The 111,527-nt window shown below is 67.1% G+C and carries 108 protein-coding genes and 1 tRNA gene (2 of these 109 running past the window's edge); 53 read left to right on the top strand and 56 right to left on the bottom strand.

Going from position 1 to position 111,527, the window contains the following annotated elements; translation table 11 throughout:
• Positions 1-475, top strand: the 3' portion of a protein-coding gene (locus tag DKG74_RS03255) for a LuxR C-terminal-related transcriptional regulator (RefSeq protein WP_109902507.1). The gene continues 203 nt to the left of window position 1, outside the view; only the last 475 of its 678 coding nucleotides appear in the window; the start codon falls outside the window, past its left edge; its stop codon occupies positions 473-475.
• A 309-nt stretch (positions 476-784) separates the two neighbouring features.
• Here the strand turns inward: DKG74_RS03255 and DKG74_RS03250 are convergent, their stop codons facing one another.
• Entirely contained in the window at positions 785-1,909 is a 1,125-nt protein-coding gene (locus DKG74_RS03250; protein WP_109902505.1) for a DegT/DnrJ/EryC1/StrS family aminotransferase, read from the bottom strand.
• A gap of 106 nt (positions 1,910-2,015) precedes the next feature.
• Here DKG74_RS03250 and DKG74_RS03245 point away from each other — a divergent pair, with 106 nt between their 5' ends.
• Complete coding sequence (locus tag DKG74_RS03245) at positions 2,016-2,525, top strand: hypothetical protein (protein WP_133251480.1); 510 nt, start codon at positions 2,016-2,018, stop codon at positions 2,523-2,525.
• 5 nt (positions 2,526-2,530) lie between these two features.
• Complete coding sequence (locus DKG74_RS03240; RefSeq protein WP_109902501.1) at positions 2,531-3,517, top strand: hypothetical protein; 987 nt, start codon at positions 2,531-2,533, stop codon at positions 3,515-3,517.
• On the opposite strand, the gene DKG74_RS03235 is transcribed toward DKG74_RS03240, so the two are convergent.
• The 3 genes from DKG74_RS03235 to DKG74_RS03225 all read right to left on the bottom strand — a co-directional run bounded on the left by DKG74_RS03235 (position 3,498) and on the right by DKG74_RS03225 (position 8,090).
• Entirely contained in the window at positions 3,498-4,262 is a 765-nt protein-coding gene (locus tag DKG74_RS03235) for a TrmH family RNA methyltransferase (protein ID WP_109902499.1), read from the bottom strand. The two genes, DKG74_RS03240 and DKG74_RS03235, sit on opposite strands and share 20 nt — an antisense overlap.
• 4 nt (positions 4,263-4,266) lie before the next feature.
• Entirely contained in the window at positions 4,267-6,174 is a 1,908-nt protein-coding gene (locus DKG74_RS03230) for a potassium transporter Kup (RefSeq protein WP_109902497.1), read from the bottom strand.
• 104 nt (positions 6,175-6,278) lie between these two features.
• On the bottom strand, positions 6,279-8,090 hold the full coding sequence (locus DKG74_RS03225) for an ABC-F family ATP-binding cassette domain-containing protein (RefSeq protein WP_109902495.1): 1,812 nt from the start codon (positions 8,088-8,090) through the stop codon (positions 6,279-6,281).
• Positions 8,091-8,288: 198 nt separating this feature from the next.
• Here DKG74_RS03225 and DKG74_RS03220 point away from each other — a divergent pair, with 198 nt between their 5' ends.
• The 15 genes from DKG74_RS03220 to DKG74_RS03150 all read left to right on the top strand — a co-directional run bounded on the left by DKG74_RS03220 (position 8,289) and on the right by DKG74_RS03150 (position 25,424).
• Complete coding sequence (locus DKG74_RS03220) at positions 8,289-9,476, top strand: aminotransferase-like domain-containing protein (RefSeq protein ID WP_243404002.1); 1,188 nt, start codon at positions 8,289-8,291, stop codon at positions 9,474-9,476.
• Positions 9,477-9,867: 391 nt separating this feature from the next.
• A complete protein-coding gene (locus tag DKG74_RS03215; protein ID WP_133251479.1) occupies positions 9,868-11,100 on the top strand; it encodes a hypothetical protein in 1,233 nt (410 codons plus the stop codon).
• Between the two features lie 154 nt (positions 11,101-11,254).
• Positions 11,255-12,667: a diguanylate cyclase gene (locus DKG74_RS03210; RefSeq protein WP_109902491.1), complete on the top strand. Its 1,413-nt coding sequence runs from the start codon at positions 11,255-11,257 to the stop codon at positions 12,665-12,667.
• 216 nt (positions 12,668-12,883) lie between these two features.
• Entirely contained in the window at positions 12,884-14,011 is a 1,128-nt protein-coding gene (locus tag DKG74_RS03205) for a BMP family ABC transporter substrate-binding protein (protein ID WP_109902489.1), read from the top strand.
• Positions 14,012-14,053: 42 nt separating this feature from the next.
• Positions 14,054-15,145: an ABC transporter permease gene (locus tag DKG74_RS03200; RefSeq protein WP_109902487.1), complete on the top strand. Its 1,092-nt coding sequence runs from the start codon at positions 14,054-14,056 to the stop codon at positions 15,143-15,145.
• On the top strand, positions 15,145-16,071 hold the full coding sequence (locus DKG74_RS03195; RefSeq protein ID WP_109902485.1) for an ABC transporter permease: 927 nt from the start codon (positions 15,145-15,147) through the stop codon (positions 16,069-16,071). Before DKG74_RS03200 ends, DKG74_RS03195 begins: the two co-directional genes overlap by 1 nt.
• Positions 16,072-16,082: 11 nt before the next feature.
• The gene (gene biuH, locus DKG74_RS03190) at positions 16,083-16,784 is read left to right on the top strand and encodes a biuret amidohydrolase (RefSeq protein ID WP_109902483.1); all 702 of its coding nucleotides are present in this window, start codon (positions 16,083-16,085) and stop codon (positions 16,782-16,784) included.
• Between the two features lie 10 nt (positions 16,785-16,794).
• Entirely contained in the window at positions 16,795-18,324 is a 1,530-nt protein-coding gene (locus DKG74_RS03185; protein ID WP_109902481.1) for an ABC transporter ATP-binding protein, read from the top strand.
• Between the two features lie 183 nt (positions 18,325-18,507).
• Entirely contained in the window at positions 18,508-19,419 is a 912-nt protein-coding gene (gene rfbA, locus DKG74_RS03180) for a glucose-1-phosphate thymidylyltransferase RfbA (protein WP_109902479.1), read from the top strand.
• The gene (gene galE / locus DKG74_RS03175; RefSeq protein ID WP_207779206.1) at positions 19,416-20,414 is read left to right on the top strand and encodes a UDP-glucose 4-epimerase GalE; all 999 of its coding nucleotides are present in this window, start codon (positions 19,416-19,418) and stop codon (positions 20,412-20,414) included. The genes rfbA and galE overlap by 4 nt, the downstream gene beginning before the upstream one ends.
• The gene (rfbC, locus tag DKG74_RS03170) at positions 20,375-21,001 is read left to right on the top strand and encodes a dTDP-4-dehydrorhamnose 3,5-epimerase (protein WP_423841690.1); all 627 of its coding nucleotides are present in this window, start codon (positions 20,375-20,377) and stop codon (positions 20,999-21,001) included. The genes galE and rfbC overlap by 40 nt, the downstream gene beginning before the upstream one ends.
• On the top strand, positions 20,998-22,062 hold the full coding sequence (rfbB, locus tag DKG74_RS03165) for a dTDP-glucose 4,6-dehydratase (RefSeq protein WP_109902475.1): 1,065 nt from the start codon (positions 20,998-21,000) through the stop codon (positions 22,060-22,062). Before rfbC ends, rfbB begins: the two co-directional genes overlap by 4 nt.
• Positions 22,062-22,940 carry a dTDP-4-dehydrorhamnose reductase gene (gene rfbD / locus DKG74_RS03160; RefSeq protein ID WP_109902473.1) on the top strand — a complete coding sequence of 293 codons (879 nt, stop codon included), beginning with the start codon at positions 22,062-22,064 and terminating at the stop codon, positions 22,938-22,940. Before rfbB ends, rfbD begins: the two co-directional genes overlap by 1 nt.
• A 91-nt stretch (positions 22,941-23,031) precedes the next feature.
• Positions 23,032-24,258, top strand: a complete 1,227-nt coding sequence (locus tag DKG74_RS03155) for an HAD-IIIA family hydrolase (RefSeq protein ID WP_109902667.1) — start codon at positions 23,032-23,034, stop codon at positions 24,256-24,258.
• Positions 24,255-25,424, top strand: coding sequence for an AGE family epimerase/isomerase (locus DKG74_RS03150; RefSeq protein WP_109902471.1), 1,170 nt, complete (start codon positions 24,255-24,257; stop codon positions 25,422-25,424). The genes DKG74_RS03155 and DKG74_RS03150 overlap by 4 nt, the downstream gene beginning before the upstream one ends.
• A 4-nt stretch (positions 25,425-25,428) precedes the next feature.
• Here the strand turns inward: DKG74_RS03150 and DKG74_RS03145 are convergent, their stop codons facing one another.
• On the bottom strand, positions 25,429-25,878 hold the full coding sequence (locus tag DKG74_RS03145) for a nucleoside deaminase (protein WP_243404001.1): 450 nt from the start codon (positions 25,876-25,878) through the stop codon (positions 25,429-25,431).
• Positions 25,879-25,911: 33 nt separating this feature from the next.
• On the opposite strand from DKG74_RS03145, the gene DKG74_RS03140 reads away from it, so the two are divergent.
• Positions 25,912-27,339, top strand: a complete 1,428-nt coding sequence (locus DKG74_RS03140) for a pseudouridine synthase (protein ID WP_109902469.1) — start codon at positions 25,912-25,914, stop codon at positions 27,337-27,339.
• Positions 27,317-27,865: a 16S rRNA (guanine(966)-N(2))-methyltransferase RsmD gene (gene rsmD, locus DKG74_RS03135; RefSeq protein ID WP_109902467.1), complete on the top strand. Its 549-nt coding sequence runs from the start codon at positions 27,317-27,319 to the stop codon at positions 27,863-27,865. The genes DKG74_RS03140 and rsmD overlap by 23 nt, the downstream gene beginning before the upstream one ends.
• On the opposite strand, the gene mutL is transcribed toward rsmD, so the two are convergent.
• The 7 genes from mutL to DKG74_RS03100 all read right to left on the bottom strand — a co-directional run bounded on the left by mutL (position 27,866) and on the right by DKG74_RS03100 (position 36,639).
• On the bottom strand, positions 27,866-29,680 hold the full coding sequence (gene mutL / locus DKG74_RS03130) for a DNA mismatch repair endonuclease MutL (protein WP_109902465.1): 1,815 nt from the start codon (positions 29,678-29,680) through the stop codon (positions 27,866-27,868). It lies immediately after the preceding gene.
• A gap of 35 nt (positions 29,681-29,715) precedes the next feature.
• A complete protein-coding gene (locus tag DKG74_RS03125) occupies positions 29,716-31,032 on the bottom strand; it encodes a glucose-6-phosphate isomerase (protein ID WP_165837498.1) in 1,317 nt (438 codons plus the stop codon).
• Positions 31,033-31,191: 159 nt separating this feature from the next.
• Positions 31,192-31,794: a DUF3035 domain-containing protein gene (locus DKG74_RS03120; RefSeq protein WP_109902461.1), complete on the bottom strand. Its 603-nt coding sequence runs from the start codon at positions 31,792-31,794 to the stop codon at positions 31,192-31,194.
• A gap of 2 nt (positions 31,795-31,796) precedes the next feature.
• Positions 31,797-32,294, bottom strand: coding sequence for a signal peptidase II (lspA, locus tag DKG74_RS03115; RefSeq protein WP_165837497.1), 498 nt, complete (start codon positions 32,292-32,294; stop codon positions 31,797-31,799).
• A complete protein-coding gene (gene ileS, locus DKG74_RS03110; protein WP_109902457.1) occupies positions 32,287-35,115 on the bottom strand; it encodes an isoleucine--tRNA ligase in 2,829 nt (942 codons plus the stop codon). The genes lspA and ileS overlap by 8 nt, the downstream gene beginning before the upstream one ends.
• 121 nt (positions 35,116-35,236) lie before the next feature.
• Entirely contained in the window at positions 35,237-36,181 is a 945-nt protein-coding gene (locus tag DKG74_RS03105) for a bifunctional riboflavin kinase/FAD synthetase (protein ID WP_109902455.1), read from the bottom strand.
• A 20-nt stretch (positions 36,182-36,201) separates the two neighbouring features.
• Complete coding sequence (locus DKG74_RS03100) at positions 36,202-36,639, bottom strand: MaoC family dehydratase (protein ID WP_109902453.1); 438 nt, start codon at positions 36,637-36,639, stop codon at positions 36,202-36,204.
• A 230-nt stretch (positions 36,640-36,869) separates the two neighbouring features.
• On the opposite strand from DKG74_RS03100, the gene DKG74_RS03095 reads away from it, so the two are divergent.
• From DKG74_RS03095 to DKG74_RS03085, 3 genes are read left to right on the top strand one after another with little or no spacing between them, the layout of a single operon-like run.
• Positions 36,870-37,256: a response regulator gene (locus DKG74_RS03095; RefSeq protein ID WP_109902451.1), complete on the top strand. Its 387-nt coding sequence runs from the start codon at positions 36,870-36,872 to the stop codon at positions 37,254-37,256.
• A 24-nt stretch (positions 37,257-37,280) separates the two neighbouring features.
• Positions 37,281-37,997: a chemotaxis protein CheZ gene (locus tag DKG74_RS03090; RefSeq protein WP_109902449.1), complete on the top strand. Its 717-nt coding sequence runs from the start codon at positions 37,281-37,283 to the stop codon at positions 37,995-37,997.
• 36 nt (positions 37,998-38,033) lie between these two features.
• Positions 38,034-38,840: a class I SAM-dependent methyltransferase gene (locus DKG74_RS03085; protein WP_109902447.1), complete on the top strand. Its 807-nt coding sequence runs from the start codon at positions 38,034-38,036 to the stop codon at positions 38,838-38,840.
• Here the strand turns inward: DKG74_RS03085 and DKG74_RS03080 are convergent, their stop codons facing one another.
• From DKG74_RS03080 to DKG74_RS03070, 3 genes are read right to left on the bottom strand one after another with little or no spacing between them, the layout of a single operon-like run.
• Complete coding sequence (locus DKG74_RS03080) at positions 38,841-39,689, bottom strand: TIGR01459 family HAD-type hydrolase (RefSeq protein WP_109902445.1); 849 nt, start codon at positions 39,687-39,689, stop codon at positions 38,841-38,843. It abuts the gene before it with no gap.
• An 11-nt stretch (positions 39,690-39,700) separates the two neighbouring features.
• Complete coding sequence (locus DKG74_RS03075) at positions 39,701-39,982, bottom strand: hypothetical protein (protein WP_109902443.1); 282 nt, start codon at positions 39,980-39,982, stop codon at positions 39,701-39,703.
• Between the two features lie 6 nt (positions 39,983-39,988).
• Positions 39,989-41,341 carry a peptidase C69 family protein gene (locus DKG74_RS03070; RefSeq protein ID WP_109902441.1) on the bottom strand — a complete coding sequence of 451 codons (1,353 nt, stop codon included), beginning with the start codon at positions 41,339-41,341 and terminating at the stop codon, positions 39,989-39,991.
• 149 nt (positions 41,342-41,490) lie between these two features.
• On the opposite strand from DKG74_RS03070, the gene DKG74_RS03065 reads away from it, so the two are divergent.
• From DKG74_RS03065 to DKG74_RS03050, 4 genes are all read left to right on the top strand, one after another.
• Positions 41,491-41,970 (top strand): glutathione peroxidase, encoded by a 480-nt coding sequence (locus tag DKG74_RS03065; protein ID WP_133251478.1) that lies wholly within the window; start codon positions 41,491-41,493, stop codon positions 41,968-41,970.
• 70 nt (positions 41,971-42,040) lie between these two features.
• Positions 42,041-42,526 carry a peroxiredoxin gene (locus DKG74_RS03060; protein ID WP_109902437.1) on the top strand — a complete coding sequence of 162 codons (486 nt, stop codon included), beginning with the start codon at positions 42,041-42,043 and terminating at the stop codon, positions 42,524-42,526.
• Positions 42,527-42,582: 56 nt separating this feature from the next.
• Complete coding sequence (locus DKG74_RS03055) at positions 42,583-42,903, top strand: nucleoside triphosphate pyrophosphohydrolase family protein (RefSeq protein WP_109902435.1); 321 nt, start codon at positions 42,583-42,585, stop codon at positions 42,901-42,903.
• Between the two features lie 335 nt (positions 42,904-43,238).
• A complete protein-coding gene (locus DKG74_RS03050) occupies positions 43,239-44,453 on the top strand; it encodes a lipid A deacylase LpxR family protein (RefSeq protein WP_243404000.1) in 1,215 nt (404 codons plus the stop codon).
• A 10-nt stretch (positions 44,454-44,463) separates the two neighbouring features.
• On the opposite strand, the gene rnhA is transcribed toward DKG74_RS03050, so the two are convergent.
• The 3 genes from rnhA to ispH are packed head-to-tail and all read right to left on the bottom strand — an operon-like array spanning position 44,464 to position 46,827.
• The gene (gene rnhA / locus DKG74_RS03045; RefSeq protein ID WP_109902433.1) at positions 44,464-44,913 is read right to left on the bottom strand and encodes a ribonuclease HI; all 450 of its coding nucleotides are present in this window, start codon (positions 44,911-44,913) and stop codon (positions 44,464-44,466) included.
• A complete protein-coding gene (locus tag DKG74_RS03040) occupies positions 44,906-45,874 on the bottom strand; it encodes a homoserine kinase (protein WP_109902431.1) in 969 nt (322 codons plus the stop codon). The genes rnhA and DKG74_RS03040 overlap by 8 nt, the downstream gene beginning before the upstream one ends.
• Positions 45,875-45,882: 8 nt before the next feature.
• Entirely contained in the window at positions 45,883-46,827 is a 945-nt protein-coding gene (gene ispH, locus DKG74_RS03035; protein ID WP_109902429.1) for a 4-hydroxy-3-methylbut-2-enyl diphosphate reductase, read from the bottom strand.
• Positions 46,828-46,935: 108 nt separating this feature from the next.
• Between ispH and DKG74_RS03030 the strand changes: the two genes are divergently transcribed.
• Positions 46,936-47,514 (top strand): hypothetical protein, encoded by a 579-nt coding sequence (locus DKG74_RS03030; protein ID WP_109902427.1) that lies wholly within the window; start codon positions 46,936-46,938, stop codon positions 47,512-47,514.
• A gap of 346 nt (positions 47,515-47,860) precedes the next feature.
• Positions 47,861-49,072: a 5-aminolevulinate synthase gene (gene hemA, locus DKG74_RS03025; protein WP_109902425.1), complete on the top strand. Its 1,212-nt coding sequence runs from the start codon at positions 47,861-47,863 to the stop codon at positions 49,070-49,072.
• Between the two features lie 53 nt (positions 49,073-49,125).
• Here hemA and DKG74_RS03020 read toward each other — a convergent pair whose 3' ends face one another.
• The 5 genes from DKG74_RS03020 to DKG74_RS03000 all read right to left on the bottom strand — a co-directional run bounded on the left by DKG74_RS03020 (position 49,126) and on the right by DKG74_RS03000 (position 52,677).
• Complete coding sequence (locus tag DKG74_RS03020) at positions 49,126-49,644, bottom strand: DUF2937 family protein (protein ID WP_109902423.1); 519 nt, start codon at positions 49,642-49,644, stop codon at positions 49,126-49,128.
• A gap of 72 nt (positions 49,645-49,716) precedes the next feature.
• Positions 49,717-50,541: a glutamate racemase gene (gene murI / locus DKG74_RS03015; protein ID WP_109902421.1), complete on the bottom strand. Its 825-nt coding sequence runs from the start codon at positions 50,539-50,541 to the stop codon at positions 49,717-49,719.
• Complete coding sequence (locus DKG74_RS03010) at positions 50,538-51,056, bottom strand: CinA family protein (RefSeq protein ID WP_109902419.1); 519 nt, start codon at positions 51,054-51,056, stop codon at positions 50,538-50,540. The genes murI and DKG74_RS03010 overlap by 4 nt, the downstream gene beginning before the upstream one ends.
• Positions 51,050-51,511: a phosphatidylglycerophosphatase A family protein gene (locus DKG74_RS03005; RefSeq protein ID WP_109902417.1), complete on the bottom strand. Its 462-nt coding sequence runs from the start codon at positions 51,509-51,511 to the stop codon at positions 51,050-51,052. The genes DKG74_RS03010 and DKG74_RS03005 overlap by 7 nt, the downstream gene beginning before the upstream one ends.
• A complete protein-coding gene (locus tag DKG74_RS03000; RefSeq protein ID WP_109902415.1) occupies positions 51,511-52,677 on the bottom strand; it encodes a bifunctional 2-C-methyl-D-erythritol 4-phosphate cytidylyltransferase/2-C-methyl-D-erythritol 2,4-cyclodiphosphate synthase in 1,167 nt (388 codons plus the stop codon). Before DKG74_RS03000 ends, DKG74_RS03005 begins: the two co-directional genes overlap by 1 nt.
• A 155-nt stretch (positions 52,678-52,832) precedes the next feature.
• On the opposite strand from DKG74_RS03000, the gene dusB reads away from it, so the two are divergent.
• The 7 genes from dusB (at position 52,833) to hflX (ending at position 62,048) form a co-directional block, all read left to right on the top strand.
• A complete protein-coding gene (gene dusB / locus DKG74_RS02995; RefSeq protein ID WP_109902413.1) occupies positions 52,833-53,852 on the top strand; it encodes a tRNA dihydrouridine synthase DusB in 1,020 nt (339 codons plus the stop codon).
• A complete protein-coding gene (locus DKG74_RS02990) occupies positions 53,852-54,973 on the top strand; it encodes a two-component system sensor histidine kinase NtrB (protein WP_109902411.1) in 1,122 nt (373 codons plus the stop codon). The genes dusB and DKG74_RS02990 overlap by 1 nt, the downstream gene beginning before the upstream one ends.
• Positions 54,974-54,987: 14 nt before the next feature.
• On the top strand, positions 54,988-56,457 hold the full coding sequence (gene ntrC, locus DKG74_RS02985; RefSeq protein WP_109902409.1) for a nitrogen regulation protein NR(I): 1,470 nt from the start codon (positions 54,988-54,990) through the stop codon (positions 56,455-56,457).
• A gap of 90 nt (positions 56,458-56,547) precedes the next feature.
• On the top strand, positions 56,548-58,809 hold the full coding sequence (locus tag DKG74_RS02980; protein WP_109902407.1) for a sensor histidine kinase NtrY-like: 2,262 nt from the start codon (positions 56,548-56,550) through the stop codon (positions 58,807-58,809).
• Entirely contained in the window at positions 58,799-60,196 is a 1,398-nt protein-coding gene (ntrX, locus tag DKG74_RS02975) for a nitrogen assimilation response regulator NtrX (protein WP_109902405.1), read from the top strand. The genes DKG74_RS02980 and ntrX overlap by 11 nt, the downstream gene beginning before the upstream one ends.
• A 257-nt stretch (positions 60,197-60,453) precedes the next feature.
• Positions 60,454-60,708: an RNA chaperone Hfq gene (gene hfq, locus DKG74_RS02970; protein WP_109902403.1), complete on the top strand. Its 255-nt coding sequence runs from the start codon at positions 60,454-60,456 to the stop codon at positions 60,706-60,708.
• A gap of 116 nt (positions 60,709-60,824) precedes the next feature.
• The gene (hflX, locus tag DKG74_RS02965) at positions 60,825-62,048 is read left to right on the top strand and encodes a GTPase HflX (protein ID WP_109902401.1); all 1,224 of its coding nucleotides are present in this window, start codon (positions 60,825-60,827) and stop codon (positions 62,046-62,048) included.
• Positions 62,049-62,077: 29 nt separating this feature from the next.
• Here the strand turns inward: hflX and mazG are convergent, their stop codons facing one another.
• A complete protein-coding gene (gene mazG, locus DKG74_RS02960) occupies positions 62,078-62,881 on the bottom strand; it encodes a nucleoside triphosphate pyrophosphohydrolase (RefSeq protein ID WP_109902399.1) in 804 nt (267 codons plus the stop codon).
• Positions 62,882-62,972: 91 nt separating this feature from the next.
• Between mazG and DKG74_RS02955 the strand changes: the two genes are divergently transcribed.
• Complete coding sequence (locus DKG74_RS02955) at positions 62,973-63,809, top strand: class I SAM-dependent methyltransferase (protein WP_165837495.1); 837 nt, start codon at positions 62,973-62,975, stop codon at positions 63,807-63,809.
• Here DKG74_RS02955 and DKG74_RS02950 read toward each other — a convergent pair.
• The 3 genes from DKG74_RS02950 to DKG74_RS02940 all read right to left on the bottom strand — a co-directional run bounded on the left by DKG74_RS02950 (position 63,806) and on the right by DKG74_RS02940 (position 67,279).
• Positions 63,806-64,900 (bottom strand): helix-turn-helix transcriptional regulator, encoded by a 1,095-nt coding sequence (locus tag DKG74_RS02950; protein ID WP_109902397.1) that lies wholly within the window; start codon positions 64,898-64,900, stop codon positions 63,806-63,808. The two genes, DKG74_RS02955 and DKG74_RS02950, sit on opposite strands and share 4 nt — an antisense overlap.
• Before the next feature lie 72 nt (positions 64,901-64,972).
• Positions 64,973-66,184 (bottom strand): MFS transporter, encoded by a 1,212-nt coding sequence (locus DKG74_RS02945; RefSeq protein WP_109902395.1) that lies wholly within the window; start codon positions 66,182-66,184, stop codon positions 64,973-64,975.
• A 207-nt stretch (positions 66,185-66,391) separates the two neighbouring features.
• Positions 66,392-67,279 (bottom strand): AraC family transcriptional regulator, encoded by an 888-nt coding sequence (locus DKG74_RS02940; protein WP_109902393.1) that lies wholly within the window; start codon positions 67,277-67,279, stop codon positions 66,392-66,394.
• A 131-nt stretch (positions 67,280-67,410) separates the two neighbouring features.
• On the opposite strand from DKG74_RS02940, the gene DKG74_RS02935 reads away from it, so the two are divergent.
• Both DKG74_RS02935 and DKG74_RS02930 read left to right on the top strand, forming a co-directional pair.
• Positions 67,411-68,166: an SDR family NAD(P)-dependent oxidoreductase gene (locus DKG74_RS02935; protein ID WP_109902391.1), complete on the top strand. Its 756-nt coding sequence runs from the start codon at positions 67,411-67,413 to the stop codon at positions 68,164-68,166.
• Positions 68,167-68,306: 140 nt separating this feature from the next.
• The gene (locus DKG74_RS02930; protein ID WP_165837494.1) at positions 68,307-69,089 is read left to right on the top strand and encodes an alpha/beta hydrolase; all 783 of its coding nucleotides are present in this window, start codon (positions 68,307-68,309) and stop codon (positions 69,087-69,089) included.
• 40 nt (positions 69,090-69,129) lie between these two features.
• Here DKG74_RS02930 and DKG74_RS02925 read toward each other — a convergent pair whose 3' ends face one another.
• From DKG74_RS02925 to DKG74_RS02910, 4 genes are all read right to left on the bottom strand, one after another.
• Positions 69,130-70,878, bottom strand: coding sequence for a methyl-accepting chemotaxis protein (locus DKG74_RS02925; protein ID WP_109902387.1), 1,749 nt, complete (start codon positions 70,876-70,878; stop codon positions 69,130-69,132).
• A 74-nt stretch (positions 70,879-70,952) separates the two neighbouring features.
• The gene (locus DKG74_RS02920) at positions 70,953-71,315 is read right to left on the bottom strand and encodes a hypothetical protein (RefSeq protein WP_109902385.1); all 363 of its coding nucleotides are present in this window, start codon (positions 71,313-71,315) and stop codon (positions 70,953-70,955) included.
• A 72-nt stretch (positions 71,316-71,387) separates the two neighbouring features.
• On the bottom strand, positions 71,388-71,795 hold the full coding sequence (locus tag DKG74_RS02915; RefSeq protein WP_109902383.1) for a GFA family protein: 408 nt from the start codon (positions 71,793-71,795) through the stop codon (positions 71,388-71,390).
• Positions 71,796-71,857: 62 nt separating this feature from the next.
• Positions 71,858-72,646: a DUF2189 domain-containing protein gene (locus DKG74_RS02910; RefSeq protein ID WP_165837493.1), complete on the bottom strand. Its 789-nt coding sequence runs from the start codon at positions 72,644-72,646 to the stop codon at positions 71,858-71,860.
• A gap of 182 nt (positions 72,647-72,828) precedes the next feature.
• Here DKG74_RS02910 and DKG74_RS02905 point away from each other — a divergent pair, with 182 nt between their 5' ends.
• The 3 genes from DKG74_RS02905 to DKG74_RS02895 are packed head-to-tail and all read left to right on the top strand — an operon-like array spanning position 72,829 to position 78,276.
• Positions 72,829-73,617, top strand: coding sequence for an ImuA family protein (locus DKG74_RS02905; protein WP_133251477.1), 789 nt, complete (start codon positions 72,829-72,831; stop codon positions 73,615-73,617).
• On the top strand, positions 73,508-75,082 hold the full coding sequence (locus tag DKG74_RS22155) for a Y-family DNA polymerase (protein WP_109902377.1): 1,575 nt from the start codon (positions 73,508-73,510) through the stop codon (positions 75,080-75,082). The genes DKG74_RS02905 and DKG74_RS22155 overlap by 110 nt, the downstream gene beginning before the upstream one ends.
• Positions 75,079-78,276: an error-prone DNA polymerase gene (locus DKG74_RS02895; RefSeq protein ID WP_109902375.1), complete on the top strand. Its 3,198-nt coding sequence runs from the start codon at positions 75,079-75,081 to the stop codon at positions 78,274-78,276. The genes DKG74_RS22155 and DKG74_RS02895 overlap by 4 nt, the downstream gene beginning before the upstream one ends.
• Positions 78,277-78,300: 24 nt before the next feature.
• Here the strand turns inward: DKG74_RS02895 and DKG74_RS02890 are convergent, their stop codons facing one another.
• The 4 genes from DKG74_RS02890 to DKG74_RS02875 all read right to left on the bottom strand — a co-directional run bounded on the left by DKG74_RS02890 (position 78,301) and on the right by DKG74_RS02875 (position 82,063).
• Positions 78,301-78,819, bottom strand: coding sequence for a GNAT family N-acetyltransferase (locus tag DKG74_RS02890; RefSeq protein ID WP_207779204.1), 519 nt, complete (start codon positions 78,817-78,819; stop codon positions 78,301-78,303).
• On the bottom strand, positions 78,816-79,397 hold the full coding sequence (locus DKG74_RS02885; RefSeq protein ID WP_109902373.1) for a helix-turn-helix domain-containing protein: 582 nt from the start codon (positions 79,395-79,397) through the stop codon (positions 78,816-78,818). The genes DKG74_RS02890 and DKG74_RS02885 overlap by 4 nt, the downstream gene beginning before the upstream one ends.
• A gap of 90 nt (positions 79,398-79,487) precedes the next feature.
• Positions 79,488-80,594, bottom strand: coding sequence for a ferritin-like domain-containing protein (locus DKG74_RS02880; RefSeq protein WP_109902371.1), 1,107 nt, complete (start codon positions 80,592-80,594; stop codon positions 79,488-79,490).
• A 77-nt stretch (positions 80,595-80,671) separates the two neighbouring features.
• Positions 80,672-82,063 (bottom strand): hypothetical protein, encoded by a 1,392-nt coding sequence (locus DKG74_RS02875; protein WP_109902369.1) that lies wholly within the window; start codon positions 82,061-82,063, stop codon positions 80,672-80,674.
• A gap of 170 nt (positions 82,064-82,233) precedes the next feature.
• Between DKG74_RS02875 and DKG74_RS02870 the strand changes: the two genes are divergently transcribed.
• Positions 82,234-83,952, top strand: a complete 1,719-nt coding sequence (locus tag DKG74_RS02870; protein ID WP_109902367.1) for a cation:proton antiporter domain-containing protein — start codon at positions 82,234-82,236, stop codon at positions 83,950-83,952.
• A gap of 49 nt (positions 83,953-84,001) precedes the next feature.
• On the opposite strand, the gene DKG74_RS02865 is transcribed toward DKG74_RS02870, so the two are convergent.
• The 8 genes from DKG74_RS02865 to DKG74_RS02830 all read right to left on the bottom strand — a co-directional run bounded on the left by DKG74_RS02865 (position 84,002) and on the right by DKG74_RS02830 (position 92,212).
• On the bottom strand, positions 84,002-84,757 hold the full coding sequence (locus DKG74_RS02865) for an MBL fold metallo-hydrolase (RefSeq protein ID WP_109902365.1): 756 nt from the start codon (positions 84,755-84,757) through the stop codon (positions 84,002-84,004).
• 8 nt (positions 84,758-84,765) lie between these two features.
• On the bottom strand, positions 84,766-85,563 hold the full coding sequence (locus DKG74_RS02860; protein ID WP_109902363.1) for a TatD family hydrolase: 798 nt from the start codon (positions 85,561-85,563) through the stop codon (positions 84,766-84,768).
• 3 nt (positions 85,564-85,566) lie between these two features.
• Positions 85,567-87,114: a methionine--tRNA ligase gene (metG, locus tag DKG74_RS02855; protein ID WP_109902361.1), complete on the bottom strand. Its 1,548-nt coding sequence runs from the start codon at positions 87,112-87,114 to the stop codon at positions 85,567-85,569.
• A gap of 34 nt (positions 87,115-87,148) precedes the next feature.
• Complete coding sequence (locus tag DKG74_RS02850; RefSeq protein WP_109902359.1) at positions 87,149-88,267, bottom strand: DNA polymerase III subunit delta'; 1,119 nt, start codon at positions 88,265-88,267, stop codon at positions 87,149-87,151.
• Between the two features lie 4 nt (positions 88,268-88,271).
• Positions 88,272-88,907, bottom strand: coding sequence for a dTMP kinase (gene tmk / locus DKG74_RS02845; RefSeq protein ID WP_207779203.1), 636 nt, complete (start codon positions 88,905-88,907; stop codon positions 88,272-88,274).
• Between the two features lie 5 nt (positions 88,908-88,912).
• Positions 88,913-90,067 carry a D-alanyl-D-alanine carboxypeptidase family protein gene (locus DKG74_RS02840; RefSeq protein ID WP_109902355.1) on the bottom strand — a complete coding sequence of 385 codons (1,155 nt, stop codon included), beginning with the start codon at positions 90,065-90,067 and terminating at the stop codon, positions 88,913-88,915.
• Positions 90,068-90,087: 20 nt separating this feature from the next.
• Complete coding sequence (locus tag DKG74_RS02835) at positions 90,088-91,029, bottom strand: septal ring lytic transglycosylase RlpA family protein (RefSeq protein WP_109902353.1); 942 nt, start codon at positions 91,027-91,029, stop codon at positions 90,088-90,090.
• 115 nt (positions 91,030-91,144) lie between these two features.
• A complete protein-coding gene (locus DKG74_RS02830; RefSeq protein WP_109902351.1) occupies positions 91,145-92,212 on the bottom strand; it encodes a lytic murein transglycosylase in 1,068 nt (355 codons plus the stop codon).
• Positions 92,213-92,286: 74 nt separating this feature from the next.
• Between DKG74_RS02830 and DKG74_RS02825 the strand changes: the two genes are divergently transcribed.
• Together DKG74_RS02825 and DKG74_RS02820 are read left to right on the top strand one after the other, a co-directional pair.
• The gene (locus tag DKG74_RS02825; RefSeq protein ID WP_207779202.1) at positions 92,287-93,624 is read left to right on the top strand and encodes an MmgE/PrpD family protein; all 1,338 of its coding nucleotides are present in this window, start codon (positions 92,287-92,289) and stop codon (positions 93,622-93,624) included.
• 44 nt (positions 93,625-93,668) lie between these two features.
• Positions 93,669-93,756 (top strand) — tRNA-Ser (locus DKG74_RS02820).
• Between the two features lie 238 nt (positions 93,757-93,994).
• Here DKG74_RS02820 and DKG74_RS02815 read toward each other — a convergent pair.
• The 3 genes from DKG74_RS02815 to DKG74_RS02805 are packed head-to-tail and all read right to left on the bottom strand — an operon-like array spanning position 93,995 to position 95,286.
• Positions 93,995-94,699, bottom strand: a complete 705-nt coding sequence (locus DKG74_RS02815) for a hypothetical protein (RefSeq protein WP_207779201.1) — start codon at positions 94,697-94,699, stop codon at positions 93,995-93,997.
• A 57-nt stretch (positions 94,700-94,756) separates the two neighbouring features.
• Complete coding sequence (locus DKG74_RS02810) at positions 94,757-95,014, bottom strand: hypothetical protein (protein ID WP_109902345.1); 258 nt, start codon at positions 95,012-95,014, stop codon at positions 94,757-94,759.
• The gene (locus DKG74_RS02805; RefSeq protein ID WP_109902343.1) at positions 95,014-95,286 is read right to left on the bottom strand and encodes a hypothetical protein; all 273 of its coding nucleotides are present in this window, start codon (positions 95,284-95,286) and stop codon (positions 95,014-95,016) included. The genes DKG74_RS02810 and DKG74_RS02805 overlap by 1 nt, the downstream gene beginning before the upstream one ends.
• Positions 95,287-95,916: 630 nt before the next feature.
• Between DKG74_RS02805 and DKG74_RS02795 the strand changes: the two genes are divergently transcribed.
• Positions 95,917-96,444, top strand: coding sequence for a DUF4844 domain-containing protein (locus DKG74_RS02795; RefSeq protein WP_109902341.1), 528 nt, complete (start codon positions 95,917-95,919; stop codon positions 96,442-96,444).
• A gap of 125 nt (positions 96,445-96,569) precedes the next feature.
• Entirely contained in the window at positions 96,570-97,268 is a 699-nt protein-coding gene (locus DKG74_RS02790) for a VIT1/CCC1 transporter family protein (RefSeq protein WP_109902339.1), read from the top strand.
• Positions 97,269-97,285: 17 nt separating this feature from the next.
• Here the strand turns inward: DKG74_RS02790 and DKG74_RS02785 are convergent, their stop codons facing one another.
• Positions 97,286-98,041 (bottom strand): SDR family oxidoreductase, encoded by a 756-nt coding sequence (locus DKG74_RS02785; RefSeq protein WP_109902337.1) that lies wholly within the window; start codon positions 98,039-98,041, stop codon positions 97,286-97,288.
• A gap of 70 nt (positions 98,042-98,111) precedes the next feature.
• Between DKG74_RS02785 and DKG74_RS02780 the strand changes: the two genes are divergently transcribed.
• The 3 genes from DKG74_RS02780 (at position 98,112) to DKG74_RS02770 (ending at position 100,080) form a co-directional block, all read left to right on the top strand.
• Positions 98,112-98,753, top strand: coding sequence for a TetR/AcrR family transcriptional regulator (locus DKG74_RS02780; RefSeq protein WP_109902335.1), 642 nt, complete (start codon positions 98,112-98,114; stop codon positions 98,751-98,753).
• Positions 98,754-98,845: 92 nt separating this feature from the next.
• Positions 98,846-99,187 carry an ArsR/SmtB family transcription factor gene (locus DKG74_RS02775; protein WP_207779200.1) on the top strand — a complete coding sequence of 114 codons (342 nt, stop codon included), beginning with the start codon at positions 98,846-98,848 and terminating at the stop codon, positions 99,185-99,187.
• The gene (locus DKG74_RS02770; RefSeq protein WP_109902331.1) at positions 99,184-100,080 is read left to right on the top strand and encodes an SRPBCC family protein; all 897 of its coding nucleotides are present in this window, start codon (positions 99,184-99,186) and stop codon (positions 100,078-100,080) included. Before DKG74_RS02775 ends, DKG74_RS02770 begins: the two co-directional genes overlap by 4 nt.
• Before the next feature lie 46 nt (positions 100,081-100,126).
• On the opposite strand, the gene DKG74_RS02765 is transcribed toward DKG74_RS02770, so the two are convergent.
• The gene (locus DKG74_RS02765) at positions 100,127-100,627 is read right to left on the bottom strand and encodes a GNAT family N-acetyltransferase (RefSeq protein ID WP_109902329.1); all 501 of its coding nucleotides are present in this window, start codon (positions 100,625-100,627) and stop codon (positions 100,127-100,129) included.
• Between the two features lies 1 nt (position 100,628).
• Positions 100,629-100,892, bottom strand: coding sequence for a YjhX family toxin (locus DKG74_RS02760; RefSeq protein ID WP_109902327.1), 264 nt, complete (start codon positions 100,890-100,892; stop codon positions 100,629-100,631).
• 335 nt (positions 100,893-101,227) lie between these two features.
• Here DKG74_RS02760 and DKG74_RS02755 point away from each other — a divergent pair, with 335 nt between their 5' ends.
• The gene (locus tag DKG74_RS02755; protein ID WP_243403999.1) at positions 101,228-102,004 is read left to right on the top strand and encodes a protein NO VEIN domain-containing protein; all 777 of its coding nucleotides are present in this window, start codon (positions 101,228-101,230) and stop codon (positions 102,002-102,004) included.
• Positions 102,005-102,304: 300 nt separating this feature from the next.
• Here DKG74_RS02755 and DKG74_RS02750 read toward each other — a convergent pair whose 3' ends face one another.
• The gene (locus tag DKG74_RS02750; protein ID WP_109902323.1) at positions 102,305-102,952 is read right to left on the bottom strand and encodes a hypothetical protein; all 648 of its coding nucleotides are present in this window, start codon (positions 102,950-102,952) and stop codon (positions 102,305-102,307) included.
• A 118-nt stretch (positions 102,953-103,070) separates the two neighbouring features.
• On the opposite strand from DKG74_RS02750, the gene DKG74_RS02745 reads away from it, so the two are divergent.
• Both DKG74_RS02745 and DKG74_RS02740 read left to right on the top strand, forming a co-directional pair.
• Positions 103,071-103,907 carry a ferritin-like domain-containing protein gene (locus tag DKG74_RS02745; RefSeq protein ID WP_109902321.1) on the top strand — a complete coding sequence of 279 codons (837 nt, stop codon included), beginning with the start codon at positions 103,071-103,073 and terminating at the stop codon, positions 103,905-103,907.
• A 234-nt stretch (positions 103,908-104,141) separates the two neighbouring features.
• A complete protein-coding gene (locus DKG74_RS02740) occupies positions 104,142-105,878 on the top strand; it encodes a DUF1302 family protein (RefSeq protein ID WP_109902319.1) in 1,737 nt (578 codons plus the stop codon).
• Positions 105,879-106,000: 122 nt separating this feature from the next.
• On the opposite strand, the gene DKG74_RS02735 is transcribed toward DKG74_RS02740, so the two are convergent.
• From DKG74_RS02735 to DKG74_RS02710, 6 genes are all read right to left on the bottom strand, one after another.
• Positions 106,001-107,077, bottom strand: coding sequence for a phosphotransferase (locus DKG74_RS02735; protein WP_109902317.1), 1,077 nt, complete (start codon positions 107,075-107,077; stop codon positions 106,001-106,003).
• Between the two features lie 76 nt (positions 107,078-107,153).
• Positions 107,154-108,368, bottom strand: a complete 1,215-nt coding sequence (locus tag DKG74_RS02730; protein ID WP_109902315.1) for an acyl-CoA dehydrogenase family protein — start codon at positions 108,366-108,368, stop codon at positions 107,154-107,156.
• Positions 108,369-108,378: 10 nt separating this feature from the next.
• A complete protein-coding gene (locus DKG74_RS02725) occupies positions 108,379-109,377 on the bottom strand; it encodes an ABC transporter substrate-binding protein (RefSeq protein ID WP_109902313.1) in 999 nt (332 codons plus the stop codon).
• Positions 109,378-109,388: 11 nt separating this feature from the next.
• The gene (locus DKG74_RS02720; RefSeq protein WP_109902311.1) at positions 109,389-110,096 is read right to left on the bottom strand and encodes an ABC transporter ATP-binding protein; all 708 of its coding nucleotides are present in this window, start codon (positions 110,094-110,096) and stop codon (positions 109,389-109,391) included.
• Entirely contained in the window at positions 110,093-110,917 is an 825-nt protein-coding gene (locus DKG74_RS02715) for an ABC transporter permease subunit (protein WP_109902309.1), read from the bottom strand. The genes DKG74_RS02720 and DKG74_RS02715 overlap by 4 nt, the downstream gene beginning before the upstream one ends.
• Positions 110,914-111,527, bottom strand: partial view of an LLM class flavin-dependent oxidoreductase gene (locus DKG74_RS02710; protein ID WP_109902307.1) — the 3' portion only. The gene runs 487 nt beyond the window's last position; only the last 614 of its 1,101 coding nucleotides appear in the window; the start codon falls outside the window, past its right edge; its stop codon occupies positions 110,914-110,916. The genes DKG74_RS02715 and DKG74_RS02710 overlap by 4 nt, the downstream gene beginning before the upstream one ends.

Raw genomic sequence — 111,527 nt, 5'->3', positions numbered from 1 at the left:
GGACGGCTCGGGTATCGAGCTTCTGCATCTGCTCGCCGGGGGTTATCCAAGGGTGATGCCGGTGGTGACAACCATCTTCGACGACGATGCCCATCTGTTCGAGGCGCTGGCCGCCGGGGCGCAGGGCTATCTGCTCAAGGATCTCGATGCTGGTGTCCTCGGCCGCTATCTGCGCCGGATGCGTCAGGGCGAGCCGCCGTTGTCGCCCTCCATCGCGCGGCGGATGCTGGGTCATTTCCGCGTGTCCTCGCCCACGGCGATGCCGGCGCCGATGCTCGACGAGGTCGCCCTGACCAAGCGGGAAATCGAGGTGCTGCAACTGATCGGCCGGGGTCTTCGGGTCGGCGAGGCGGCGGGCGTGCTCGGTCTCGCCGACCAGACGGTGGCCGGCTATGTGAAGAGCATCTATCGCAAGCTGCAGGTCTCGTCGCGGGCCGAAGCGGCGCTGGAGGCGGCCCGGCGCGGCCTGGTCTGACCCCCTGAATACCCCTGTTCCGGGGATACCGGCGCGGCGCGGCCTGGCGTAGCTTCAATTTCGGCAGAACTGCCTGCCATCGATGTGCCGTTTCGCATCGTGGTGCCGGGTCGATCGACGCCGCTTTCCTGTGCCGGGGGGCAAGGAAAGCCGATCCTCGAAGCCATGATGTCGAAAGCCTGTCCGGGCGCGATGCCCCCGCGTGAGGACAGAGCTGGCTGCCGGGGGGCGGCCAAGGCCATCGGTGGGCGGCAGGTGCCAACGTGGGCGGGAGGTTCGACCTCCCGCCTTTTCTTTTGCTGTTTTTGTTCAGGCCGCCGAGCGGACGGCGGCGATGATGCGGTCCTGCGCTTCTTCGGTCAGATAGGGATGCATCGGCAGGCTGAGCACCTGGGCCGAGAGCCGCTCCGACACCGGCACGCCGCCGGGGCCAGTCGGGAAATGCTTGTAGCCTTCCTGATGGCTGAGCGGGATCGGGTAATAGATCGCGGTCGGCACGCCGGCTTCCTTGCAGGCGGCGGCGACCTTGGCGCGGTCTTCCAGCAGCAAGGTATATTGCGCCCAGACGCTGGTCGCGCCCGCCATCAGGCGCGGCACCTTGGCGACATCCTGCAGGCCTTCGTTATAGCGGTCGGCGACACGCTGGCGGGCCTCGATCTCGGCCGGGAAGATTTTCAGCTTCTCGATCAGAACGGCGGCCTGGATGGTGTCGAGGCGGCCGTTGATGCCGATGCGGACATTCTCGTATTTGTCGCTGCCCTGACCGTGGATGCGGACCGAGCGCAGGATTTCGATCAGCTCGTCATCGTCGGTGAAGACGGCGCCGCCGTCGCCATAGCAGCCAAGGGGCTTCGCCGGGAAGAAACTGGTCGCCGTGGCGACACCATAAGTGCCGACGGCGCGGTTGTTCAGCTTGGCGCCGAAGCTCTGCGCCGCGTCGGACATCAGCCACAGGCCTTCCGCCTCGGCGATGGGCAGGATGGCCTGATAATCGGCGGGCTGGCCGAACAGGTCGACGGGAATGACCGCGACGGGGCGCAGGCCATTGTTCCGCGCCCATTTGATCGAGGCGGCGAGATGGGCCGGGTCCATGTTGAACGTGTCTTCGAGCACATCGACGAAGACCGGCGTCGCCCCGACCCAGGCCACCACTTCGGCGGTGGCGACGAAGGTGAAGGCGGGCACGAAGACGGCATCGCCCGGCCCGACACCCTTCGCCATCAACACAAGGCCGAGGGCATCGGTGCCATTGGCGCAGGACAGGACATGCTTCGCGCCGCAAAATTCGCCGAGCTGCTTCTCGAGTTCGGTCACCTCCGGCCCCATGATATAGGCGCCGGAATGCACCACCTTCAAAATCGCCTCGTCGACGGCGGCACCCATGGCGAGGCGCTGGGACTGCAGGTCGATGAAGGGGATGGGGGCGGTGGTCATGGTCACTTCCTTCGAGTCTCGAAGCGGCTAGTGTGTGCCACAGGGTTTGGACCAACTGCGGCAAGGCCGCAAGTCCAAGCCTTGCATGGCTGATCGGGTGAATTGAATGCGCAGGATCGTGGGAATGGCTCGCCTTGTCGGGGCCGGCATGGCGCTGACGGTAGTCGTCGGTCAAAGCGCGCTGGCCGACGAGACATGGTCGTTGGGCAGGCCGGGCGGAAGCATGCTCGGCCAGGCCAGGATGACATGCGCTGCCAATGATCTGGGCCGATTGAGCCTGTTCGACCGCTATGGCGGTGAGCTGGGGTCGGCGGCGGTCGAGGGGTGTCCGCGGTTGTTCTCGCCTTTGCCCCTCGATGACGCGGCGGGCGGCGCGGCGCTGATCGTCGCCGGGGACGATCAGGCGATCTCGCTTCTTGTCGCGCTGACACCGAGCGGTGGCATGGTGCTGCCGGTGGATAATCCGGGCGTGGTCGTCCGGGCGGCGGAAACCGACGGGGAGGGGCGAGTGCTGTCGATCACCTTCGCGCGCAAGGCGCCGCAGGGCGAGGAAGTCCGGACGACCTGCCGCCTGACCGATGTCGCCGCCGCGCTTGCCTGCATCGACGGCGTGTAAGTCCGATGACGCGAGTCTTTACCGCTATCCCGCTGCTGATCGCGGCCATCGCCGCCTTTGTCGCCTGGTGGTTTCTGGCGGGGTTCGGCGACGCGCCGCCGGCCACGCTTCTGCTGCCTCGCGAGCAGACGCAAGTCTGGTTCGCAGACGCGCGCCTCGTTTCGCAGAAAGCCAATTACGAGAGTTATCGGCTGGATATCGACGTTGTGAATGTCGGGACGGAGGCCAAAGTCCTTGGCTATGAGTGGGAACAATCGCTGGCCGATGTCGCACGTGTGCTGGGCGACGAGATCGAGGATGGCTTCATGGAAGTCCGCTTCGACCCGGAACGGCCCGATATCGCCTATCGGGGAACGGTCTCCCTGTTCCAGCTCGCCGGCGGTCTGTTCGCGCTCGCCATTTTCCTGTTGATGCTGCCGGTCGGCGTGACCGTGCTGCTGGCCGTCGCGACGTCGTCGAGCCGTGATTTGCGCCTGCCGCTGCGTCTCTATGCCGTCGGGGTCGGGGCGCTGTCGGTCGTTCTCGGCCTTGGTATCGCCTGGTCTTTCGCGACCGAGAGACCGGTCCGCCTGCTCGACCGTTTCACCTCTGACGTTCAGACCGCCGTCGTCGAGTACGCGGGCTGGCGCCGGCAAAGTCTCGTCAGCGCGGCGCCCAGCCGGCCCCAGCTGCTGAGGCCAGAAATCTCCGTGAGCCTGGCGACACGGAGCGCGCCGCAAGCGCTTCGCGGGCTGGACGCGGTGCTGGCGCTGCCGGGCGAGACCCCGCCGCTGCCCCTGCAACCGGGGCAGGAGGTGCGGGTGACGATCTTTCCGGGCGACGATGCGCGCCTGGTGAGCTGGCCACTGAGGCCGCTGAGCGGTGTCGGCATCGGTTTGGGGGTCGCGCTCTTCGGCGGCATCGCCGGTTTCGGGGCCGCGATCCGTCTGCGCCGGCCGAGGCGCGCGCCGGTGTCTCGTCCCCGCAGCCCGCTCAGGCGGATCGGCGGCTGAACCAGTGTTGCAGGGCGATTGAGGCGGCGACGGTGGCGTTGAGGGATTCGACGGCGCCGCTGGTCGGGATCGCCAGCCGCCGGGCGGCGAGGCTGTCGGGCAGGCCCTGACCTTCCTCGCCGAGGACGAGGCGGAGGTCGTCCGGCCAGGCGAAGACGGTCAGATCGTGGCCGCCGCCGTCGAGCGCGAAGAGCGGACCGGTCGCGCCGTCCAGCGCCTTCCAGCCGGCGAGACGGCGGAATTCCAGCCGGAACACGGCATTGGCGGCGGCGCGCAGGCATTTCGGATGAAACGGATGGGCGCAATCGGGCAGCAGCAGCACCCGGCGCACCCCAAAGGCGGCGGCGCTGCGCAGCAGGGCGCCCAGATTGGCCGGATCGCCGAGGGCGCAGACGAGTTCCAGCCCCTGCGGCGCTGTCGCCGGGTCGATGGCGGGCATCTCCGGCACGGTGCCGACGAGGATCGGCAGGCCGGTGCCCGAGACGTCCAGCCGCTCGAACAGCGGGCGGGCGAGGACGTGGCGGGCGATACCCTCCGGCAACAGCGGATCGAGGGTTTCGAGGGCCGGCGTATCCGGCGCCAGCACGGCGGTGAAGCGGCCGGGCCCCGCGCGCAGCGCCTCCGGCACGGTCTTCCGCCCGGCGAGCAGGAAGGCGCCGTGCTTGCGGATGCCGCGCCCGTCCAGCAGCTTTTCCCAGGTGCGGAAACGCTCGTTCTGGGCGCTGTCGATGGCGATCGTGCGCATCGCCTCAGATCGTCATCTGGGTGCCGAGCTCGATCACCCGGTCGGACGGGATCTGGAAGAATTCCGTGGCGTCCGAGGCGTTGCGGGCAAGGGAGATATAGAGCCGGTCCTGCCACAGCGGCATGCCGCCCCGGGGGCTCGCCCGCAGCGAGCGCCTTCCGAGGAAGAAGGAGGTGCTCATGATGTCGTATTTGAGGCCGAGCTTGCGGGCGGCGGCGAGAGCCTTCGGCAGGTTCGGGCTTTCCATATAGCCGTAGGAAACCCGCATCATCATCACCCGGGGGCTGAGCGACTGCACCGAGACCCGGGATTCGGGGTCGATATAGGGCTCCTGCGCCGCCTCGATGGTGACGATGACATTCTGGTCGTGCAGCACCTTGTTGTGCTTCAGGTTGTGCATCAGGGCGACCGGGGCGACGTTGGGGGTCGAGGTCAGGAACATGGCCGTGCCGGGCACCTGATGCGGGTGGCTCTTTTCCAGCATGGCGACGACGTCGAGCAGCGGCAGGCTGTCGCGGCGCGATTTCTCGGCCAGGATCGCGGTGCCCTTGATCCAGGTGATCATCAGGACGATCAGGCTGCTGGCCATGACCAGCGGCACCCAGCCACCGTCGGCGACTTTCAGCAGATTGGCGATCATGAAGGCGAGTTCGATGGTCATGAACGGCGTCATGACCAGGATCGACAGGGCAAGTGGCCAGCGCCAGCGCGTGCGCATCACGACGAAGAGCAGCAGCGAGGTGACGACCATGCAACCGGTGATGGCAATGCCATAGGCCGCCGCCAGACGGCCGGATTCCTGGAACGCCAGGACAAGAATGATGACCGCGGCCATCATCAGCTTGTTCACCCGTGGCAGATAGATCTGCCCGGCGTGTTCGCCCGAGGTGTGGCGGATTTCCATGCGCGGCAGGATGCCGAGCTGGATGGCCTGACGGGTCAGGGAGAAGGCGCCGGTGATCACCGCCTGCGATGCGATGGTGGTTGCTGCCGTCGCGAGAAGGACGAGGGGCACCAGCCCCCACTCGGGCACCAGCAGGAAGAAGGGATTTTCGGCCGCTTCCGGGTTGGACAGGACGAGGGCGCCCTGACCGAGGTAGTTGAGGGTCAGCGCCGGAAAGACGAGACCGAGCCAGGCGACCTGAATGGGCTTACGCCCGAAATGCCCGAGGTCGGCATAAAGCGATTCCGCCCCCGTCGCCGCCAGCAGCACGGAGCCGAGGGCGATGAAACCGACCGTCCGATGCTGGATCAGGAATTCGACGCCATAAAGCGGATTGAAGGCCTTCAGTACGGCGGGCTCGTCCGCGATGTGACTAGCCCCCGCGGCCGCGAGGGCGAGGAACCAGACCACTGTGATCGGGCCGAACAGCACGGCCACCTTGGCCGTGCCCCGGCTCTGCACCAGGAACAGGCCGAGGATGATGCCGATGGTGATGGGAACGACGTAAGGATCGAAGATGGGCGTGACCAGCTTCAGACCCTCGACCGAGGACAGGACCGAGATCGCGGGCGTGATCGCCGCATCGCCGTAAAACAGCGCGGCGCCGACGACGCCGAAACCGAGAACGAAGCCGCTGCGCCGCGCCATCGCCCGGCGCGCCAGCGCCATCAGCGACAGAGCGCCGCCTTCGCCGTTGTTGTCGGCGCGCAGCACGATCAGGACATATTTGGCGCAGACGATCAGGATCAGCGACCACAGGATCAGTGACAGGACGCCCAGCACCATCGGCTCGGTGATCGCCTCGCGGCTGGCGGTATGGGCCAGAGCCTCGCGGAAGGCGTAAAGCGGGCTGGTACCGATATCGCCGTAGACGACACCGACGCTGCCGAGCGTCAGCGCCCAGAAGCGGCGTTTGCCGTTGTCGGCGCCTTGTTCGCCGTTCGGCTTGGCCTGGGCGGCGTTGCTCATCGCTTGCTCCGGTTGCTCAGGGAGATACGGGGTCGACGGGTGATCATGGCCTAGTCGATCTTGCGGCGCAGCGTGAATTATGTCCGGCCTTGGTTAACGAAGGTCTAGCCCTCGAGCTCTTCTCGCAGCATTTCGAGGGTCAGCCATTCTTCCTCGGCGGCATCGCGCTCGCTTTGCGCCGCATCAATTCGGGCCGCGGCCTTTTGAAAGCCGGCCGGGTCCTTGGCGAAGAAGCCGCTGTCGCCGAGGCGGGCCTGCAGGCGGGCGATTTCCGCCTCCAGAGCCTCGATCCGCGCGGGCAGGGTCTCGAGGGCGTGCTTTTCCTTGAACGAGAGCTTGCGCTTGGCCGCGGCCTTGGGGGCCGTGGCGGGCGCGGCGGCGGCTTTCGCCGCCGGGGCCTGTCCCTCGATTTCGCGCGCTTCGACGCCGTGGCCGCGCTGCGCCACCATGTCGCTGTAGCCGCCGGCATATTCGGTCCAGCGTCCCGGCCCCTCGTAGGCGAGAATCGAGGTCGCGATCCGGTCGAGGAAGTCGCGGTCGTGGCTGACCACCAGCACCGTGCCCTGATAATCGGCGAGGATTTCCTCGAGCAGGTCGAGGGTTTCGAGGTCGAGATCGTTGGTCGGCTCGTCGAGGACGAGGAGGTTGGACGATTTGGCCAGCGCCCGGGCGAGCATCACGCGGCCGCGCTCGCCGCCCGACAGCACGGCGAGGGGGGTGCGCGCCTGTTCGGGGCCGAACAGGAAGTCCTTCATGTAGCCGATGACATGCTTGTATTGGCCCGCGACCTCGACCTGGTCGCTGCCGCCGCCGGTCAGGGCATCCTGCAGCGTCGTCGTCGGGGCAAGGGATTCGCGCTTCTGGTCGAGGGTGACCATCTCGAGATTCGTGCCGAGACGAACCTCGCCGCCATCGGGCGCCAGCGCGCCCGTGAGCAGATTGATCAGCGTCGTCTTGCCGGCGCCATTCGGCCCGACGATGCCGAGCCGGTCGCCCCGGCGCAGGCGCAAGGACAGGTCCGTGATGATCGGCCGGCCCTCGAAGGCCTTGGAGACATGGCGGGCCTCGATCACGGTCTTGCCCGAGGTCTCGCCCTCGCCAACCGCCATCTTCACCGTGCCGACGGCCTTGCGCTCTTCCCGGCGGTCCTTGCGCATGGCGTGGAGCTGGCCGAGGCGGCGCATGTTGCGCTTGCGCCGGCCCGAGACGCCATGGCGCAGCCAGTCCAGTTCGGCGACGATCTTGCGGTCGAGCTTGTGGCGCTCCTTCTCTTCCTGTTCGAGAACGTCGTCGCGCCAGTCCTCGAAGGCGGAAAAGCCGCGCTCGGTCCGCCGCGCGATGCCCCGGTCGAGCCAGACCGTCGCCCGCGACAGGGCGGTGAGGAAGCGCCGGTCGTGGCTGATCAGCACGAGGGCGGAGCGGCAGCGGCGCAATTCCTCTTCCAGCCATTCGATGGCTGGCAGGTCCATGTGGTTGGTCGGCTCGTCGAGCAGGAGGATGTCCGGCTCCGGCGCCAGGGTGCGGGCGAGGGCGGCGCGGCGGATTTCCCCGCCCGACAGGGTGCGCGGGTCTTCCTCGCCGGTCATGCCGAGGGCTTCGAGCAGGCTGCGCGCCCGGTGATGGTCGTCGCCCGGGGCAAGGCCGTCCTCGACATAGGCGAGGGTGGTGGCGAAGCCCGACAGATCCGGCTCCTGCGGCAGGTAGCGCATGGTGATGCCGGATTGCACGATCCGCTCGCCGCGGTCGGGCTCGATCAGGCCGGCGGCGATCTTCAGCAGGGTGGACTTGCCCGAGCCGTTGCGCCCGACGAGGCACAGCCGGTCGCCTTCGCCGACGATGAGTTCGGCGCCGTCGATCACCGGCGCGCCGCCGTAACCGACATGGATATCGCGAAGCGTGAGAAGGGGAGCGGCCATGGTCGCGCCGTCAATAACGGTCCTTGGCGGCAAGATCAACCGTGCCGGCAGCGGGGACCGGCAGTGGATTTTATGACAGCAATGTTGACCTATAGCCGGAAGCGTGGCATATAGATGCGTATGGACGTGAAAGGCCATAACAAAATGACCGCCGAGAATATCATTTGGAAAGATCGTTTCGCTGACCGCGCCAGGCGCATGAACGCCTCCGAAATCCGCGAGTTGCTGAAACTGCTGGACCAGCCCGACATCATCTCCTTCGCGGGGGGGATTCCCGACCCCGCGCTGTTTCCGGCGGTGGCGATCGGCGAGGCTTACAGGTCGATCCTGAGCGATCCCGTCCGCGCGGCCCAGGCGCTGCAATATTCGGTCTCCGAGGGCTATCTGCCGCTCCGGCGCTGGATCGCCGGCCATATGGCGGAACGCGGCGTGCCCTGCGACGAGCGCAACATCATGATCACCGCCGGCTCGCAGCAAGGCCTCGATTTCATCGGCAAGCTGTTCCTGTCGCGGGGGGATACCGCCCTCGTCACCGCGCCGACCTATCTCGGCGCCCTGCAGGCCTTCAATCCCTACGAGCCGCATTACGACACGCTGATGCCCGAAGGCGGCAATCGCACGCCGGAGAGTTACCGCGACCAGGCGGCGGCGCGAGGTGGGCGGGTTGGCCTTGCCTATCTGGTGGCCGATTTCGCCAATCCGTCGGGCGAGACGGTCAGCCTCGTGGCGCGGGAAGGGCTGCTCGACCTCGCCGATGCCCTCGGCACGGTCGTGGTCGAGGATGCCGCCTATTCGGCCCTTCGTTACGACGGGGTCGAGGTGCCGGCGCTTCTCGCGCTCGACGTCGCCCGCTCCGGCGGGATCGAGCGCACGCGTACTCTATACTGCGGCACCTTCTCGAAGACGCTGGCGCCGGCCCTGCGCGTCGGTTGGGTCTGCGGCGCCTCTGCCGTCATCGCCAAGCTGGTGCTGGCCAAGCAGGCCGCCGATCTGCATTGCGCGACCATCAACCAGATGGTCATGCATCAGGTCGCGGAAGGGGGCTTCGCGGCGCAGGTCGCCCGCAACCGTGACGCCTATCGGGAGCGCCGGGACGCGATGCTGGCGGCCCTCGCCCGTCATATGCCCGAAGGCGTGTCCTGGACGCGGCCGGAAGGCGGCATGTTCGTCTGGGTCACCCTGCCGGAAGCTGTCGACGGTGCGGCCCTGCTGGCCCGATCCATCGAGGAATGTCGCGTGGCCTTCGTTCCGGGGGGCGCCTTCTATGGCGAAGGGCGGCAGGACAACAAGCTGCGCCTGTCCTATTCCCTGTCCAGCCCCGAGCAGATCGAAGCGGGCATCGGTCGTCTCGCTTCGCTCGTCGCGCGCATGGTGGCGGGTAACTGACGGCGCTTCGGCGGCGCCCCGCGATGGGGCGCCGCTATCGACACCGTTTTGGACAGAGTTGTTTTCGGGAAAATTTGGTTAATTCCAGGGATGTGCCGCAACGCAACGTAAACTTGCTGCGATGAGGCAACATGCGCGGCGGGAAATCGCCGACGAGCGCAACCACTTCGTTCAATATGGATTTTTCGACATCCGTTTTGAATTCATTTGCCCATCACATTGAACCAGAATGCCTGCGCAAATGCACTGTACTGGCGCAAAGTCCCACGAGTAAGTCCCCCGATGACGGGACTCGGGACGAACCGGACGCCTGACGGCCGGAGTCTCGCGCGCCTTCGCTGGGGCGGCTGGGGACAGTAAAGTTTGCAAGGGGCAACCAGACACCATGAACATGCGCGCGATAACTCTGTCGGCGGCATTCGTCGCCGCGACTTCGGCCGCACCTTTCGTTCTCGCACAGGACGCGGTGCCGGTTTCCCCGGATCAGTTCGGTGCCGGCAAGGGCGTTGCCGAAACCAATTTCCAGCTGGGGATTTTCGGCGGCGGTGACGAGAATGGCGGCCTCTATGGCGGCGCGCCCAGCCTCACCCTGCCGCTCGGCGACAATGTCGGCCTGCAGATCGACGGTATCGCCGGTTTCGTCGCCGACGAGGTGGGCTTCGCCGGCGGCGCGGCTCAGCTGTTCTACCGCGAACCCGAGACTTTCATGGTTGGCATCGTCGGCGCCGGCTATTTCGTCGATGACTACGAGCAGTATGCCGTCGCCGGCATCGCCGAATATTACATCGACAACATCACCCTCGAAGGCACCGCCGGTTACACCCTCGGCGAGGTCGTGCCCGACCAGTTCTATGGCCGCGCCGGCATCTCGATCTATCCGAACCCGAACCTGCGCATCGGCGGCGGCCTGATGTATTCGGACGTGGTCGGCCTCGGCGGCGACATCCAGGCCGAAGCCCTGCTGACCGACATCCCCGGCATGGCCCTGTTCGCCACCGGCGCCTTTGACGACAAGGGCGCGACCGGCTATGGCGGCGTGCGCTTCTACTTCAACAGCGCCACCAACCTGCTGAGCGACGACCGCACCAAGCAGGCGTCGACGCCGACCCTGATCGACATTCACCGCAAGCTGGTGCGGCCGAACTTCTTCCTGTCGGATCCGATCGGCTTCGGTGTCCGCCAGATCAGCCGGGCCGGCGGCGCGGCGACCGGCGGCGATCCGTTCGGCGACGTCCCGGGCGATGACGGCAACGGCAATGGTGACGGCACCACTTGCGCCGACCTGATCTGCACCGTGCAGGACACGCTGGGCGGCCTGACCGACCAGTCGTTGCTCGACCCGGTGACCGATCTCGTGAACACGCTGGTCGATCCGACCGATGGCGCGCTGTCGGCCCTGACCGGCCAGCTCGCCGATCTGACCAATGTCGACGGCGCCCTCGGCGCGGTCACCGAACTGGTCCAGGGTCTGGTCGGGACGGACAATTCGGCGCTGACGCCGCTGGTCGATGCGCTGAACGAAGTGCTCGTCGGCCTCGGTGGCGGGACCAGCCCCGAAGACATCACCGCGCAGATTTCGGCGATCCCGGGTCTCGGCGGCATCCTGGGCGGCCTGCTGCCCTGATATCGGCGGGGCGGCCTGCGTCGCCCCGACCTCTTTCCGGGACGAGCCCGGCCGGTGACGGCCGGGCTTTACCGTTTTTTCATCGCGGTGTGGCAGGCTTGGACCTGGTCCCCGCGACCCTGCGTGGGGTACCCGTTCCGGAGTGCCTTGCCCGATGGGCGCCCTAGCCCTGTTCCTGACGCCTTGGCGCAGGCTTGTCCCGATCTTCCTGTTCACGCTCCTGGGGGCGACCGCTGTCCAGGCGGATCAGGGACGCGCGACCGCTTTCGAGCGCGCCCATGCCGAGCACCTGGGCGTGGTGCGTTTCTGTGTCGATCCTGACTGGCAGCCCTTCGAATGGGTCGATGGCGAAGGCCGCCATCGCGGCATCGGCGCCGATTTGCTGGCTCTCGTCGCCCGCCGCGCAGGGCTGACGCTGGTCCTGCAGCCGACGAAGGATTGGGATGACAGTTTGGCCGCCGCTGCCGATGGCCGCTGCCGCCTGCTCAGCTTTCTCAACCGGACACCGGACCGGGAAAGCTGGCTGCTGTTCACCGAACCGGTCTTCTCGGACCCCAATGTGGTCATCACCCGCGAGGAACACGCGGCGGTGACTGACCTCCATGCCCTCGCCGGTCAGACCATGGCTCTGCCGCGAGGCACGTCCATCGAGGAAAAGGTCCGCCGAGATTACCCTGAAATCGCCATCGTGCTGACCGCGACCGAGGATGAGGCGATGCAGATGGTCTCGGAGCGGCGGGCGGACATGACGCTGCGCTCGCTCATCGTCGCGGCCTATACGATCAAGAAACAGGGACTGTTCAATCTGAAGATCGCCGGCCGGTTACCCGATTATACCAACCAGCTTCGCATCGCCGTGTCCGGGGGCGATCACGTGCTGCGCGATATCCTCGACCGCGGGGTCGCCACCCTGACCGAAGAGGACCGCGACGGGATCGTCAATCGTTACGTCTCGATCCGTGTCGAGCAGTCCTCGGAGATCGGCTTCATGCTGCGGATCGGCGCCGCCGCGCTGGGCGCGCTGCTGGTCGCCGGTGTCGTGATCTGGCGCATGAGCCGGCTCAACCGGGAACTCGCGCGCCTGTCGCGGACCGATGCCTTGACCGGCCTCGTCAACCGCAAGGCCATCGACGCCCGGCTGGAGACGGAAGTGGCACGCGCTCTGCGCCAGAAGCGGAAGCTCGCGGTGGTGATGATGGATATCGACCATTTCAAGGCTGTGAACGACGACTTCGGCCATCCCGCGGGCGACCGGGTATTGACCGGCTTCGGCCGGCTGATTGCCGCTTCCGTCCGCAGGGCCGACCTCGCCGGCCGCATGGGGGGCGAGGAATTCGTCGTCATCTGCCCGGACACCGGGGTGGATGAAGCCGTGGGCGCGGCCGAGCGTATCCGCAAGCATATGGAAGGGATGGAATTCGGGCTGGGACGGCCGGTCACGGTCAGCGCCGGGGTCGCGGTCTTGCGGCGGGGCGAAAGTGCGCAGGCGCTGCTGGCCCGCGCCGATGTCGCGCTCTATGGCGCGAAACATGCCGGGCGCAATCGCACGAAGGCCGATCCGGTCTGACGCCGGACCCTTCGCGTTGCCCAATCTGCTTGCATCCTGTGCTGATGCCTAAAAAATAACCTTAATATGGCCTGGTCGGCTTCCTGCAAGGCTTTCCATTTCCTCGGTAAGTCATTGTATACAATGACAGTATTGGAGTGCCGCGATTGGTATGGCTATTGCATACAATTTCCTTGCAACGGCGCCGGGCGCCAAGGGAAGGGCAAGGAGCGAAGAATGGCAAAGCCTCTGATGATCAATCGCCGCCGGTTTCTGCAGACGACGGCCATGGGCGCGGCCCTTGGCGTCGCAGGTACATCCTTGCCCCTGCGCCGGGCTTTCGCGGCTGATCTGACCATCGGCTTCATCTATGTCGGGCCGAAGGACGATTACGGTTACAATCAGGCCCACGCCGAAGGCGCCGCGACCCTGAAGGCGATGGAGGGCGTCACCCTGGTCGAGGAAGAAAATGTCCCCGAGACCGTCGACGTCCAGAAGACCATGGAATCCATGATCAATCTCGACGGCGCCAGGCTGCTGTTCCCGACCTCCTTCGGCTATTTCGATCCGCACATGCTGGCCATGGCGGCGAAATTCCCTGAAGTCCAGTTCCGCCACTGCGGCGGCCTGTGGACCGAGGGCAAGCACCCGAAGAACACCGGTTCCTACTTCGGTTACATCGGTCAGGGGCAATATCTGAACGGTATCGCCGCCGGTCACGCCACCAAGTCGAAGAAGATCGGCTTCGTCGCGGCCAAGCCGATTCCGCAGGTGCTGCAGAATGTGAATTCCTTCCTGCTGGGCGCCCGGTCTGTCGATCCCGCGATCACCTGTCAGGTGATCTTCACCGGTGAATGGTCGCTGGCGGTCAAGGAGGCGGAGGCGACCAATGCTCTGATCGACCAGGGCGTCGACGTCGTCACCTGCCATGTCGACAGCCCCAAGGTGGTGGTCGAGACGGCGGCCGGGCGCGGTGCCTATGTCTGCGGCTATCACGCCAATCAGGCCCCGCTCGCGCCCGAGAAATATCTGACCGGCGCGGAATGGAACTGGGCCAACGTCTACAAGATGTATGTCACCAAGCTGATGGCGGGCGAGACCCTGCCCAATTTCACCCGCGGCGGCCTGTCCGACGGTTTCGTGAAGATGAGCGCCCTCGGCCCCGCGGTGGGCGAGGCGGCGCGCAAGCAGTTCGAGGGGACCCTGGCCGAGATCATGAAAGGCGGCTTCGCCGTCTTCAAGGGTCCGCTGAAGGACAACAAGGGCAATGTCGTCGCGACCGCGGGCCAGTCCTTCGTCGAGACCGCGATCGAACTCGAGAGCATGGGTTACCTCGTCGAAGGCGTGCTCGGCTCGACCTCGTAACACGGTCGGTTGCAGCCTGTCCTTGTCGATAGCGGGGGGATCATGTCCGAACGTGCAAGCCCTTCAGCCGGGGCCGTGGAATGGCTGGCGCGGCGCGCGGAAGCCTTTGTGCTGCCGCTGGCCGCGCTGATCGTCGGCCTGCTGGCGTTCAGTGTCTTTCTCCTCTTTCTCGGCAAGTCGCCGCTGCAATTGTTCGAGCTGATGTGGCGGGGCGGTTTTGGCAGCTGGTTCTCGGTGCAGAACACGCTGTCGCGGGCCGCGCCGCTGCTCCTCTCCGCGCTCTGCGTCGCGCTGCCGGCGCGCCTCGGCCTCGTTGTCATCGGCGGGGAGGGGGCCATCGTCCTGGGCGGTGTCGCCGCGGCCGCGGCCGGTTACGCCCTGTCGGGCGCGCCGGCCTTCGTCGGCATCGTGGCCATGGGCCTCGCCAGCATGGCGGCGGGTGCGCTGTGGATTGGCGCCGTCGGCGCGCTGCGTCATTACCGCGCCGTCAACGAAACGATTTCCAGCCTGCTGATGGCCTATATCGCCATCGCCCTGATGAACCATTTCGTCGAAGGGCCGTTGCGCGATCCCGCCTCGCTCAACAAACCGTCGACCCATCCGATCGACCCCGCCTTCGCCATCGGTGACATTCCGGGCATGGACGTCCATTGGGGCCTCGTCGTCGGTATCGTCGCCTGTGTGATCTCCTCGATCCTGATCGAGAAGACGAGCTGGGGCTTCGCCGCCCGCATCGCTGGCGGCAATGTCCGCGCGGCGCAGGTTCAGGGGCTGGCCGTCGGGCCGCTGATCGTCGGCTTCTGCGCCCTGGCGGGCGGTTTCGCCGGGCTCGCCGGCATGATCGAGGTCGCCGCCGTGCAGGGCAACGCCAATGCCTCGATCGCGGCGGGTTACGGCTATACCGGCATTCTCGTCGCCTTCCTCGCCCGGCACAATCCGCTGGCGATCATTCCCGTCGCGCTGCTGCTCGGCGGGATCGACGCCTCGGGCGGCTTGTTGCAGCGGCGGATGGGCCTGCCCGACGCCACGGTGCAGGTGCTCCAGGGCATGATCTTCCTGGTCATCCTGTTCAGCGAGACCTTCTACGGCCGCTTCAAGGCCTTCAATCCCGATCTCTGGCAGAGGAGGCGCTGATGGAGCCCGTCGATATCGGCCTGTGGGGCGTGCCGCTCGCCATTCTCGGTGGCGCCATCCGCGTCTCGACCCCCTTCATTTTCGTTTCGCTCGGCGAGACGATCACCGAGCGGTCGGGCCGCATCAACCTCGGCCTCGAGGGCATCCTCGTCTTCGGCGCCATGGCGGCCTATGCCATCGCGGTGATGACCGGCTCGCCCTGGCTCGGTGTTCTCGGCGCGGCCGGGACGGGGGCCGTGTTCGGCCTGTTCCATGGCTGGATCTGCAAGTTTCCCAAGGTGAACGACATCGCCATCGGCATCGCCCTGATGCTCTTCGGCTCCGGCCTCGCGTTCTTCTTCGGCAAGCCCTTCATCCAGCCCTCGGCGCCCGACCTGCCGGCGATTTCCCTTGGCTGGTGGTCGGATATCCCGCAGGTGCAGGCGGCGCTTTCGGTGAACGTCCTGTTCCTGATCGGCGCCGCGCTCGCCTTCGCCCTGTGGTGGGCCTTTCGCCATACCCGCGCCGGCCTGATCGTCCGCGTCGTCGGCGACAGCAGCGATGCCGCGCGGGCCATGGGCCTCAATCCCGATACCGTCCGCCTGCTGGCGACGGCGGTCGGCGGCGCCTTTGCCGCGGTCGGCGGGGCCTATCTCTCGCTCTATTACCCCGGCAGCTGGAACGAGGGGATTTCCTCGGGTCAGGGCCTGATGGCGGTCGCCCTCGTCATCTTCGCGCGCTGGAACCCGCTCGGCTGCTTCGCCGCCGCGCTTCTGTTCGGCGGGGCGGGGGCGCTCGGTCCCGCGCTGCAGTCGGTCGGGGTCACGCAGGGTTACTATCTGTTCTATGCCGCGCCCTACATCCTTACCCTGGCGATCATGGTCGCGACCTCGTCGCCAGGCCGCAGCCTCGCCGGGGCACCGGGCGAATTGTCGATCACGAAATAGGAGACCCGCCGATGACCGCCACCCCAAGCGCCGAGACGGGCCCCATCGCCGCCGATCCCTATGCCTGGCCCTGGAACGGCGACCTTCGTCCCGGCAATACCGCCCTGATCGTCATCGACATGCAGACCGATTTCGTCGGCCCCGGCGGCTATGTCGACCACATGGGTTACGATCTCTCCGCCATGCGAAAGCCGGTCGAGCCGATCAGGGCGGTGCTCGCCGCCATGCGCGCCAAGGGTTACACCATCATCCACACGCGGGAGGGGCACCGGCCCGACCTCGCGGACCTTCCGGCCAACAAGCGCTGGCGCTCGCAGCGGATCGGCGCCGGTATCGGCGACGAAGGCCCCTGCGGTCGTATCCTGATCCGGGGCGAGAAGGGCTGGGACATCATCCCCGAGCTTTATCCGCTGCCCGGCGAAGTGATCATCGACAAGCCGGGCAAGGGCTCCTTCTGCGCGACCGACCTGGAGCTGATCCTGAATCAGCGCGGCATCCGCAACATTGTGCTGACCGGCGTGACCACCGACGTCTGCGTCCACACCACCATGCGCGAGGCGAACGACCGGGGTTACGAATGCCTGCTGCTGGAGGATTGCTGCGCCGCGACCGATCCCGGCAATCACGCCGCCGCGATCAAGATGATCAAGATGCAGGGCGGGGTTTTCGGTGCCGTAAGCAATGCCGCGACCTTCGTCGCGCAATTGCCGTGAGGGCGGGGCGATGAGCGGGCAGGGGCTTTCCGCCGTCGGGGTCGAAGCCGTCGGCATGACCATGCGCTTCGGCGGCTTCACCGCGCTCGAGGATGTGACCGTGCGTGTGCCGGCCGGCAGCTTCCATGCCCTGCTCGGCGAGAATGGCGCGGGCAAGTCGACCCTGGTCAAATGCATGATGGGCTTCTATCGCCCGACCAGCGGCCAGATGCTGGTCGAGGACCGCGAGGCGACGATCGACAGCCCGCGCGATGCCGCCAGTTTCGGCCTCGGCATGGTCTATCAGCATTTCACCCTGGTGCCGTCGCTCACGGGCGCGGAAAACCTCGTCATCTCCCGGGAAAAAGTGCCGGCGGTGATCGACTGGCGGCGGGAGCGCAAGGATCTCGCCACCTTCATGGAAACCATGCCGTTCCGTCTGCCGCTCGACGTGCCGGTGCGCGAACTCGCCGCGGGCGAGAAGCAGAAGCTGGAAATCGTGAAGCAGCTCTATCTCGGCCGGCGCTTCCTCGTTCTCGACGAGCCGACCTCGGTGCTGACCCCGGGCGAAGCCGAGGAGGTGCTGGGCATCGTGCGCGGCATGACCGAGGCCGCGCGCCTGACCGTGCTCATGATCAGCCACAAGTTTCCCGAAATCACCGCCTTCGCCGATGATTTCACCGTCTTGCGCAAGGGCCGCCTGACTGGCAGTGGCAAGGTGGCCGACCATGATCGCAAGGCGATGGCGGCGATGATGATCGGCGACCAGCCCATCGCCACCCTCGACCAGCGAAAGCCCGTCGCACCCGATGCCGCCCCGGTGCTTGAGGTGAAAGGCGTGAAGGCGCCCGACCGCAGCGGCCTGAAATCCATCGAGATCGCGGACCTGACCATCCGTTCGGGCGAGATCGTCGGCATCGCCGGCATTTCCGGCAATGGCCAGAAGGAGTTCTTCGAAATCCTCGCCGGCCAGCGCCCGCCCGAGACCGGCGCCATCGCGGTCAAGTCGAAAGCTTATGGCGCCAGCCGACGGGAATCGCGGGCGCTGAACGTCCGCTATATCCCGGAAGAGCCCCTGCGCAACGCCTGCGCCCCGCGCATGACGGTCGCCGAGAATATGGCCTTCCGCACTTTCGACCTCGACAGCGAGGGGCGCCCGGCGCGCTGGATTTCAGCGGGCGCGATCCGGCGATTCGCCGCCGATCTGGTCGCCCGCTTCAAGGTGAAGACGGCATCGCTCGCCTCGCCGATCCAGTCTCTGTCCGGCGGCAATGTCCAGCGCGCGGTGCTGGCGCGCGAGCTGACCGGGCGGGTCGATCTGCTGATCGTGGCCAATCCCTGTTTCGGCCTCGACTTCTCGGCCGTCGCCGAAATCAGGGCGCGGATCATGAAGGCACGCAACGAAGGCGCCGCCGTCCTGCTGATTTCCGAGGATCTGGACGAGTTGCTGGAGCTTTCGGATCGTATCCTCGTCATGTCCGACGGCGCCCTTGTCTACGAGACCCCCATCGCGACCGCCAGCGTGCAGACCATTGGCGAACATATGGCCGGCCACCACTGATCGGTCCGCGCGTGGCGAGACGGAACGAAATCAGGTTGCGCCGCATCGGCCTTCGAGCGAGTTTCGGGGCGATTATCGGTTTATTGTCCCGGTCGAGCCGGGCGATGGCCCGACGACGCCGGCCGGTCGGCCGGTGCCCGCGACTGGTGGGCGCCCTAGGCGCGTCGGGACTTGGGGGACGCGATGCGGGCTGGTCGGTGCGGGATCATTCTGGCGGGGGGCGCGGGCACGCGGCTGCACCCCATCACCAAGGCGGTGTCCAAGCAGTTGCTGCCGGTCTACGACAAGCCGATGATCTATTACCCGCTGAGCGTGCTGATGCTGGCGGGGATCAGGGATATTCTGGTCATCACCACGCCCCATGAGGCGGATCAGTTCCGCCGTCTGCTGGGCGACGGCAGCGATTGGGGCATCGACATTTCCTATGCGGTGCAGCCGTCGCCCGATGGTCTGGCCCAGGCCTTCATCATCGGGGAAGCCTTCATCGCCGGGCGTCCGTCGGCCCTGGTGCTGGGCGACAATATCTATTTCGGCCACGGGCTGACCGAAATGCTGCGGGTCGCCTCGGCCCGCCCGTCCGGGGCGACGGTCTTTGCCTATCATGTCGAGGATCCGCGCCGTTTCGGCGTCGTCGAGATCGACGAGAAGGGCAAGGCCCTTTCGATCGAGGAGAAACCGGCCGAGCCGAAGTCGCACTGGTCGGTCACCGGGCTCTATTTCTATGACGAACGGGCCTGCGAAATCGCTCGCGGCATCGTGCCCTCCGCCCGTGGCGAGCTTGAGATCACCAGCCTCAACGCCGCCTATCTGGCCGAGGGCGGGCTGCATGTGGAATGCATGGGGCGGGGATATTGCTGGTTCGATACCGGCACCCATGATTCCCTGCTCGACGCCAGCGAATTCGTCCGTGTGGTGCAGAGCCGGCAAAATCTCCAGGTCGCCTGTCTCGAAGAGATCGCCTTTCAGCGGGGCTGGATCGACGCCCGCCAGCTCCATGACATGGCCGAGAGTTACGGCAAATCTAACTACGGCAATTACATCCGGCGATTGGCGCGGCAGGCGGCCGCGAAGGCGGGGGGCGGGACGTGGCCATGATCGCGCCGGCTGTCCTCGTTTCGGGGGGCGCTGGCTATATAGGCTCTCACACCTGCAAATGCCTGGCCGCTGCCGGCTTCCTGCCGGTCACGCTCGACAATCTGTCGACGGGGCATCGCTGGGCGGTGAAATGGGGGCCCCTGATCGAAGCGGACATCGCCGATCGCGCCGTGGTCATGGAAACGGTCGATCGCTACCGTATCGTCGCGGCGCTGCATTTCGCGGCGCACAGTCTGGTCGGCGAATCCATGCGCGATCCGCTTAAATATTACGACAACAACGTCACCCGGGCCCTGGCCTTCGCCGCCGCCCTGATCGACACCGGTATCGACCAATTCGTCTTTTCTTCGACGGCGTCGGTCTACGGGATGCCCGTGCATCTGCCCATGGCCGAGGACCACCCAACCCGGCCGATCAATCCTTACGGCGCGACGAAGCTGGCGTTCGAAGGGGCCCTGCGCGACTTGCAGGGAGCATACGGCCTGCGCCACGTCATATTGCGCTATTTCAATGCCGCCGGTGCCGATGGCGACGGCGAAATCGGCGAGGCCCATGAACCGGAAACCCATCTCATCCCCAACATGGTCCTGGCCGGTCTGGGGGCGGGGTCTGTCCTCGATATCTTCGGCACCGATTACCCGACACCGGATGGCACGGCGATCCGGGATTATGTTCATGTCGGGGATCTTGCTCAGGCCCATGTCGCGGCCCTGCGCCACCTGCTGGCCGGCGGGGAGAGCCTGACCCTCAACGTCGGTACCGGAAAGGGCTTGTCCGTCGCCGAAATCCTGGCCAAAGGGGCGGAAGTGCTCGGCCATGCCGTTCCCCATCGCCTGTCGGCGCGGCGCGTGGGCGACCCCCCGTCGCTGGTCGCCGATGCCAGCGCCATCCATCGGCGTCTGGGCTGGGAGCCCCGTTGGTCCGACGTCGACACGATCATTCGCACGGCAGCCGCGTGGCATTCGTCACAGCGCGGCGCCGGCAAGGCCGGCTAAAGCGCCGGATCGAGGGTTTCATGCAGAAAGTGCTGTTGATCAAGGCCAAACGCTTCGGCGACAGCCGCGGCTGGTTCAGCGAAACCTATAACGTGGCCCGTTTCGCTGGGTTCGGGTTGAACGAGGTCTTCGTCCAGGACAATCATTCCTATTCAAAGCCTATCGGCACGCTGCGCGGCATTCATTTCCAGACGCCGCCGCACGCTCAGGCCAAGCTGGTGCGCTGCATCCGCGGGCGTATCCTCGATGTCGCCGTCGACTTGCGCCAGGGTTCGCCAACCTACGGCCGCTGGGTCTCGGCCGAATTGTCGGCGGAAAATGGCGATCAGCTGTTCGTTCCCGTTGGCTTCGGCCATGCCTTCGTCACGCTGGAGCCGGATAGCGAGGTGACCTACAAGGTGACGAGCCTCTACGCCCCGTCCCATGACGGCGGTATCCGCTGGAGCGATCCCGATATCGGCGTGGACTGGCCGCTGCCGCCGGGCGGCGCGGTCCTGTCCGACAAGGACACGGCGCTGCCCTTCCTGAGGGACTTCGACAGCCCCTTCGCCTACGACGGCACCCCTCTGACCCTGGAGACAGTATGAAGATCCTCGTCACCGGCGGCGCCGGCTTCATCGGTTCGGCCCTGGTCCGCCACATCGTCGCGGAACGTCCCGCCGACGAGGTACTGAACCTCGACAAGCTGACCTACGCCGGCACGCTGACGTCGGTGAAGAGCGTCGCGGACAGCCCGCGTTATCGCTTCGTCCAGGGCGATATCTGCGACCGGACCCTGGTTGGCCGGCTCATGGCCGACTTTGCGCCCGATGTCGTCGTGCATCTGGCGGCGGAAAGCCATGTTGACCGCTCCATCGAGGGGCCGGGGGCTTTCGTCGAGACCAATGTCGTCGGCACCTACACGATGCTCGATGCCGCCCTGTCCTATTGGCGGGACCTGCCGGCGGAGCGGAAGGGCCGCTTCCGTTTCCATCATGTCTCGACCGATGAAGTCTTCGGCTCGCTCGGTCCCGAGGGTTATTTCACCGAAGAGACGCCCTATGCGCCGCGTTCGCCCTATTCGGCCTCCAAGGCGGCGTCCGATCATCTGGTCATGGCCTGGCATCATACCTATGGCCTGCCCATCGTTTTGACCAATTGCTCGAACAACTACGGCCCCTATCAGTTTCCCGAGAAACTGATGCCGCTGATGATCATCAAGGGCCTGGCGGGCGAGACGCTGCCGGTCTATGGCAAGGGCGACAATATCCGCGACTGGCTCTTCGTCGATGACCATGTGCGGGCCATCTGCACCGTGTTCGAACGCGGCCGGACGGGCGAGACCTATAATGTTGGCGGTAACGCCGAGCGGACCAATCTGACGGTGGTTCATACCATCTGCGAAACGCTGGATCGGCTGCGCCCGCGCGCGGATGGAAGGCCCTACGCCGACCAGATCGGCTTCGTGACCGACCGGCCGGGACATGACCATCGCTACGCCATCGACCCGCGCAAGATCCGCGACGAGCTGGGCTGGTCCCCGCGTGAGAGTTTCGAGACCGGCATCGCCGCGACCGTCGCCTGGTATCTGGATAACGAGACCTGGTGGCGGGACATCCAGGCCGGCCGCTATGACGGCGGGCGTCTCGGCCTCGCCCGGAGGGGGTGATGGATATCCTCGTCACCGGCGGCTCCGGTCAGGTCGGGCTCGCCCTGCAACGGCTGGCCTGGCCGGACGGCGTCCGGCTCCACGCGCCGGGGCGGGCGGAACTCGACCTCGCCGATCCGGCGGCGATCGCTCGATATGTCGCCGACGGCGGTTTCGCGGCCGTGATCAATCCGGCGGCCTATACCGCGGTCGACAAGGCGGAGAGCGATGTGGTCGCTGCCTTCGCCGTCAATGCCATGGCGCCGGCCGCGCTGGCCGAGGCGACGAAAGCCCTGGGCATCCCGCTCGTTCATGTCTCGACCGACTATGTCTTCGACGGCAGCAAGACCCGTCCTTACGAGGTCGACGACCCGGTCCGCCCGATCAGCGTCTATGGCGCCAGCAAGGAAGCCGGGGAGCAGGCGGTGCGGGTGGTCAACCCGCGCCACGCCATCCTGCGTACCGCCTGGGTCGTCGGCACGGACCGGGCCAATTTCGTCAAGACCATGCTGCGGCTGGGAGCCGAGCGGCCGCAGTTGCGGGTGGTCGCCGATCAGCACGGCTCGCCCACCGCGGCGGCCGATCTCGCCCATGCGCTGGCCGAGGTTACGCTGCGCCTGATCGCCGATCCGGCGGGGCCGACCGGCACCTTCCATGCGGTCAACGCCGGCGAGGCGACCTGGTTCGACCTCGCCTGCCATGTCTTCGCCGTGGCAGCGCGCAAGGGGCGGCCGGTGCCCGAGGTACTGCCGATCGAGACCCGCGATTACCCGACGCCGGCCCGCCGTCCGGCAAATTCGCGGCTGTCCACCCGCCGCCTCGAGGACGCCTTCGGCATTCGGCTGCGGCCGTGGCAAAGCGCCATCGACGACGTGGTCGAGGGCTTGCTGAGGGACTGAGGCCGCTGTCCACCACGCAAACCGACCGTGCTTCCGGGAGCGGGCTTCGCTAGGCTGTGTGGCCAAATTCGCTCTCCAGTCCGGGATGCCCATGATTCCTCGCGTTAACCAGGCCGTCATCCTGTGCGGCGGACTCGGCAGCCGGCTCGGCAGCCTGACGGCGTCGACCCCGAAGCCGCTGCTGCCCGTCGACGGTCGGCCCTTCCTCGAAATCCTGATCGAGGAAATCGCCCGGCAGGGCATCCGCCGCATTCTGCTGCTGGCCGCCTTCGCCTCGGATCAGGTGCGGGACTTCGCCGCCGCGCTGCCCGCGAAGCTCGGCTTCGACATGACGGTCGAACTCGCGATCGAGCCGGACCGGGCCGGCACCGGCGGCGCGATCTGGCACGCGCGGGAGCAGCTGGACGATCTGTTCTATCTGTTCAATGGCGACTCATGGTTCGACGTGCCGCTGGCCGAACTCGCGCGGGCGCTGCCGGCCGATCCGGCGGTCGTCGGCGCGCTGGCCTTGCGCCGCCTGCCCGAGGCCGGGCGTTACGGTGTCGTCACTCTGTCGGGCGGGCGTATCGACCAGTTCGCCGCCAAGGCGGAAGCCGGCAGCGGGCCGGTGCTGGTCAATGCCGGGGTCTATCTGTTCCGGCGTACCCTGGTCGATGCCCTGTCGCCGCTCTGCTCGCTCGAGCAGGATGGGCTGGCCGTGCTCGCGGCGCAGGGGCGCCTCGCGGGCCTGCCCGCCGATGGCTATTTCCTCGACATCGGCATTCCCGACGATTACGCGCGGGCGCAGACGGAAATTCCCGCCCATCGCCGCCGCCCGGCGCTGTTTCTCGATCGCGACGGCGTGATCAACCTCGACCACGGCCATGTCGGCAGCATCGACCGGTTCGAGTGGGTGGCGGGCGCGCGGGAAGCCATCCTGCGGGCCAACCGCCTCGGCTATTACGTCTTCGTCGTCACCAATCAGGCGGGTATCGCCAAGGGTTACTACACCGAAGCGGACTACCGCGCGGTGAAGGCCCATGTCCGGGCTGGTCTTGCCGAGATCGGCGCCCATATCGACGACGAACGCTTCTGCCCGTTCCATGTCGATGCCGCCATCGAGGCCTATCGCCGCGACAGCGACTGGCGCAAGCCGGCGCCCGGCATGCTGCTCGACCTCCTGCGCCGCTGGCCGGTCGATGCCGGACACAGCCTGCTGGTCGGCGATCGCGACAGCGACCTTGCTGCTGCCGCGGCCGCCGGCATCGCCGGTCATCTGTTCGGCGGCGGTAACCTCGACGATTTCGTGAAACCCCTGCTGACGGAGACACGAGCATGACCGACGGCATGGCGGCATTGAGCCGGGAATTTCACCTGCTGCGCGACTGGCTGTTCGAGGAGGCCCTGCCGCTGTGGTCCGACCGGGGCCTCGACCGTGAACACGGCGGCTTTTTCGAGAAGCTGAACCCGGATGGCCGCCCGACCCATGAGCCGAGGCGGGCACGGGTGACCGGCCGGCAGGTCTATGCCTTCGCCATCGCGGGCGGCCTTGGCTGGCGTGGTCCGGCGGAGGAGATGATGCGCTATGCGCTCGACAATCTGTTCCGCCGCTATCTTCCCCCGGACGGCATGGTGATTTCGACCGTCGATGCCGGCGGTGCCGTCGTCCGGGCGGATTTCGACCTCTATGACCACGCCTTCATCCTGTTCGGGCTCGCCGCCGCTGCCGCCCGGGGCGAAAGGACCGGTGAGCTCTCGGCGCGCGCGGCCCGCCTGCGCGACGACATGATCGCCGGCTGGAGCCACCCCGTCGCCGGTTTCGAGGAAAGCCAGCCGCGCAGCCTGCCGCTGAAGGCCAATCCGCACATGCATATCCTCGAGGCGGCGTTGGCCTGGATGGCGGTTTCGGACGATCCGGGCTGGGGTCGTCTCGCCGACGGGATCGCCGAGCTTTGCCTTGCCCGTTTCATCGACCCGGCGACCGGCGCCCTGCGGGAATATTTTGACGGTGACTGGCAGTTGCTGGCGCAATTCGAGAACACGGTGGTCGAGCCGGGTCACCAGTTCGAATGGTCCTGGCTGATGCGGCGCTGGGGCGCCTTGCGCGGCCGGGCGGATGCCCTCGCGGTGGCCGAGCGTCTGGCCGCCATCGGCGAGGGGCCGGGCGTCTGCCCGGTGCGCGACCTCGCCATGAACGAGCTGAACGCCGATCTGTCCTTGCGCGATGGCCTGTGCCGCCTGTGGCCGCAGACGGAGCGCATCAAGGCCCATGTCGCCGCATTGACCGGCGCCGCCGACGCGGATGACCGCAATGCCGCCGCCGTTCTCGCCGCGCGGGCCGCCTCGGGCCTGCGCCGCTATTTCGACCATCCGCTGAAGGGGGCGTGGTGGGAGCACCTCGGCATCGACGGCAAGCCCTTAAGCGAGCCGGCGCGCACCACCAGCCTCTATCACATCGTCTGCGCCATCAACGAGGTGGCCGGGGTCTTCGCCCCGGCGCGGTGACGGTTCAGCGTCTGTCGCGGAAGAAGGCTTTCAGCAGCTCGGCCGCCGCCTCGCCGCCGATGCCGTCGTAAACCTCCGGCGCATGGTGGCAGGTCGCCTGCGCGAAGAAGCGGGGGCCGCTGGCGACGGCGCCGCCCTTCGGATCGTCGGCGCCGAAGTAAAGCCGGCGCAGCCGGGCGAAGGAAATGGCGCCCGCGCACATGGCGCAGGGCTCCAGCGTGACATAGAGATCGAGGCCGGTCAGGCGCTCGTCGCCGAGGCGGGCGCAGGCGGCGCGGATCGCCAGCACCTCGGCATGGGCGGTCGGATCGTTCAATTCGCGCGTCCGGTTGCCGGCGGCGGCGACCACCTGCCGGCTGGCGGGATCGAGAATGACGGCACCCACCGGCACTTCGCCGCGCGCGGCGGCGGCCCGGGCTTCGTCGAGGGCGATATCCATCGGCGTCTTGGTCATGGCATAACGAAATTACACGACTATGATCCCGCCATGTCGACAAACGAAAAACCCCGCAAGACCCCGGCCGCCAAGGCCAAGCCAGAGGCCAAGTCCGCCACCCCGCCCGAAACGGCGGTGGACGACGGGCCGGAGCGAATCGCGAAATATCTCGCCCGCGCCGGTATCTGCTCGCGCCGCGACGCCGAGAAGCTGATCGAGGAGGGCAAGGTCGCGGTCGACGGCGTCACCCTGAACAGCCCGGCCTTCAAGGTCACGGGTGCGGAGCGGATCACCGTCGATGGCAAGGTGGTGGGCACCCCGGCCAAGGCCCGGCTGTGGCGCTTTCACAAGCCGCGTGGCCTCGTCGTCTCGCACAAGGACGATCAGGGCCGGGTGACCGTGTTCGACTTCCTGCGCAGTCAGGGCCTGCCCCGGGTGATTTCGGTCGGCCGGCTCGACCTGAATTCCGAAGGACTGCTGCTGCTGACCAACGATGGCGAGCTGGCCCGCAAGCTGGAATTGCCCAGCAACGGCTGGGTCCGCCACTACAAGGTCCGGGTCGCGGGCGAGATCGACGTCGGCCGGCTGGAAGCCCTGAAGAAGGGCATCACCATCGACGGTGTCCGTTACGGCTCGATCGAGGTCGAGATCGACCGTATCGGCGGCCTGAACGCCTGGCTCTATGTCAGCCTGACCGAGGGCAAGAACCGCGAAATCCGCAAGGTGATGGACCATCTGCGCCTGTCGGTGAACCGGCTGCTGCGCGTGTCCTACGGCCCCTTCGATATCGAGAAGCTGGAGGCGGGCGACGTCGCGCCCATTGGGCAGGCCATCGTCGACAAAATCCTGCGGGGTGAGGAAGTCCTCTACGAAAAGCCCGCCCCAAAGCCGCCGAAACCGCTCCGCGCGGACAAGGCCGAAGCCCCGGCCGAGCCTGCCCGCGCCGGCAAGGCCGCGCCCGCCGGCCGCGATGCAGCGGCGAGGCCGGAGCGCCGCAAGTCCTCCGGCGCGAAACCCGAAGGCGGCAAGCCCGAGGGTCGGAAGCCGTTCGGATCGAAGAGCGAAGGGGAGGGGCCGGAGCGCCGTAAGTCCTTCGGCGCGAAACCCGAAGGCGGCAAGCCCGAGGGTCGGAAGACGTTCGGATCGAAGAGCGAAGGGGAGCGGCCGGAGGGGCGCCGGTCTTTCGGCGCGAAACCCGAAGGCGGCAAGCCCGAGGGTCGGAAGCCGTTCGGATCGAAGAGCGAAGGGGAGCGGCCGGAGGGGCGCCGGTCTTTCGGCGCGAAGCCTGAAGGTGCCAAGTCCGAAGGTCGAAAGCCCTTCGGGCCTAAGCCCGAAGGCATGAAAACAGAAGGGCGCCGCCCGGCCTCCCGTCCGCCGACCGGCGACAAGCCGCGCGGCGAGAAGCCGGCCCGCCCCGCCGGTGACCGTCCCACCCGTTCGACGAAAGGACCGCGCGATGCGAATCGTCGCCGGCCGTAATCGCGGCAAGCTCCTCGCGGAGCCCGAGGACCGCAGCATCCGCCCGTCCAGCGACCGCCTGCGCGAGGCGGTGTTCAACATCCTGAGCACGCGCGGCCTGCCGGCGGAGGCGCGGGTGCTCGATGTTTTCGCCGGCACCGGGGCCATGGGGCTGGAAGCCTATTCCCGAGGCGCAGCCCGGGTCGTCCTGATCGAGAAGGATGGCACCGCGCTGAAGCTGGTGACCGAGAATGTGAAGCGGCTGCGGGGCGAGGGGGCCTGTGTCGTGCTCGGCCGCGACGCGACCAAACCCGGCGCGCCGCCGCCCGGCTTTGTGGCCGATATCGCCTTTCTCGACCCGCCCTATGGCAAGGGCCTGTGCGAGGCCGCGCTCTCCGCCCTCGACGCTGGCGGCTGGCTGTCGCCGGGGGTGCTCGTCATCGCCGAACACGACCGGCGGGAAGACCCGGTCTGGCCGGAAGGCTTCGTGGCCGAGGAGCGGCGGACCTATGGCAAGGGCGCCGTCACCTTCCTGTCGCGCGGCTGATCAGCGCCGGCCGAACAGCCGTTCGATATCGGGCAGTTTCAACTCGACATAGGTCGGGCGGCCGTGGTTGCACTGGCCGGAATGGGGCGTCGCCTCCATCTCGCGGAGGAGCGCGTCCATTTCGGGCAGGGTGAGGCGGCGCCCGGCCCGCACCGCCGAATGACAGGCGAGGGTGCCGCAGACATCGGCCAGCTTTTCCTCGAGCGCGAAGGAATCGCCCAGTTCCGCGATTTCGTCGGCAAGGTCGCGGACAAGCCCCGGCACGTCGAGCCGGCCAAGCAGGGCCGGCACTTCCCGGACGACGACCGCGCCCTGGCCGAAAGCCTCGACGACGAGGCCGAGACGGGCGAGATCGTCGGCCTTGGCGGCGATGCGGGCGGCGCCGTCGCCATCGAGATCGACCACTTCGGGGATCAGCAGCATCTGTCGCTTCACGCCGCCGTCTGACGCCATGGCTTTCTTCATCCGCTCGTAGACCAGCCGCTCGTGCGCCGCGTGCTGGTCGACGAGGATAAGGCCGTGGCTGGTCTCGGCGACGATATAGGTCAGATGCAGCTGGCCACGCGGCACGCCCAGCGGCTGCGCCAGTGCCGCTACCTCGTCATGGGCGGTAACGGCGGCGGGCGGCGGCGTGGCGACACCCGGTGTGGCATCCATGGGCGCCTGAAAGGCATAGGCGGCGGTGCGCTCCGACAGGCTCGGCCGGGCCGGACCGCCCGAGAAGGCAAAGCCCGGGCTGCGCGGCGGCAAGGGCAGGTCGGCGGGACGGAAGGCCCCCAGGGCCGCGCCCGCGACCGTGGTCGAGGCGCGGTGACCGGCCTCGGACAGGGCGTGGCGCAGCGCGCCGACGATCAGCCCGCGCACCAGCCCGGGATCGCGGAACCGCACTTCCGCCTTGGCCGGATGCACGTTCACATCGACGAGGCGGCCGTCGAGCGTGAGATAGAGCGCGACCGCCGGGTGCCGGTCCCGAGCGAGGAAGTCGGCGTAGGCGCCGCGCACGGCCCCGGTCAGCAGCTTGTCCTTCACCGGCCGGCCGTTGACGAAGAGATATTGGTGGGCGGCGGTCGCCCGCGCATAGGTTGGCAGACTGGCGAAACCGACCAGCCGCAGGCCTTCCCGCTCGGCGTCGATGGCAAGGGCATTGTCGGCGAAGTCGCGGCCGATCACGGCGGCGATCCGGTTGCGCCGGGCATCCTCGGGGTCGAGCGCGGTCTCGGCCGGAAAGCGCAGGGCGAGGCGGGCGCCGTCCGACAGGGTGAAGCCGACACCGGGGTGGGACAGGGCGATGCGCCGCATCACGTCGGCGATGGCCTGATATTCCGCCTGCTCGCTCTTGAGGAACTTCAGGCGTGCCGGTGTCGCGTAGAACAGGTCCCGCACCTCGACCCGCGTGCCGGCATTGATCGCCGCCGGCTCCACCTCGTGCTTGGCGCCGCCATCGACGCGGATCGACCAGGCCTCGTCGCTGCCGCGGGCGCGGCTGGCGATGTCGAGCCGGGCGACGGAGCCGATGGAGGGCAGGGCCTCGCCACGGAAACCGAAACTGTCGATGGCGTCGAGATTGTCGTCGGGCAGTTTCGAGGTGGCGTGGCGTTCGATCGCCAGGGCAAGTTCATCGGCGCTCATGCCGAAGCCGTCGTCGGCGACACGGATCAGGGTCCGGCCGCCGTTCTCGACGACAACATCGACGCGGCCCGCGCCGGCGTCTATGGCATTTTCGACCAGTTCCTTGACGGCACTGGCCGGACGTTCGACGACCTCGCCGGCAGCGATACGGTTGACGGTCGATTCGGGCAGAAGACGGATGCGCATGGGGCCATCATGCCCCATGCGCGCCGTCCTTGCAGTCAGTAGCTGCCGGTCGCCAGATACTGGCGGGTCAGCTGCTTGCCATTCTCGACCGCCGGCTGGTCGAAGGGATCGACCCCGAGCAGGTCGGCGGCGATCAGCGTTTCCAGGGTGAAGTGCATGAACAGCCCACCCAGCGCCTCTTCGTCGTAGCGCGGGATGGTCAGGCGGCGCACAGGGCGATTGAACTGCACCAGCGTATCGCCAGTGGCCCGCGCCTGAGCGGCGACGACGTCGCCGATGCGACGCCCGGCCAGGAACGACAGCGACGGATCGTCGGCGAGGTCGGGCCGGATCACCGTGCCCCTGCCCTTGGTGGCGAGGTCGATGACGGTGAACAGCTTGTCGTCCGGGCCGTCCAGATAAAGCTGGAGCTGGCTATGCTGATCGACCGGACCGATCGCCGTGATCGGCGTCGTGCCCTTGCCCTGCTTGCCGAGGGATTCCGCCCAAAGCTGGCGCCACCAGGCGGCCAGTTTCTCCAGCCGGTCGCCATAACCGAGCATGACGGTCTGCGACAGGCCGCAATCCGAAGCCGCGACCGAAATCGCCGCGCCGACGGCCGCAGGGGCGTCCGCGGGGTTCGCCGCGTTGATGTTCTGTTCGAGAACCCGCGCCGCGCCGCGCCGGAAGGCGATGGGGTCGAGGCCAAGGATCATCGCCGGCAACATGCCGATGACCGACAGGACAGCGTAGCGGCCGCCCAGATTGGGGTCGTGGTCGATGATGCGGGCGCCGAAATGCTGGCCGATCTGGCGCAGCAGGCTGTCCTTGGGTTCGGTCACGACGGTGAAATGACGCCCGATGGCATCGCGGCGATAACCGGCATCTTCGAGCGCGTCGATGACGACCAGCAACTGGGCGATGGTCTCGGCCGTGGTGCCGGATTTGGACGCGACCAGGAAATGCATGTTGGGCAGATCGCTGGCATTCATCGCGGCGGCGAGGCCGGCCGGATCGAGATTGTCGAGGAAGCCGAGCCGCGGCCGGCCGGGGGCGCCGCTGAACGGGGTCTGGACCAGCTGGGCAATGGCCTGAGGCCCGAGCGACGAACCGCCGGTGCCGAGCAGCACGACCTGTTCCGCCGTCGAGACGATGGCCCGCGCGACCTGGGCCTGCTCGATCAGGTCATCGGTGCGATAGGGAATGGTGAAATGGGGCAGGGAGCCATCGCGCACCTGATCGCCAAGACGGGCCAGCACGGCCCTGGTCTCCGACAGACGACGCGCGATATCACCGCTCGCGAGCTTGCCGTTCGCGCATTCGCCGATCGCCTGGACGAAGCTGGGCTCGGTCGATCCCGGAGTCTGCTCCACAGGGGTGGTCCTCAACATCAATGCCCCAGTCGTCGGTCGCCCGGAGGCGGGCAAATATCGCCTTTGCGAACGAAGCGGTATGCGGGTGCCGAAATCAAGAGTTGCGTCGGTAGCGAACATCGGGGTGCCCAGGTGTGGACGTGCATGGCTCATGCACGATCAGAAAACACCTTGAAGCAGCCCCGGGTTCCCTCGCTTGATTTCGGGCGTGTCGCCCGTGGTCGCCGGAAGGCCGGCCGCGGCGTTCTGACGGAGGCGCCGGGCTTCCTCAGGAGCGTTGACCAGGATTTCCGTGGGGTCGTTGGTGATGCCGAGAACCTCCTGCGCGAAGGTGCCGCTCTTTTCAGCGAGGGCGCCGCTCTCGCGGTTCAGGGTTTCGCGGATCGAAGGGTCGGCCTTGCCCGCGCCCGCCGCGGACAGGAACTGCTGTTCGAGCGAGCCGGGCGGCTGGGCCGCGCCGACCCCGACCGGGGCGCCGGCGGCCGGGCCTTCCGGCAGGGTCGCCCCGAAGACGGCGGCCGAGGCCGAGCGCTCGGGATTGGCCTGCTGGGTCGGCAGGGCGCCGGGGGCGGGCGGACGCAGGGTATAATCCGGCGGCATGGCCAGGGGGGCCTGGGTCACGACCGCGAACTCATCGGGTGCCCGGCGCGACAGACCGAGCTGCTCGCGCACGTCGCCGCCACCGCAGCCGGTCAGCAGAATGGCACCGATGCCGACGGCGCAAAGGCCGAGCCGGCGGGACGAACGGATGACCACACTCATCTTCACTGCTCCTTGGACGCAGCAACCGAATCCGGTCGCGCGCGGAAGGCGTCGAGCAACAACAGGCCGACGCCGATGGTGATCCCGGAATCGGCCACGTTGAAAGCCCAGAAATGATAGCCCGAAAGGTGAAAGTCCAGAAAATCGGCGACGGCGCCGAAGACTATACGGTCATAGGCGTTGCCAAGAGCCCCTGCCGCAACCATGGCGAGGCCAGTCACCGCGAGCCGGGTATGAGAGCGCAACATCCAGACGAGGAGGAACAACCCGACGATGATGGCGAATCCCGTCAGCAGGTAACGACCGATATCGTCCCCCTGCTGGAACAGGCCAAAGCTGACACCCCGGTTCCACACCATGACGAGATTGAAGAAGGGGGTGACGACGATCGGGTCCTGCCCGTTGAGCAACGGCACAAGGAACTCCTTCAACAGCCTGTCCGAGACGAGGATCGCCGCGAACAGGACGAGACCGAAGAGCCGGAGGCGCCGCTCAGCCATGGGCGACCACATCGTGGCAGCGGTGGCACAGGCCCGGATGGTCGGCATGGCTGCCGACCTCGGGCAGGACCATCCAGCAGCGGACGCATTTCTCGCCCGTGGCCGGCCTCGGCTCGACCGCGACACCCTTTACCTCCTCGTGGCGGAAGGCTTCCGCCGGACCTTCGCCCGCGACGAGGTCGAGGCCCGAGGTGATGGCGAGTTCAGCGAAATCGACCGTCTGGGCGAGGGCGAGCAGGCTCTCGTCGGCGATGTGCACCACAGGCCGTGCCTGCAGGCTGGAGCCGATCCGCTTCTCCTGACGCTCGATCTCGAGGGCGCCTGTGACAACGAGCCGCAGGTCGCGCAGGCGCGTCCATTTGGCGGCGAGGGTGGGGTCAAGCCATTCGGCCGGCACCGTCGGGAACTCGCGCAGGTGGATGCTTTCCTCGTCACCCGGGTTCCGGGTCAGCCAGGCTTCCTCCATGGTGAAGCACAGCACCGGGGCGGCCCAGGCGGTCAGGCAGTTGAAGAGGATGTCGAGCACGCTGCGCACCGCGCGGCGGCGGATCGAGGAGGGGGCATCGCAATAGATCGCATCCTTGCGGATGTCGAAATAGAAGGCCGAGAGATCGCCGATGCAGAAATCCGTCAGCGCCATGAAGGCACGGTGGAATTCATAGGTCTGGTAACCCTCGCGCATGGCCTTGTCGAGTTCGGCCACCCGGTGCAGCACCCAGCGGTCGAGTTCGGGCATGTCTTCAGGGGCCAGCTGCTCTGCCTCGGTGAAGCCGTCGAGGCTGCCCATCACGTAGCGCAGCGTGTTGCGCAGCTTGCGATAGATTTCCGCCTTGGCCTTCAGGATGTCGTTGTCGATCTTCAGGTCTTCGGAGAAGTCCGAGGTCGCGACCCACAGGCGCAGGATATCGGCGCCATTCTGGTCGATGACATTCTGCGGCGCGATGGTGTTGCCCAGCGACTTCGACATCTTGCGGCCCTGGCCGTCGACGACGAAGCCATGGGTGACGACGCCTTCATAGGGCGCGCGGCCGCGCGTGCCGCAGGCCTCGAGCAGCGAGGAATGGAACCAGCCGCGATGCTGGTCCGAGCCTTCGAGGTAGAGATCGGCCGGCCATTTCAGCTCCTCGCGCTCCTCGAGCACGAAGGCATGGGTCGAGCCGGAGTCGAACCAGACATCGAGGATGTCCATCACCTGCTCGAAGCCTTCCGGATCGTAAGCGTCGCCGAGGAAGCGCGACGGCGCCGAGGTGAACCAGGCATCGGCGCCTTCCTGCGCCACCGCCTCGACGATGCGGGCGTTGACCGCGGGGTCGCGCAAGGGCTCGTTGGTCTTCCTGTCGACGAAGAGGGTGATGGGCACGCCCCAGGCGCGCTGGCGCGAGATCACCCAGTCCGGCCGGCTGGCGATCATCGAATGGATGCGGTTGCGGCCGGCGGCCGGCACCCACTGCACCTGGTCGATGGCGGTCAGCGCCTTGTCACGCAGGTCGTTGGTGGTCATCGAGATGAACCACTGCGGCGTCGCGCGGAAGATCAGCGGCGCCTTGGAGCGCCAGGAATGCGGATAGGAATGGACCAGCTTGCCCTGGGCGAGCAGACCGCCCGCCTCGTCGATGGCGGCGAGCACGCTCGAATTCGCGTTGCCTTCCTTGCCGTTCGGCCACAGCACCTTCTTGCCGGCGAAGAGCGGCACATCGTCGAGATAGGCGCCATTGGGGCCGACCAGTTCGGGCACCGGCAGGCCATGCTTGCGGCCCAGCTCGAAGTCGTCGGCGCCATGGCTCGGCGCGATATGGACGAAGCCCGTGCCGGTATCCATGGTGACGAAATCGCCGGCCAGTACCGGAACGTCGAAATCATAACCCTGACCGCGCAGGGGATGGGCGCAGACGGTCTTGAAGGCGATCTCGCCGCCGAGGAAGCCGGCCTCGATCTCGTGGCCGGTGATGCCGGCGGCCTTCAGCACATCCGTCAGCAGGGGGCCGGCGACGACGAGGGCTTCGCCAACCTTGGCCCGGCTGCCTTCGGCGACCTCGGTCACCTTCACGCGGACATAGTCGGCGTCGGCGGCGCAGGCGATGCCGCGGTTGGCCGGCATGGTCCAGGGCGTCGTCGTCCAGATGACGATGCTGGCGCCCTTCAGGACGTCGGGGCCGGAGACCACCGGGAAGCGGACATGGATCGTGGTCGAGGTGTGGTCGTGATATTCGACCTCCGCCTCGGCCAGCGCGGTTTCCTCGACCACCGACCACATCACGGGCTTGGCGCCGCGATAGAGGCCGCCATTCATCAGGAACTTCAGGCATTCGTCGACGATCTTCGCCTCGGCCTTGAAGTCCATGGTCAGGTAAGGGTTCGACCAGTCGCCCTCGACGCCGAGGCGGCGGAACTCGGCCTTCTGCACGCCGATCCAGTGATCGGCGAAGGCCCGGCATTCCTGGCGGAATTCGGCGACCGGCACCGCGTCCTTGGACTTGCCGGCGGCGCGGTATTTTTCCTCGATCTTCCATTCGATGGGCAGGCCGTGGCAGTCCCAGCCGGGGACATAGGGCGCGTCCTTGCCCAGCATCGACTGGCTGCGGTTGATCACGTCCTTCAGGATCTTGTTCAGCGCCGTGCCGATGTGGATGTTGCCGTTGGCATAGGGCGGGCCATCGTGCAGGACGAATTTCTCGCGCCCCTTGCGGGTCGCGCGCAGCCGGCCATAAAGGTCGAGACGATCCCAGCGTTCGATGAGCGCCGGTTCCTTCTTCACGAGCCCGGCCCGCATCTCGAAGGGCGTGGCGGGAAGGAATACGGTCGCCTTGTAATCGGTCGTCATTGTGGAACTAGCCAATACTGAGAGGTGATGGGTACCAGAGACCCAAAACGAAGTGTGTGGTTTTAACAGGCGGGCTCCGGGCCGTCCAGCCGGGGGCACCCACGGGTCTTGCGTCGGCGAATCAGGCCGACGCGGCGGTAATTCGGCGCGCCGCCAGGCTGTCGGCCGCGATCTGCGCCTTCAATTCGTCGAGACCGGCGAATTTCCGTTCCGCCCGGATGAAGCCGAGCAGGCGAACCTCGATCTGCCGGCCGTAAAGGTCTTCGGCGAAATCGAACAGATGGACTTCGAGGTTTTCGTCCAGCTTGCCGAAGGTCGGGCGCCGGCCGATGTTGGCGACGCCGGGCACCAGGCGCCCGTCGTCCAGCACCACTTCGACCGCATAGACGCCGAGGGCAGGGCGCAGGTAATCGCCAAGGCCGAGGTTGGCGGTTGGAAAGCCGATGGTGCGGCCGCGCTGGTCGCCCTGCTGAACGGTGCCGGTAACCGACCAGGGCCGGCCGAGCTGGGCCGTCGCGGCGTCGATGTCGCCGGTTTCCAGCGCCTTGCGGATCGCGCTCGACGAGTAGCCGGCGCCGGGCTTGCAGTCGTTGTCGCCGACCGGGGCGATGACCGAAAGGCCGAAACCTTCCATCTCGCCCATGTAGCGCAGCAGGGCGATATCGCCGCTGCGCGCCTGACCGAAGCAGAAGTCGAAGCCGATGACGATATGGACCGCCTTCAGCCTGTTCACGAAGATATCGAGCACGAAGTCCTCGGCCGGCATGGCGGCGAGGGTGGTCGTGAACGGCAGCACGATGGCGGCATCGACCCCCTGACCGGCCAGCAGGCGCAGCTTGTCGGCGGGCGGGGTCAGGCGGAAGGGCGCCGTGTCGGGCCTGAACAGGACGCGAGGGTGCGGCTCGAAGGTCATGACCGCCGCGATGGAGCCCATCTCGTCGGCCAGTCGGCGCGTTTCCGCGATCAGCGCGGCGTGACCGCGGTGCACGCCGTCGAAATTGCCGACAGCCAGCACCGCGCCCTGCGCCTGGGGCGGGACACGGTCGAGACTGTCGACAACAAGCATGAACGGATGACCGCGTCGGATCAGACGGCGACCGGACGGCCCGGGACCATGATGGTGGCCTCGCCTTCGACCACGGTCTTGCCGCGGATGCTGCAGGTCGTCGCGAAGACGGCGCGCTTCTTGGCGGCGTCCAGCTCGACCACTTCGGCCTTGGCGGTGACGGTGTCGCCGATCTTCACCGGCGCCTTGAACTTCAGGGTCTGGCCGACATAGATCGCGCCCGGGCCGGGCAGCTTGGTCCCGAGCACGGCGGAGATGAGGCCAGCGGACAGCATCCCGTGGGCGATGCGCTCCTTGAACGGGGTCGTCGCGGCGTATTCGGCATCGAGGTGGACCGGATTGGTATCGCCCGAGACGCCCGCGAACATCAGGATGTCGGCTTCGGTCACGGTCTTGGAAAAGGTCGCCGACTGGCCGATGGAGAGGTCTTCGAAGTAGAGACCCTGGTGCTGTGACATCGCTGGTCCTCGCGGTCGCTGTGGGCACACCCGTCTCGGGTGTCGAGGCTGGCGACCTTAATGGCGCCCCAACGGCTGCGCAAGGGAGGCGCGCTGAGAGCCGGGAGTTTACCGTTTCTTAGCCTGATGGTCCGAGGATGCCCCTTGTCGCGGCAGCACATGCCGCACCGCCGGGCCGGACGGGCCGGTGTATTGAAGGCCTTAAGAAAGTGTTGCGAGGCATCACCGCCATGGCAGTCGACATGCAAATGCCGATCCTCATCGTCGACGATTACAAGACGATGCTGCGCATCATCCGGAACCTGCTGAAGCAGCTCGGTTTCGATAATGTCGAGGAAGCGACCGACGGGCAGATGGCGCTGGCCAAGCTGAAGAGCAAGCCGTTTGGCCTGGTCATATCCGACTGGAACATGGAGCCCATGACGGGCTACGAGCTTCTGAAGCAAGTCCGCGGCGATGAGACGCTGAAGGCGACGCCCTTCATCATGATCACCGCCGAATCGAAGACCGAGAATGTGATCGCGGCCAAGCAGGCTGGCGTGAACAACTACATCGTGAAGCCGTTTCCGGCCGAAACGCTGAAGGCCAAGATGCGCGCCGTGCTCGGCGATTTCTGATCGCTCCCGGGAAAGGAGGCGCCCATGTTCGGCGAAAACCTGTCGGGTCAGATCGGCGCCCTCGTCGATCACCTGCGTCGCAGGGGCGAGTCCTCGCCCCCGAACCTGGTCGAGGTCGCCTCGGTGACGGAAGTCCTGATCGCGACCATGCAGGCCTATTTCCGCTCCATCGACACCTCGATCTACCGCGAATTCCGCGAACTCTCGGATTATATCGCCAAGGCCAGGGGCGAGATCGCCTCGCTGCGTCCGGGCGACCTGCAGAACGAGCGCCTGCCGCGCGCGGGCCGCGAACTCGAAGCCATCGTCCGCTCGACCGAGGACGCGACCAACAAGATCATGGCGGCGGCCGAGGCGATCATGGCGGGCAGCCCGTCCGATCCCGGCTATAGCGACCTCGTGTCCGCCCGCTGCATGGATATCTTCGAGGCCTGTTCGTTCCAGGACATCACCGGCCAGCGCATTTCCAAGGTCGTCGACACCCTGACCTATATCGAGGAGCGGGTCGGGCGGCTGAAGGATGCCCTCGGCAGCGGTCTCGCCGATGAGCCGGCACATCCCGAAGAAACCCGCACCGGCGATTCGGCCCTGCTGAACGGTCCGGCGCTGGACGGAGAAGGCATCGCCCAGGACGAGATCGACAAGCTGATGGGCGAGGTCGCGCCGCCGCCCGCGCCGCCCGCGCCGCTGGCCCCTGCGACAAAGGCGAGCCAAGCAGACATCGACGCCCTGTTCGACTGATCCTATGATCTCCCCGAAAACGGGAGGAAATGGTCGGTGGAACTCAAGGGCGTCTCGGAGACGCTGATCATACCGCTTTACGCTCAATGGCGCGAAAATCGCAGCCGGCGGCCGGTATTGCGGGATGACAAGGTCGACGACATCGTCGCGCGGCTGAAGCCACCCTTCGAAAAATTCCTGCCCAGCCCGATCGACCGTTCGGTCGTCGTGTTGCGCAAGCGAATCATCGACGGCCTCGTTGCCGCTCACATGCGCCGGAACCGGGGCCACGCGGTGGTCGTCAATCTCGGCTGCGGTCTCTGCACGCGGTTCGACCGGATCGACGATGGCGCGGTGCGCTGGATCGACGTCGACCTGTCGGCGGTCGAGCCGGTCTGGCGTTTCGCCTTCGCCGGCCACGATTCCCGCCGTCATTTCGTCACCGCCTCCATCGAGGCGGAAGATCTGTTGGAATCCCTTCATATCGGCGCGGATGACGTGCCGCTGTTCATCCTCGAAGGGGTCTCGATGTATCTGTCGGAGGCGCGGATGCGTCTGTTGTGCCGGCGGATCGCCAAACGCTTTCCGGGGGCGACGCTGGTGTTCGACGCCATGGCGAGTTGGGTTGCCATGGGCTCGATCTTCTACCCCGAGATCGCGGTGACCGGCTCCCGCTTCACCTGGAGGCTCGATCGGCCGCAGTCCTGCGAATCCTGGGGGCGCGACTTCAAGATCACGGCGGACGAGCCGATCGCCCGCCATCTGAACGCGATCTACGGCTTCGCCGGCTGGCTCGGCCGGCTGAACCCCGTCATGCGCAGCGCCTACCGGGTGGTGGCGCTGCGCCTCGGCAAGGCGCGCTGACTACCAGCGCAGGCGGTCGATGGCGGCCGCGACCGAAAGGCCGTGATCGCCGAGCACGGCGCCGAGGCGGGCCGCATCGGGCGGATCGCCCCACAGCGGGGCGTGGACCCCGCCGGTGATCAGCAGCGCGGGAATTCCCTGGCGATTGGCGCCCGGAATATCGGTCTCGATGCCATCGCCGATGGCGATGGTCTCGGCCGGCGCGGTGCCGAGCAGGGCAAGGCTGCGGTCATAGACCGAATCATAGGGTTTGCCGTGCCATTCGACCTGCCCGCCCATGTCGCGATAGAGGCTGGCGATGGCCCCGGCGCAGGGAATGGTCCGCGCGCCCCGGGCGACGATACGGTCCGGATTGGCGCAGACGAGGGGGAGGGCGCGGGTCAGCGCGGCTTCGAGCAGGGGGCGATAATCCTCGGCGGTTTCGCTCTCGTCGTCGAGCAGGCCAGAGCAGACCAGCAGATCGGCATCTTTCAGGTCGGGTACCAGTGACAGGTCCAGACCCTCGAACAGCGGCAGGTCGCGCGCCGGGCCGACATGACGCACGGCGGCACCGCGCCGCTCCGCGAGGGCGAGGCGGGTGGCGTCGCCCGAAGTCACGATGGCGTCATAGACCGAAGGCGGCACACCCAGCCGGTCGAGTTGCTGCCGCACCACCGGTGACGGTCGCGGCGCGTTGGACAGCAGCACGACGCCAGCCTGCCGGCCGGCACGGAAGCGGGTCAGGGCCTCGACGGCTTCGGGAAAGGCGGCGACGCCATTGTGCATGACGCCCCAGAGATCGACGATCGCGCCGCGGGCCGATTCAATGACGGGGCCGGCATGATCGACCAGATGGGGAAGATACGACATAAGCGGATAACTCAATCCTCGCGGGCGGTCCATTTGGCCAGGGTCAGCTTCAGGTCGGCGAGTTCCCGCAGGGTCTCGCCATGGCTGCGGCGGAGCAACTCGATTTCCGCCTGGAGTTCGGCGCGGTCACCCGCGCGCAGGATCAGGATATGGCCCTGCAGGGCGGCAAAGAACAGGGCGATGCCGACGATGGTGCCGTCGATCGCCGGCCAGAAGTCGTGCACGGCGAAACCGGCGGCGCAGGCGACCAGGACATAAGAGATGACGAGCAGGGCTTGAATGGGCAGGGGCATGGCGGCTCACGATCCGATGGGGGCGGCGCGGCGGGCGAGACGGCGCCAGTGGTGCCGGAAGACCAGACCCGGCGCACGGGCGACCGGGGTCGCCTCGGCGAGGCGGGTCCAGCGGGCGAGGGCATCTTCGGCGACATCCCAGGCCGCGCGGGAAACATCCTGCAGCAGGCGCTTTCGCTCGCCCCGCGGACGGTCGGCGGCGAGGGCGGTCGCCCGGGCGATCTCGTCGATCAGCGCGGCTTCGAGGGCATCGCGCGCCGGGGCATAGGTGGCAAGGCGCGTGGCGTGGTCGCGGATGACGGTGCGGTGCAGCCGCTCCTGCCGCCACCACAGGGTGGCGAGATCGGCCCGCGCCTTGGGTGGTGGTTCGGCTCTCGGCAGGCCGGCCTCGATGAAGAAGGGCCGGAACAGGCCGGTGCAGGGCGCGGAGCCGCCGGTCGACCATGCGACAGGCAAATTCCGGTCGAGCACGGCGACGAGGCTCATGGTGGTCTGCGCCGCCCGCCGCGCCGGTCCGGCATTGCCGTGGGCGCAGAGCGTATCGGGCAGGAAGCCGCCCGGCCGCCAGTGGGGCTTTTCGCCCGATGGACCGTGGTCGCGCAGGATGGACATCAGCCGCGCCGGCCCGTCGACGCCGCCCGCGATGAGTGCGCAGGCCCGTGCGGCCCGCCGCCGGCCACGCGCGGCCCAGCCCTTCACCTTTTCGCCGAAGACGGCGCCGAAATCGAAGGGGGTGCCCTCGCTCCACCAGCCCTTGTCACGGGCGGCTTCCTTGGCGTTGGCCGACAGGCGGATGAAGTTCGTGCCGATGGAGTAGGCGTTGGAGATCGCCCGCGCGCCGGTCACGCGCTCCAGCGCCCAGTGCCGGCCGGCGGTTTCGAGCACGAAGGCCGAGGTCGCGTCGGCGATCATGAAGGCACTGTCATAGGGAAAGCGATAGCCATGGCCGCCATTGCCGCCCTGGCCGTGCCGCTCGATCAGCACGATCATGGTCGCGGCCGCCTCTTCGGCGCTGCGCGCCCGCTCCAGTCCGAGACGGACGAGGTCCATGCCGGTCAGCGCCGGCGTGCCGTCATGGGGCAGGCGGGAGAACACCGCCTCGTTGCCGATGGCGACGCCATGCTCGTTGACGCCCATCTCCGCGCCCCACATCCAGTAGGGCCGGCAGATCAGCAGCGCCGCGGTCTCATAGACCTGCGGCAGCGTCAGATAGGTGGCGTGGACGAGGGTGCCCGGCGCATGGGTGCGCCGGGGGATGATCTCGATCGCCTGCGCTTCGTCGCCTTCGCGGTCGCTGTTCTTGGCGAACAGCATGGTTCCGCCCGGTCCCGAAGGCGGCACCACCATGGTGTCGCACATCCCAAATCTCTCCTGCGCCCTTGAAATAGCAGGCTGGGCAGCCTCTTTCTATGGGGCCCGTGGTGCAACTGGACCAGATGGAACTGTTCCATACGGTCCGGTTGATCCACAAACTGTCGATCCAACAAGAACCATTGCGGGGAAAAGCCATGGCCAATGCCTTTGATTTCAGCTTTCCGGGGATTGCCGGGGGTGACATCCGGCTGAAGGATTTCGCCGGCAAGCCGGTGCTGATCGTCAACACCGCCTCGGCCTGCGGCCTGACTCCGCAATATGCCGGGCTCGAATCGCTGTACCGGACCTATGGGCCGAAGGGGCTTGTCGTGCTCGGCGTGCCGGCCAATGATTTCGGCGCGCAGGAGCCGGGGACGGAGGCCGAGATCAAGACTTTTTGCGAAACCCGCTTCGCCGTCGACTTCCCGATGACGGCGAAACAGGTGGTGATCGGCGAGGGCGCCCATCCCTTCTATCGCTGGGCGGCGGCGGAACTGGGCGAGGCCGGCACGCCGAAGTGGAATTTCCACAAATATCTGATCGGGCCCGACGGCAGCCTCGCTGGCAGTTTCGGCTCCCGCCTCGATCCGCTGTCGCCCGACATCACCTCGGCCATCGAGGCTGCCTTGGCGTGAGCCCGGACGTCATGCTTAATGCCGTCGCCGCCGCGCTTCCCGGCCGGCGCAACGAAAACGGAGACGACCGATGACGATTTCGGTGGGCGACAAGCTGCCCGAAGCCACCTTCATGACGATGACCGACAAGGGCCCGGCGCCCCTGCCGTCGTCCGAACTCTTCGGCGGCAAGACCGTCGTCCTCTTCGCGCTGCCCGGTGCCTTCACCCCGACCTGCTCGGCCAAGCATGTGCCGAGCTATCTCGCCAACGCCGAGGCGCTGAAGGCCAAGGGGGTCGACACCATCGCCTGCCTTTCCGTGAACGATGCCTTCGTCATGGGCGCCTGGGGCAAGGACCAGGGGGTCGGCGACAAGATCGTGATGCTGGCCGACGGCAGCGCGGACTTTACCAAGAAGCTCGGTCTCGATCTCGACCTCTCGGGCTTTGGCATGGGGCTGCGCTCCAAGCGTTACGCCCTGATCGCCAAAGACGGCAAGGTCGAGGCGCTGTCGGTCGAACCGAATCCCTCCGCCCTCGACGTTTCCTCGGCCGAAGCGGTCCTGAAGCAGCTGTAAGCCCTCGGGGCCGCCCGGTTCCTGACCGAGTGGCCCCGCCCGGCGGGAAAGGCACCATGACTCTCGACGACTATCAGGCTTTCACCCGGACGACGGCGATCTTTCCGGCCGACCGTGCCCTCGAATATCTCGGCCTCGGCCTCGCTTCGGAAGCGGGGGAAGTCGCGGGCGTGATCAAGAAATGGATCCGCGATGGGACCGACGACGAGACCCTGAAGGCGAAGCTCGAAGCCGAACTGGGCGATGTCTGCTGGTATCTCTCTGAACTGTGTAACGCGGCGGGCCTCGACCTTGCCGCCGTCTTCGCCGCCAACATGCGGAAACTGTCCGACCGCCAGCGGCGCGGCGTGATCGCCGGCTCCGGCGACGAGCGGTGAGCGGGTGAGGTGGTAGCCGAATGCCGCCATATCGGAATCAATTCATCTGTATTCCGGAATTAATCTCCGCTTAAGAATTTCAGGCTGGAAACGCCCGTGGGCGGGCTTCGCGCCCGCCGGCATTGCCACTCTCAAAGGGCAGTTTTCCGCCAGATTCGCCGATTGATCGGCAGTTAACCGAATCTTAGCCATAGACCCGCCGATGCGGCGCTAATGCGCCCGTTTGGCTCCGGTTTCGGTTGGGCTTTCGACTGAAACTGACGCCGGTCTGGCGCAAGTTACTCCCAACAGCGGCCACGTGCCGAACCATTGAAACATGTACCGGAGTAACTGCCATGATCGCATCCCACGCGGTCCTGAACGGGACCATCATGTCTGCCGCCATCGGCGCCGTCGTTGGCGCGGCCGTCTTCTCCGGGGCTGCCACCTCGTCCTTTGATCTTGGTCCGATCTCGTTTCACGGCGGTCAGGGCGGCGCGCCTTCGCTGCTCGCCTCGCTGAAGCTGGCGTTCGACGGTCGCGGCGAAGGCGGTCTGGCCGACGGCGGGCGGGCACGCCTCGCCCCAACGGCGGCGTCTGGCACCGAGAATGTCGAGCCGAAGCGCACGGCGACCGCGGGCGAAGACCCCAGCGATGACCGCGGTACCCTGTCGATCCAGGTCGAGAACGACAAGTTCGGCGGCGGCACGGACCAGCATTACACCAACGGCCTGCGCGCTTCCTATCTGTTCAGCTCGGACGATACGCCGCGCTTCGTCGGCGATATCGCCCGCGAACTGCCCTTCGTTCCCGCGGAAGGCGTCGTCCGCGTCGGCGTCTCGGTCGGCCAGAGCATCTTCACCCCGGGCCGCAAGGAAGCGAGCAGCGGCGATAACAAGGGGCGTCCCTTCGCCGGCTGGCTCTATGGCGGCGTGCAGATCACGAACGACACGGGCAAGCAGCTCGACACCTTCGAGCTGCAGCTCGGCGTCGTCGGCCCCAGCTCGGGCGCGGCCGAGACACAGACCTGGTTCCACGACACCATCGGCGTCCGCCCGTTCGACGGCTGGGACTCGCAGCTGAACGACGAATTCGGCGCGGTGCTGTCTTACGAACGCAAGTGGCGCTTCATCTCGGAATATCACCCGGGCGGTCTTGGCGTCGCGGTCGAGCCGAGCGTCGGCTTCACCCTCGGCAACGTCCATACCTATGCCTCGGCCAGCGCGACGGTGAAACTGGGCAGCGACGTTTCCAGCGACTGGGGCGCGCCGCGCATCCGCACGGCGCTGTCGGGCACCGGCTATTTCAAGCCGGTCCATGATTTCGAATGGTATGTCTTCGCCGGTCTGGAGGGTCGCGCCGTCGCCCGCAACATCTTCCTCGACGGCAATTCCTTCGAGGACAGCCACAGCGTCGACAAGCACACGTTCGTTGCCGATCTTCAGGTCGGCGCCTCGGTCACCCTGGGCGATGCCCGCCTGACCTATACCCAGGTGTTCCGCACCACCGAATATGTCGGCCAGAAGAATGGCGACGTCTTCGGCGCGCTCAGCCTGTCCTGGCGGATCTGACGGTCCTGCGTCAGCCCCGCCGGGGCGCGGCGGCGCGGGCGAGCTGGTCGACCCGCTCGTTGCAGGGATCGCCCGAATGGCCGCGCACCCAGCGCCAGTCGATCCGGTGCCGCGCGGCCGCCGTATCGAGACGACGCCACAGGTCCTCGTTCTTCACCGGCTTCTTGTCGGCGGTCTTCCAGCCGTTGCGCTTCCAGCCGGCGATCCATTTGGTGATGCCATCCATCACATAGCGGCTGTCGGTGAACAGACGGACGTTCGTCGTCCGGGTCAGGGCTTCGAGGGCGGCGATGGCCGCCATCAGTTCCATCCGGTTGTTGGTCGTCGCCGGCTCGCCGCCCGACAATTCCTTCTCGGTACCGCGGAAGGAGAGCAGGGCGCCCCAGCCGCCGGGGCCGGGATTGCCCGAACAGGCGCCGTCGGTATGGATGACGACGATATCGTCACTGGTCTCAGTCATGGCCGATGCCATAGGTACCCGGCCCTTCGGCGGTGCGGTGGAAGCGCAGTTTGGACAGATATTCGAGCGGGTCTTTCGGCCGGACGAGGGCGCCCGGCACCTGGTTCAGCCAGTCATACAGCCGGGTGAGCAGGAAGCGCAGCGCAGCGCCCCGGCACAGCAGCGGGATCGCCGCTGCCTCGGCCTCGCTCAAGGGCCGGCCGCCGAGATAGCCGCGCGACAGGGCAAGGGCCTTCGTCGCGTTGAAGGCTCCGTCCGGCTCGAAACACCAGGCGTTCAGGCAGATCGCGAGGTCGTAGGCATAGAAATCGTTGCAGGCGAAATAGAAGTCGATCAGGCCCGAGACGTCGTCCCCGATGAAGAAGACATTGTCGGGGAAGAGATCGGCGTGAATGACCCCGCCCGGCAGAGCCGCCGGCCAGTTCGCCTCGAGAAAGGCCAGCTCCGCGTCGATTTCGGCGGCGAGGCCCGGGCGCACGCTGTCCGCGCGGTCGCGGCAATCGGCGGCGAGGCGGCGCCAGCCGGGAAGCGACAGGGCATTGGTCCGCTTCAGGGCAAAGCCCGCGCCCGAAAGATGCAGGCCGGCGAGGGCGGCGCCGACACTGCCGCACTGGGCGACATTAGGCTTGCGCGGCCACATGCCGGTCAGGAACGAGACGATCACCGCCGGCCGCCCGGCCAGCTGGCGCAGCGCCTTGCGGTCGCGGCCGTGGATCGGCGTCGGGCACGACAGGCCGGACAGGGCGAGATGGTCCATTAGGCCGATGAAGAAGGGCAAGTCCGCTTCCGCCACCCGCTTCTCGAACAGGGTCAGGATGAAACGGCCCCGCGTGGTCTCGAGGAGGAAGTTGGAATTCTCCACCCCCTCGGCGATGCCCTTGAGACTGAGCATTTCGCCGAGATCGTATTCGGCGAGAAAGGCGGCGAGGGCGTCGTCGTCGACGTCGGTATAAACAGCCATGATTCCGTTCAGCCGATCAGGGCGCGGGGGACTTTGAACTGGATGCGTTCCTCGGTCACGGTCACCTGTTCGACCGTGACCTCGAATCGCGCGCGGAAGGCCTCGATCAATGCCTCGACCAGGCTTTCCGGGGCGGAAGCCCCCGCCGTGATGCCGACGCGGCGCGCGCCGTCAAGGCGCGACCAGTCGAGTTCGCCGGCGTGCTGGATGCGCAGCGCGGTGGCGACGCCGGCCCTTGCGCCAACCTCGACCAGCCGCACCGAGTTCGAGGAATTGGGCGCGCCGATGACGATCAGCGCGTCGCAATCGGGCGCGATGGTCTTCACCGCCGCCTGCCGGTTGGTGGTCGCGTAGCAGATGTCTTCCTTGTGCGGGGCGAGGATCGCCGGGAAGCGCGCCTGCAGGGCGGCGACGATGCCGGCAGTATCGTCGACCGACAGGGTGGTCTGCGTGATGTAACCGAGGCGCGCGGGGTCGGGCACCGACAGGCGGGCGACATCCTCGATCGTCTCGACCAGGCTGATCGCGCCGTCCGGCAGCTGGCCCATGGTGCCGACCACTTCCGGGTGGCCTTCATGGCCGATCATGACGAGATGCATCCCCTCGGCATGGAGCCGTTCGGCCTCGACATGGACCTTGGAGACGAGGGGGCAGGTGGCGTCGAGATAGGCGAGGCCCCGGCGCCGGGCATCGGCCGGCACGGATTTCGGCACGCCGTGCGCGGAAAAGACCACATGGGCGCCTTCCGGCACCTCGTCCAGTTCCTCGACGAAGATGGCGCCCTTGGCTTCCAGCGATTCGACGACCGTGCGGTTGTGGACGATCTCGTGGCGGACGTAGATCGGCGGGCCGAAACGCTCCAGCGCCAGCTCGACGATCTGGATCGCGCGGTCGACGCCGGCGCAGAAGCCGCGCGGTGCGGCGAGAATGAGGGTCAGGGCGGGTTTGCTCATGCTGTCCGGAAGCTCGCGGGCAGGGGGCCGCCCTGCTTGTGCCGATAGGGGTGCTTGTCTAGAGTGCGCCGACCATAATCCTTAACGCCAGCCAAAGGAAAGCAAAGGATGGGCATCGTTTCGCAGGTCCGGGCAGGGCGCAAGCCGGCCGCCATGGCCGCGTCCCTCGCGCTCGCCGCCTTCGGCCTCGCCGCTTGCGGCTCCTCTTCCGATTCGGCACCGGCGACCGCGGCCCAGGCGGCGCCCTGTCCGGCCATGTCGGTTCTCGCTGATGCCGCCAGCCTGGCCCGTTTCGCGGAGGGCGCGCCGCGCACGCCGGATTCCGTGCTCTACGAGATCGAGATGATCGACGCCAAGGTCCTGTGCGAGCCGGCGGCGAATGGCCAGGTGGTCGCCAATGTTGGCATGTCGATCTACGTCCGGCGCGGGCCGGCCGGGCGCGATCTGACCGGCGTGACCGTGCCCTTCTTCCTCGCCCTGACCGAGACCAACACCCGTGTGATCAGCCGCGCCTCCTACGAGACGCAGGTCGCTCTCGATAAGGGGGCCGCCAGCGGCGGTGTCGTCGAGCACCTGACGGTTACGGTACCGCTCGACGGCAAGTCGCCCTATGCCTTCGAATTGATCGGTGGCATCCAGATTTCGGCGGCAGAACTGGCCGACGAGCGAAAGCGCCGGGGCAAATAAGGGCTTGTGTGTCAAACATCACAGCGACACCCGTGCGGTCGCGCCATAGTCCCCTCCTGCCGGCGGCCTTGTCGCCGGTGGCCGCCTGCCGGGGGGTTGGCGGTCTGGGCGGCGGGGATGTCCGGGGGGGCAGGCCCGCCGTCCTCCTACTCCTTTAAGGGGGTATGTGAAAACGATCGCCTGCGGCAACATGGCCGCCACAAAATGGTGATCGGCTTTGCCTTGGATCAAACCGCCGATATAGGATTTGTGAACCAATGTCCGGGACGATGGACATGGGCTCCAGCCTGACACGATGGCCGGGGGCATCCGGTGCGCGCGGATCGAGGCAACTGGGACAGGGCGAATGACTTACGACGATAAATTTGCGAATGCGATTGCCGACCTGAAGCAGGAAGGCCGTTATCGCGTGTTTGCCGATCTGCAGCGCCATTGCGGTAATTTCCCCCGGGCCACCTGGCGCGGCCCCAACGGCGCCCGCGACATCGTCGTCTGGTGTTCCAACGATTATCTCGGTCAGGGTCAGAACAGCGAAGTCCTCTCGGCGATGCACGAGGCGCTCGATACCTACGGCGCCGGTGCTGGCGGCACCCGCAATATTTCCGGCAACAGCCGCGCCCATGTCCTCCTCGAGGACGAGTTGGCCAGCCTGCACGGCAAGGAATCGGCGCTGATCTTCTCTTCGGGCTTCGTCTCGAACGAGGCGGCGCTGTCCGCCCTGTCCCGCGTGCTGAAGGGTGTGACCGTCTATTCCGACGAGTTGAACCACGCCTCGATGATCGAGGGCATCCGTCACGGCGGCGCGCCCAAGCGCATCTTCCGCCACAACGACGTGAAGCACCTCGTCTCGATGCTGAAGGAAGCCGATCCCGCGGCACCCAAGATCATCGCCTTCGAGAGCGTCTATTCGATGGACGGCGACATCGCGCCGATCGCCGATTTCGTCGAGGTCGCCAAGACATACAACGCCCTGACCTATCTCGATGAAGTCCATGCCGTCGGCCTCTATGGCGAGCATGGCGCCGGTGTCGCCGAGGCGACGGGCACCATGGGTGACATCGACGTGATCGAAGGCACGCTGGGCAAGGCCTTCGGCGCCATGGGCGGCTATATCGCCGGCTCGTCCGTCATGGTCGACTGTGTGCGCTCCTATGCCCCGGGCTTCATCTTCACCACCTCGCTCGCCCCGGTGATCGCGGCGGGCGCCTGCGCCTCGATCCGCTACCTGCGCCAGCACAATGAACTCCGCGTGAAGCACCAGGAGCGCGCCGCCACCCTGAAGCGCAAGCTGGCCGCCGCCGGCCTGCCCGTGCTGCAGAGCCAGTCGCATATCGTCCCCGTGATGGTGGGCGATCCAGTGCGCTGCAAGGCGATTTCCGACGAGTTGCTGTCGGTCGATGGCATCTATGTCCAGCCGATCAATTTTCCGACCGTGCCGCGCGGCACCGAACGCCTGCGCTTCACCCCGTCGCCCTTCCATGACGACGAGATGATGGACCAGCTGGTCGCCGCCCTCGACCGCATCTGGACCAAGGCCCGGCTGCCGCGCGCGGCCTGATCCGGTCTCGGGTCTCCGCTCAGGAACGGCGCCCGTGCGAGCGGGCGCCGTTTCTATTTGGGAAGGCGGCGGCGGACCAGGCCACCCGGCGTGGAGCGGCGGCGACGGCCGAACAGGCTGCCGGCCGCGCCATAGATCAGCCAGCCGAGGCCGACACCGGCGGCACCGAAGGCGGGATCGAGCGTCGCCGAGATTTCATAAGTCGAGAGCGTATCGCGCACCAGCTCGCCGTCGCCGAAGCGGGCGATGCTCACCAGCTTGTCGAAACTGGTCGGCGCGGCATCCAGCATCCGCTTCTGCTCCGCGAGAACGCCCCTGCGGTCGGCCAGCGCCGTCATGCGATCGGCGGTGCCGCGGACGGCAGTATCGCCGGACTGACGATGGCGCTCGGCCAGCTGCTGGAAATCCAGCCCTTCCGCCGAAGCCTGCAGCGCGAAGGCATCGACCATCTTCTGCACTTCGCCGAGGGCGCCGCCCAGCCGCTGCTCGTAGGCACGGGCGAAACTCGGCAGCTGGCTGGCGCCGATGCCGCCGGTAATGACGAGCAGGATGAGGAACAGATGGCGAATCATGGCGGTCCCCACAGATGGGCGCTGGGGCCATAAGGGGCCGCCGGGGGCAAATCTGTCAACCTCGGCCGGTTTTCACAGGTCGACGATCTCGACATCCTCCGGGCTGACCGGGCGGTCGAGGAAGATCGTCGCGACGCGGGCGAAGCGGCTGGCCGAATCGGTCGCCATGAATTTCACCCGGCCCGCGCCGGCCCTATTGCCAAGACGGTCGGCATCAAGGGCCACGGCGACCGCCTCGGCGGCGGTCGAGGCGCTGTCGACCAGGGCGATATCCGGGCCGGCGACGGCACCGATGGTCTCGCGCAGCAGCGGGAAATGGGTGCAGCCGAGCACCAGCGCCTCGGGCCGGGGCCGGCCGTGGTTGAGCAGCGGCTCGATATAGCGGCGGGCGGCGGCTTCGACGGCATCGCCCCGAATCCAGCCTTCCTCGGCAAGGGCGACGAAGACGCTGCAGGCCTGCTGGCGAACGTCGGCCCCGGGACTGAGGGCATGGATGGCGCGGTCATAAGCGCCCGAAGCGACGGTGCTTTCGGTCGCAAGGACACCGATCCGGCCCGACGGCGCCGCCGCGACGGCGGCCTGCGCCCCCGGCTCGATCACGCCGATCACCTCGATCTCGGGAAAGGCCGCGGTCAGGGCCGGAATGGCATGGGCGGAGGCGGTGTTGCAGGCGATCACCAGCAGCTTCACCCCGCGCTCCACCAGATGACCGGCGGCCTGCACGGCGTAGCGGGCGACGGTTTCCGGGCTCTTGGTGCCATAGGGCAGGCGCGCAGTGTCGCCGAGATAGAGCAGGTCTTCGGTCGGCAGGCGCTTCGCGATGGCGTCGAGCACGGAAAGACCGCCGATGCCGGAATCGAAGATCCCGATCGGCAGGGTGGGCGAGGGTGAGGTCATGCGAGCAGCGGGGCTTCCAGCGCCTGTTCGAGAAGGGTGAGCGCCTGATCGACGGTGGCGAGGCGCACCGCCGCCCGGCCGATGTCGCCAAAGCGGCGCTCGACATGAAGGGTTTCGCGGAGTTCGCGGGCAAGCGCGAAATGCACAAGGCCGACCGGCTTTTCCGGCGAGCCGCCGCCCGGTCCGGCGATGCCGGTTACCGCGACGGCGATATGGGCGCGGCTCCGCGCGAGGGCGCCTTCCGCCATGGCGCGGGCGACGGGTTCGGACACCGCGCCGTGCAGCAGCAGGATGTCCTTGGGCACGCCGAGGATTTCCGCCTTGGCATGGTTGGAATAGGTGATGAAGCCCCGCTCGAGCACCGCGCTCGAGCCCGCGATTTCGGTCAGCAACCCGCCGATCAGGCCGCCGGTGCAGCTTTCGGCCGTCGCGATGCGCTGGCCGCGCTCGGTCGCCTTGCGGATGAGGGCGGTGGCGCGCTGCTCGAGATTGTCGGGGAAAAGACTCGTCACCATAGCTCGATCAATCCTCCCATCAGCACCAGGCCCATGATCCCGGCGATCACGTCGTCGATGACGATACCGAAGCCACCGGGCAAATTCTTGTCGGCCCAATTCGCGGGCCAGGGCTTCATGATGTCGAGGCCGCGGAACACGGCGCAGGCGATCAGGTAAAGCCAGGGATCATTGGGCACGAGGACGAGGGTGAACCATTGCCCGGCGAATTCGTCGATGACGACGCTGCCCGGATCCTTCATGCCGAGGGCCTGGGCATAGATCGCCGAAGCCCAGATGCCGAGCGCGGTCACGGCGACCGCGGCGAGGGCGAGGCCGAGGGCGCCGCCCGCCTGATGGATGAACCACGCCGGGACCAGGGCGGCGATGGAGCCCCAGGTGCCGGCCGGTCCCGGCAGATGGCCGACATAAAAGCCGGTCGAGACAATGCGCGCGGGGTGGAGACGGGGAAGCATCAAGGCAACCTCACGGTGGCGAGGCCTTGCGCGGCGATGCCTTCGCCCCGGCCGGTGAAGCCCAGTTTCTCGGTCGTGGTCGCTTTGACCGAGACCCGGTCGGGCGCGATGCCGAGGATGGCGGATATCCGCTGGCGCATGGCCTCGCGGTGCGGGCCGACCTTGGGCCGCTCGCAGATCACGGTGAGATCGAGATGGGCGATCATGCCGCCGCGTGCCGCGACGAGGCTGCCGGCATGGGCGAGGAAACGGTCGGACGATGCGCCGCGCCACTGCGGTTCGGAGGGCGGGAAATGCTGGCCGATATCGCCCGCGCCGATGGCGCCAAGCAGGGCGTCGGTCAGCGCGTGCAGGGCGACATCGGCGTCGGAATGACCGATCAGGGCGCGGTCATGGGCGATCTTCACACCGCCCAGCCAGACCCCGTCGCCGAGGCCGAGGGCATGGACATCGAAGCCCGAACCCGTCCGGATATCGGGGAGGCCATGGAGCAAGGCCCGCTCCGCCCGATCGAGGTCGTCCGCCGTCGTCACCTTGAAATTCTCCTCCGCGCCCGGCACCAGCGCGACATCGAGGCCGGCGGCGGTGGCGAGGGCGGCATCGTCGGTCATCTGCGCGCCCGACTGCCGGCGGTGGGCATCGAGGATCGCCGCGAAGCGAAAGCCCTGCGGTGTCTGGGCACGAAACAGGCCGTCGCGCGGCACGGTCTCGCCCACGAGGCCCGCCTGCCCGCGTTTCAGCGTGTCGACGACGGGCAGTGCCGGAATGGCGCCGACGTGATGTTCCAGCGCGGCGAGCACGCGGCCGGTCAGGTCCGGATCGACGAAGGGGCGGGCGGCGTCGTGAATGAGGACGAGGCGGGGGGGCGGTGCCTGCGCCGCCAGGGCTTCGAGCCCGGCGCGCACGCTGTCCTGCCGCTCGGCACCGCCGGCAGCATAGGCCAGGTCCGGAATCCCCTCCAGCGCCTCACGCGCGGGCCCGGCATCGCCGACGATGACGATGGGGCCGACCGCCGGGTGCCGCCGCAGTGCCTCCACCGTCCGGCGCAGCATGGGCTTGCCGGCGAGCGGGCGAAATTGCTTCGGAATGCCGCCGCCCATTCGCGCGCCACTTCCGGCAGCGGCGATGACGACGGCAACGCCTGCGGTTGAACGAGAATCGACCATGGCGAGACACTAGCCCCGCCGCGCCTCCCGGCCTAGTGTCTGCTTGATTACAAAACGCGACTCCATGGGCTTCCAGGGACTCATGGCCATTGCGATGCACAAGCAATGGGCCTAGATTGCTCGTTTATTGCGCAGCTGAATAAAGTGCCCAAGTAATGAACAGCACGAGCGGCCCCCGTGGGGTCGGCCCCATCCAGGTTGGCCCGGTCAGGATCGACGATCCGGTCATTCTCGCCCCCATGTCCGGCGTCACGGACATGCCGTTCCGCCGCGTCGTGAAGCGTCTGGGCGCTGGGCTTGTCGTGTCCGAGATGATCGCATCCGAGGCCATGATCCGCTGCAGCCGCCAGTCGATGAAGATGGCGAGCAACTGCGCCGAGGAATTCCCGATGTCGGTCCAGCTCGCCGGCTGCGTGCCCGAGCACATGGCCGAGGCGGCGAAGATGAACGAGGACCGGGGCGCCGCCATCATCGACATCAACATGGGCTGTCCGGTGAAGAAGGTGGCGATCAATTCGCACGCCGGCTCCGCCCTGATGCGCGACCTGAAGCACGCGCAGAGCCTGATCGAGGCGACGGTGAAGGCGGTGAAACTGCCGGTCACCCTGAAGATGCGCACCGGCTGGGACCACAGCAATCGCAACGCGCCGGAACTGGCCCGGATCGCCGAGGATTGCGGCATCCGCATGATCACGGTGCACGGCCGCACCCGCTGCCAGCTCTACAACGGTCATGCCGACTGGGGCTTCATCGCGAAGGTGAAGGAACAGGTGAAGATCCCGGTGATCGCCAATGGCGACATCAATACCTGCGACGACGCGGTGGAGGCCCTGGCGCAATCGGGGGCCGACGGGGTCATGATCGGGCGCGGCGCCTATGGCCGGCCCTGGATCATCGCCCAGGTCACCCATTTCCTGAAGACCGGGGAGCGGCTGGCCGATCCCGCGCTCGAGGATCAGCTGGCCCTGCTGCTCGATCATTACGACGACATGCTGGCGCATTACGGGTCCGTGCCGGGGATGCGCATGGCGCGCAAGCATGTCGCCTGGTATTCGGCGGGCCTGCCCGGCTCCGCCGTCTTCCGCTCCACCATCAACCGGATGGAGGACCCGGAGGCGGTCAAGGCTTACATCCGGGAATTCTATGCCCCTGTGCTCGAACGGAAGGCGGCCTGATGGCCAAGACGTCTCAAGCCAGACCGGCCGCGGAAGCGGGCAAGGCCGAGCGCGGCGTGACTTTCGATCCCGAACTGGTGCTCAATGCCCTCGGCAAGGCGATCCTCCTCGTCGACGAGGAGGGCTTCATCCGCTACGCCAATGCCGCGGCCGAGCAGTTCTTTGCCACGGGCGCGACCATGCTGACGCGGATGCGCCTCGATCAGGTGACGCCTTTCGCCCATCCCCTGCTGTCGGTGGTCGAGCAGGTGAAGCAGGGCGGTATCTCCGTTTATGAATACGAGGTCGACTTCGGCTCGCCCCGGACCGGACAGCGTCCGGTCGACATGCAGGTGACGCCGCTCGCCGACCGCTCGGGCCTGCTGCTCGTCTCGCTGCAGGAGCGCGCGATCGCCCAGCGTATCGACCGTCAGCTCACCCACCGGGGCGCGGCCCGCTCGGTCACCGGCATGGCGGCGATCCTCGCCCATGAGATCAAGAATCCGCTGTCCGGCATCCGGGGCGCGGCCCAGTTGCTCGAACAGGGCATCGCCGAGGGCGACCGCGACCTGACCCGTCTCATCTGCGACGAGACCGACCGCATCTGCCTGCTGGTCGACCGGATCGAGGCCTTCAACGAGGGCCGACCGGCCAAGCGCGAGCCGGTCAACATCCATCAGGTGCTGGAGCATGTGAAGAAGATCGCCCTCGCCGGTTTCGCCAAGGGCCTTCGCTTCATCGAATCCTACGATCCGTCGCTGCCGCCCGTCTCGGGTGACCGGGACCAGCTGATCCAGGTCTTCCTCAACCTCGTCAAGAACGCGGCCGAGGCGGCGCCCAGCAAGGGCGGCGAGATCACCCTGACCACGGCCTATCGCCATGGTGTGCGCATGGCCGTACCCGGCACGAGGCGGCGGCTGCGCCTGCCGCTTGAAGTCACCGTGCGTGACAACGGCGAAGGCGTGCCACCCGATCTGAAGCCCCATCTGTTCGAGCCTTTCGTCACCACGAAATCCTCGGGCACGGGGCTTGGCCTTGCCCTGGTCGCCAAGATCGTCGGTGATCACGGTGGCATGGTTGAATGCGAATCCGAACCGAGGCGCACGGTGTTCCGCGTGCTGCTGCCGGTCGCCAACGAGTAACGAGCGAGTATCCCATGGCTGTCCCCGGCGTATCCGACGGCAACACACCGACCATCCTGATCGCGGACGACGACCGCGCGATCCGGGAAGTGCTGGACCGCGCCATCGGTCGCCTCGGCTACCACGTCCGCTCCACCGGCAACGCGGCGACCTTGTGGCGCTGGGTTTCGGGCGGGGAAGGGGACCTCGTCATCACCGACGTGATGATGCCGGACGAGAACGGCCTCGACCTTCTGCCGCGGATCAAGCGCATCCGGCCCGAAATGCCGATCATCGTCATGTCGGCGCACAACACGCTGATGACCGCGGTCAAGGCGGCGGAGCGGGGGGCCTATGAATATCTGCCGAAGCCCTTCGACCTGAAGGAATTGACCACCGTCGTCCAGCGCGCGCTCACCCTGCCCAAATCCCCCAGCGCCGAGACCAATCCGCTCGGCGATGGCGACGACAAGGTGCCGCTCATCGGCCGCTCGCCGGCGATGCAGGAAATCTACCGCGTGCTCGCCCGACTCATGGGCACGGACCTGACCGTGATGATCACGGGCGAGTCCGGCACCGGCAAGGAACTGGTCGCAAGGGCGCTGCATCATTACGGCAAGCGGCGGAACGGCCCCTTTGTCGCGATCAACATGGCGGCGATCCCGCGCGAGCTGATCGAGAGCGAGCTTTTCGGCCACGAGAAGGGCGCTTTCACCGGCGCCGCCGCGCGCAGTGTCGGCCGCTTCCAGCAGGCCGAGGGCGGCACCCTGTTCCTCGATGAAATCGGCGACATGCCGCTCGAGGCGCAGACCCGCCTGCTGCGCGTGCTGCAGCAGGGCGAATACACCACGGTCGGCGGTCGCAGCCCGATCAAGACCGATGTCCGCATCGTCTCGGCCACGCACCGCGACCTGCGCCAGCTCGTGCATCAGGGCCTGTTCCGCGAGGATCTGTTCTACCGACTCAACGTCGTGCCCCTGCGCTTGCCGCCCCTGCGCGAGCGCAGCGAGGATATTCCCGATCTTGCCCGCCACTTCCTCAATCAGGCGGTGGCCCAGGGCTTGCCCGCCAAGTTGATGGACGGCGAGGCGATGGAATTCCTGAAGCGTTACCGCTGGCCGGGCAATGTCCGCGAGCTCGAGAACCTGATCCGCCGTCTCGCCGCGCTCTATGCCGAAGAGGTAATCGGCCTCGACGTGGTGAAGGCCGAATTGATCGAGCCGGAAATCCAGTTCCGCGCCGGTGGCGGCGACGAGCCGGTCAGCCTGTCGGTCGCGGTCGAGCGGCATCTGGCGCGCTATTTCTCCGCCCATGACGAAGGCCTGCCACCGGCCGGTCTCTACGATCGCATCCTGCGCGAGGTCGAGCGGCCGCTGATCGAAATCAGCCTGTCAGCCACCCGCGGCAACCAGATCCGCGCTGCCGAACTTCTCGGCCTTAACCGCAATACCCTGCGCAAGAAGATCCGCGACCTCGATATTCAGGTTTTGCGCAGCATCAAGTGATGCAGTTGCATCACGCTGTGGTAATATGACAACAAGATCGCGAATCTGAGCTTCGTCCCTGTGTCCATAGGGCCACGGCGGGGACGGATCATGGGAGTTGTCTTGACCAACGTCGCCGAGAACCCGAGAGCCAGTCGCGCCGCCCGGATCGAGACCTGGATCAGCAGCGGCTCGATCAGCCGGCGGCTGGTCGTCACGCTGGTGCTGCTCGCGGCGGCTTCCGGTACGGCCACTTATCTCGCGCTGCGCGATCCGACGGTACAGGATGGCAACACGGCGCTGATCATTCCGCTCCTGTTGCTCGATCTGGTGCTCATTCTCGCGCTGGCCAGCCTGGTCGCCGCTCGCCTCGTCCAACTGTGGTGGGCGCGGCGCTCTGGCCTTGCCGGGGCCAAGCTGCATGTCCGCATCGTCGCCCTGTTCGGGGCGATCGCGGCGGTGCCGACGATCTTTCTCGGCATTGCTTCCGCGCTGTTCTTCAATCTGATCATCGACACTTGGTTTTCCGCCCGGGTGCAGGGCGCGGTCTCGGACAGCGTCGTCATCGCCAAGGCCTATGTCGAGGAACACAGCAAGACCATCGAAGCCGATATCCGGGCGATGGCCAACGACGTGAACCGCAAGGCCTTGCTGATCGACAACAATCCCGAACTGTTCGGCCTGATGCTTGAAAACCAGTCGGCGGTGCGCGGTCTTGCCGAAGCCATCGTGATCAATTCGACCGGGCAGGTGCTGGCCCGCACCGCGCTCAGTTTCGGCATGGAATTCGACCGGCTGCCCGCAGGCACGCTCGACCGTGCCCGCAACGGCGAAGTCGTTATCATCACGACTGAGGATGATCGGGTCAGGGCCTTGATCCGGCTGGATTCTTTTCTTGATGCCTATCTTTATGTCGGGCGCTTCGTCGACCCCCGCGTCATCGCCTATGTCGAGCGTACCCAGGCCGCGGTCGCGGAATACAACGAGCTGCAGAAGCGCCGGCTCGGCATCCAGGTCACCTTCGCCTTTGTCTTCGTGCTGGTCGGCCTGCTGATCCTGCTGACCGCGATCCTCGCCGGCCTGTGGCTGGCGACGCGGCTGGTTGAGCCGGTGGCGCGCCTGTTCGGCGCGACCGAGCGCCTGCGCGACGGCGATCTGGCCGCCCGCGTCGAAACCGGCACTTCGGATGACGAATTGTCCTCGCTCGGCCGGGCCTTCAACCGCATGGCGGGTCAGATCGAGGCCCAGCACGGGGCCTTGCGGGACGCCAATCATCAACTGGACGAGCGCCGTCGTTTCACCGAGGCGGTGCTGGCGGGCGTATCGGCGGGCGTTCTCGGCGTCGATACCGAGGGACGCATCACCTTGCCCAACCGCTCGGCGGTGGAGCTTCTGAACACGACCGCCGACCATCTGGTCGGCGAACTGATCGACGAGGTTGTGCCCGAGATGTCGGCGCTGCTGGCCGAGGCGCGGGCGCGGCCCGAGCGTGAGGTTCAGGCCCAGATCAATCTGACGCGCGGCGGCCAGTCACGGCATTTCAGCGTTCGCATCGTGGGCGAGCAGTCGGGCCGGGCGGTCCGCGGTTTCGTCGTGACCTTCGACGATGTCACCGATCTCGTTTCGGCCCAGCGCAGCGCCGCCTGGGCCGATATCGCCCGGCGCATCGCTCATGAGATCAAGAATCCGCTGACTCCCATCCAGCTCTCGGCCGAGCGCCTGAAGCGAAAATACGGCAAGGAAATCGCCAGCGATCCCGAAGTCTTCAACCAATGCACCGAGACGATCATCCGCCAGGTCGGCGATATCGGCCGCATGGTCGACGAATTCTCGTCCTTCGCGCGGATGCCGACCGCGGTATTCCGCATGGACGATCTGAGCGAGCAGATCCGGCAGGCGGTCTTCCTTGCCCATGTCGCCTCGCCCGGGATCTTGTTCCAGACCAGGCTGCCCGAAGACGCGGTTCATGCCCTGTTCGATGGCCGTCAGATCGGTCAGGCCCTGACCAATGTCCTCAAGAACGCCGCCGAGGCGATCGAGGGCCGGGATCAGGCGCCCGATCTGCCGCAGGGCCGGATCGAGACCGTGCTGACGGCGGAAGGCGATCTCGTGCGCATCGAAATCCGCGACAACGGACGTGGCCTGCCCGAGGCCGAGCGCGACCGCCTGACCGAACCCTATGTGACGACCCGGGCGAAGGGCACCGGCCTTGGTCTCGCCATCGTCCGCAAGATCCTGGAAGAACACGGCGGCGCCGTCGCCCTGTCGGATAATCCGACGGGCGGGGCCGTCGTCACCTTAAGTTTCCCGTGGCGGCAGGAAACCGCCCTGGATGCAACACAAGCCGAGGCGAGGACTGCGCATGGCGCGTGAAGTACTGGTGATCGACGACGAGGCGGATATCCGCGAACTCGTGGCCGGCATCCTTCAGGACGAAGGCTATGAAACGCGGACCGCCGGCAATTCGGACGAGACTTTCGCCGCGCTGGAAGCGCGGTTGCCGTCGCTGGTGATCCTCGACATCTGGCTGCAGGGCAGCCGGATGGACGGTCTGGAAATCCTCGACGCCATCAAGAAGGCGCATCCGGACATGCCGGTCGTCATGATCTCGGGTCATGGCACCATCGAAACCGCGGTCGGCGCCATCAAGCGTGGCGCCTATGACTTCATCGAAAAGCCGTTCAAGGCCGACCGGCTGCTGCTGCTCGTCCAGCGGGCGATCGAGGCGGCGCAGCTGAGGCGCGAAAACCGTGCCCTGAAGGCCCGCAGCAATTTCGACGACGAGATGATCGGCCGCTCGTCGGCCATGAACACGGTTCGGGCCATGGTCGAGAAATCGGCGCCCATGGGCAGCCGGGTCATGATCATGGGGCCCTCCGGCTCGGGCAAGGAAGTGGTCGCCCGGCTGCTGCATCGCCAGTCCAAGCGGGCGGACGGGCCCTTCGTCGTCGTCAACGCGGCGACCATGGCACCGGAGCGGATGGAGGCGGAGCTTTTCGGTGTCGAGGCCGCGGCCAGTCCCGACGGAATGCCCCGGGTCGGTCTGTTCGAACAGGCCCACGGTGGCACGCTGTTCCTCGACGAAGTCGCCGACATGCCGCCCGAGACCCAGGCCAAGATCCTGCGCGTGCTGGTCGATCAGACCTTCGAGCGGGTTGGCGGGCGCAGCCGGGTGCAGGTCGATGTCCGCGTCGTTTCCGCCTCGGCCCGCGACCTTCATGCCGAGATCGCTGCAGGCCGTTTCCGGGAAGACCTGTTTCACCGGCTTTCGGTGGTGCCGATCCGCGTGCCGCGTCTGGCCGACCGGCGCGAGGATATTCCTGAACTCGCGGCCCATTTCATCCAGCGCATCAGCCTCGCCAACGGCATTCCGCCGCGCACCATTTCCAGCGAGGCGCTGGCGGTCATGCAGGCCTATGACTGGCCGGGCAATGTCCGGCAGCTGCGCAATGTCTGCGAACGGCTGCTGATCCTCGCCACCGACGATGCCGAACAGGCGATCGGGGCCGACATGCTGCCGGCGGAAGTGGGCGGGGCGGGGCCGGCCACCCTGCGCGGCGGTGATGGCGGCGAGGTGATCATGGCGCTGCCCCTGCGCGAGGCGCGCGAAGCCTTCGAGCGGGACTATCTCCTGGCCCAGGTCGCGCGCTTCGGCAACAACATCAGCCGGACCGCGACGTTCATCGGCATGGAGCGATCGGCCCTGCATCGCAAGTTGAAATCGTTGGGGATCGCCGTCAACGACCGCGGTCCGGTCTGATCCGGCGGTCCGATCCCTCGAATAGGCTATTGCCCGTGCCCCGCAAAGGCTCTATCCGATGCAGCCGCATCGCCGAATCCGGGGTGCGACAAGCCGGCGCCGGTGATTTCACTTGCGGTCCGGCCCAAGGCTTGCCATATTTTGTGCGGTGCAGCAAAAATGTGTGTGTTGCTGCCGATTAACTTGATGGTCTCCGCATCGGACCGCCAAAGGCGGCATATGCGGTCAGACGCAACAAAAAGAAGAAGGTGAAAACGATGTCCGAGCGGTCTCAGAATGTTCAGGACGTATTTCTAAACTACGTCCGCAAGAACAAGACCCCTGTCACGGTTTTCCTCGTCAACGGTGTGAAGCTGCAGGGTGTGATCACCTGGTTCGACAATTTCTGCGTTCTGCTGCGCCGGGATGGTCATATCCAGCTCGTCTACAAGCACGCGATTTCGACCGTGATGCCGGCGGCGCCGATCCAGCTGTTCGACCCGCAGACGACCGAGGCTCCGCGCGACCATTGACCGATAGTTTCGACCCTGCCGCGACGGCCACCCATGCGCCGGCGGCAGGACGTGCCATTGTCGTCCATCCCTTCGTGCGCGGAGGGCCGCCCGGCGAGGAATCCGCCGGCGCGTCCATGCGTATGCCCGCGGCCCGTCTCGATGAAGCGGTCGGCCTGACCGCGGCGATTTCGCTCGACGTCGTCGACTCCGTGCTCGTGCCGGTCGACCGTATCCGGCCGGCGACCTTCATCGGCACCGGCAAGGTCGAGGAATTGCACGCCGCCGTCGCCGCGCTCGAGGTGGACGTGGTGATCATGAACTGCGCCCTGTCGCCGGTTCAGCAGCGCAATCTCGAACGTGAACTGAAGACCAAGGTCATCGACCGCACCGGCCTCATCCTCGAAATTTTCGGTGAGCGGGCGGCGACGCGGGAAGGGCGCCTGCAGGTCGAACTGGCCCATCTGTCCTATCAGAAGAGCCGGCTGGTCCGTTCCTGGACCCACCTCGAGCGTCAGCGCGGCGGCGTCGGCTTCCTCGGCGGCCCGGGCGAGACCCAGATCGAGGCGGATCGCCGCATTCTCTCGGAAAAGATCACGCGCCTGAAGCGCGAACTCGAAACCGTGACGAGGACTCGCGAATTGCACCGGCGCAACCGGCGCAAGGTGCCGCACCCCATTGTCGCCCTGGTCGGCTATACCAATGCCGGCAAATCGTCGCTGTTCAACCGGCTGACCCGTTCGGACGTGCTGGCGGCCGACCTGCTGTTCGCCACCCTCGATCCGACCATGCGGGGCGTGACGCTGCCGTCGGGCCGCAAGATCATCCTGTCCGATACGGTCGGCTTCGTTTCCGACCTGCCCACCCATCTGGTGGCCGCCTTCCGCGCGACCCTCGAGGAGGTGCTGGAAGCCGATATCATCGTGCACGTCCGCGACGTCGCCCATCCCGAGAGCGAGGCGCAGAAAGCCGACGTGCTGGCGGTGCTGGCCGATCTCGGTGTCGACAGCGCCGCGCAGGACGAGCGCATGGTCGAGGTTCTGAACAAGATCGACCTGCTCGAGCCCGAGGAGCGTCTTCGCCTCGACAATACGGCGGCGCGCCTGCCAGCGATCATGCCTGTCTCGGCCTTGACGGGCGAGGGGGTGGAGCGGCTGCTTGATCTCCTCGACGAGCGGCTGGGTCAGCATCGCCAGATGGTGGAACTCGATGTCGCCTTGGCCGATGGCGCCGCGCTCGCCTTCCTTTACGAGCATGGCGAGGTTATCGCCCGCGAAGACCGCGAGGATGGCACCGCCCATCTGACCGTCGGCATCGACCCCGCCGATCTCGGCCGTTTCGAGAAACGTTTCGGCGCCTAAGCTGGCCGGTAAGCCGGCCGGCAGGCTGGCTATTTCTTTTCGAGCGCCTTGGCTTCGTCCCACAGCGCGTCCAGCCGGTCGAGTGGCTGCCGTCCGGTGAGGCCCTGCTGCGCCAGCCGTGCCTCGATATGGCGGAAGCGGCGCTCGAATTTGGCGTTGGTCGAACGCAGGGCGGCTTCGGGCTCGACGCCGAGGTGGCGGGCGATGTTGGCGATGACGAAGAGCACGTCGCCCAATTCGTCTTCCAGCCGCTCGTGAGCCGATTGCGCCGCGATCTCGGCCTTCAGTTCGCCGATTTCCTCTTCCAGCTTGTCGAGGACGGGCAACAGGTCCGGCCAGTCGAAACCGATGCGCGCCGCCCGTTTCTGCAGCTTGGCGGCGCGCAGGAGGGCGGGCAGGGCGAGGGGGATATCGTCAAGGAGACCGCCCCTGGCCTTGGCCGCGCGCTCAGCGGCCTTCTGGTCTTCCCAGCGGGCGGCATCATGGGCCGTCGCGTCGCCAAAGACATGGGGGTGGCGGGCGGTCATCTTCGCCGTGATGGTGTCTGCGACATCGGCGAAGGCGAAGGCGCCTTCCTCCTCGGCGATGCGGGCGTGGAACACCACCTGGAACAACAAGTCGCCCAATTCCTCGCGCAGGTCGGCGCGGTCGCCGCGGGCGATGGCGTCCGCGACTTCATAGGCCTCTTCGATGGTGTAGGGGGCGATGGTCTCGAACCGCTGCACCTTGTCCCAGTCGCAGCCCGTCACGGGATCGCGCAGTCGCGCCATCAGGGCGAGCAGGGCATCGAGGGAGCGGCCGGGGTTGCGCGAAGCGCCGTCATCGTCATACATGGGGATAAGAATAACGGCCGGCGCACGGCCTGTCAGCGCCGCGATACGGGCCATCGCGGCATGGCGGGCCGGCGCGCGGCGAGGGGGAAATATGGCGGAATCGTCGTCCTTCAGCTTCACGGCGCTCTATACGGGCGAGACCTGGCAGGCCAGCGGCCTGTCCCTGCCGGAACTCCGCACCCCGGCGGGTGACGTGATGTACCGGCTGCTCGGCCCCGCGGAATGGGCCGCCAACGCCGTATTCGGCACCAATCTCCGGCAATCGCTGGTCGCGCGCCATGCGCTGATCGACCGCCTCGTCATCGGCCATCTGCAGGACTGGCCCGATGCCCAAATTCTGGAGATCGCCTGCGGTCTGTCGGCGCGCGGCTGCCGCTTTGCCCGTCAGTTTCCCGAACTGCGCTATGTCGAGGCCGATCTGCCGGCGATGGCGGCCAACAAGGCGCGGGCGCTTGCCCGCATTCCGGGCCGCTCGCGCCGGCACGAGGTGGTGCCGATCGACATTCTGGCGCCCTCCGGTCCTCATGCCCTGGAGACTGTGCTGACCGGCTATTTCGACCGCACGCGCCCCCTGATCGTCATCACCGAAGGGCTGATGAATTACTTCCCGCGCCCGGTCGCCACCCATGTCTGGCGCCGCCTCGCGGAGGCGTTGCGAGGATTTCCCTGCGCAGGCTATGTCATGGAAACCTATCCGGCGCCAAAACCGCGCCTGCTGCGCGCCGTCGCAGGGGCGGGCGCCGCGGCGCTGCGTCTGATTTCACGCAGTCATGCCGGCATTCATTTCCGCACGGCCGATCAGGCGGCCCGCCATCTGTCGGGTGCCGGCTTCGCCGAGGTCGACGTGGTCTGGCCGGCGGAAAACGCGCTGCTCTGCGTGCTCGACTGCCGGACGGGGACGGCCCGGGTCGCCGGGCAGGGGGGCTAGGCGCGGGTGCGAGGCACCACTTTGCCCGACAACAGCGCCACGAGTTCCGCCTGACGCCCGGTCCCGGTCTTGGCGAATACGGACTTCAAGTGATGGCGCACGGTTTCCTTGCCGACGCCCAGCGCCTTCGCCGCCGCTTCCGGCGTCATGCCACTGCCCACCAGGCCTGCGATGCGTGCCTCCGCCGGGGACAGGTCGAACAGGCCCTGAAGCAGGGCCGTGGGCAAGTTCGGGCCGGCCATGATCGGCGTCGCGACGAAAATGCCCATTGCCCGGCCGAACAGGTCACGCGCCTCGCGCCGCACCGGCACCAGATGCACGATGAGGGGCGCGGCATCTTCACTGGCGGGCAGGGGGATTGAATGGATCGAGCCGCCGCCCGGGCGACCGAGTTCGGTGATGGCTGCCTGCAGCAGCTGATCGGCCCCCCGCGCGTGAAGACCGATGCGCCCATGGGCGCGGGCGACGACATGCGTGCCGAGGCTGTCGAACAGGCTGTTGACGGCGAGGGCGACGCCATCGGGCGCGATCACCGCGGCGGGCAGTCCGACCATCTCGAGGGCTTTCGTGGTGGTGACCGCCCGCTCGAGCTGAAGTCGGGATGCCATCAGCGCGGCGCGCGCAAAATGGGGGCGCAAGGGGTCCAGTGCCTCAAGGGCGGCCCGGCTCATCGGTCCCTTTTCGTAGCGACGCTCCACGTTCAGCACCAGAATTTCCCCGCTCGGCGAAAACACCGTCGTGCCCATGCACCAGCCGAGGCCGAGGCCGCGAAAGAACTCGGTATAGAGCGGATCGCGGGCAATTTCCTCCATGGTGAAAATGTCGAGATCGCCCAGGAAACCGGGATGGTTCAGTGCCGCCGCCCGCTCGGCCCGGCGATTCCGCGTCTGCCAGCCCCCTTCGAGATAGGCCTCCATGACCCGCGAGCCAGTGGCATTGCCGACCCAGCGCGGTTCGCCATTGCCGATCGCAAAAAAGACGGCGCCATGGGCGTCGGCGAGGCCAGAAATGCGATCGAGCACACGCGGCCATAATTCGGGCAACCAGGCAGCCGAATAGAGATCGTCGATCAGCAGCTCGTGTTCTTCCACGCCCCCTCCTGGACGAACATCGTTTCATGTTGCCAACCTGTGCGGGCAATCTCAAGGGGGTGGAGGAGGCCTTCAGGGGGGCGATGCGGCCAGCCGTCCCGCCACCAGCAGACCGATGAGCGTCAGAAACGCGAAACTGGCCCCGGCGAGGAAAGTCCCCTCCGGTCCGTACAGGTCCCAGAGGAGGCCGGCGACGGCGCTCGCCAGCAGCATCGCAACGCCCGAGACGAGATTGAACATGCCGAAGGCCGTGCCCCGGAGTTCCGCCGGTGCGGTATCGGCGACGAGGGCGGCGAATAGCCCTTGGGTGAAGCCCATGTGCAGGCCCCAGAGCAATACGCCAAGCGCGAGGCCCGGAATGCCGACAGTCAGCGCCAGCACGACATCGGCGGCGATCAGCAGCACGAGGCCGATGGCGAGGAGGGCGGTTCGGCTCACCCGGTCGGACAGCGCGCCGACCGGATAGGCGGACAGGGCGTAGACGATATTCATCGCCACCAGGACGGCCGGAATCAACATGACCGGCAGGCCGAGCGACTGGGCCCGCAGCACGAGGAACGCCTCGCTGAAGCGCGCCAGCGTGAAGACGGCGGCAATGGCGACGATCCGCCAATAGGCCGGACTCAGGCGTCTCAACTCGGCCCGGCCGAGGGGAATGCGGATCGGTCGTCGACCCGGCGGTCGCGCCGGCTCGGGAACGGCGATCACGATCAGGCCGAAAGAGAGAAAGGCCGGAATGACGGCAACCCAGAATATCGCCGTCAGGTCGTCGGCCGTCGCCCACATGAGGGCGATGGCGGCCAGCGGGCCGATGAAGGCGCCCACGGTATCGAGCGACTGGCGCAGGCCGAAACTCGCGCCGCGCAGCCGCGGCGGGGCGATGTCGGCGACCAGCGCATCGCGCGGCGCGCCCCGGATGCCCTTGCCGATCCGGTCGATGAACCGCGCCGCCACCAGCCAGTCGACCGACGAGGCGAGCGGAAAGATCGGCTTGGTGAAGGCGGCGAGGCCATAGCCGATGGCAGCCAGCAGCTTGCGCCGGCCCAGCCCGTCACTGAGCGCGCCCGAGAACACCTTGGTGATGGCGGCGGTCGCCTCGGCGATGCCTTCGATGATGCCGACGGTCGCGACCGAGGTACCGAGCACGGTGACGAGATAGATCGGCAACAGCGCATGGATCATTTCGGAGGAAATATCCATCAGCATCGAAACGAAGCCGAGCGCCCAGATGCCGGCCGGGATTTGCCGCCAGCTGGCCCGGGGCTTGGAGAGATTTTCCGTCATCGCACGATACCTGCGCCACAAGCGGCCTCCACCGGTATCACAGGCCGGCGGAAGGGTGAAGGCGCCGCCCGAAATGCGCTGTTCATCGCTATATCCGACAGTCGCATAATATATATTATGGAAAATAGATGATGCTGAAGCTGGATGGCGCCGACGAGCATTGATGGTGAAGTTTCAAGCCCTTGCCCGACGATCCTCGCCCGCAGCTCAGGCGGCGGCGCGGTCGCGGGCGGCTTCCGTGTCGCGCACCGGCGGCAGGCCGAACAGGCGGCCGTATTCGCGGGTGAACTGTTGCACGCTTTCATAGCCAACGGCGAAAGCGGCGCTGCTCGCGCTGGCGGCTTCGGCCTGCATCAGGCGCCGCGCCTCGATCAGGCGGAGCTGCTTCTGGAACTGGAGCGGCGACAGCGAGGTAACGGCGCGGAAATGGCGGTGGAAGGATGACGGGCTCATGCCGGCGGCATCCGCCAATTGCCCGACCGACAGCCGCTGACGGAGATCGGCGCGCAACAGGGCGACGGCCCGGGCGATGCGCCGGGCGTGGCCGTCGGGCCAGCCGAGGCGACGGATGGCGGCGCCGTGCCGTCCCATCAGCAGCCAGTAATGCATTTCCCGCACGAGCTGGCCCTGCAGAACCGGCACGGCCGCCGGCCGGTCCAGCAGCCGCATCAGGCGCAGCGCGGCGTCCGTGACTTCCGCTTCGGTCGGTTCGACCCGGACGGGGGCATGGTCATGGCCGCCCCCTGCCCTCATGTCCGTGTCCAGATCGGCGATCACCGAAGGATCGAGCTGCAACACGAGGGAGAGATAGGGCGCCGCCACGCTGGCCCGCGTGATCTGGCTGACCGTCGGCACATCGGCGGTGATCAGCAGGGAATCGCCTGCGGAAAAGGCAAGGCTGTCGGGCCCCATGGTGACCTGCTTGGCGCCCTGAACGACGAGGCAGACCAGTGGCCGCGAAATCGAATGCTGAAGCCCGCTCGGCGCCGTCGCCCGCACCAGACCGAGGCCGGGTACAGGCGTTCGGGCGATGCCCGTGGCATCGGCATTCATGTCGGCGTAGCGGCGAACCGTCTCGAGCAATGTCGTCGTCATGTCCCGAGCCTAATCGGTTCCGACCGCTGGCGCACGCGCTTTGGCAGGATCAGGCAAAGAAGCCGCCGCATCCGGCAACAGCCGGGGCGATCCCGGCGGCATAGTCGTCCGGTCCAGCAAGGGAGAGCGACATGACCAAGATCACCCTCGTCACCGGCGGCAGCCGCGGCCTTGGCCGCAATACCGCGCTCAGCATCGCCCGGCGTGGCGGCGACCTCGTCATCACCTACCGCAGCCAGGCGGACGAGGCCGCGGCCGTGGTCGCCGAGATCGAGGCGCTGGGGCGGAAAGCCGTCGCCCTTCCGCTCGATACCGGCGATGTCGCCAGCTTTGGCGCTTTCGGTGAAACACTGAAGGCCGCCCTCGCCGCGACCTGGCAGCGTCAGGCCTTCGACCACCTCGTGAACAACGCCGGCCACGGCGACCTGACGCTGATCGGCATGACCACCGAAGACAGTTTCGACCGTCTGGTCGACGTCCATTTCAAGGGCGTGTTCTTCCTGACCCAGACCCTGTTGCCGCTGCTCGCCGACGGTGGGCGCATCGTCAATCTCTCGTCCGGCCTGACCCGGGTCGCCTTTCCGGGCTATGCCGTCTATGCCGCGGTCAAGGGCGCGGTCGAGGTCCTGTCCCATTATATGGCCAAGGAGCTGGGGGCGCGCGGCATCGCGGTCAACACGGTGGCGCCGGGCGCGATCGAGACCGATTTCGGCGGTGGTGCCGTGCGGGACAACGCGGATATCAACAAGCTCTTCGCCGACATGACCGCCCTTGGCCGGGTCGGCGTGCCTGACGATATCGGACCGATGATCGCCAGCCTGCTGTCGCCCGACAACCGCTGGATCAATGCCCAGCGGATCGAGGTCTCGGGCGGTCAGGCGATCTGACGCGAAGCGACGATACCGGCCGGGGAAGCGGCCGACCGACCGCTTCCCCGGTCTGTGCGTCTACGGATATCGGCGGTAGTCTGTGGCCGATGGCTTCGACGATGCGCAAGATCATTCTTAAGGTTGTACGAAGAGGGGCCGTGTGTGCGGCGCTCTATGTCGCGGTTTGCGGCCTGATGTTCATTTTCCAGCGGTCCCTGCAGTATTTCCCCGATCCGGCACCCATGGCGCCGCCCGGGGCGGGCTTTTCCGCCCTCGCCCTCGCGACCCCCGATGGGGAACGACTGGTCGCGTGGTGGGCACCGCCCGCGGACCCCGCGCGGCCGGTCTTCCTGTATCTGCACGGCAACGGCGGAAATCTGGCGTACCGCCTGCCCCGCCTGCGCGGCCTTGCGTCCGCCGGCGATGGGGTGATGGGGTTGAGCTGGCGGGGTTATGGCGGCTCGACGGGCGTGCCGAGCGAGGCCGGCTTCATGACCGACGCCAGGGCAGCCTACGCCGCCCTGGTGAAGGCGGCGCCGGGCGCGCGGGTGATCATCGTCGGCGAATCCATCGGCACCGGCATCGCCACGATGCTGGCGGCGGACGTGCGGCCTGCTGGCGTCATCCTCGACAGCGCCTTTACTTCGGCGGTCGATATCGCCGCGCAAACCTATCCCTGGCTGCCCGTGCGGCGGCTGATGCTGGATAGATTCCGGGCCGATCTCGCGGCGCCGATGGTGACATCCCCCGTGCTCCAGCTGCATTGCCGGAGCGATCCCGTGATCCCGCTGGCGCTGGCGGAAAGGCTCACCCGGCATTTTCCCGACGGCAGCACGATGAAGATCGTCGAGCAATCCTGCCATGTCGTGCCGACCGGCTTTTTCCTGTCGGCCGCGTTCGACTATGTATCCGCTCTCCCCGCATCTGAATCACGGCATTAGCCCCGCAGGGGCCTCCAGGGCCTGAGCCAGACAAATTCGATCAGCTGGCGACAATACTCAGGAAACGGTCGACCGATCGTTTCAGGTCGTGAGCCTCGGATGCCAGCTGTTTCGACGAGCTCAGGACGCTGCCGGTCGCATCGCCGGTCTGGCTCGCGGCTTCGGCCACTTCGGTCAGTTCCGTGGTGACGGCGGCCGTGTCGTCGGACGTGCGGTCGATGTTGCGGGCGATCTCGTCGATCGAGGCGATCTGCTCCTCGACCGCGGCGGCGATGCCGGTCGAGGCTTCGGCCATGGCGCGGATCATCTCGTCGATGCGGCCGATGGCGCCGACCGTGGCACGGGTGGAGTTTTCCATGTCGGCGATCTGGCGGGCGATTTCCTCGGTCGCGCGGGCGGTCTGATCGGCCAGGGTCTTCACTTCCGTCGCGACGACGGCGAAGCCCCTGCCCGCCTCGCCCGCCCGGGCCGCCTCGATGGTCGCGTTCAGGGCGAGGAGGTTGGTCTGGCGGGCGACGGCGTCGATCAGCTTCAGGACATTGCTGATGCGTCCCGCGGTCTCGCTCAGGGCTTTCATGCTGTCCGTGGTCTGATTGGCCTCTTCGACGGAACGGGCGGACAGGTCGGCGGATTGCTGGGCCCGGCGGCCGATTTCCCGCGCGGTCGCCACCATTTCCTCGGTCGCGGCCGCGACCGCCTGCACGCTGGTGCTGGCCCCGGTGGCGAGGTGCCCGGCACGCTCCGTCTTTTCGACGGTACGCGCCGACAAGCGGGTAAGGCTGCCGGCATTGGTGTCGAGGGTGCCGGCGGCATCGACCAGGCTCTTGATGACGCGGCCGACATCCTGCTCGAACCCGCGGGAGGCCGTGGCGACCGCTTCGGTCCGCTCGGCCTGCTCGCGGCTGCGGCGCTGTTCGTCGCGCAGGCGGCCCTGCTCGGCTTCGGCCAGACGGTGTTCCGCCTCGGCCCGTTCGTGGGCTTCGGCGGTTTCGCGGGCGCGGGCGGCGAGATTCTCGGCCGCGAGGCGCTCGGCTTCGGCGCCGGCCGTCTTCAGCTGGTCGACCACCCGGGCGATATCGCCGATTTCGTCCCGCCGTTCGGTTCCCGGGATATGGGCCTGCCAGTTGCGCCGGGCGATCTGGTCGAGCCCGGTCAGCACCGCGCCCAGCGGCCGGGTGATGGAGCGCATGTTGACGATGCTGGCGAGGCCGAGCAGCAGCGTGCCGACGAGAGCGCCGACGAGGATCGTAGCGCGGCTGACCCCGGCGCTGTCGCTCGCCTCGGCCGAGGCGGTCTCGACGGAGGCGGTGATCATGTCACCGATCGCGCCATTGGCGGTTTCCAGTTGCTCGAAGGCGGACTGGAACGATGCGATGCGGGCTTCGGCGGCCCCGCGGTCGCGCAGGGCGAGTTCGGCGATCGTATTGGCCTGCGTGATATAGGCTTCGAGCGCGGGGCTCACCTTGGTCAGGGCTTCGACGATGGCGGGCGGCAGCGGCAGGGCGCGGTTCGCCGCCAGGGCATTGCGGAAGGTCGTGGCGTGATCGGCGAGGTCGGCGCGCACCGCGTCCCCATCCGCCTTGTCCATGAAGGCCGAGAGCACATCGGCCCGCAGGGCGTCGTGCATCATGTCGGAGATCATGAAGTTATATTGCGCCCTCGACACCAGGGCGGTGTCCGTCAGGGTATTGCCCAGCCTCGTCGTCGACAGGATACCGACCACGCCGCATCCCAGCACGATGGCGATGGCCGCGGCCGTCAGCAGCACCAGTTTCAGCTTGATCGACATGGGACCGTTCCCCCGTTCGCTTTTGGGGATCAAGATGCCGTCGGAAGCTGAAGATTTGGTTAGAAGGAACGGACTCAAACCGCCGCGGCGGTCAGCCGATGGCGATAGAAGGTATCGTCGCGGTGCCCTCGCCCCGATCCGCCGCCCGGATCTGCCGCCCCCTCGTCCGCGTCGTCGTCGGCCAGCTGCATGATGGCGATACCCATCTGCACGCCACCGAAGGTCAGGCCGGTGGCGAAGGTCAGGGCGAAGGTGGCGATGATGCCATCCGGCGAATGAAGGATCAGGGTGCCGAGCCCGTTGATGTCGAGCAGCAGCATGGCGGCGACGAAGCAGATGGCGACGAGAAAGCCGAAAGCGGCGTTGCGGGCGAGCAGCCGGACCAGGGGCGGCAGCCCTGCCCCGCCGGGCGGGGCATGATGTTTCGGCTCGCGCATGGGCTGGCCCTCTGTCGGATGACGATTCCCAGTCTGTGACCGGGAAGCGCCATCCGCAAGGGCTTTGCCGGTTTAGCCCGGCATCCGGGCGTGATGCGCCGCGCCCTCGACATGGGGCACCCAGGACTGGCTGCTGGCGCAGAAGATTTCCGCGCTGGGCTGCAGCCAGCTCGTGTCGTCGAAGGTGCCGGCCTTGACGATGACCATGCCCGGCAAGGTCATGGCCGTCGTCGTCACCGGCGAGCCACAGTTGGGGCAGAACGAGCGGGAGACGGCATTGCCGCTGTCGCCCATGTCGGCATAGGTCTTCAGCTCGCCGGTGCATTCGAAGGCGGGTTCCGGCACCAGCGCGACCACGGAAAACGCGGTGCCGGTCGATTTCTGGCAATGCGTGCAGTGGCAGACCATGGTCGCCACCGGCGCCTGCGCCAGCGTGTAACGCACGCTGCCGCACAGGCAACCGCCCTTGTAGTCGCTCATTTGATCCTCCCTGACATCGGTCGAGACCCGACCGTTTGTTCTTTTGCTCAGGTCACGGCGGGTTAGCGCAGCACCTTGCAATAGAGATGCCAGGTGGCATGGCCGAGGATCGGCAGGACGACGGCGAGGCCGATGAAACCGGCGAGGATGCCGACCGTGGTCAGGCCGCAGACGATGACGCCCCAGACGCCCATCACGAACAGATTGGCCTCGACCGCGCGCAGGGAGGAAATGGCGGCGGTGAGCACGTCCGTGTCGCGGTCGAGCAGCATGGGCACGGCGAAGACGCTGGTCGCGAAGATCGCACCGGCGATGATCCCGCCCGAAACGATGCCGGTCACGGCGAACAGGAAACCGTGGCTGGTGGTGAAGACGCGGATCAGCAGATCGTCGATGGCGACCGGCTCCATGCCGTAATAGAGCCCGTAGATCATGGTCGAGACCTTGTCCCAGGCGAAGGTCGCGATGAACAGGTAAAGACCGAACAGGGCGATCTGGCCGCCGCCGTGGCGGGTGAAGGACAGGATGACTTCCGTCCCCTCGATCCTCTCGCCCGCCTGATCGCGCCGGCTGATTTCATAAAGGCCGAGGGCGGCGAAAGGCCCGAACAGCAGGAAGCCCGACAGTGCCGGGAAAATCATGTGGCCCCAGCCCATCTGGAAGCTGATCCAGATGCCGATGGCGCCGAGGACGACATAGAACAGGCCGAAACCGAGGCCCGGCACCATGTGACGGTTATAGTCGGCGAGGCCGGACACGAGGCTCGCCTTCAGGTCGTCGATGGTGATGCGGCGGGCGACCGGGGCCCGGGAATAGTCATGCTCGGCGGGGTGGATGGTGGCCTGGGCCATACGCTGCGCTCCCTGTAACAAGATCAGATCGGGTGGTTGGTCATTTTGTCGCACCCATGGCCGCATGGTGCAGGATTTCCCAACGTCGTCAACCATCGCCTTGGTCGGATGCATCCGTTTCGTCGCCCATCGCCGGGGCCATTGACTCGCCCCGTCGGCGGGGTGAATATATGGAACGTATCATGAACAAACCGACCGCCATGACGACGCAGGACCAGTTGCGCCAGACCATCGCCCGTCTCGAAGCGGCGGCCCCGGGATCCCGGGCGGGCGGCCGGGCGGGCCTTGCCCGCTTCGGGATCGCCGGCCTCGACGATGCGCTGGGCGGCGGTCTGGCCGCCGGCTGTCTGCACGAATGGGCGGGGCCGGCCGGGACCGGGCTGTGCCTGCGGCTGATGGCGGATGCCCTGCCCGGCCCCCTGCTCTGGGCGGGGACGAGCGCGGGGTTCCGCACGGCGGGCTATCCCTATGGCCCCGGCCTGTCCGGCCTTGGCCTCGACCCCGGGCGGCTGCATCTCGTCCTTGCCCGCGAGGCGGCGGAGGCGCTCTGGGCGGCCGAGGAAGCCCTGCGCTGCCCGGCGCTGGCCGCCGTCGTGCTGGAGTTGCCGGGCGACGGAAGGGCGGCGGACCTGATCGCGACACGGCGCCTTGCCCTTGCCGCGCGGGAGGGCGGCGCTTTCGCCTTTCTCGTCCGGCACCGGGCGCTGACGGCGCCCGTGGCCGCGACCAGCCGCTGGCGGATCGCGGCCGCGCCCGGCCCGGCCGACGGGCTGGGCGGCCTTGGCGCTACCGCCTTCGATCTTCACCTGACCAAGAATCGCCATGGCCCGACGGGGCGCTGGCGCATCGTCTGGAGCCGCGATGACCGGTGTTTCAGCCTCGCGGCGCCACCTCTCGATCTGGCTGCCCCGGCTGGCGACCGACCGGATCGAGCGGGCGGCACCGTCTTCCCCCTCCGCCACGCCGGCTGAGTTGCCGCCGCTGGCGGTCACCGGCCGGCAGGGCAATGCCCTGCGCCTGATCGCCCTGAACCGGGCGGCGGCGGCGCTCGGCCTCGTGCCGGGGCTCGGTCTTGCCGATGCCCGGGCGATGTATCCGGAACTCGCCACCGCCGACGAGGACCCGGCGGCCGACCGGGCCCTGCTGGAGGCGGTCGCCGACGACATGGAACGCTGGACGCCGCTGGTCGCCCTCGATCCGCCGGATGGCCTGCTGCTCGACATATCCGGCTGCGCCCATCTCTTCGGCGGCGAGGCGGCCATGGCCGGGGCGATCCGCCGCCGGCTGCGCGCGGCCGGGCTGGAGGCGCGGCTGGCGCTGGCGGCGACGGTCGGCTGCGCCCATGCCCTCGCCCGCCATGGCCGGGAAGTAACCGCCGCCGCCGGGCGGGAGGAAGCCTTGCTGCGCCCCCTGCCCGTCGCCGCGCTGCGCCTCGAACGGGATCAGGTTATCCGCCTCGCCGAGGCCGGGCTGGAGACCGTGGCGGACCTCCTCGACCGGCCACGGGCGCCGCTGGCGGCCCGTCACGGCGCCTCGCTCCTGCTGCGGCTCGATCAGGCGCTGGGCCGGATCGACGAGCCGATCTCGCCCCGTCTGCCGGTGCCCGACCACATGACCGAGCGCCGCCTGGCCGAGCCGATCAGCCTCGAGGCCCATGTTCTCGACGCCATCGGCCAGCTGGGCGACAGTCTCGGCCGGGGGCTGGAGGCCGCGGGCCGGGGCGCGACCCGGATCGAGGCCAGTCTGTTCCGGGTCGATGGCGTGCTGCGCCGGATCTGTGTCGGCAGCAGCCGGCCCTTGCGCCAGGGCGCCGAGATGCGCCGCCTCTTCGCCGACCGGCTGATTGCCGCCAGCGACGAATGGGAGGCGGGCTTCGGCTTCGACCTGATCCGCCTTGCCGCGGTCGAGACCGCCCTGCTGCGCCCGCTGCAGCCGGGGCTAGACGGCACGGCCGCCGTCGCCGCCGATATCGCCTTCGCCGGCCTCGTCGATCACCTCGCCGCCCGTCTCGGCCCCGGGCGCATCCGCCGCCTCGGCGGGCGCGACACCCATGTGCCCGAGGGGGCGATGGTGCTACCGGCCCTCGGCACGGCGGCGGCGCCGACCCTGTCCCCGCCCGATCAGGACAGCGCCGTGCCTGTCCGGCCCTATCGCCTGCTCGACCGGCCGGAGCCGGTCGAGGCCCTGGCCGAAGTGCCGGACGGCCCGCCCCGGCGCTTTCGCTGGCGCGGGGCCTGGCATCTGGTGACCCGGTCCGAGGGGCCGGAGCGGATCGCGCCCGAATGGTGGCGGGCGCTTGGCGGCGACATGCCGCCGACCCGGGATTATTTCCGGGTCGAGACCGAGGCGGGCCTGCGCCTGTGGCTGTTCCGCGCCGGGCTCTACGGCCGGGAGACGGAACGGCCCGACTGGCATCTGCACGGGTTCTTCCTGTGACCGGGGGTTACGCCGAACTGGCCGTGGCCAGTGCCTATTCCTTCCTGCGGGGCGCCTCCCACGCCGACGAACTGGTGCTGACGGCGCGGGCTCTCGGCATGGCGGGGATCGGCATCGCCGACCGCAATTCGGTCGCCGGTGTCGTCCGCGCCCATGTCGCGGCGAAGGAGGCGGGGTTTCGCCTCGCCGTCGGCGCCCGCCTCGTCTTCTGCGACGGCACGCCCGACATCCTCGCCTATCCCGCCGACCGGGCGGCCTGGGGCCGGCTGACCCGGCTGATCAGCCTCGGCAAGCGGCGGGCGGGAAAGGGCGACTGCCATCTCGGCCTCGACGATCTCGCCGGTTTCGCCGAAGGGCTGAACCTGATCCTGTGCCCGCCCGCCCGCATCGAGGCGGCGGCCCTCGCCCCCGTGCTGCGGCGCTTTTCCGGGCAAATCCGCCTTGCCGCCGCCATGACCTACCGGGGCGACGATCACCGCCGCCTCGCCCGCCTGCGCCGCCTCGCCGGGGCCTGCGGCGTCGCCCTGATCGCGACCAACGACGTGCTTTATCACAACCCTGCGCGCCGCCCGCTCGCCGACGTGATGACCTGCATCCGCGAGCATGTCACCATCGACGCGGCCGGCCGCCGCCTCGACGCCCATGCCGAGCGCCACCTGAAGGGGCCGGCGGAAATGACCCGGCTTTTCGCCGCCGCGCCGGAGGCCATCGCGGAAACCGGCCGCTTTCTCGACCTCTGCCGCTTCTCGCTCGACGAATTGTCCTACGATTATCCGGACGAAGTGCTGGCCGGTTATCCCGATGCCCAGAGCGCCCTCGCCGCCCTGACCGCGGAAGGGGCCCGCAGGCGCTTTCCGGCCGGGCTGCCGGCCAAGGTTCAAGTTGCGATCGAACATGAACTTCGGCTCATCGGACAGCTGAACTACGCCCCCTATTTCCTTACAGTTTATGATATTTCCCGCTTCGCGAAAGAGCGCGGCATCCTCGCGCAAGGTCGCGGCTCTGCCGCCAATTCGGTGGTCTGCTACTGCCTTGGCGTGACCGAGGTGAACCCGCAGGAGGTCGACCTCCTGTTCGAGCGTTTCGTCAGCGAGGAGCGCAAAGAGCCGCCGGACATCGACGTCGATTTCGAACACGAGCGGCGCGAGGAGGTGATCCAGTATATCTACGCCCGCTACGGGCGGGAGCGCGCCGGTCTCGCCGCGACCGTCATCGCCTATCGGGGGCGCAGCGCGATCCGCGAAGTCGGCAAGGTCTTCGGCCTGTCGGAAGACGTGACCGGCCGCCTGTCGGGCAGCATCTGGGGCTGGAGCAGCAAGGGCCTGTCGGACGAAGCCGCCGCCCGCGCCGGGGTCGATCCGCGCGATCCGCGCCTTGCCCGGGCCCTCGACCTCGCGCGGGAGTTGATCGGCTTTCCCCGCCACCTGTCCCAGCATGTCGGCGGCTTCGTCGTCACCAAAAGCCGGCTCGACGAAATCGTGCCGATCGAGAACGCGGCGATGCAGGACCGCACGGTGATCGAATGGGACAAGGACGATCTCGATGCCCTGCGCATCCTCAAGGTCGACGTGCTCGCCCTCGGGATGCTGACCTGTATCCGGAAGGCCCTGCACCTCTTACGCGACCATTACGGCATGACGGCCGAACTCTCGGCCATCCCGCGCGACGAGGCCGCGGTCTATGACATGCTGTGCCGGGCGGATTCAACCGGCGTCTTCCAGGTCGAGAGCCGGGCGCAGATGACCATGCTGCCCCGGCTGAAGCCCCGGAGCTATTACGACCTGGTGATCGAGGTTGCCATCGTCCGCCCCGGCCCGATCCAGGGCGGCATGGTCCATCCCTATCTGCGCCGACGCAGCGGTCAGGAGAAGGTCGACTATCCTTCCCCTGCCCCCGAGCATGGCGCGCCGGACGAATTGCGCCGCGTGCTGGAAAAGACCTGCGGCGTGCCCCTGTTTCAGGAACAGGCGATGCGGATCGCCATCGTCGCCGCCAGATTCACCCCGGGCGAGGCTGATCGCCTGCGCCGCGCCATGGCGACCTTCCGCCGGGTCGGCACCATTCATCTCTACCGCGACAAGCTGGTCGAGGGCATGGCGGCGCGCGGCTATCCCCGCGATTTCGCCGAGCGCTGCTTTTCCCAGATCGAGGGCTTCGGCGACTACGGCTTTCCGGAATCCCATGCCGCCAGTTTCGCCCTGCTGGTCTATCTCTCGTCCTGGATCAAGTGCCGTTACCCGGATGTGTTCTGCGCCGCCATCCTGAACAGCCAGCCCATGGGCTTCTATGCCCCGGCCCAGCTGGTGCGCGACGCGCGGGAGCATGGTGTCGAGGTGCGGCCGGTCGACATCAACGCCTCCCATTTCGATGCGGTGCTGGAGCCGGACGGCCGGGGCGCGCTGCATCCCCGTCACCGGGCGATGGCGGGCGAAATCCGGGCCAGCCATGCCGTCCGCCTCGGCTTTCGTCAGATCGACGGTTTTCGCGCCGCCGATGCCGCCCTGATCGCCGAACGGCGTGGGGCGGGTTACGATTCCGTGCGCGACCTGTGGCTGCGCAGCGGCCTAGCCCCCGCCGTGCTGGAGCGCCTCGCCCTTGCCGATGCCTTCCGCTCCCTCGGGCTCGACCGGCGCGACGCGCTCTGGGCGGTGCGGGGCCTGCGCCGGGCGGGCGACAAGGAAGACCTGCCCCTGTTCCGCCATGCCGCGACCCGGGCGGTGGAGCCGGACGCCCATCTGCCCGCCCTCGCCCCCGGCCAGCAGGTGATCGAGGATTACCGCCGCCTGCACCTGTCGCTGAAGGCGCATCCGGTGTCTTTCCTGCGCGAAAAGCTGAACGCCCTCGACATCACCCGCAACGAGCGGCTGACGCAGATGCGCGACGGCCGGCGCCTGACCGTTTCCGGCCTCGTCCTCGTCCGCCAGCGCCCGGGCACCGCCAGCGGCGTGATCTTCATGACCCTCGAGGACGAGACCGGCATCGCCAATATCGTGGTCTGGCCCCAGGTGTTCGAGACCTATCGCCCCATCGTCATGGGCGCCCGCTTCGTCACCGTGAGCGGGCGCCTGCAATCGGCCGAAAATGTCATCCATGTGATCGCCGAGCGGATCGACGACCAAAGCGCCCTGCTCGACGCCCTCGCCCGCAATCGCCAGGCGGTGGAGGTCATGCCCAGGGGGCGGAATTTCCACTGACGGCGAGCGGCGGACCGGATCGCTTCACAGCCGCTTGTAGAAGAAGGTGGTTTCGGCCAGCGGGCCGTCCGGCTTGTGGGAATGGTCCGGCACGCGGCCGAATTCGGTCCAGCCGCAGGCCTTGTAGAGATGCTCGCCCGCGCTGCCGCTTTCGGTGTCGAGCATGAGGAGGGTGCGGCCGGCGCCCCGGGCGGCACTTTCCGCCGCGGCCAGCAGGCGCCGGCCGAGGCCCCGACGGCGTTGGCTGGACTGGACCAGCATCTTGCCGATTTCCGCCCGGTGCGGAGCGTTCGGCTGCTGCGCCAGCATCAGGAGGATGGTGCCGACGATGACGCCGCCCTCCTCCGCGACGAGCAGCTGCTTTTCCCCGTCGGCGAGGCCGGGCAGCTGGCGGCGCCAGAAGCCGGCGGCATCCTCCAGGGTCAGGCCGGCCATGAAATTGACCGAGGCGCCGTTTTCGACCGCATCGGCGAGGACGGTGGCGAGTTCAGGCAGGCGCGCTTCGGCCGCCCGGGCGTCGAGCGGGAAAATACGGATGCTCACGGGCGCGGCCCTCCCTGGCCGAGGGTGACGAGGTAGCGGACCGTCTTGCCGCTGCTATTCCGGAACAGGGTCGGCCGGTCGAGGCGCATGTGCAGGCAGTCGCCGGCCTCGAGCATGAAATTCTCGTCGCCGAGGCTGAAATCCAGCCGGCCTTCGAGGACATGGATATGCTGGTCGATACCGGTGAAACGCTGATTGTCGAAGCCGACGGTGGCGCCGGGCGGAAACTCCACCTCGACGATCTCCACCGGCGATCCGGTGCCGGCGGGCGAGATGTTGCGCCGGACATAGCCGGTCGCCGGATCGCGCCACACCGTCTGATCGGCCCGGCGCGACAGGGGACTGACCGCCGCCTCTGTCGCCGCGAACAGGGTGGACAGGGTGATGCCAAGACCGCCGCAGATGCGGCCCAGCAATTGGGCCGTCGGGCTGGATTCGCCGCGCTCGATCCGCGACAGCATGGCCCGGCTCACCCCCGCGGTTTCGGCGAGGGCATCGAGGGTCAGGCCGGCGCCGGCCCGCAGCGCCTTGATGCGGGTGCCGAGGCGCCGGTCGATATCGGAGTCTGTCGTGCTCATATGAGCATCATAAACTCCAATATATTGGAATCAAGGGGCGGAAAAAGGGGCCTCGGCCCGCGCAGGCCGAGGCCCCCTTCCCGCCCGCCCTTATTCTGCCGCGAAGACGCCCTTCACCGGCAGGGGTTCGTCGAGCTTCTGCCAGTCGATCAGGATGTCGCCGGCCGCGTGTTCGTACTGGAGGGCGCCGATCGCCTCATATTTCGCGCGCACTTTCTCGGTCAGCAGGCCGACGCGCTTGAAATTGGGGATCAGGCGCTCGAACAGCAGGTGCTGGAAGATCGCCGTGACATGGCTCTTCAGGATGTGCTCCCGCGCGGCGTCGACATCGAAACCGTATTCCCTCGCGACATCCATGCCGAACAGCCGGTCGCGCATGATCAGGCTGGCCTGATAGGCGAATTCGGCCCGGTCCTCGATCTCCTGCTCGGGCAGGGTCTTGATCCAGTCCTCGAGGTAGTTGACGCCGAAGGCGACATGCCGGCCCTCGTCCCGCATCACGAGTTCCACGACCTGGCGCAGCAGGTTGTCGCGCGTGGTCTGGGTCATCGTCCCGAAGGCGGCGAGCGCGAGGCCTTCGATGATCAGCTGCATCCCGATGAACTTCAGATCCCAGCGCGGGTCTTCCAGCACCTTGTCGATCAGGGCCTTCAGGTTCGGATTGATCCGGTACAGCTCGCCGCAATGCTTGCGCAGATACATGTTGAAGGCTTCGACGTGGCGGGCCTCGTCGAAGGTCTGGCTGGCGGCATAGAGCTTGGCGTCCGCCGTCGGCGCGCAGGAGACGAGCTGGGAGGCGACCAGCATGGCGCCCTGCTCGCCGTGCAGGAACTGGGCGACGGTCTGGGCATGGGCCTTCCAGGAGAAACGGATTTTCTCCGCTTCCGGCAGGGCTTCATATTCGGGATAGCCGTTGAAGGGATTGGTCGCCGGCTCCATCGGATAATCGTCGTAGTCGACCGCCATATCCCAGTCGACATCCAGCGTCGCATTCCAGTTGTGCCGCTTGCCGAGTTCGTAAAGGCGGCGAATCTTGGCGTTGGCGCTGTCGTAGTCCCAATTGTAGGACCCGGTCAGCGGCGTGTGGAAAATCTCGCGGATGGTTTCGACATCCGTCTGATCGAGACGCCCGGTCAGGTCGTTCTCGTTGAAAATCCGGGTTTCCTGGGGGGGCTGTTCGACAAGGCGCAAACGCATCTGTTTCCTCCGCTTCTTGGCCGCTTTCGGGCTGCGTCCAGAGAATACGAGGGATGCTCGCCTTGCATTGAGCTGGGTCAATCCAACTGATTATTTGTCAGTTTCCGCCCGCGCCACAGCGACAGGCAGGCCACGATACAGCCGAGCAACGCCAGCCAGATCAGCCGGTTCTCATAGCGGTCGTGCGGATTGGACAGCACGCCGCAGATGAAGGCATTGCCGATCAGCGCGACGAAGACGAAGGCGGTGAAGCGCCCTGCCCCCGCCCGGCCCCGCCGAAAGCTGACAAAGGCGAGGAAGGGCAGCGCGGCGAAGGCGGCGAAGCCGACCGGGATATGGACGAGGTTCAGCGCCTCGAAGGGGAAATCCTTCTGCCGCTGGCGCGCGGCGAGGAAATCCGGCACTTCCTGCGGCAAATATTGCTCGAGGATCCACTGCGTGTGCCAATGGGTCTCGTTCAGCCCGTCGCCGGTGGCGATCAGGCCCAATTGCTCGACAAAGGCGCGCCAAGCCGCCGCCAGGTGCAGGCCCGGATAGGCGACGAGGGATTCCCGGGTAATCTGCGCCAGCTCCGGCCCCGCGCCTTCCCAGCCGCCGATCTTGTACAGCGGGCTGCCGCCCCACCACAGGAAACTGTCGTTGTTGCGCTGGCTGCCGTCCGGTTCGTACAGCTCGGCCTGGTAATCGCACAGTTTGAAGGCCGGGTCCGGGCAACGGTCGGCGAGGAAGCGACTGGCGATACCGTCCTGCACCAGACGGCCGAACAGGAAGATGTCGCCGCCCGGCGTGAAGCGGAACTGGCCGTAGAGCGCCTGATTGCTGAGCGGCACCGTCAGCACCCCGAGCGCGAGGGCGAGTCCGCCGGCACCGAGGCGCCAGGTCGTGCGCCGGCTCCAGTGGCGCAAGGGGGCGTGCAGCCGCGCGCCTGCAATCAGCAACGCCTTGTAGAGGACGAGGCCGAGCAGAAGGGCGACGGTCCCCGTATGGCTGGCGGCGCCAAGGATGACCACGAGGCCGAGCAGGATGGTGACGACGAGGCTTCGCCCTTCCCGCCCTTCGATCAGCAGGAACAGCGCGAGCACGGCGGTCGCCGCGGCAAGGTCGGGCAGAAGCTGCGACGTATACCAGGAAATGCCGGTGATCGCGGCCAGCAACAGCGTGCCGGCGCCGGTCAGAAGTGCCAGCCTGTTACCGCGCAAGGCCAGAAGGCTGCGCCCCGTCTCCGCCACCAGACCGATGACGATCAGGCTCTGCACCACGATCGCCGGCCAGAACGAGAGGTGCCAGTAGAGCCCGTCGAGAAACAGGCCGTAAGGCGTCGCCCGGCCGAAACCCGGCTCGTTCTCGAACAGGCGGGCGATGAAGCCGCCGGTATCGTGGAAACTGATCGGATAGCCGTTCCACAGGGCGGGCGCCAGCAGGGCCAGAAGGGCAAGGAGGAGGCTGACCGCCCCGGCAAGGAAACGCATGGACTTCAGCTCTTTTCTCGGCCGGACCGCATCGGGGCGATGCCCCTGTCGCCCGAAACAACACAGGGAGGTGGTCGGCTGTTCCGCCGCCGGGCTTGGAGTTTCGTATCCGGCTTTGCAAGAATGAGGGCAATTCGCACCGAATCGCCCGCCGGGCCAGGGCGCAGTTCATGAATGTCAGTGTAGACGATGTGCCCAGCATCCTGATCCTGCTTGCGGCGGCGGTGCTGGCGGCGACCTTTCTGGGGCGCCTGAAAGTGCCGCCCCTGCTTGCCTATGTCGTGACCGGCGTCGTCATCGGTCCGGCCGGGGTCGGCTTCGTCGGCGATCCGGAAAGCCTGAGCAGTTTCGCCGATTTCGGCGTGGTCTTCCTGCTCTTCGCCATCGGTCTCGACCTCCCGCTGAACCGGCTGCGGGCGATGCGCCGCTTCATTTTCGGCCTCGGCACGGCGCAGGTTCTGGCGACGCTCTTCGCCATCGGCGCCCTTCTCGGCCTGCTGACCCTGTTCGGCCTGATGGCGCCCAGCGCGGGCATGGTGATCGCCATCGCCGGCGGCCTTGCCCTGTCGTCGACCGCGACCGTGGTTCGCCTCATGGTCGAGCGGCGCGAGACCATGACCCGCTTCGGCCGGGCGACCATTGCCGTCCTGCTGCTGCAGGATCTTGCCGTGGTGCCACTGCTGACCCTGATCGGCGTGCTGGCGACGCCGGAGGGGAATTTCGACTTCTTCGCCGCCGCCTTTGGCCTTGCCAAGGGCATCGCCGCCATCGCCCTCATCCTGTTCGGCGGGCGGATCGTGCTGAAGCCGCTGTTCCATCTCGTCGCCGATGCCGCCAGCCCCGAACTCTTCACCGGCCTGACCCTGCTTGTCGTCCTTGGCCTTGGCATGGTCGCCGAGCTTGCCGGCATGTCGATGGCACTCGGTGCCTTCCTCGCCGGTCTCGCCCTCGCCGACACGCCCTTCCGCCATCAGGTCGATGCCGACGTCGAGCCGTTCCGCGGCCTCCTGCTCGGCCTCTTCTTCGTCACCCTTGGCATGATGCTCGATCTGCGGATGCTGATCGACCAGCCTTTGCTGGTGATCGGCCTGACCCTGGCGCTGATCGCCCTGAAGGCCGGGATCGCCGCCGGCCTCGGCCGGCTGTTCGGGCTCGATCCCGGACCGGCGATCCGCTTCGGCACGCTTCTGGCGCAGGCGGGCGAATTCACCTTCGTCGCCGTCAACCTCGCCCTCGGCAGCCGCTTGATGGACCAGGAGACGGCATCGCTCGTCGCCATCGTCGCGGCCCTGTCCCTCGCCCTCACGCCCTTCGTGGTCACCATCGGCGCGCGCGTCGCCAGACGGGTCGAGGACCGCACGCGCGATCCCGAACTCTCGCCCCACGACATTCCGGAAGTGCCGTCCCATGTCCTGATCGCCGGCTTCGGCCGGGTCGGGCGCACGGTGGCCGAGGTGCTGAAGGCCGCCGACATTCCCTATATGGCCATCGACTCCTCGACCCATGCCGTCGCCGCCGCGCGGGCCGAAGGCTATCCCGCCTTCTTCGGCGACTGCCGCCTGCCGGCCGTGCTGCGCTCGATCGACATCATGCGTACCAGCGTCGTCATCGTCGCCCTCGACAATGTGCCGGCCAGCCTCGCCACCTTGCACGCCGTGCGTCAACTCGTGCCCGACATGCCGGTGATCGTGCGCGCCCGCGACCTCGCCGCCGCCCGCGACCTGCGCCGCGCGGGCGCGACGGACGTGGTGCCCGAGACCATCGAGGCCAGCCTTGCCCTTGCTGGCGGGGCGCTGCGCGTCCAGGGCAAGGATGCGGAAGAGGTCGAGGACCGCCTCGCCGCCTTCCGCCGGAGGGCCGAGTTATCCACCGACAAAAAGAATCAATGAGTCGTCATAACAGACTGATTCATATGAAATATCGAATTGATATTCCGCTTCAGTCCACAGGGATGACCATACCGTCGAAGGCGGGTTCCACCCCGGCGGGCAGGCTGTGGATCAGGCTGTCGTAGTCCATTTCCCAGGTCATATGGGTCAGGATGGCGCGGGCGGGCTTCACCCGCTCGATCCACGACAGGGTCTTTTCCAGATGGGCATGGCTCGGATGCGGCGTGTGGCGCAGGGCATCGACGATCCAGATTTCCACCCCCTCGAGGGCGGCGAAGGCTTCGTCCGGCAGCTCGTTCACATCGGTCGAATAGGCGATCCTGCCGAAGCGAAAGCCGAGGGATTCAATCTCGCCGTGGATCTGGCGAAAGGGCCGGACGTCGATCTCGCCGACCGAGAACGGCCCGTCGATCTCGATCCCGTCGCAGATCGCCGGATAGCCGCCATTGCCCTGAAAGATATAGCCGAAGCGGCGGCTGACCGTGCCGAGGGTGCGCGGATCGGCATGGACCGGCACCCGGCGCCGCATCACGCCGGCGATGCCGCGCAAATCGTCGATGCCATGGCAGTGGTCGGCGTGGTCATGGGTCAGCAGCACGGCGTCGAGCCGCTTTACCCCGGCCGAAATGCATTGTTCGCGCAGGTCCGGCGATGCGTCGACGATCAGCGAGGTCTCGCCCTGTTCGACCAGGATCGAGACCCGGCGGCGACGGTTTTTCGGGTTGTCGGGGTCGCACTGGCCCCAGTTGCCGGTGATCGACGGCACCCCGCCCGAGGTGCCGCAGCCGAGAACCGTGACCTTCATGGCGCTGCTCACGCCGCCGCGAGGACGGCCGCGACATCGGCCTTGGCGAACAGGAGGCGGAAATTCTCGGTCGACTGGCGGGCGAGGTCTTCGACCGTCACGCCGCGTTCCCGGGCCACCGCCGCCGCGGTCGCGGCGACGAAGGCCGGCTCGTTGCGCTTGCCGCGATGGGGAATGGGCGCGAGATAGGGCGAATCCGTCTCGACCAGCAGGCGGTCGGCCGGCACCCGGGCCGCGACGGCGCGCAGGTTCTCGGCCGTCTTGAAGGTGACGATGCCCGAGAAGGAAATATAGAGCCCGAGGTCGAGCGCGACATCGGCGAACCAGGCGCTCGAGGTGAAGCAATGGATCAGGCCGGGAAACGGCCCTTTCGCCATTTCTTCGCGCAGGATTTCTGCCGTGTCCTCGTCGGCGTCGCGGGTGTGGATGATGATGGGCAGGCCGGTCTGGCGCGACGCCTCGATATGGGCGCGAAAGCTGGTCTTCTGCACCTCGCGCGGGGCATGTTCATAGAAATAGTCGAGGCCGGTTTCGCCGATGGCGATCACCTTGGGATGCCTCGACAGCTCGACCAGGGTGCGGGCCTGCACCCCGGCCTCCGCCTCGGCCTCATGCGGGTGGATGCCGACCGAGGCCCAGACATTGGGGAAACGCTCCGCCACCGCGATCACCTGCGCCGATTTCGCCAGCGAGGTGCCGATGGTCAGCATGGCGCCGACCCCGGCGAGGCGCGCCCGTTCCATCACCGCGTCGAGATCCGCGGCGAAATTCGGGAAATCGAGATGGCAATGGCTGTCGATCAGCATGGTTTACGCAACCGCCTCCACATAACGCGGGAACACACCCTGCGGCGCCGGCAGCGCGGCCCCGGAGGTCAGCCGGCCCACGGGGCCGAGCTGGGCGAACAGCCGGGCATCCGCCGGCACGGCCAGCTGGTCCAGCAGCTTGCCGCAGGACGCGGGCATGACCGGCTGGGCCAGGATGGCGATCTGGCGGATCACCTCGGCCGTCACGTAAAGCACGGTTTCCATGCGCGTGGGGTCCGTCTTCTTCAGACCCCAGGGCGCCTCCCCCGCGAAATAGCGGTTGGCGTCGGCGACGCAGGCCCAGATCGCGGCGAGGGCGACATGGATTTCCTGCTTCGCCATGGCGGTCTTGGCGATCTCGTAGAGACCGTCCGCCTGCGCGAGGATCGCCTTGTCGTTGTCCGACAGCTCGCCGCAGGCTGGCACGACGCCGCCCACATTCTTGCCGATCATCGACAAAGACCGCTGGGCAAGGTTGCCGAGGTCATTGGCGAGGTCGGCGTTGATCCTGTTGACGATCGCCTCGTGGCTGTAGTTGCCGTCCTGGCCGAAGGGCACTTCGCGCAGGAAGAAGTAGCGCACCTGATCGAGACCATAGGCTTCGACCAGATTGAACGGGTCGATCACATTGCCGACCGACTTCGACATCTTCTCGCCCCTGTTGAACAGGAAACCATGGGCGAAGACCCGCTTCGGCAGGGCGATGCCGGCGGACATCAGGAAGGCCGGCCAATAGACCGCGTGGAAGCGGACGATATCCTTGCCGATGACATGGACATTCGCCGGCCAGAACGACCACAACGGCGAGGTCTCGTCGGGAAAGCCGACGCCGGTGATGTAATTGGTCAGGGCGTCGACCCAGACATACATCACATGCTTGGGATCGCCCGGCACCGGAATGCCCCAGTCGAAGGTGGTGCGGGAGACGGACAGGTCTTTCAGCCCGCGCTTCACGAAGCTGACAACCTCGTTCCGGCGCTCGTTCGGGCCGATGAAGTCGGGGTTCGCCTCGTAATGGGCGAGCAGGCGCTCCTGATAGTCGGACAGGCGGAAGAAATAGCTTTCCTCCTCCACCCATTCGACGGGCGTGCCCTGACCGCCGTAGCGGATGCCGTCGGCGCGGACCTCGGTCTCGTCCTCGGTGTAATAGGCTTCGTCGCGCACCGAATACCAGCCGGCATAAGTGTTCTTGTAGATGTCGCCGGCATCGACCATGCGCTGCCAGATCGCCTGACTGGACAGGTGATGGCGCGGCTCGCTGGTGCGGATGAAATCGTCGTTGGAACAGCCCAGGGTCTCGACCATCGCCTTGAAGCGGGCGGAGTTGCGCTCGGCCAGGGCTTCGGTGGTCAGGCCTTCGCGCCGCGCGGTCTGCAGCATCTTCTGGCCGTGTTCGTCGGTCCCGGTCAGGAAATAGACGCGGCGCCCGTCGAGGCGCTGGAAACGCGCCAGCGCATCGGTCGCGATCGCTTCATAGGCGTGGCCGATATGGGGCACGCCGTTCGGATAGGAAATCGCCGTCGTGATGTAGAACGGGGAAGAATCGGCCATTCGGAACTCCAGAGGGCGCTGCCCGCGCCCGCCGTCAGGAAACAGACTGGCGCGCGCAACGCTCGATCAAGCCGAGGGCTGCGACGAGAACCTGCCTGCGGTCGAGATTGACCGCCTCGGCGCGCGCGGCCAAGGCATTGATCTTCTCCCATACCTCGCTCCAGCGTTCAAGCCGCGCGGCGGCGCCAAGGGCGCGCATGGCCGCCCCCTCGCCCACCATCGCCTCGTCGATGCTGCCGGTCGCGGCGAGGCGGATCATGCGCACCAGCCACAGCCCGAGCAACTCGAAGGTCAGGCGGAACAGGTCGCCGCCCTCTCGCCCCGCGAAGCGGTCGGCGAGCGCGTTCACCGCCTTGATGTCGAGGCCCTGACGCCGGGCGAGCGGCGCCAGCAGATCGCCAAGGGCGCGATAGTGTTTCAGTCCGCCGGCCGCCTGCAGGGCGAGCGCGCGGCCCGGGCTGCCGTCGGCGAGGCGGCACAGGCCCCGCACCTCGTCGGCCGGAAGGCCGGGGGCCAGCCGGTTGACGATGGTGCCGACTTCCGCCTCGGGCAGCGGACGCAGGGCCAGCCGCCGGCAGCGCGAGCGGATGGTCGGCAACAGGCGGCCGGGGGCATGGGCGATCAGGATCAGCAGGCTGCGCGGCGGCGGCTCTTCCAGCAGCTTGAGGAGGGCATTGGCCGCGTTGCGGTTCATCTCGTCGATGGCGTCGATGATGGCGACGCGAAAGCCGCCCTCCGCCGGGGTCATGGCGAAGAAACCGGCAAGGTCGCGCACCTGATCGACCACGATTTCGTCGCGCAGCGCCTTGGTGCGCGGGTTTTCCTCCCGCTCCAGCGTGACGAGGTCGGGGTGGGAGCCGGCGGCGATGCGGCGGAACAGCGGATCGTCCGGCGATTGCTGCAGGGGTTGCGGCGGCCCGCCGAACATGTCGACGGGCGCATCGAGGCCATGAGCGAAGAGGAAGCGGGCGAAGCGATAGCCCAGTGTCGCCTTGCCGATGCCGCGCGGCCCGGTGATCAGCCAGGCGTGATGCAGCTTTCCGCCCTGCACGGCGTCGAGCAGCACCCGCTCCGCCTCCTCATGGCCGATCAGATCGGGATTGGCCCGGGGCAGCGGTATCTGGCTCGCGGGCGGGGCCTCGGCCTTGGCCATGGCTTTAGCCCACGGCGGCGCGGACGGCGGCAATCACCGCCGCCTCGACCGTGGCCTTGTCCCGGCTGGCGTCGATGACGACGCCATGGCGGCCGGCGGCCGCGGCCTGATCGAGGAAGGATTGTCGGACCCGGCGGTGGAAATCGAGATCCAGCCCCTCGAAGCGGCCCTCGTCGATGCCGGCATTGCCGAGCCGGGCCTGACTGCGGGCAAGGCCGATCTCGGGCGGCACGTCGAGCACCACGGTCAGGTCGGGCCAGAGGTCGCGGATCGCCCGGCTGTGCAGGTCGAGGATGAGGTCAGCGTCGAGCCCCCGTCCCGCCCCCTGATAGGCAAGGGTCGAGGAAACATAGCGGTCGGAGACAACGATGCGCCCGGCGGTCAGCGCCGGCCGGATCACCCGCTCGACATGCTGGGCACGGTCGGCGGTCATCAGCAGAAGTTCGGCCGTGCTGGTCCAGTCATGGGTGGTTTCGGCCAGCAGAAGGCGGCGCAGGGCGGCGCCTTCGGGCGTTCCACCCGGCTCCCGCGTAGTGACGAGGTCGAGGCCGTCGCGGGCGAAGTCGGCCCGAAGCGCGGCGATGGCGCCGCTCTTGCCCGCGCCCTCCCCGCCTTCGAGGACGATGAAGCGCCCGCGCATGGGTATCAGCCGGCTTCGCCGGTCAGGAGATAGCGCAGCGAGCCGAACATGCGCCCGAACACGCCCTGCCGCTCGACATCGCGCGCGGCGACCAGCGGCAGGCTGATCACCGGCATGTTGGGCGCCGAAATCTCAAGGGCGGCGATCTGCTGCCCGGCCGCGATGGGCGCCGGCACCGGCCCGTCGTAGACAACCTTCACCACCATCGAGGCGCGGTCGACCCGGCGCAGGGTGACGAGGGCATCGGCCGCGACGGTCAGGGGCACCGTCTCTTCCTCGCCCTGCCAGACCTTGGCCTCGGCCAGGCCATCGCCCTTCTTCGCCATGGTGTAGGTCTGGAACTCGCGGAAGCCCCATTCCATGATGCGGGCGGATTCCTGCGCCCGCTCCTTCATGCTGTTCAAGCCGTTGATGACCAGCAGCAGGCGGCGGCCGTCGCGCTGGGCCGAGCCGACGAGACCATAGCCGCCCTCGTCGGTATGGCCGGTCTTCAGGCCGTCGGCGCCGGGCACGACGCCGAGCAGCGGATCGCGGTTGGCCTGGTCGATGTTGTTGTATTTGAACGAGGTTTCGGCGAACAGCGGGTAATACTGCGGGAAATCCTCGATCAGATGCTCGGCGAGGACCATGAGGTCGCGCGCGGTCATGCGATGGTCCGGATCGGGCCAGCCACTGGCATTGCGGAAGGTGCTGCCCTTCAGGCCCAGTTCCTTGCCCTTGGCCGTCATCTGCGCGGCGAAGGCTTCCTCGGTCGAGGCAAGACCTTCGGCGACGACGACGCAGGCGTCATTGCCCGACTGCACGATGATGCCGCGCAGCAGGTCGGAGACGGCGACCCGCTCCCCCACCTTCACGAACATCTTGGAGCCGCCCATGCGCCAGGCCTTTTCCGAGACCGGCAGCATGTCCTCCATCTTGATCCCGCCCTTGGCGAGCTTCTCGAACAGGATGTAGATCGTCATGAGCTTGGTCATGGACGATGGCACCATCGATTCATCGGCGTTCTTTTCGAACAGCACCGTATGGGTCGACAGGTCGATCAGGATGGCCTCGCGCGCCGGGGTTTCCAGCGCCTCCGCCCTTGCGGCGGCGAGAGGCGCGGCCGCCAGCATCAGGCAGGCGGCGGCGAGAGCGAGAAAGCGGCTGAAGCGGTGCGACATGGGTTTCGCCTCCGGTACTGTCATTCGACGACGATGCGGGCGCCGGTTTCGCCCGATGCGATGATCTGGTCGAGCGCGGCATCGGCCGCGTCGACACTCGGCATCGGCCCGACCCGGACCCGGTAGAACTGCTGCCCGTCGATGAAGGCGCGGGCGATGAAGGCCTTGCCGTAACGCGACAGTTTGGTCTGCAGGCGATAGGCATTGGCCGGCTGCAGGAAGGCGCCGGCCTGGATATAGATGCCGGTCTGGCGCACCGGCCCTTGCGTATAGACCGCGGGCGGCGGCGTCGCCGGCACGGCGGAAGCCGGGGTGACGGCGGGCGCGGGCGTCGCCGGGCGGGCCGGCGTGCCGGCGACGCCGCGCGCGCCGGGCGGCGGCGCCAGCGGCGCGGCGGTGACCGTGCCGACCGGGGCGGCGGCGGCGGCCGTCCGTTCCTCCGGCGTCGTCTGCGGCACCGGCAGCGTGCTGACGCCGGGCCGGCCGGATTCATCGACCACCTGCACCCGAACCCGGGCGGTGCCCTGGTTCTGGAACCCGAGCAACTGGGCCGCGCGGCGCGACAGGTCGATGATGCGGTCGTTCACGAAGGGGCCGCGGTCGTTGACCCGGACCATGACCGAACGGCCGTTCTCGAGATTGGTCACGCGGACGTCGGCCGGCAGTTGCAGCGTCTTATGCGCCGCGGTCATTTCGTTCATGTCGTAGACTTCGCCGATGGCGGTCTTGCGGCCATGAAACGGCTCGCCATACCACGAGGCGATGCCGGTCTCGTCATAGGACCAGTCGACCTTGGGGTAATACCACACGCCCTTGATCTGATAGGGCCTCAGGGTCGCCTCGACCACGCCGGGGCGGGTCGTCTGGTTGCTGTCCACCCGGTCGCGGGCACAGGCGCCCAGCGTGGCGGCAAGGGCCGTCACGACGACGAAGGTTCGCAGGGAGCTGCGGGCGGGAATCACTTTGGCGCTCCGGCTGGCGTCAGGACAAGCAGAATGCCTACAGCATTTTGCGGGCCAAGGGCAGACTGGCTCAACATATCCGGTCTCATGGCCCGATCAGATCGGGGTCTCATTCTCATTGGCCGATCAGATCGGCCAGCGACAAAACGGACAGGGCGAAATAGGTCGAGCGGTTCCAGCGCATGATGACGCGGAAATTCTCGTACACCAGCCAATAGGCCCCCTCTTCCCCCGGATTGATCAGCGAGGCGGTCATGTCGGCCACCGGCAGGTCGGCGCCATCGCGCAGGCGGACGCCGAGCGCCTGCCAGTCGGCGAGGCTCTTCTTCACCTCGAGGCCGGTCATGGATTTGGCGAAGCCCGCCGGCACTTTCACCGGGCGGCCCCAGCCCTCGCCCGCGACCCAGCCGTTCTGCTTCAGGTAATTGGCGGCGGAGCCGAAGACGTCGGCCCTTGTCGCCCAGATGTCGCGGTGGCCATCGCCATCGAAATCGACCGCCCATTTGAGGTAGCTGGACGGCATGAACTGGCACTGGCCCATCGCCCCGGCCCAGGAGCCGATCAGTTTCTCGGGGCTGTAGTGCTCCGCCTCCATGATCTGCAGGGCCTTCAGCAATTCGCCCCGGAAAAACTCCGCCCGCCGGCCCTCATAGGCGAGGGTGGCGAGCGACCGGACGATGGAGAAATTGCCGGTATTGGCGCCATAGCTGGTCTCGACGCCCCAAAGCGCCACGACGACCTTGGACGGTACGCCGTAAGTGCCGGCGACCCGGCGCAGCACATCGGCATTCTCGGCATGGAGGCTGCGGCCCTTGCGGATGCGGACATCCGAGACGGTGTTCTGGAAATAGCGGGCGAAGGTGACGCGGCCTTCGGGCTGGCGCTGGTCGAGTTCGATCACCCGGGGATTGGGGGTGAGGCCATCGAAGGCGGCGGCCAGCGTCGTCTCGGCGATGCCCTTGCCCCGCGCCTCGGCCCGGAAGGCGTCCAGCCAGGTGTCGAAATCGGCATCGGGCGCCGTCGCCACCCCCGGCGGCCGGGGCGAGACCGCCGGCGCCTGCGGCTGGACCTGCTGGCCGGAGCCGGGCCGCGCCGGCTGCGCCGCGCAGGCGGACAGACCGATCAGCAATAGAAACATCAGGGGGCGGCGGCTGCGCCACCCGCGTTTGACCTCGGGAATCATGGGTATCGCTCGAATCGCTGCTACATCCTGTTTGCCACAGCTGCGGCCCCGGGGCCATTCTTCCGCCGATGACGATGTCCGACGATCCCCCCAGAAACGACACCCTGACCGCCGGCCTCGCCGCCCTTCTGTCGGCGAAGCCGATCACGGCGGCCGACCGCGAGGCCGCCGCCCTCTTCGTGCTCGACGCCATCGCCAACGCGATCGGCGGCCGGCGGACGGCGCCGGGCCGCATCCTGACCGGCTGGGCGGCGGCCGAGCCGCGCGATACCGCCGGCCGCGCTTTCGTCATGGGCGCCCTCACCCATATTCTCGAGGTCGACGACCTGCACCGGGGCTCGGTCGTCCATCCCGGCTGTGTCGTCGTGCCCGCTGCCCTCGCCCTCGGCAGCCGGCTCGAGATCGGCGGCCACGGCTTCCTCGATGCCGTGCTCTGGGGGTTCGAGGCGGCCTGCCGGGTCGGGCTTGGCGTCGGCCCCGGCCATTACCGGATCTGGCACAACACGGCGACCTGCGGCCCCTATGGCTCGGCCGCCGCCGCCGGCAAGCTGCTCGGCCTGTCCGCCCCCGCCCTGGTGGATGCCTTCGGCAATGCCGGCAGCCAGTCGTCGGGCCTGTGGCAATTCATGGCGAGCGGGGCGATGACCAAACATCTCCACGCCGGCCATGCCGCCTCGGCCGGGCTGCTCGCCGCCGATCTGGCCAGCAGAGGCTTCTCCGGCCCGCCCGCCATTCTCGAGGGCGAGAAGGGCTTCTTCCGCGCCGCCTGCCCGGATGCCGTGCCGGAAAATGTCCTCGCCGATCCCGCCGGTCCCTGGGCCCTGACGCAGACCTCGATCAAGCCCTGGCCCTCGTGCCGTCACACTCACCCCGCCATCGACGCCGCCCTTGAGCTGCACGGCCGGATCGCGGGCCGCGCCATCGAGGCCGTGGCGGTCGAGACCTATCCCGCCGCGCTCGACGTCTGCGACCGCCCGGCGCCCGAAACCCCTTACGAGGCGAAATTCTCGCTCCACCACTGCGTCGCCGCCGCCCTCAACGACGGCCATGTCGATTTCGCCAGCTTCGAAGCGGAGGCACGAAACCGCCACGCCCCCCTCCGCGCCCGCGTGCGCCTCGCCGCCACCGCCGAATTCACCGCCGCCTATCCGGCCGCCTGGGGCAGCGCGGTCACCGTGACCCTCGAAGGCGGCGAAACCCTCGGCGGTGTAACCCTCACCGCCCGCCGCGCCCACGCCCTCGGCGATCCGGAAGCCCCGCTGTCGCGCGAGGCGATGATCGACAAGGCCCTGATGCTGATGACCACGGGCGGCCTCGGCCGCGCCCTCGCCGGGCGCCTGTGCGCCGGCATCCTCGCCTTCGCCGACGACGGCCCCCTGCCCGACCTCGCGCCCTTCTTCGGCCTCGCATGAACCGGTTGCGCCAAAACCCCGCACAAGGCTAAAAGGGCGCCCGAGGATGGGTGGCCGAGTGGTTTAAGGCAGCGGTCTTGAAAACCGCCGTGGGGCAACTCACCGTGGGTTCGAATCCCACCCCATCCGCCATATACTGTTGATTTTGTTGGTGTTTTCTAATTTCCAAAAATCCTACTCAGAATCTACTACAGGAAATCGGGCGGTAGGATCGGGGCTTTTGCCCACACTTGGCGGCTCGCGCGGCCCCTGCGATCACGCGGACGTGAACGACGGGAATGGCTCGCGAGGGGCGCATGAAGCCTGTATCATTCGCCTAAAGTGCGGGCTGAACAAGATACAGGTGCGGCGAACCCACCACATAACTTCGCTACATGATCGGCTTTCCCAGCCCTGCGCCGCCGGGAAACTGCCAACCCATATGCGTCACCGTGTCTATGACGCTGCAAACCAATTCTACGACGTGCCCCTGAATCTGTTTCAAATATGCAAGGTCAATTGCGGTATCGAATTTTTCTTTCTGTCGGTTGATAAATAGCGGTATGGACGCGCCGTTTTCATCCGGCATTCGCCATGAGCCGTGACAAAGCACGTTACGAATAACGGCTGCTTTCTTAATGTCTTCGACCAGTTCGTCTATGTTTTCGGTTGTAGTAGCCGGGTTATCCCGCGCGGCCTTTCCGTAGGATTCGGCCAAATTCCAAAGCTGATCCGTCAATGCTCGCTCAAGCTGCGGTAGCCAAGCTTGACAGGCTGCGTCGATTTCTTCGGGGCTATATTGCCGGGTTGCCGTGAACGCAAAAATTGCTTTGCCTAAGACTTCTTCCAGAAATCCGAAGGTTGCGATGGTGCGGCCAAGCTGTTCCCAAAACTGCGGCGAATGCCTATGTGTAGGGAACATGGGCGGCAAGTTAGCCCGATCAATAATTGCGCGCTTCACTTCGGCGTGGTTCATCCCAAGAGCTTCCGAATCATTCGTCTTATCTTCGCTGAAACGTAGCACATGAAAAAGCCCGCCAGCTTTTCGGGCTGGCGGGCAAGGAACGGCGTGCCCGATCATGGGCAGGAACGACACGCCGCTATCGGCCGGGGCGAGGCAGCGCCAACCACAACGCCCCCGGCCAATCTCAAATCACTCCTTCCATCCCAAACGGTGCGCCGGGATTGTCCGTCCGTGGTTGTGTGTGGGCTTGGTGCCGGGAACGCCGTTCACTTCGTCAATGCGGCGGGAAACTTCGTCGGGTTCCTCGCGGAATAAGCGTTCGCTTCCATCCTTGAACGTGACGAAGCTGCCCCCGTCGTAGTTGCGATCCACAAAGGCGATGGTGCCCACACGAACAGAGCGGGTCACGCCGTCTTCGTCGGTAAGCGGGATGGTGCTTGCGGGCATCACACGGTCCCCAATTCAACGCGGCTGTTGGCTTTGTCCGCAATTGCGGGCGTGTAGAACGCGGCGTTGATTTCGCGAGCGGTCTTGTCATAGCGCAAAGCCGTCGCTTCGATTTCGATGCCTTCGTTCACCAAGGCGAAGGCTTCGGGAATGAAGTGTTCCGTCATATCCAACCGCAGCTTGGCTTGAAGGTCCGGCGCAAGCCCCGTGAGATAATGCGGGCTATGATAGATGACCGACGCAAGGGTTCGGTCTTCCTTCGCGAGCGACAAGACCTTGCCCAGTCCGGTTTCAGATTTGACTTGCTCGCGAAGCCAAGTGCGGACTTCGCTTTCAATATGGCTATAGCCGGGCAGCGGCGCGAAGAAATGATCCGCCTTCGACTGCCCGTCGCTTTGCAGGATCGCGGCGCGGGCTTTCAGCGCGTCGGCCGTGTCGCTGATAGCCTTGACCGTCCGTTGTGACAGTTCCTTCGCCGCAGGGTATTATGGAGACGCTAGGTATTATGGGGACGCTATATTTAATTTGCAGCGAAGACCGGCACACAGAATCCGCTTATTCTCGGGGCATGTTCACGGCGGGAGATTCGAGGTGGCGCGGTTTCGGCACGAATTGAGGGGACGTTATATATAATTTATCGTTCTTCCACCCGCGCCCCTTACCTTACCCACAAGGACCCTGTTTCATCACTTAGACCACCTGCAAACAATCTCTTGCGCCCCTTCCTACGAAATAATAGTTAGCGAAATGACTAATCATTATCCGGAACCGTCCCAACTCTTCCATGCCCTTGCCGATCCGACGCGGCGGTCGATCATGGGCCTGCTGACAGAGCAGCCGGTGCCGCTCGGCATCACTGGAGATTGCTGGAAAGCCGACGCAAACAAGGCCAACATCTGTCGATGCGAAACCTGATCATCTTTCTCGTCATTGCGATTCTTCTAGCAGGGGGCGCTGCTGGATGGTGGCTATATGCGCGTTCATTTCCGCCGGGCTCTCAAGAAAATGTGCTGCTCACACCAGAAAAAAGGCAGGCACTCGAGCGATTGCGGCATGAGGATAAATTCAAGCCGCATGATTATCCGCCTCTAGGTTACACGGGTATCGCAACGCCGGAGGAAGGGGCGATCGCACAGGCAGCGGTGAACGACGCTATCGACGCTATATTATTGTTCAAGGATGAATCCATTTCTGCAGAATCGGTATCTGATTTGATCGGCCGGGCGATGAGCCGAGTCCGTCTTCTTGAAACAGAAGATAGAGATCGTGCCGCAAATTATATGATCGAGATTTGGTATATTCTCGGCTTTAAGGGGGCTACTGGACAGTTTGCCTACGGAGCCGCTTTTCAGCGACCCGCCGGTTACAGCGAGCCGCTGCCTCCCGGATGGAAATCTCCGACCGAGCCACGTCAGATTGATCAACCATGATGACTGGCCTGCAGCCGGTTTTTTGGACACCAGGATATTATGGGGACGCTATATTTAATTTGCAGCGAAGACCGGCACCCAGAATCCGCTTATCCTCGGGGCATGTTCACGGCGGGAGATTCGAGGTGGCGCGGTTTCGGCACAGGGAGATGCATCTCGTCTCGCGGATCGGCTGGTTGCGGGCCGCGGTGCTAGGGGCCAATGATGGCATCGTTTCGACCGCCAGCCTCATTCTCGGGGTTGCGGCCGCCTCGGTCGCGACGGGACAGGTGCTGGTCACCGGCATCGCCGGGCTCGTCGCCGGGGCCATGTCGATGGCGGCCGGGGAATATGTCTCGGTCTCGTCGCAGGCCGATACCGAGCAGGCGGATCTTGCCCGCGAGCGGGCCGAGCTCGCGGCCCAGCCGGCGCTGGAGCGCGAGGAACTGGCGCGGATCTACCGCGCGCGCGGGCTCGACGAGCGGCTTGCCCATGAGGTCGCGGCGCAGCTGATGGCTCGGGACGCGCTGGCGGCCCATGCCCGCGACGAATTGGGCATTTCCGAGGTGACCACAGCGCGGCCGATCCAGGCGGCGCTGGCCTCGGCCGCGAGTTTCTCGGTCGGCGCCGCGCTGCCGCTGCTCATGGTCGCGGTGCTGCCGCGGCCCTGGCTGGTGGCGGGCGTTGCCCTCGCCTCGCTCGGTTTTCTCGCGCTGCTGGGCACGATCGGGGCGCGGGCGGGCGGGGCCGCGGTGCTGCGGCCGACCCTTCGCGTGACCTTCTGGGGCGCCTTCGCCATGGCGGTGACCGCGGGCGTTGGCACGCTCTTCGGCGCCGCGGTCTAGGGTCCGCCGATGGGTCGTCAGTGCTGCTGCGACCAGGCGATCGCATCGGGCCCGGCGGGCAACACCGCCGGGCAATCCGCTTCGGTGGCGGCGCGAAAGACCGCCTCGGCCACATCCCGCGCCGTCGTGATCTCGCCGCTTCCCGCCGCCTCGAACTGCGCGAACATCTGCTGCGCCTGATCGGCGTAAGCCTCGGGGATGCCGGCCCCCACCGCGAGTTCGTTGGTCGTCGTGGCGGCGAAGGCGGTATCGGGGGCCATGCCCGGCGCGACAACGCGGGCGCGGATGCCCAGCGGGGCAAGCTCAAGCGCCATGGACTCGGTCAGTGCAGTCAGCGCGGCCTTGCTGGCGCGATAGACCGAAAGCATCGGCAAGGGCATGTAGATCACGCTGGAGCCGACGTTGACGATCGCGCCCGAGGCCCTTTCGCGCATCCCCGGCAGCACAGCCTGCATCATGGCGATGGCGCCGAACAGATTGGTCTCGAAGATACGCCGCGCCGCCCCGAGCGAAGTGCCCTCGAGCGCATTGAACCAGCCGATGCCGGCGTTGTTCACCAGCACGTCGACCGGCCCCGCCATTGCTACGGCAGCCGCGATGCTGTCCGGATCGGTGACATCGAGGGGCAGCACGCGCAGCCTTTCCGACGGCGGCAGGGTGCTGGCGGCCGGATTGCGCATGGTGGCGACAACAGTCCAGCCCTGGTTGAGGAAATGCAGCGCGGTCTCGCGGCCAAAGCCGGTCGAGCAGCCGGTGATCAGGACGGTTCCCATTGAAAACTCCTTGCGTGAGATCGTGTAGGAGGCAAGGATATGAAGGATTCTTCAGTTTCGGAATTCGCATATGACCCGCCCCGCGCCGGCCCTGCTAAAGCCCCGGAAAGCCCCGCAGCAGTCGCGCTCGGCGGTGACGATCGCGGCCATTCACGAAGCCACCATTCAGGTTTTGCTGGCCGATGGCGTGGGCCGTCTGACGACAACGCGGGTGGCGGAGCGCGCGGGCGTGTCGGTCGGCACGATGTACCAATATTACCCGCACAAACAGGCGCTGCTTTACGCCATCGTCGACCGGCAGCTGCAATCCATCATCGAGGCCATGCTGACGGCGGCGGATCGCCTGAAGGGCCATGACCTGGCGAGCCTGGCCAGGGGCCTGACGACGGCATGGCTCGACGCCAAGACCGCGGACATGGTGGCGTCGCGCGCGATTTATGGCATCGCGGCGGAGTTCGACCTGACCGAGGTGATGAAGCGGACCATGGACCTGATGACCCAGGTCATCGCGGAACTGCTGGCCGCCGCGCCCGATGCCCGCCTCGCCGATGTTCATGGCGTCGCCTTCATGCTGATGGCGATGCTCGGCGGCGCGGTCAGGGTGGTGCTGGAGGTCCAGCCCTCGGACGAAGACCTCGACCGCCTGCGCCGCGAGCTGCCCCGCGTTTGCCTCGCCTATCTCCTGTCGGCCAACGAAGGTGCCGCCGGTTGAACATGCCCCGGGCCGCCGCGACAGCCGACATCACTTAGCCAAATAACAAACTATCCCTTGCGCCCCATCGTTCCGCGATCATACTTAGCGACATGACTAAGCATTATCCGGAGCTGTCGCAGCTGTTCCATGCCCTGGCCGATCCGACGCGGCGGTCGATCCTGAGCCGGTTGGCCGAGAGGCCGGCGCGGGTCACGGAGCTGTCAGGCCCGACGGGATTGCGGCTGCCGACGGTGATGCGGCATCTGGCGGTGCTGGAGGACGCCGGGCTGATCGTCACGGCGAAGGACGGGCGGGTGCGGACCTGTGCCCTCGTCCCCGAGGCTTTGGCGCCGGCCCGGGCCTGGCTCGACGAACAGCGCGACCTGTGGGAGGCCCGGCTCGACCGGCTGGAGGCTTTGGCGATGAAGGCGGCGAGGGAGAGCATGGAATGACATCGGAACAGAGGGCGGACGACGACCGCTTCGCGACGCTGCGCTTCGAGCGGGAGGTTTCCGCGCCGCTCGCCACCCTGTGGCAGGTCTGGACCGCCCCGGCCGCCCGGGCGATCTGGGCGGCGCCCTCGCCGGCCGTGACCGTCGAGTTTCTGGAGGCGGATACCAGGGTGGGCGGGCGCGAGGTCTCGCTGTGCAAGGTCGCGGGCCAACCGGATATCCGCTGCGAATGCGGTTGGCTGGACGTGCAGCCCCTGCTGCGCAGCGTGAATTACGAAGTGGTCTCGGCCGGGGGCGCGGCGCAGTCGGCGGCGCTGGTCACCGCGACATTCTCCGGCGCCGGGGTGCGCAGCCGGCTCGACGTGACGGTGCAACTCTCCTCCCTCGGCGCCGACATGGCGGCCGGTTACCGGCAGGGGTTCGAGGCGGGGCTGGATAATCTCGCGGCTGTTGCCCGGCGTACCATGGTGCTTCAACGGGTGATCGAGGCGCCCGCGCGTATCGTCTGGAACACCTGGATGAACCCGGAGACCCTGCCGCAATGGTGGGGACCGGACGGATTTTCCTGCCGCACCCGGCGGATCGACCTGCGCGCGGGCGGCGAATGGGTGTTCGACATGATCGGGCCCGACGGCACTGTCTTCCCCAATCACCATCGTTATGCCGAGGTCCGGCCGGAGGAGCGCATCGCCTATACGCTGCACTGGGGCGAGAACGGCCCGAAGCACGCCGACGCCTGGGCCAGTTTCGAGGCGGAAGGCGGGGCAACCCGGGTCACCCTCGGCATGGTGTTCAGCACCGAGGCCGAATTCCAGACGGCGAAGGGTTTCGGTGCCATCGAACTCGGCCTGCAGACGCTGGGCAAGCTGGACAGCTTCATCGCCTCCCGTTGAGGGGCATGGCCGGGCGGCACCCACGGGGGCACCGCCCGACCGGCCCTCAGGCGGTCTGGTCGAGGCCGAAGGCCGGGTGGTGGATCAATTCGCCCCGCGGCACGTTGCCGTCGAAGGGCAAGGCCTGAACCACTTCCGGCGGGCAGCCGGCGACGCCGAAGCCTGGGAAAGCCCGAAAGCCGAAGCGCCGGTAATAGCCGGGATCGCCCACCAGCGCCGCGCCCCGGCTGGTCGTCAGCAGGCGGTGCAGGGCTTCCGCCATCAGGGCCGAGCCGATGCCCTGTCGATGCCGTGCCGGCAGGACGGCGAGCGGCCCGATCAGGCCCCAACCGTCCTGCGGCCCAATGCGTGCCGCGGACGCCGCGAGATAGCCGACCACCCTCCCCCCGTCCTCGGCGACGAGGGAAAGGGTGAGCGCCCCGGCCATTCGCAGCCGCTCGACGATGGCGGCTTCGCCCCCCGTCGCCTGCGGCAGAAGGCGCATGGCCTCGGTGATCAGGGGGCCGATGGCCGGGATGTCGCCCGGGGTTTCATCGCGGATCAGCATGTCAGGCTCCCTGATTGTCGAGCTGGGCGCGGACCGAAACGCGGCCGCGCTTCGAGAGGCGGTAAGGGCTGCCCGCGCGGGATTCGATCAGCCGTTTCCGCCGCAGCCGGTTGAACAGGCCAAGGTCGAAACCGGCGAGGATCATGCCCTCGCGCGTGACGCAGGTAACGGATGTGATCAGGCGGCCATCGCCGCGCTCGTGCAGAATGCAGCCGCCAAGGGCGAGAACATGCAGCGCCCGTTGTTCGTGCCGTGAGATATTCATGGTCGTCTCGTGTGACAGACGTGAAGAAACGCCCCGGCGCACAAGCACCCGGCGGGTTCGACATCACGAGGCTCTCCGAATTTCAGAGAGCCCTATCGCACAAGTTCCGACATCCAGTCTCCATGGACCCGCGCGGCGACCATCGCCGCCCCGCGTTTCCTAGATATGGGGACGCGGGCGGTTTCTGCAATGGGGGAAGTCCCGTTGCCTGTGCCGCCGCGGCACATCCCGCGTCGTTCGGTGACAATCGGTTCCAACACCGCTACCCTCAAGCCATGTCAAGCGGGCCGTGGACTGACGAGGAGAACGACCGGATCGTCGCGGATTATTTCGCGATGCTGGCCGACGATATCCTTGGCCACCCCTACAACAAGGCAGGGCACCGGCGGAATCTTCTGCCGCACCTGAATGACCGTTCCGAGGCATCGGTCGAGTTCAAGCATCAGAACATCAGCGCCGTGCTGAAGGGCCTTGGAGAGGACTGGATCCCTGGTTACAAGCCGGCGCTCAATTTCCAGATGTCTCTCGCCGATGCGGTGGCGCGCTGGCTGACGCAGCACCCTGACTGGCTCGGGCGTCCACCGCACGCGGGCGCGGTGGCGGGCCTGAGGGAGGCGGCGCCGATCTGGGTCGGCCCGCCCCCCACGCTCTCGAACCAGCCGCCGCCACAAGAGCTGGAACAGATGCTGCACATCGCCCGCAAGTTCGATGTGGCCGGCAGGGACCAGCGAAACCGTGCTCTCGGTCGCGCGGGCGAGGAACGTGTGCTGGCGGGTGAGCGAGCGTCCCTAAGGTCGGCCGGGCGTGACGACCTGGCGCGCAAGGTGCGCTGGGTGTCGGAAGAGGACGGCGATGGCGCAGGCTACGACATCGCCAGTTTTCGGCCTGACGGCCAGACGCGCCTGATCGAGGTGAAGACGACCAACGGGTGGGAACGCACGCCCTTTCATATCTCCCGCAATGAACTTGCGGTCGCCGAGGAGCATCGTTCCGAATGGTGCCTGTTCCGGCTCTGGAACTTCTCGCGCGAGCCGAAAGCATTCGAGCTTTACCCCCCGCTCGACGCACACGTCACGCTCACGGCCACGAGCTTCGTGGCCGGCTTCTACTGATCGCGACATCGGAAGGACGCGATATCGAATTTACCACCAGCGGCTGAAGCGAGACGGTGCCTTTCTCATCGGGAGACGTTCCTCATCGCGGATCGAAAGCCTCGATCGCGACGCTGATGCCCGTCGCACCAATCTGCCCGCCCACGCCATATATTTCGGGCCGATGGAGGACATAGCCGCCGTCCGTTCGATCGACCCGGAGCCTGGACAGAACATTCTGATGGTTCCACCCATCGAGCTTCAGCGGTGTAATCCCCATGATCGCGAATGTGACCACGGGCCTGTCGTTCTCGCCGCCTGCTATTTCGGGGTCGTCTTGGGTTGGGCGGGCGAGGAAGTCGCCGGGGTCTCGGTCTTGCCGAGCAGTGCCGGGTCGATATTGGGCACGACGACGGTGGTCGGCTGGAGCGGGCGTGACGCGCTGGTGGCGGCAGGCTCATCCGACAAGGGAGCACCGCCGCCGCAGGTGTCGAGAGCGGTTTTCAGGTCAGTGAAGCGGGCATCGTTGTTAAGGAGTGTTTCGGTCATCCAGAGGCGGGTTTCGACCTTGTCGTCCGCAACGTCGCGAAAGGCCGCCATGAAGACCGTGTTCTTATCCGCCGCCGGATCGAAGGAAGACTCCACCATGCTGTCGACGGCCTGCCCGATGATGAACCCCATGAGACCGGCGCCCGCCGCGCCCGCCCCGGGCCCGACGACCCCCGTGCGCTGGCAGCGGATCAGATAGGTATTGCCATCCTCGGCCGCGGCGGCGGTCATGGCATTCGATCCGATGCAGCGATCGTTGACCGGCCCTTTGTCCAGCCAACACATGGCCATGTCCTTCGCCTTGCCTCGATAGTAGAAGACATTGTCGGGCAGGGTCGTTGTCGGGTTCTTCATGTCAACGCAGGCTGCGGCAAACAGGGCGATGGCCAGCAGCGTGGCAGAACGGGCGATCTGAAGCATTGTCGATGACCGGCGGTAGTAACGAGGATGCGGAACAGCATTAACGCTTGCGGCGCTGCCAGACAATCCGAAGCGCGCCCTCTGGCCTCCCGCCCCGCCTTCCCCTATCTTCGCCGCCATGTTCCCTGCCCCCGATAGTCTCGCCGCCTGTGCCGTCGATGTCCTGACCACGGCGGACGCGCTGGCGAAGACCGTGAAGTCGCGGGCCCATGCCAGGGCCTGGTTCGAAGGCCGGGCGGCGGGGCGGCCGATGCCTGTCGGCGAGGCGGTGCCGCCCGCGCATCCGGCGCGGCCGGAGACGCCCGAATTGCTGGCGCCGCGTGACGTGCCGCGGCGGCGACCGGGCTCGGCGCAAGGCCGGAAGGCGTTGCTGCACGCGGTCGCCCATATCGAGCTGAATGCCGTCGATCTGCATTGGGACATCATCGCCCGCTTCACGGCGACCCCCCTGCCCCTCGACTTCTATGACGACTGGGTGCGAACGGCGGACGAGGAGGCGAAGCACTTCCAGCTGCTGAACGATTGTCTGCGCGCGCGGGACAGTTTCTATGGCGACATGCCCGCTCATGCCGAAATGTGGCGCGCCGCGCAGGATACGGCCGGTGACCTGATGGCCCGGCTCGCCGTGGTGCCGATGATCCTCGAGGCGCGCGGCCTCGACGTGACGCCGCCCATGATCGCGATGTTCCGCAAGGCCGGGGAGCAGGACGCCGTCGACGCGCTGGAAACCATCTATGCCGAAGAGGTCGGCCATGTCGCCCATGGCGCGAAATGGTTCCGTTTCCTCTGCGCGCAGGCCGGCCTTGCCGTCGAGGAGACGTTTCACGCTCTGGCCCGCTGCTATTTCCACGGCGCCCTGAAGCCGCCCTTCAACGCGGACAAGCGCGCCGAGGCCGGTCTGCCGCCTGCGTTCTACCAGCCGCTGGCGGCGGAATCCGGCGCTGGCCGAGCCTGAGCGGGCGGAGGTCCGCTCCCCCCGCCCTCCCCGCGTCCCCCCATGATGCCACCCCGATCGGGGGGGAGGCTTCGCCGACAATTGCCTCCATTCTGGTGACAACGAACGGAGGAATCACCGGGACAGGGCCGGACTCATCCCCGGACGGCGGCTGAAACCCCTGCCCCGTCCCAAGGGCGGAGCCATGCCCGCGGACCCGATGAAACAACGAAAACAATGGGCCAGGGAGGCATTATGAACCGGACGAGTTACCAGGCCATCGGCCTGTCGCTGCTGGGCACGCTGCTCGGCGCGGCGGCGACACCGGCGCTTGCGGTCGACATCAGCTTTTCGGGCTATGTCCGGCAGGAAGTGGCCGTGAAGCTGGGCGACGAGGAAAACCCCTTCAACACGCAAGGCAATACCTATAACGGCGTCACCGTGCCGATGAACCCGCTGATCGCCGGCCTGCCGACCACCGCCAATCGGCCGGCCCGCAGCGCGGAGAATGATTTCAACCTCTTCGCCACGCGGGTAGAGCTGAACCTCGACGCGGCCTTCAACGAGAATGTGAAGGCGCATATCACCGGCCGCGGCTATTTCGACTGGAATATCTACGACGACAACAGCAACACCAGCTTCTTCGAGACCCCGGTCCGGGGCGGCAACCGCGGCTCCCTGCTCGAGGTTTCCGGCAAGGATTACATGCTCGACCTGCCGGCGGCCTATCTCGATTTCTCGGATGGTCCGCTCTTCATCCGGGCCGGCAACCAGCAGATCGCCTGGGGCGAATCGCTGTTCTTCCGCGTGCTCGACCTGCCGAACGGCCTCGACCTCCGGCGCCACCTGATCCTCGATCCGGCGGCCGAGGAATTCTCGGACAAGCGGGTGCCGGCGCTGGCGCTCCGCACGTCCTACCAGATCGACTCCCAGTGGGAAGTCGAAGGTTATATCCAGCAGTTCAACCCTTCGATCACCAACAATCCGTCGACGCCCTACAACGTCATTCCCGACCAGTTCACGGTGCATGACCGCTATGGCTGGACCGATTCAAACTGGAACGTGGGCGGTCGCCTGCGCGCGCAGTTCGAGCAGCTGGGCCTGCAGTTCGTCGCGACCAGCCGGCGCAACCCGGACGGTATCTACCGCTGGACCAAATCCGGCGTCGGCCCCCTGGCGGATACGCCCTTCGAGATCGACCCCGTCAACGGCGTCACCTCGGCGCAGGAATGGTTCGACTATGCGACCCAGGTGCGCCTGAACGGCACCACCGGGCTCAATGCCGCCGTCAATGATTTCCAGCCGGCGACCGGCGCCCTCGGCGCCTTCGACGTCGGCAACAACCATACGCTGGCGGGGGCGGAACTCGACACGTTCTTCGCCCTGTTCGGCGGGTTGCGCGGCCATATCGAGCGCTATTACCCCTATGAGAATGTCTTTGGTGCCGGCGCCAATTACATCTTCGAGGACGAGCCGGGCACGCTGTTCGATCAGCTGATCGTGCGGGCCGAAGCCTCCTACACGCCGGACAAGAAGTTCACCAGCCCATCGCTGTCGCAAAAGCCGATCACGGCGAACGAGGTCAGCTTCGCCCTCGTCTTCGAGAAATACCACCGCTTCACCGAGGATTTTCCGGCGACCTATATCGTCGCGCAATATCTCTACAAGTCGGAGAGCGATCTGTTCGGCCGCCATCTCGACGGTTACGGCGGCGATGCCGATCACGATCCGGGCGGCGTGAACGGCTATCATGCCGTGGCGCTGGCGATCCAGCAGCCCTCGCCCACTCTCGAATGGCGCTTCGACTTCTCGGTGCTCTACGACCTGCGGGGCGGCGCCATGTTCCAGCCCGGCGTGAAGTGGAAACCGGACGGCGACTGGCAGGTCGACCTCTACGCGACGATCTTCGAGGCGGAGGACGACAACAAGAACGCCCTCTCCACCGTCGATTTCGCCGACGAGGCCTTCCTGCGCATCACCCGCCAGTTCTGAGGCGGTAGATCAATCTTCGTCGCCCCGGCGCAGGCCGGGGCCTCTTCGCGGAAAAGGCGCCTTTGTCGGCGGGAGATGCCGGCCTTCGCCGGCATCACGAACAAATGCAAGAGGCCGGGACGTCAGATGTCCCGGCCGGCGTCGCGCAGGGTCTGGCACGCAAGGTCGGCGAGGAAGACGGCGACCGCGCCATACATGGTCGCCTTTTCCGAGCTGGCGTTGCCGTCGAGGCCGCGCTTGTAGACGCCCTGGGCGATGGACGACAGGCGGAACATCGAGAAGGCGAGATAGAATTCCCAATGCGGAATGCCGTCGCGCCCGGTGCGCCGGCAATAGGCGGCGAGATAATCCGCCTCGCTCGGGATGCCGGTCGCCGCGAAATCGACGCCCTTCAGGCTGCCCATGGTCGGATCGGCGATGTGATAGGGCATGCAGTTATAGGCAAGGTCGGCCAGCGGATGGCCGAGGGTCGCCAGTTCCCAGTCGAGCACGGCAAGAATGCGCGGCTCGGTCGGATGGCAGATGGTGTTCTCCAGCCGGTAGTCGCCATGGACGAGGGAGACGTCGTCGCCCGCCGGAATATTCGCCGGCAGCCAGGCCATCAGAAGGTCCATCGCCGGCACGTCGCCCGTGCGGGCCGCCTCGTACTGCTTGGACCAGCGGCCGATCTGGCGCTCGAAATAATTGCCGGGCTTGCCGAAATCGCCAAGGCCGACGGCATTCACGTCGACACTGTGCATCCGTGCCAGCACGTCGTTCATGGAATCATAGGTTGCCGCCCGCTCCGCCGGGCTCAGGCCCGGCAGCTGGGGATCGCGCAGCACTCGCCCCTCGACATGGCCCATGACGTAGAACGGCGTGCCGATCACCTCGGCGTCCTCGCACAGCACGAGGGCGGCGGCGACCGGCACGTCGGTCTTCGCCAGCGCCTCGATCACCTTGTATTCCCGCTCGATCTGATGGGCCGAGGCAAGCAGCTTGCCCGGCGGCTTCTTGCGCAGAACGTAACGCCGCGCCGGTGTCGTCAGCAGGAAGGTCGGGTTGGACTGGCCGCCCTTGAACTGGGTGACCTCCATCGGTCCGGCGAAACCGGGGATCGCCCCTTCGAGATAGGTGGCGAGCCTTGCCTCGTCGAAGCGATGCGCCTCGCGCACCGCGCCGATGTCACTGCCCTGCCCGCCCGCTGCGACGACGACCATGTTTTCGCTCTCCCATTGATTATGGGGGGCGACGCTAGGCCGCTCGCAATTCGGGGTCAACCGCTTCGGAACGGGGTCAGAAGAAGCCCAGATGCGGCAATGGCGTGCCATGCAATTCGTGGGCACCGACGGCAATCGCCTTGTAGATCCCCGGATTATGGTTGGCCAGCGTGCGGGCGTTGCGCCAGTGGCGGTCGTGGTTGTGGCCGGCCGTGGCGGCGGATGCGCCGCCCACTTCGAACAGCAGGCTGCCATTCCGGATCGCCAGTTCGTCGACGACGATCTTGGCCCGCGCGGCGGCGAAGGAGGCCCGATGCGCCCGCTCGGCATCTTCCCGCCCGTCGTCGCGGATAAGGGCGATGGCGTCGAGTTCGTCCGCCGCCGCCAGTACCACCGCCTCGGCGGCGAAGGCATTGGCGGCGAGCTGGCCGATGACCTGATGCAGTGCCGGATCCTGCGCCGCCTCGGCCACCGGGGCGTGGTAGAAATTGCGGCCACGACCCAGCAGCAGCCGTTTGGCATCGGTCAGCGCGGCCCGGGCGATCCCGGCGTTGACCGCGGTCAGGAACAATTGCGCCTGCGTGTTGAAATAGGCGAGGCCGTAACCGATGCCCGTGGAATCGAGCACCACCTCATCGGCAGAGACCGCGACGTCGCGGAAATAGGTGGTGCCGGACGCCGTCAGGCGCTGGCCGACACCATCCCAGTCGTCGACCACCTCGACCCCCGCCCGCTTTGTCGGGATGACCGCCGAAGCGGCCTCCCCCGCCGGGGTCGCGGCCCGGACCAGGACATAATCGGAATAGAGCGTGCCGGTCGTGTAATACTTGCGACCGTTCAGCCGGTAGCCCGCGCCATCGGCCACCAGCAGCGTTTCCTGCGCCCCCGCCCCGCCCACGCTGCGGTCGCCCAACTCGCCGTTGCCGAGGCCGATCAACGCCCCTTGCGCCACCGCCTCGTGCAGGCGGCGGCCGACCGCGTTGCGCGGATTGCGCGCCTGCTGTTCCGCCGCGGTGTAATGGTTGCGGAAGATATGGGCGACATTGGCATCGGCCGCGCCAAGGGCGATGACGAGGCGGAACAGGCCGCGGAAATCGACACCCCCCTGCCCGACCCTCGCGTTGCGCAAGGCGCCGAAGCCGGCGCGCTTCAGCTGTTCGACGGTCTCGAACGGCAGGATGCGTTGCCGCTCGCGCAGCGCCGCCCCCCGTTCGATCTCGTCGAACAGCGGCTGGAAGTCCGGCACACCGGACGGCCCCGGGGCGTGCAGACGCGCGGCGGCAAGGGTCATGGCGCGGTCCTCACAGGTTGGCGATATGGTCGGCGACCGTGATCGTCTCGGGCAGCACCTTGCGCTCGGTCAGCCAGTTCGCGGCATTCTGCAGCTTCTCGAGGAAGGCCGGGTCGTTGGCGGCATAGGGTGTGTATTTCCGCTTCAGGGACACGAAGTGGTCGCGCACCGCTTCGCTGTATTTCAGGCCCTTGAAGGCGATTTCTTCCGCCTCGACATTGTTGGCGCTGGCCCATTCGGCCTCGGCCACGATGGCGGCATTGAAGGCTTTCACCAGGTCCGGGTTCTGTTCGACGAAATCCTTGCGGGTCAGATAGGAATTGAAGTCGATCTGGAACGGCAGGTCGCGTTCCTCGTAGAAAATGTCGACGGCATCATATTCGACGCGGGCGATGTCGACGCCCGGGCTCCACATCGACCAGGCATCGACCTTGCCGGCGGCGAGCGCGGGCGCGGCGTCTGGCGGGTTCAGATAGACGAAATTCACCTTGGCGCGGTCGATGCCATTCTGCTCCAGCGCCGCGACGACGAGGAATTCGCCAAGGCCCGAGCGATTGACCGCCACGGATTTGCCGACCAGATCGGCCACCGTCCTGATGCCCGAACTGCGCTTGGCGATGATCGCCGTGGTGCGCGGCTGATAGATGAAGAACTGGCTGAACACGAGCGGCGAGCCGGCGATGATGGCGGCGAGCGCCGGCGTCGTGCTGCCGCCGAAAGCATAGTCGGCGGTGCCGCCGGTCACGGCCTGCAGGGTTGGCGCATGATTCGGGAAAGGCCCGACCCATTCGACCTTGATGCCCTGTTCGGCAAGACGTTTTTCCAGCGCCCCGCGCTCGTGGGCGAGATAGGACAGGCCGAAATAACCCCAGGTCAGGCGCAGCGTGTCGGTCGTGCGCCCCGCCGCCCGCGCCTTGCCGATGCCGGGCAGCGCCAGGGCGCCGACACCGGCGGCGGCCGTCCCCAGGAAGGCACGGCGGGATTGCGGCAGGAAACCAGCTTCAGACATGACGAAGTCCTTCAGTCGCGATCGGAGGAGACGCCGAGCTCGGCCAGCAGCCGGGCGCGGAATTCGGGGGTGACGTGTTTTTCGGTCGAGCGGTGCTCGGCCGCGATATGGCCATCGCGCATCACCAGGATGCGGTCCGCCAGGGTGATCGCCTCGTCGACATCATGGGTGACGAGCAGCACGCCGGGCTGATGCCGGTCGACGAGATCGCGCACCAGGGCGTGCATCCTGATCCGCGTCAGCGCGTCGAGTGCCGCGAAGGGCTCGTCGAGCAGCAGGAGCGCGGGCTCCTGCACGAGGGCGCGCGCGAGGGCGACACGCTGGGCTTGCCCCCCGGAGAGGTTGCGCGGCCAGTCGTCGAGGCGGCCGCCAAGGCCGACCTCGGCCAGCGCCGCCTCGGCCCGGTCCCGCGCGTCCGCTCCATCGAGGCCGAGGGTGACGTTGCGCCACAGGGATTCCCACGGCAGCAGCCGATGTTCCTGGAACACGACGGCGGGTCGTCCGGCAACCTCGATATCGCCGCCCTCGATCGGATCGAGCCCGGCGAGCGCGCGCAGCAGCGTGGTCTTGCCGCATCCGCTCTGGCCCAACAGGGCGACGAATTCGCCGCGCGCGATGCGCAGGTCCAGCCCCTCGATCACCACGCGCGCACCATAGGCGCGGCGCAGGGAACGGACGGTGACGGCCGACGCGGTCGCCACCTCGGCGTGGGCGTTCATCGCCGGCTCCCGAAATTGGGATGCCACTGCAGAAGTCTCTTTTCGAGCGAGCGGGCCAGCGTATCGGCGAGGACGCCGATCGCCGCATAGATGAGGATGGTCAGCACGATGACGTCGGTACGCAGGAATTCCCGCGCGTCCATCGCGAGGAAGCCGAGGCCCGATTGCGAACCGATCGTCTCGGCGACCACAAGGGCGAGCCAGGCCGTGGCCAGCGCGAAACGCACCCCGGTCAGGATCGACGGCATGGCGCCCGGCAGGATGATGCGGCGGATCAGCTCGCGGGTGCCGAGCCCCTGCACCCGGCCGAGTTCCAGCAGCTTGGCATCGACCTGCCGGATGCCCAGCACCGTGTTGATATAGATCGGAAAGCCAACGCCGAGGGCGACGAGGAAAATCTTCTGGCTTTCCCCGACACCGAACCAGACGATGACCAGCGGCAGCAGCGCGAGGAAGGGAATCGCGCGGACCATCTGGACGCTGCGGTCGATCACCGCTTCCGCCATGCGCGAGAAACCGACCAGAATGCCGAGGGCAAAGCCGATCCCGCCGCCGATGGCGAAGCCGACCGCGGCCCGGATCAGGCTGACCCCGAGATCGCCCGGCAGCGCGCCCGAAATCGTCAGCTTCCAGGCGGTGAGCGCCACCTTGCTGGGGGCCGGCAGGACATGGGGCTGGATGAAGCCGAAGCGCGCCATGGCTTCCCAGCCCGCAAGGAGAAGCACCGGCACCACCCACGACAGGACGAGGTAACCCCGCGCGCTCAGCTGGCGCGCCGATACCGGTCGGTGCGGCCGTCCGCCCCGCTCGATGGCGGTCATCGGGCGACCTCCCGGCCCGGCTCGGTCCAGGCCGCCGGCCGCAGGATCGGGGCGCGGCGGTCGAGCCTCGGCATGATCTCGGCGGCAAAGCGGCGCATTTCGTCCAGCATGGGCTGGAACTGCAGCATGAAGAGTTCGATGCCGGAGCGATGGAATGCCCCCAGTCGCTCCGCCACCTGGTCGTAACTGCCGACGAGGCCGGCCGCGGTGCCACCATTGCTGCCGACATGTTCGGCCTTGGCGATGGTCTGGAACATCACCGCATGGGGATCGGTGTTACGGCGCTGGACGGCCCGCACCTCCGCGTCCTTGTGGCTGAGTTCGAGCAGACGGGCGTATTCCGCGCGCGCTTCAGCCTCGGTCTCGCGGGCGATGACGAAGGCGGCGAGGCCGAAGCGCAACGGGGCCCCCGCCCGGGGGCGACGCCTGACATCGTCGACCAGCGCCGCGACCCGCTCCAGCGGCTGGCCATTGATGAACCAGAGATCGCCTTCCGCCACCACCAGCTCGCGCGCCGGCTCGGATTCGCCGCCGACATAGATGAGCGGCCGCGGGCGATACGGGTCCGCCGGAGTCAGCTTGTAGTCGTCGATCTGGAAATGCCGGCCCT

Origin of the sequence: Zavarzinia aquatilis (assembly GCF_003173035.1) — a bacterium.
GTDB classification, from domain to species: domain Bacteria; phylum Pseudomonadota; class Alphaproteobacteria; order Zavarziniales; family Zavarziniaceae; genus Zavarzinia; species Zavarzinia aquatilis.
Note: the sequence above shows the minus strand (reverse complement) of the source record. Positions and strands in the feature narration are given on the sequence as shown.

What these genes read in the sequence shown, in the direction of transcription:
- DKG74_RS02830 (WP_109902351.1), bottom strand. Translation starts at nt 92,212, where the DNA reads ATGATTCCCGAGGTCAAACGCGGGTGGCGCAGCCGCCGCCCCCTGATG.
- DKG74_RS03250 (WP_109902505.1), bottom strand. Translation starts at nt 1,909, where the DNA reads ATGACCACCGCCCCCATCCCCTTCATCGACCTGCAGTCCCAGCGCCTC.
- DKG74_RS02990 (WP_109902411.1), top strand. Translation starts at nt 53,852, where the DNA reads ATGGCCAAGACGTCTCAAGCCAGACCGGCCGCGGAAGCGGGCAAGGCC.
- DKG74_RS03215 (WP_133251479.1), top strand. Translation starts at nt 9,868, where the DNA reads ATGCGCGCGATAACTCTGTCGGCGGCATTCGTCGCCGCGACTTCGGCC.
- DKG74_RS02915 (WP_109902383.1), bottom strand. Translation starts at nt 71,795, where the DNA reads ATGAGCGACTACAAGGGCGGTTGCCTGTGCGGCAGCGTGCGTTACACG.
- DKG74_RS03055 (WP_109902435.1), top strand. Translation starts at nt 42,583, where the DNA reads ATGACTCTCGACGACTATCAGGCTTTCACCCGGACGACGGCGATCTTT.
- DKG74_RS03105 (WP_109902455.1), bottom strand. Translation starts at nt 36,181, where the DNA reads ATGCTTGTTGTCGACAGTCTCGACCGTGTCCCGCCCCAGGCGCAGGGC.
- DKG74_RS03050 (WP_243404000.1), top strand. Translation starts at nt 43,239, where the DNA reads ATGATCGCATCCCACGCGGTCCTGAACGGGACCATCATGTCTGCCGCC.
- DKG74_RS02920 (WP_109902385.1), bottom strand. Translation starts at nt 71,315, where the DNA reads ATGCGCGAGCCGAAACATCATGCCCCGCCCGGCGGGGCAGGGCTGCCG.
- murI (WP_109902421.1), bottom strand. Translation starts at nt 50,541, where the DNA reads ATGACCTCACCCTCGCCCACCCTGCCGATCGGGATCTTCGATTCCGGC.
- DKG74_RS02750 (WP_109902323.1), bottom strand. Translation starts at nt 102,952, where the DNA reads ATGCTTCAGATCGCCCGTTCTGCCACGCTGCTGGCCATCGCCCTGTTT.
- DKG74_RS02850 (WP_109902359.1), bottom strand. Translation starts at nt 88,267, where the DNA reads ATGGCCAAGGCCGAGGCCCCGCCCGCGAGCCAGATACCGCTGCCCCGG.
- DKG74_RS02885 (WP_109902373.1), bottom strand. Translation starts at nt 79,397, where the DNA reads ATGAGCACGACAGACTCCGATATCGACCGGCGCCTCGGCACCCGCATC.
- DKG74_RS02910 (WP_165837493.1), bottom strand. Translation starts at nt 72,646, where the DNA reads ATGGCCCAGGCCACCATCCACCCCGCCGAGCATGACTATTCCCGGGCC.
- rsmD (WP_109902467.1), top strand. Translation starts at nt 27,317, where the DNA reads ATGCGAATCGTCGCCGGCCGTAATCGCGGCAAGCTCCTCGCGGAGCCC.
- DKG74_RS02755 (WP_243403999.1), top strand. Translation starts at nt 101,228, where the DNA reads ATGCTGGCCGACGATATCCTTGGCCACCCCTACAACAAGGCAGGGCAC.
- DKG74_RS02865 (WP_109902365.1), bottom strand. Translation starts at nt 84,757, where the DNA reads ATGAAGGTCACGGTTCTCGGCTGCGGCACCTCGGGCGGGGTGCCGTCG.
- DKG74_RS02875 (WP_109902369.1), bottom strand. Translation starts at nt 82,063, where the DNA reads ATGCGTTTCCTTGCCGGGGCGGTCAGCCTCCTCCTTGCCCTTCTGGCC.
- mazG (WP_109902399.1), bottom strand. Translation starts at nt 62,881, where the DNA reads ATGTATGACGATGACGGCGCTTCGCGCAACCCCGGCCGCTCCCTCGAT.
- DKG74_RS02715 (WP_109902309.1), bottom strand. Translation starts at nt 110,917, where the DNA reads ATGACCGCCATCGAGCGGGGCGGACGGCCGCACCGACCGGTATCGGCG.
- DKG74_RS02810 (WP_109902345.1), bottom strand. Translation starts at nt 95,014, where the DNA reads ATGCCCGCAAGCACCATCCCGCTTACCGACGAAGACGGCGTGACCCGC.
- DKG74_RS03080 (WP_109902445.1), bottom strand. Translation starts at nt 39,689, where the DNA reads ATGTCGTATCTTCCCCATCTGGTCGATCATGCCGGCCCCGTCATTGAA.
- DKG74_RS03150 (WP_109902471.1), top strand. Translation starts at nt 24,255, where the DNA reads ATGACCGACGGCATGGCGGCATTGAGCCGGGAATTTCACCTGCTGCGC.
- DKG74_RS03205 (WP_109902489.1), top strand. Translation starts at nt 12,884, where the DNA reads ATGGCAAAGCCTCTGATGATCAATCGCCGCCGGTTTCTGCAGACGACG.
- DKG74_RS03075 (WP_109902443.1), bottom strand. Translation starts at nt 39,982, where the DNA reads ATGCCCCTGCCCATTCAAGCCCTGCTCGTCATCTCTTATGTCCTGGTC.
- DKG74_RS03100 (WP_109902453.1), bottom strand. Translation starts at nt 36,639, where the DNA reads ATGTCACAGCACCAGGGTCTCTACTTCGAAGACCTCTCCATCGGCCAG.
- DKG74_RS03095 (WP_109902451.1), top strand. Translation starts at nt 36,870, where the DNA reads ATGGCAGTCGACATGCAAATGCCGATCCTCATCGTCGACGATTACAAG.
- DKG74_RS03200 (WP_109902487.1), top strand. Translation starts at nt 14,054, where the DNA reads ATGTCCGAACGTGCAAGCCCTTCAGCCGGGGCCGTGGAATGGCTGGCG.
- DKG74_RS02780 (WP_109902335.1), top strand. Translation starts at nt 98,112, where the DNA reads ATGACCCGCCCCGCGCCGGCCCTGCTAAAGCCCCGGAAAGCCCCGCAG.
- hfq (WP_109902403.1), top strand. Translation starts at nt 60,454, where the DNA reads ATGTCCGAGCGGTCTCAGAATGTTCAGGACGTATTTCTAAACTACGTC.
- DKG74_RS03155 (WP_109902667.1), top strand. Translation starts at nt 23,032, where the DNA reads ATGATTCCTCGCGTTAACCAGGCCGTCATCCTGTGCGGCGGACTCGGC.
- ileS (WP_109902457.1), bottom strand. Translation starts at nt 35,115, where the DNA reads ATGACGACCGATTACAAGGCGACCGTATTCCTTCCCGCCACGCCCTTC.
- hemA (WP_109902425.1), top strand. Translation starts at nt 47,861, where the DNA reads ATGACTTACGACGATAAATTTGCGAATGCGATTGCCGACCTGAAGCAG.
- DKG74_RS03090 (WP_109902449.1), top strand. Translation starts at nt 37,281, where the DNA reads ATGTTCGGCGAAAACCTGTCGGGTCAGATCGGCGCCCTCGTCGATCAC.
- DKG74_RS03195 (WP_109902485.1), top strand. Translation starts at nt 15,145, where the DNA reads ATGGAGCCCGTCGATATCGGCCTGTGGGGCGTGCCGCTCGCCATTCTC.
- DKG74_RS22155 (WP_109902377.1), top strand. Translation starts at nt 73,508, where the DNA reads ATGACCGGTGTTTCAGCCTCGCGGCGCCACCTCTCGATCTGGCTGCCC.
- DKG74_RS02735 (WP_109902317.1), bottom strand. Translation starts at nt 107,077, where the DNA reads ATGGTCGTCGTCGCAGCGGGCGGGCAGGGCAGTGACATCGGCGCGGTG.
- DKG74_RS02925 (WP_109902387.1), bottom strand. Translation starts at nt 70,878, where the DNA reads ATGTCGATCAAGCTGAAACTGGTGCTGCTGACGGCCGCGGCCATCGCC.
- DKG74_RS03070 (WP_109902441.1), bottom strand. Translation starts at nt 41,341, where the DNA reads ATGTGCGACACCATGGTGGTGCCGCCTTCGGGACCGGGCGGAACCATG.
- rfbD (WP_109902473.1), top strand. Translation starts at nt 22,062, where the DNA reads ATGGATATCCTCGTCACCGGCGGCTCCGGTCAGGTCGGGCTCGCCCTG.
- DKG74_RS02860 (WP_109902363.1), bottom strand. Translation starts at nt 85,563, where the DNA reads ATGCTGATCGACAGCCATTGCCATCTCGATTTCCCGAATTTCGCCGCG.
- DKG74_RS02720 (WP_109902311.1), bottom strand. Translation starts at nt 110,096, where the DNA reads ATGAACGCCCACGCCGAGGTGGCGACCGCGTCGGCCGTCACCGTCCGT.
- ntrX (WP_109902405.1), top strand. Translation starts at nt 58,799, where the DNA reads ATGGCGCGTGAAGTACTGGTGATCGACGACGAGGCGGATATCCGCGAA.
- lspA (WP_165837497.1), bottom strand. Translation starts at nt 32,294, where the DNA reads ATGGCTGAGCGGCGCCTCCGGCTCTTCGGTCTCGTCCTGTTCGCGGCG.
- rfbA (WP_109902479.1), top strand. Translation starts at nt 18,508, where the DNA reads ATGCGGGCTGGTCGGTGCGGGATCATTCTGGCGGGGGGCGCGGGCACG.
- DKG74_RS02825 (WP_207779202.1), top strand. Translation starts at nt 92,287, where the DNA reads ATGTCCGACGATCCCCCCAGAAACGACACCCTGACCGCCGGCCTCGCC.
- tmk (WP_207779203.1), bottom strand. Translation starts at nt 88,907, where the DNA reads ATGCGCGGGCGCTTCATCGTCCTCGAAGGCGGGGAGGGCGCGGGCAAG.
- DKG74_RS03185 (WP_109902481.1), top strand. Translation starts at nt 16,795, where the DNA reads ATGAGCGGGCAGGGGCTTTCCGCCGTCGGGGTCGAAGCCGTCGGCATG.
- metG (WP_109902361.1), bottom strand. Translation starts at nt 87,114, where the DNA reads ATGGCCGATTCTTCCCCGTTCTACATCACGACGGCGATTTCCTATCCG.
- DKG74_RS03225 (WP_109902495.1), bottom strand. Translation starts at nt 8,090, where the DNA reads ATGGCCGCTCCCCTTCTCACGCTTCGCGATATCCATGTCGGTTACGGC.
- DKG74_RS03220 (WP_243404002.1), top strand. Translation starts at nt 8,289, where the DNA reads ATGAACGCCTCCGAAATCCGCGAGTTGCTGAAACTGCTGGACCAGCCC.
- rfbB (WP_109902475.1), top strand. Translation starts at nt 20,998, where the DNA reads ATGAAGATCCTCGTCACCGGCGGCGCCGGCTTCATCGGTTCGGCCCTG.
- DKG74_RS03020 (WP_109902423.1), bottom strand. Translation starts at nt 49,644, where the DNA reads ATGATTCGCCATCTGTTCCTCATCCTGCTCGTCATTACCGGCGGCATC.
- DKG74_RS03065 (WP_133251478.1), top strand. Translation starts at nt 41,491, where the DNA reads ATGGCCAATGCCTTTGATTTCAGCTTTCCGGGGATTGCCGGGGGTGAC.
- hflX (WP_109902401.1), top strand. Translation starts at nt 60,825, where the DNA reads ATGCGTATGCCCGCGGCCCGTCTCGATGAAGCGGTCGGCCTGACCGCG.
- DKG74_RS03235 (WP_109902499.1), bottom strand. Translation starts at nt 4,262, where the DNA reads ATGCGCACGATCGCCATCGACAGCGCCCAGAACGAGCGTTTCCGCACC.
- DKG74_RS02955 (WP_165837495.1), top strand. Translation starts at nt 62,973, where the DNA reads ATGGCGGAATCGTCGTCCTTCAGCTTCACGGCGCTCTATACGGGCGAG.
- DKG74_RS02880 (WP_109902371.1), bottom strand. Translation starts at nt 80,594, where the DNA reads ATGCGTTTGCGCCTTGTCGAACAGCCCCCCCAGGAAACCCGGATTTTC.
- rnhA (WP_109902433.1), bottom strand. Translation starts at nt 44,913, where the DNA reads ATGACTGAGACCAGTGACGATATCGTCGTCATCCATACCGACGGCGCC.
- DKG74_RS03000 (WP_109902415.1), bottom strand. Translation starts at nt 52,677, where the DNA reads ATGGTCGATTCTCGTTCAACCGCAGGCGTTGCCGTCGTCATCGCCGCT.
- DKG74_RS03010 (WP_109902419.1), bottom strand. Translation starts at nt 51,056, where the DNA reads ATGGTGACGAGTCTTTTCCCCGACAATCTCGAGCAGCGCGCCACCGCC.
- DKG74_RS03005 (WP_109902417.1), bottom strand. Translation starts at nt 51,511, where the DNA reads ATGCTTCCCCGTCTCCACCCCGCGCGCATTGTCTCGACCGGCTTTTAT.
- DKG74_RS02765 (WP_109902329.1), bottom strand. Translation starts at nt 100,627, where the DNA reads ATGCTGATCCGCGATGAAACCCCGGGCGACATCCCGGCCATCGGCCCC.
- DKG74_RS02945 (WP_109902395.1), bottom strand. Translation starts at nt 66,184, where the DNA reads ATGACGGAAAATCTCTCCAAGCCCCGGGCCAGCTGGCGGCAAATCCCG.
- ispH (WP_109902429.1), bottom strand. Translation starts at nt 46,827, where the DNA reads ATGAGCAAACCCGCCCTGACCCTCATTCTCGCCGCACCGCGCGGCTTC.
- DKG74_RS03145 (WP_243404001.1), bottom strand. Translation starts at nt 25,878, where the DNA reads ATGACCAAGACGCCGATGGATATCGCCCTCGACGAAGCCCGGGCCGCC.
- ntrC (WP_109902409.1), top strand. Translation starts at nt 54,988, where the DNA reads ATGGCTGTCCCCGGCGTATCCGACGGCAACACACCGACCATCCTGATC.
- DKG74_RS02745 (WP_109902321.1), top strand. Translation starts at nt 103,071, where the DNA reads ATGTTCCCTGCCCCCGATAGTCTCGCCGCCTGTGCCGTCGATGTCCTG.
- DKG74_RS02795 (WP_109902341.1), top strand. Translation starts at nt 95,917, where the DNA reads ATGCGAAACCTGATCATCTTTCTCGTCATTGCGATTCTTCTAGCAGGG.
- galE (WP_207779206.1), top strand. Translation starts at nt 19,416, where the DNA reads ATGATCGCGCCGGCTGTCCTCGTTTCGGGGGGCGCTGGCTATATAGGC.
- DKG74_RS03240 (WP_109902501.1), top strand. Translation starts at nt 2,531, where the DNA reads ATGACGCGAGTCTTTACCGCTATCCCGCTGCTGATCGCGGCCATCGCC.
- DKG74_RS03040 (WP_109902431.1), bottom strand. Translation starts at nt 45,874, where the DNA reads ATGGCTGTTTATACCGACGTCGACGACGACGCCCTCGCCGCCTTTCTC.
- DKG74_RS02740 (WP_109902319.1), top strand. Translation starts at nt 104,142, where the DNA reads ATGAACCGGACGAGTTACCAGGCCATCGGCCTGTCGCTGCTGGGCACG.
- DKG74_RS03230 (WP_109902497.1), bottom strand. Translation starts at nt 6,174, where the DNA reads ATGAGCAACGCCGCCCAGGCCAAGCCGAACGGCGAACAAGGCGCCGAC.
- DKG74_RS02870 (WP_109902367.1), top strand. Translation starts at nt 82,234, where the DNA reads ATGAATGTCAGTGTAGACGATGTGCCCAGCATCCTGATCCTGCTTGCG.
- DKG74_RS02775 (WP_207779200.1), top strand. Translation starts at nt 98,846, where the DNA reads ATGACTAAGCATTATCCGGAGCTGTCGCAGCTGTTCCATGCCCTGGCC.
- DKG74_RS02980 (WP_109902407.1), top strand. Translation starts at nt 56,548, where the DNA reads ATGGGAGTTGTCTTGACCAACGTCGCCGAGAACCCGAGAGCCAGTCGC.
- DKG74_RS02785 (WP_109902337.1), bottom strand. Translation starts at nt 98,041, where the DNA reads ATGGGAACCGTCCTGATCACCGGCTGCTCGACCGGCTTTGGCCGCGAG.
- DKG74_RS03210 (WP_109902491.1), top strand. Translation starts at nt 11,255, where the DNA reads ATGGGCGCCCTAGCCCTGTTCCTGACGCCTTGGCGCAGGCTTGTCCCG.
- DKG74_RS03120 (WP_109902461.1), bottom strand. Translation starts at nt 31,794, where the DNA reads ATGAGTGTGGTCATCCGTTCGTCCCGCCGGCTCGGCCTTTGCGCCGTC.
- DKG74_RS02940 (WP_109902393.1), bottom strand. Translation starts at nt 67,279, where the DNA reads ATGACGACGACATTGCTCGAGACGGTTCGCCGCTACGCCGACATGAAT.
- DKG74_RS02730 (WP_109902315.1), bottom strand. Translation starts at nt 108,368, where the DNA reads ATGACCCTTGCCGCCGCGCGTCTGCACGCCCCGGGGCCGTCCGGTGTG.
- DKG74_RS03030 (WP_109902427.1), top strand. Translation starts at nt 46,936, where the DNA reads ATGGGCATCGTTTCGCAGGTCCGGGCAGGGCGCAAGCCGGCCGCCATG.
- DKG74_RS02905 (WP_133251477.1), top strand. Translation starts at nt 72,829, where the DNA reads ATGAACAAACCGACCGCCATGACGACGCAGGACCAGTTGCGCCAGACC.
- DKG74_RS02760 (WP_109902327.1), bottom strand. Translation starts at nt 100,892, where the DNA reads ATGAATATCTCACGGCACGAACAACGGGCGCTGCATGTTCTCGCCCTT.
- DKG74_RS03140 (WP_109902469.1), top strand. Translation starts at nt 25,912, where the DNA reads ATGTCGACAAACGAAAAACCCCGCAAGACCCCGGCCGCCAAGGCCAAG.
- mutL (WP_109902465.1), bottom strand. Translation starts at nt 29,680, where the DNA reads ATGCGCATCCGTCTTCTGCCCGAATCGACCGTCAACCGTATCGCTGCC.
- DKG74_RS02840 (WP_109902355.1), bottom strand. Translation starts at nt 90,067, where the DNA reads ATGTCGCACCGCTTCAGCCGCTTTCTCGCTCTCGCCGCCGCCTGCCTG.
- dusB (WP_109902413.1), top strand. Translation starts at nt 52,833, where the DNA reads ATGAACAGCACGAGCGGCCCCCGTGGGGTCGGCCCCATCCAGGTTGGC.
- DKG74_RS03060 (WP_109902437.1), top strand. Translation starts at nt 42,041, where the DNA reads ATGACGATTTCGGTGGGCGACAAGCTGCCCGAAGCCACCTTCATGACG.
- DKG74_RS02725 (WP_109902313.1), bottom strand. Translation starts at nt 109,377, where the DNA reads ATGTCTGAAGCTGGTTTCCTGCCGCAATCCCGCCGTGCCTTCCTGGGG.
- DKG74_RS02935 (WP_109902391.1), top strand. Translation starts at nt 67,411, where the DNA reads ATGACCAAGATCACCCTCGTCACCGGCGGCAGCCGCGGCCTTGGCCGC.
- DKG74_RS02770 (WP_109902331.1), top strand. Translation starts at nt 99,184, where the DNA reads ATGACATCGGAACAGAGGGCGGACGACGACCGCTTCGCGACGCTGCGC.
- biuH (WP_109902483.1), top strand. Translation starts at nt 16,083, where the DNA reads ATGACCGCCACCCCAAGCGCCGAGACGGGCCCCATCGCCGCCGATCCC.
- DKG74_RS03245 (WP_133251480.1), top strand. Translation starts at nt 2,016, where the DNA reads ATGCGCAGGATCGTGGGAATGGCTCGCCTTGTCGGGGCCGGCATGGCG.